At 47.6% G+C, this 113,723-nt stretch carries 119 protein-coding genes, 6 tRNA genes, 3 rRNA genes and 9 pseudogenes (1 of these 137 running past the window's edge); 59 read left to right on the top strand and 78 right to left on the bottom strand.

What is annotated here, in order from left to right:
* Positions 1-156: 156 nt before the first annotated feature.
* The 5 genes from VSQ62_RS06620 to VSQ62_RS06600 all read left to right on the top strand — a co-directional run bounded on the left by VSQ62_RS06620 (position 157) and on the right by VSQ62_RS06600 (position 7,167).
* A complete protein-coding gene (locus VSQ62_RS06620) occupies positions 157-1,056 on the top strand; it encodes a radical SAM protein (RefSeq protein WP_334633868.1) in 900 nt (299 codons plus the stop codon).
* Positions 1,057-2,125: 1,069 nt separating this feature from the next.
* Complete coding sequence (locus VSQ62_RS06615) at positions 2,126-4,513, top strand: ABC transporter permease (protein ID WP_334633866.1); 2,388 nt, start codon at positions 2,126-2,128, stop codon at positions 4,511-4,513.
* A gap of 18 nt (positions 4,514-4,531) precedes the next feature.
* Positions 4,532-5,290 (top strand): ABC transporter ATP-binding protein, encoded by a 759-nt coding sequence (locus VSQ62_RS06610; protein ID WP_334633864.1) that lies wholly within the window; start codon positions 4,532-4,534, stop codon positions 5,288-5,290.
* 1 nt (position 5,291) lies between these two features.
* Entirely contained in the window at positions 5,292-5,957 is a 666-nt protein-coding gene (locus VSQ62_RS06605; protein WP_334633863.1) for a response regulator transcription factor, read from the top strand.
* A complete protein-coding gene (locus tag VSQ62_RS06600) occupies positions 5,944-7,167 on the top strand; it encodes a sensor histidine kinase (RefSeq protein ID WP_334633861.1) in 1,224 nt (407 codons plus the stop codon). Before VSQ62_RS06605 ends, VSQ62_RS06600 begins: the two co-directional genes overlap by 14 nt.
* A gap of 458 nt (positions 7,168-7,625) precedes the next feature.
* On the opposite strand, the gene VSQ62_RS06595 is transcribed toward VSQ62_RS06600, so the two are convergent.
* From VSQ62_RS06595 to istA, 3 genes are all read right to left on the bottom strand, one after another.
* Positions 7,626-7,898 (bottom strand): hypothetical protein, encoded by a 273-nt coding sequence (locus tag VSQ62_RS06595; protein ID WP_125128212.1) that lies wholly within the window; start codon positions 7,896-7,898, stop codon positions 7,626-7,628.
* Positions 7,899-8,008: 110 nt separating this feature from the next.
* On the bottom strand, positions 8,009-8,776 hold the full coding sequence (locus tag VSQ62_RS06590) for an ATP-binding protein (RefSeq protein WP_125128211.1): 768 nt from the start codon (positions 8,774-8,776) through the stop codon (positions 8,009-8,011).
* Positions 8,773-10,335, bottom strand: coding sequence for an IS21 family transposase (istA, locus tag VSQ62_RS06585; RefSeq protein ID WP_334633859.1), 1,563 nt, complete (start codon positions 10,333-10,335; stop codon positions 8,773-8,775). The genes VSQ62_RS06590 and istA overlap by 4 nt, the downstream gene beginning before the upstream one ends.
* 322 nt (positions 10,336-10,657) lie before the next feature.
* Here istA and VSQ62_RS06580 point away from each other — a divergent pair, with 322 nt between their 5' ends.
* The 5 genes and pseudogenes from VSQ62_RS06580 to VSQ62_RS06560 form a co-directional block, all read left to right on the top strand.
* A complete protein-coding gene (locus tag VSQ62_RS06580) occupies positions 10,658-10,804 on the top strand; it encodes a defense against restriction DarA-related protein (RefSeq protein ID WP_334633858.1) in 147 nt (48 codons plus the stop codon).
* Positions 10,801-11,100, top strand: a complete 300-nt coding sequence (locus VSQ62_RS06575; protein WP_334633857.1) for a hypothetical protein — start codon at positions 10,801-10,803, stop codon at positions 11,098-11,100. The genes VSQ62_RS06580 and VSQ62_RS06575 overlap by 4 nt, the downstream gene beginning before the upstream one ends.
* A gap of 75 nt (positions 11,101-11,175) precedes the next feature.
* Positions 11,176-11,718: a hypothetical protein gene (locus tag VSQ62_RS06570; RefSeq protein WP_334633856.1), complete on the top strand. Its 543-nt coding sequence runs from the start codon at positions 11,176-11,178 to the stop codon at positions 11,716-11,718.
* 111 nt (positions 11,719-11,829) lie between these two features.
* The gene (locus VSQ62_RS06565; protein WP_334633855.1) at positions 11,830-12,003 is read left to right on the top strand and encodes a hypothetical protein; all 174 of its coding nucleotides are present in this window, start codon (positions 11,830-11,832) and stop codon (positions 12,001-12,003) included.
* A 70-nt stretch (positions 12,004-12,073) separates the two neighbouring features.
* Positions 12,074-12,490: pseudogene (locus VSQ62_RS06560) on the top strand (recombinase family protein); the annotation flags it as partial.
* A gap of 133 nt (positions 12,491-12,623) precedes the next feature.
* Here VSQ62_RS06560 and VSQ62_RS06555 read toward each other — a convergent pair.
* The 5 genes from VSQ62_RS06555 to VSQ62_RS06535 form a co-directional block, all read right to left on the bottom strand.
* Entirely contained in the window at positions 12,624-14,261 is a 1,638-nt protein-coding gene (locus VSQ62_RS06555) for a recombinase family protein (RefSeq protein WP_334633854.1), read from the bottom strand.
* On the bottom strand, positions 14,245-15,909 hold the full coding sequence (locus tag VSQ62_RS06550) for a recombinase family protein (protein ID WP_334633853.1): 1,665 nt from the start codon (positions 15,907-15,909) through the stop codon (positions 14,245-14,247). Before VSQ62_RS06550 ends, VSQ62_RS06555 begins: the two co-directional genes overlap by 17 nt.
* 135 nt (positions 15,910-16,044) lie before the next feature.
* Positions 16,045-16,218, bottom strand: a complete 174-nt coding sequence (locus tag VSQ62_RS06545; RefSeq protein WP_334633851.1) for a hypothetical protein — start codon at positions 16,216-16,218, stop codon at positions 16,045-16,047.
* Between the two features lie 129 nt (positions 16,219-16,347).
* The gene (locus tag VSQ62_RS06540; RefSeq protein WP_120393679.1) at positions 16,348-16,569 is read right to left on the bottom strand and encodes a hypothetical protein; all 222 of its coding nucleotides are present in this window, start codon (positions 16,567-16,569) and stop codon (positions 16,348-16,350) included.
* Between the two features lie 150 nt (positions 16,570-16,719).
* Positions 16,720-17,190, bottom strand: coding sequence for a sigma factor-like helix-turn-helix DNA-binding protein (locus VSQ62_RS06535; RefSeq protein WP_334633849.1), 471 nt, complete (start codon positions 17,188-17,190; stop codon positions 16,720-16,722).
* Between the two features lie 256 nt (positions 17,191-17,446).
* Here VSQ62_RS06535 and VSQ62_RS06530 point away from each other — a divergent pair, with 256 nt between their 5' ends.
* Positions 17,447-17,653 (top strand): hypothetical protein, encoded by a 207-nt coding sequence (locus tag VSQ62_RS06530; RefSeq protein WP_334633848.1) that lies wholly within the window; start codon positions 17,447-17,449, stop codon positions 17,651-17,653.
* 15 nt (positions 17,654-17,668) lie between these two features.
* Here the strand turns inward: VSQ62_RS06530 and VSQ62_RS06525 are convergent.
* From VSQ62_RS06525 to VSQ62_RS06480, 10 genes and pseudogenes are all read right to left on the bottom strand, one after another.
* Positions 17,669-17,953: pseudogene (locus tag VSQ62_RS06525) on the bottom strand (response regulator); the annotation flags it as partial.
* A 13-nt stretch (positions 17,954-17,966) separates the two neighbouring features.
* The gene (locus VSQ62_RS06520; protein ID WP_160259171.1) at positions 17,967-18,716 is read right to left on the bottom strand and encodes an SDR family NAD(P)-dependent oxidoreductase; all 750 of its coding nucleotides are present in this window, start codon (positions 18,714-18,716) and stop codon (positions 17,967-17,969) included.
* Positions 18,717-18,783: 67 nt separating this feature from the next.
* A complete protein-coding gene (locus VSQ62_RS06515; RefSeq protein WP_334633847.1) occupies positions 18,784-19,368 on the bottom strand; it encodes a Crp/Fnr family transcriptional regulator in 585 nt (194 codons plus the stop codon).
* Between the two features lie 24 nt (positions 19,369-19,392).
* Entirely contained in the window at positions 19,393-19,554 is a 162-nt protein-coding gene (locus VSQ62_RS06510; RefSeq protein WP_300714858.1) for an ECF transporter S component, read from the bottom strand.
* Positions 19,555-19,710: 156 nt separating this feature from the next.
* Entirely contained in the window at positions 19,711-21,036 is a 1,326-nt protein-coding gene (locus tag VSQ62_RS06505) for an MATE family efflux transporter (RefSeq protein WP_288151191.1), read from the bottom strand.
* Positions 21,037-21,040: 4 nt separating this feature from the next.
* Positions 21,041-21,595 (bottom strand): ECF transporter S component, encoded by a 555-nt coding sequence (locus VSQ62_RS06500; protein WP_016289540.1) that lies wholly within the window; start codon positions 21,593-21,595, stop codon positions 21,041-21,043.
* Positions 21,596-21,620: 25 nt separating this feature from the next.
* Positions 21,621-22,958, bottom strand: coding sequence for an MATE family efflux transporter (locus VSQ62_RS06495; protein WP_129175452.1), 1,338 nt, complete (start codon positions 22,956-22,958; stop codon positions 21,621-21,623).
* Positions 22,955-24,052, bottom strand: coding sequence for a histidinol-phosphate transaminase (hisC, locus tag VSQ62_RS06490; RefSeq protein ID WP_334633846.1), 1,098 nt, complete (start codon positions 24,050-24,052; stop codon positions 22,955-22,957). Before hisC ends, VSQ62_RS06495 begins: the two co-directional genes overlap by 4 nt.
* A 13-nt stretch (positions 24,053-24,065) precedes the next feature.
* On the bottom strand, positions 24,066-25,229 hold the full coding sequence (locus VSQ62_RS06485) for a pyridoxal phosphate-dependent aminotransferase (RefSeq protein WP_016220512.1): 1,164 nt from the start codon (positions 25,227-25,229) through the stop codon (positions 24,066-24,068).
* The gene (locus tag VSQ62_RS06480; RefSeq protein ID WP_016220513.1) at positions 25,226-25,720 is read right to left on the bottom strand and encodes an Lrp/AsnC family transcriptional regulator; all 495 of its coding nucleotides are present in this window, start codon (positions 25,718-25,720) and stop codon (positions 25,226-25,228) included. Before VSQ62_RS06480 ends, VSQ62_RS06485 begins: the two co-directional genes overlap by 4 nt.
* Positions 25,721-25,833: 113 nt before the next feature.
* Between VSQ62_RS06480 and VSQ62_RS06475 the strand changes: the two genes are divergently transcribed.
* Positions 25,834-27,243, top strand: a complete 1,410-nt coding sequence (locus VSQ62_RS06475) for an aminotransferase-like domain-containing protein (RefSeq protein WP_069431953.1) — start codon at positions 25,834-25,836, stop codon at positions 27,241-27,243.
* A 99-nt stretch (positions 27,244-27,342) separates the two neighbouring features.
* Positions 27,343-27,687 carry a helix-turn-helix transcriptional regulator gene (locus VSQ62_RS06470; RefSeq protein WP_334633845.1) on the top strand — a complete coding sequence of 115 codons (345 nt, stop codon included), beginning with the start codon at positions 27,343-27,345 and terminating at the stop codon, positions 27,685-27,687.
* 245 nt (positions 27,688-27,932) lie between these two features.
* Here the strand turns inward: VSQ62_RS06470 and VSQ62_RS06465 are convergent.
* The 6 genes and pseudogenes from VSQ62_RS06465 to VSQ62_RS06440 all read right to left on the bottom strand — a co-directional run.
* Positions 27,933-28,121: pseudogene (locus VSQ62_RS06465) on the bottom strand (class I SAM-dependent methyltransferase); the annotation flags it as partial.
* A complete protein-coding gene (locus tag VSQ62_RS06460; protein ID WP_334637782.1) occupies positions 28,093-28,230 on the bottom strand; it encodes a hypothetical protein in 138 nt (45 codons plus the stop codon). The gene VSQ62_RS06460 and the pseudogene VSQ62_RS06465, both read right to left, overlap by 29 nt.
* A 26-nt stretch (positions 28,231-28,256) precedes the next feature.
* Positions 28,257-30,635, bottom strand: a complete 2,379-nt coding sequence (locus VSQ62_RS06455) for an ABC transporter permease (protein WP_334633844.1) — start codon at positions 30,633-30,635, stop codon at positions 28,257-28,259.
* 14 nt (positions 30,636-30,649) lie between these two features.
* Positions 30,650-31,315: pseudogene (locus tag VSQ62_RS06450) on the bottom strand (ABC transporter ATP-binding protein).
* A 183-nt stretch (positions 31,316-31,498) separates the two neighbouring features.
* Positions 31,499-33,874, bottom strand: coding sequence for an ABC transporter permease (locus tag VSQ62_RS06445; protein WP_334633843.1), 2,376 nt, complete (start codon positions 33,872-33,874; stop codon positions 31,499-31,501).
* A gap of 208 nt (positions 33,875-34,082) precedes the next feature.
* Positions 34,083-34,409, bottom strand: a pseudogene (locus VSQ62_RS06440) (sensor histidine kinase); the annotation flags it as partial.
* A 176-nt stretch (positions 34,410-34,585) separates the two neighbouring features.
* Between VSQ62_RS06440 and VSQ62_RS06435 the strand changes: the two are divergent.
* From VSQ62_RS06435 to VSQ62_RS06420, 4 genes are all read left to right on the top strand, one after another.
* Positions 34,586-34,723 carry a hypothetical protein gene (locus tag VSQ62_RS06435; RefSeq protein ID WP_334633841.1) on the top strand — a complete coding sequence of 46 codons (138 nt, stop codon included), beginning with the start codon at positions 34,586-34,588 and terminating at the stop codon, positions 34,721-34,723.
* On the top strand, positions 34,717-35,070 hold the full coding sequence (gene tnpB, locus VSQ62_RS06430) for an IS66 family insertion sequence element accessory protein TnpB (RefSeq protein WP_334633838.1): 354 nt from the start codon (positions 34,717-34,719) through the stop codon (positions 35,068-35,070). Before VSQ62_RS06435 ends, tnpB begins: the two co-directional genes overlap by 7 nt.
* A gap of 173 nt (positions 35,071-35,243) precedes the next feature.
* Positions 35,244-36,386, top strand: a complete 1,143-nt coding sequence (gene tnpC / locus VSQ62_RS06425) for an IS66 family transposase (RefSeq protein WP_334633837.1) — start codon at positions 35,244-35,246, stop codon at positions 36,384-36,386.
* Positions 36,387-36,606: 220 nt separating this feature from the next.
* Entirely contained in the window at positions 36,607-37,278 is a 672-nt protein-coding gene (locus VSQ62_RS06420; RefSeq protein ID WP_502957810.1) for a DUF4368 domain-containing protein, read from the top strand.
* A 195-nt stretch (positions 37,279-37,473) separates the two neighbouring features.
* On the opposite strand, the gene VSQ62_RS06415 is transcribed toward VSQ62_RS06420, so the two are convergent.
* From VSQ62_RS06415 to VSQ62_RS06400, 4 genes are all read right to left on the bottom strand, one after another.
* Positions 37,474-37,668 carry a hypothetical protein gene (locus VSQ62_RS06415; protein ID WP_334633835.1) on the bottom strand — a complete coding sequence of 65 codons (195 nt, stop codon included), beginning with the start codon at positions 37,666-37,668 and terminating at the stop codon, positions 37,474-37,476.
* Positions 37,655-38,071: a BrnT family toxin gene (locus VSQ62_RS06410; RefSeq protein ID WP_334633833.1), complete on the bottom strand. Its 417-nt coding sequence runs from the start codon at positions 38,069-38,071 to the stop codon at positions 37,655-37,657. Before VSQ62_RS06410 ends, VSQ62_RS06415 begins: the two co-directional genes overlap by 14 nt.
* 320 nt (positions 38,072-38,391) lie before the next feature.
* Positions 38,392-38,709 carry a GmrSD restriction endonuclease domain-containing protein gene (locus VSQ62_RS06405; RefSeq protein WP_334633831.1) on the bottom strand — a complete coding sequence of 106 codons (318 nt, stop codon included), beginning with the start codon at positions 38,707-38,709 and terminating at the stop codon, positions 38,392-38,394.
* A gap of 452 nt (positions 38,710-39,161) precedes the next feature.
* Positions 39,162-39,398, bottom strand: a complete 237-nt coding sequence (locus VSQ62_RS06400; RefSeq protein WP_334637587.1) for a hypothetical protein — start codon at positions 39,396-39,398, stop codon at positions 39,162-39,164.
* Between VSQ62_RS06400 and VSQ62_RS06395 the strand changes: the two genes are divergently transcribed.
* Positions 39,379-39,675 (top strand): hypothetical protein, encoded by a 297-nt coding sequence (locus VSQ62_RS06395; protein ID WP_334637780.1) that lies wholly within the window; start codon positions 39,379-39,381, stop codon positions 39,673-39,675. The genes VSQ62_RS06400 and VSQ62_RS06395 overlap by 20 nt on opposite strands.
* Positions 39,651-39,839 (top strand): DUF4368 domain-containing protein, encoded by a 189-nt coding sequence (locus VSQ62_RS06390; protein WP_334637585.1) that lies wholly within the window; start codon positions 39,651-39,653, stop codon positions 39,837-39,839. Before VSQ62_RS06395 ends, VSQ62_RS06390 begins: the two co-directional genes overlap by 25 nt.
* Before the next feature lie 217 nt (positions 39,840-40,056).
* Here VSQ62_RS06390 and VSQ62_RS06385 read toward each other — a convergent pair whose 3' ends face one another.
* The 3 genes from VSQ62_RS06385 to VSQ62_RS06375 all read right to left on the bottom strand — a co-directional run bounded on the left by VSQ62_RS06385 (position 40,057) and on the right by VSQ62_RS06375 (position 41,666).
* Positions 40,057-40,533 carry a hypothetical protein gene (locus VSQ62_RS06385; protein WP_334633830.1) on the bottom strand — a complete coding sequence of 159 codons (477 nt, stop codon included), beginning with the start codon at positions 40,531-40,533 and terminating at the stop codon, positions 40,057-40,059.
* Between the two features lie 113 nt (positions 40,534-40,646).
* Positions 40,647-41,111: a hypothetical protein gene (locus tag VSQ62_RS06380; protein ID WP_334633829.1), complete on the bottom strand. Its 465-nt coding sequence runs from the start codon at positions 41,109-41,111 to the stop codon at positions 40,647-40,649.
* Between the two features lie 324 nt (positions 41,112-41,435).
* A complete protein-coding gene (locus VSQ62_RS06375) occupies positions 41,436-41,666 on the bottom strand; it encodes a transposase domain-containing protein (RefSeq protein ID WP_502957719.1) in 231 nt (76 codons plus the stop codon).
* Here VSQ62_RS06375 and VSQ62_RS06370 point away from each other — a divergent pair.
* The 3 genes from VSQ62_RS06370 (at position 41,644) to VSQ62_RS06360 (ending at position 42,677) form a co-directional block, all read left to right on the top strand.
* Complete coding sequence (locus VSQ62_RS06370) at positions 41,644-41,859, top strand: hypothetical protein (RefSeq protein WP_502957718.1); 216 nt, start codon at positions 41,644-41,646, stop codon at positions 41,857-41,859. The two genes, VSQ62_RS06375 and VSQ62_RS06370, sit on opposite strands and share 23 nt — an antisense overlap.
* A gap of 291 nt (positions 41,860-42,150) precedes the next feature.
* Positions 42,151-42,411 carry an AbrB/MazE/SpoVT family DNA-binding domain-containing protein gene (locus tag VSQ62_RS06365; protein WP_172498027.1) on the top strand — a complete coding sequence of 87 codons (261 nt, stop codon included), beginning with the start codon at positions 42,151-42,153 and terminating at the stop codon, positions 42,409-42,411.
* Positions 42,411-42,677, top strand: coding sequence for a type II toxin-antitoxin system RelE/ParE family toxin (locus VSQ62_RS06360; protein WP_300869963.1), 267 nt, complete (start codon positions 42,411-42,413; stop codon positions 42,675-42,677). The genes VSQ62_RS06365 and VSQ62_RS06360 overlap by 1 nt, the downstream gene beginning before the upstream one ends.
* 358 nt (positions 42,678-43,035) lie before the next feature.
* Here VSQ62_RS06360 and VSQ62_RS06355 read toward each other — a convergent pair whose 3' ends face one another.
* Positions 43,036-43,272 (bottom strand): transposase domain-containing protein, encoded by a 237-nt coding sequence (locus VSQ62_RS06355; RefSeq protein ID WP_502957717.1) that lies wholly within the window; start codon positions 43,270-43,272, stop codon positions 43,036-43,038.
* 39 nt (positions 43,273-43,311) lie between these two features.
* On the opposite strand from VSQ62_RS06355, the pseudogene VSQ62_RS06350 reads away from it, so the two are divergent.
* The 4 genes and pseudogenes from VSQ62_RS06350 to VSQ62_RS06335 all read left to right on the top strand — a co-directional run.
* Positions 43,312-43,617: pseudogene (locus VSQ62_RS06350) on the top strand (Mu transposase C-terminal domain-containing protein); the annotation flags it as partial.
* A complete protein-coding gene (locus VSQ62_RS06345) occupies positions 43,617-44,423 on the top strand; it encodes an ExeA family protein (RefSeq protein WP_120397164.1) in 807 nt (268 codons plus the stop codon). The pseudogene VSQ62_RS06350 and the gene VSQ62_RS06345, both read left to right, overlap by 1 nt.
* 12 nt (positions 44,424-44,435) lie before the next feature.
* Positions 44,436-44,750, top strand: a complete 315-nt coding sequence (locus VSQ62_RS06340; protein WP_016217795.1) for a DUF6618 family protein — start codon at positions 44,436-44,438, stop codon at positions 44,748-44,750.
* Positions 44,751-44,946: 196 nt separating this feature from the next.
* Positions 44,947-45,366: pseudogene (locus VSQ62_RS06335) on the top strand (helix-turn-helix domain-containing protein); the annotation flags it as partial.
* A gap of 105 nt (positions 45,367-45,471) precedes the next feature.
* Here the strand turns inward: VSQ62_RS06335 and VSQ62_RS06330 are convergent.
* The 17 genes from VSQ62_RS06330 to tsaE form a co-directional block, all read right to left on the bottom strand.
* Positions 45,472-46,395 carry a helix-turn-helix domain-containing protein gene (locus VSQ62_RS06330; RefSeq protein WP_334633827.1) on the bottom strand — a complete coding sequence of 308 codons (924 nt, stop codon included), beginning with the start codon at positions 46,393-46,395 and terminating at the stop codon, positions 45,472-45,474.
* Positions 46,396-46,962: 567 nt separating this feature from the next.
* Positions 46,963-47,286 (bottom strand): TnpV protein, encoded by a 324-nt coding sequence (locus VSQ62_RS06325; RefSeq protein WP_334633825.1) that lies wholly within the window; start codon positions 47,284-47,286, stop codon positions 46,963-46,965.
* The gene (locus VSQ62_RS06320; protein ID WP_004060877.1) at positions 47,246-47,518 is read right to left on the bottom strand and encodes a helix-turn-helix domain-containing protein; all 273 of its coding nucleotides are present in this window, start codon (positions 47,516-47,518) and stop codon (positions 47,246-47,248) included. The genes VSQ62_RS06325 and VSQ62_RS06320 overlap by 41 nt, the downstream gene beginning before the upstream one ends.
* Before the next feature lie 486 nt (positions 47,519-48,004).
* Positions 48,005-48,076: transfer RNA gene (locus tag VSQ62_RS06315), tRNA-Asn, on the bottom strand.
* A 73-nt stretch (positions 48,077-48,149) separates the two neighbouring features.
* Positions 48,150-51,037, bottom strand: a 23S ribosomal RNA gene (locus VSQ62_RS06310).
* A gap of 642 nt (positions 51,038-51,679) precedes the next feature.
* Positions 51,680-51,797 (bottom strand): 5S ribosomal RNA (gene rrf / locus VSQ62_RS06305).
* 96 nt (positions 51,798-51,893) lie between these two features.
* Positions 51,894-53,424 (bottom strand): 16S ribosomal RNA (locus VSQ62_RS06300).
* Together the 16S, 23S and 5S rRNA genes with 3 tRNA genes alongside form the textbook arrangement of a ribosomal RNA operon.
* 360 nt (positions 53,425-53,784) lie before the next feature.
* A tRNA-Ser gene (locus VSQ62_RS06295) sits at positions 53,785-53,874 on the bottom strand.
* A 59-nt stretch (positions 53,875-53,933) separates the two neighbouring features.
* Positions 53,934-54,019 (bottom strand) — tRNA-Ser (locus VSQ62_RS06290).
* A 134-nt stretch (positions 54,020-54,153) separates the two neighbouring features.
* A complete protein-coding gene (ispD, locus tag VSQ62_RS06285; protein ID WP_334633823.1) occupies positions 54,154-54,885 on the bottom strand; it encodes a 2-C-methyl-D-erythritol 4-phosphate cytidylyltransferase in 732 nt (243 codons plus the stop codon).
* 3 nt (positions 54,886-54,888) lie between these two features.
* Complete coding sequence (gene tsaD, locus VSQ62_RS06280; protein ID WP_334633822.1) at positions 54,889-55,932, bottom strand: tRNA (adenosine(37)-N6)-threonylcarbamoyltransferase complex transferase subunit TsaD; 1,044 nt, start codon at positions 55,930-55,932, stop codon at positions 54,889-54,891.
* Positions 55,933-55,942: 10 nt separating this feature from the next.
* On the bottom strand, positions 55,943-56,851 hold the full coding sequence (locus VSQ62_RS06275) for a ribonuclease Z (RefSeq protein ID WP_334633820.1): 909 nt from the start codon (positions 56,849-56,851) through the stop codon (positions 55,943-55,945).
* A gap of 28 nt (positions 56,852-56,879) precedes the next feature.
* Entirely contained in the window at positions 56,880-57,107 is a 228-nt protein-coding gene (locus VSQ62_RS06270) for a hypothetical protein (protein WP_334633819.1), read from the bottom strand.
* A gap of 52 nt (positions 57,108-57,159) precedes the next feature.
* Positions 57,160-57,678, bottom strand: coding sequence for a ribosomal protein S18-alanine N-acetyltransferase (gene rimI, locus VSQ62_RS06265; RefSeq protein WP_334633818.1), 519 nt, complete (start codon positions 57,676-57,678; stop codon positions 57,160-57,162).
* A gap of 1 nt (position 57,679) precedes the next feature.
* Positions 57,680-58,714, bottom strand: coding sequence for a threonine aldolase family protein (locus VSQ62_RS06260; RefSeq protein WP_334633817.1), 1,035 nt, complete (start codon positions 58,712-58,714; stop codon positions 57,680-57,682).
* Positions 58,707-59,432, bottom strand: coding sequence for a tRNA (adenosine(37)-N6)-threonylcarbamoyltransferase complex dimerization subunit type 1 TsaB (tsaB, locus tag VSQ62_RS06255; protein ID WP_334633815.1), 726 nt, complete (start codon positions 59,430-59,432; stop codon positions 58,707-58,709). Before tsaB ends, VSQ62_RS06260 begins: the two co-directional genes overlap by 8 nt.
* Entirely contained in the window at positions 59,420-59,845 is a 426-nt protein-coding gene (tsaE, locus tag VSQ62_RS06250; RefSeq protein ID WP_334633814.1) for a tRNA (adenosine(37)-N6)-threonylcarbamoyltransferase complex ATPase subunit type 1 TsaE, read from the bottom strand. Before tsaE ends, tsaB begins: the two co-directional genes overlap by 13 nt.
* 124 nt (positions 59,846-59,969) lie before the next feature.
* Here tsaE and VSQ62_RS06245 point away from each other — a divergent pair, with 124 nt between their 5' ends.
* Positions 59,970-60,338 (top strand): VOC family protein, encoded by a 369-nt coding sequence (locus tag VSQ62_RS06245; protein ID WP_334633813.1) that lies wholly within the window; start codon positions 59,970-59,972, stop codon positions 60,336-60,338.
* A gap of 71 nt (positions 60,339-60,409) precedes the next feature.
* Here the strand turns inward: VSQ62_RS06245 and VSQ62_RS06240 are convergent, their stop codons facing one another.
* Complete coding sequence (locus VSQ62_RS06240) at positions 60,410-60,991, bottom strand: ECF transporter S component (protein WP_334633811.1); 582 nt, start codon at positions 60,989-60,991, stop codon at positions 60,410-60,412.
* 214 nt (positions 60,992-61,205) lie between these two features.
* On the opposite strand from VSQ62_RS06240, the gene VSQ62_RS06235 reads away from it, so the two are divergent.
* Complete coding sequence (locus VSQ62_RS06235) at positions 61,206-62,057, top strand: hypothetical protein (protein ID WP_334633810.1); 852 nt, start codon at positions 61,206-61,208, stop codon at positions 62,055-62,057.
* 52 nt (positions 62,058-62,109) lie between these two features.
* Here the strand turns inward: VSQ62_RS06235 and VSQ62_RS06230 are convergent, their stop codons facing one another.
* From VSQ62_RS06230 to VSQ62_RS06220, 3 genes are all read right to left on the bottom strand, one after another.
* On the bottom strand, positions 62,110-63,036 hold the full coding sequence (locus tag VSQ62_RS06230; RefSeq protein WP_334633809.1) for a SufB/SufD family protein: 927 nt from the start codon (positions 63,034-63,036) through the stop codon (positions 62,110-62,112).
* Positions 63,037-63,052: 16 nt separating this feature from the next.
* Complete coding sequence (locus tag VSQ62_RS06225; RefSeq protein WP_334633808.1) at positions 63,053-63,781, bottom strand: ABC transporter ATP-binding protein; 729 nt, start codon at positions 63,779-63,781, stop codon at positions 63,053-63,055.
* Between the two features lie 199 nt (positions 63,782-63,980).
* Positions 63,981-64,364, bottom strand: a complete 384-nt coding sequence (locus VSQ62_RS06220) for an HsmA family protein (protein ID WP_334633807.1) — start codon at positions 64,362-64,364, stop codon at positions 63,981-63,983.
* 121 nt (positions 64,365-64,485) lie between these two features.
* Here VSQ62_RS06220 and VSQ62_RS06215 point away from each other — a divergent pair.
* Positions 64,486-64,557: transfer RNA gene (locus tag VSQ62_RS06215), tRNA-Cys, on the top strand.
* 87 nt (positions 64,558-64,644) lie between these two features.
* Here VSQ62_RS06215 and VSQ62_RS06210 read toward each other — a convergent pair.
* Positions 64,645-65,763 carry a DUF4317 domain-containing protein gene (locus VSQ62_RS06210; RefSeq protein ID WP_334633806.1) on the bottom strand — a complete coding sequence of 373 codons (1,119 nt, stop codon included), beginning with the start codon at positions 65,761-65,763 and terminating at the stop codon, positions 64,645-64,647.
* A gap of 331 nt (positions 65,764-66,094) precedes the next feature.
* Between VSQ62_RS06210 and VSQ62_RS06205 the strand changes: the two genes are divergently transcribed.
* The gene (locus VSQ62_RS06205; RefSeq protein WP_334633804.1) at positions 66,095-67,237 is read left to right on the top strand and encodes a helix-turn-helix domain-containing protein; all 1,143 of its coding nucleotides are present in this window, start codon (positions 66,095-66,097) and stop codon (positions 67,235-67,237) included.
* 27 nt (positions 67,238-67,264) lie between these two features.
* Positions 67,265-67,903: a lactate utilization protein gene (locus tag VSQ62_RS06200; RefSeq protein WP_334633803.1), complete on the top strand. Its 639-nt coding sequence runs from the start codon at positions 67,265-67,267 to the stop codon at positions 67,901-67,903.
* A 56-nt stretch (positions 67,904-67,959) separates the two neighbouring features.
* On the opposite strand, the gene VSQ62_RS06195 is transcribed toward VSQ62_RS06200, so the two are convergent.
* Together VSQ62_RS06195 and VSQ62_RS06190 are read right to left on the bottom strand one after the other, a co-directional pair.
* Entirely contained in the window at positions 67,960-69,678 is a 1,719-nt protein-coding gene (locus VSQ62_RS06195; RefSeq protein WP_334633801.1) for an IS66 family transposase, read from the bottom strand.
* Positions 69,679-69,698: 20 nt separating this feature from the next.
* Positions 69,699-69,926: a hypothetical protein gene (locus tag VSQ62_RS06190; RefSeq protein WP_120397181.1), complete on the bottom strand. Its 228-nt coding sequence runs from the start codon at positions 69,924-69,926 to the stop codon at positions 69,699-69,701.
* Positions 69,927-70,339: 413 nt separating this feature from the next.
* Here VSQ62_RS06190 and VSQ62_RS06185 point away from each other — a divergent pair.
* A tRNA-Leu gene (locus VSQ62_RS06185) sits at positions 70,340-70,423 on the top strand.
* Between the two features lie 728 nt (positions 70,424-71,151).
* Here VSQ62_RS06185 and VSQ62_RS06180 read toward each other — a convergent pair.
* The 5 genes and pseudogenes from VSQ62_RS06180 to VSQ62_RS06160 all read right to left on the bottom strand — a co-directional run bounded on the left by VSQ62_RS06180 (position 71,152) and on the right by VSQ62_RS06160 (position 74,791).
* Positions 71,152-72,612 (bottom strand): transposase, encoded by a 1,461-nt coding sequence (locus VSQ62_RS06180; protein ID WP_334633611.1) that lies wholly within the window; start codon positions 72,610-72,612, stop codon positions 71,152-71,154.
* A gap of 89 nt (positions 72,613-72,701) precedes the next feature.
* The gene (locus tag VSQ62_RS06175) at positions 72,702-72,899 is read right to left on the bottom strand and encodes a group II intron maturase-specific domain-containing protein (protein WP_334637581.1); all 198 of its coding nucleotides are present in this window, start codon (positions 72,897-72,899) and stop codon (positions 72,702-72,704) included.
* Between the two features lie 117 nt (positions 72,900-73,016).
* Positions 73,017-73,693, bottom strand: a pseudogene (locus tag VSQ62_RS06170) (reverse transcriptase domain-containing protein); the annotation flags it as partial.
* A gap of 466 nt (positions 73,694-74,159) precedes the next feature.
* Entirely contained in the window at positions 74,160-74,489 is a 330-nt protein-coding gene (locus VSQ62_RS06165) for a type II toxin-antitoxin system RelE/ParE family toxin (RefSeq protein ID WP_334633800.1), read from the bottom strand.
* The gene (locus VSQ62_RS06160; protein WP_044906158.1) at positions 74,486-74,791 is read right to left on the bottom strand and encodes a type II toxin-antitoxin system RelB/DinJ family antitoxin; all 306 of its coding nucleotides are present in this window, start codon (positions 74,789-74,791) and stop codon (positions 74,486-74,488) included. The genes VSQ62_RS06165 and VSQ62_RS06160 overlap by 4 nt, the downstream gene beginning before the upstream one ends.
* Positions 74,792-74,983: 192 nt before the next feature.
* Here VSQ62_RS06160 and VSQ62_RS06155 point away from each other — a divergent pair.
* A pseudogene (locus tag VSQ62_RS06155) lies at positions 74,984-75,319 on the top strand (IS110 family transposase); the annotation flags it as partial.
* A 155-nt stretch (positions 75,320-75,474) separates the two neighbouring features.
* Positions 75,475-75,771, top strand: coding sequence for a hypothetical protein (locus VSQ62_RS06150; protein WP_334633799.1), 297 nt, complete (start codon positions 75,475-75,477; stop codon positions 75,769-75,771).
* 469 nt (positions 75,772-76,240) lie between these two features.
* On the opposite strand, the gene rhuM is transcribed toward VSQ62_RS06150, so the two are convergent.
* The 6 genes from rhuM to VSQ62_RS06120 all read right to left on the bottom strand — a co-directional run bounded on the left by rhuM (position 76,241) and on the right by VSQ62_RS06120 (position 83,358).
* Positions 76,241-76,840 (bottom strand): RhuM family protein, encoded by a 600-nt coding sequence (gene rhuM, locus VSQ62_RS06145; protein WP_502957716.1) that lies wholly within the window; start codon positions 76,838-76,840, stop codon positions 76,241-76,243.
* A gap of 63 nt (positions 76,841-76,903) precedes the next feature.
* On the bottom strand, positions 76,904-77,287 hold the full coding sequence (locus VSQ62_RS06140) for a hypothetical protein (RefSeq protein ID WP_334633797.1): 384 nt from the start codon (positions 77,285-77,287) through the stop codon (positions 76,904-76,906).
* Positions 77,288-77,349: 62 nt separating this feature from the next.
* A complete protein-coding gene (locus tag VSQ62_RS06135; protein WP_334633795.1) occupies positions 77,350-79,239 on the bottom strand; it encodes a PDDEXK nuclease domain-containing protein in 1,890 nt (629 codons plus the stop codon).
* A gap of 314 nt (positions 79,240-79,553) precedes the next feature.
* Complete coding sequence (gene rlmD, locus VSQ62_RS06130; RefSeq protein ID WP_334633793.1) at positions 79,554-80,948, bottom strand: 23S rRNA (uracil(1939)-C(5))-methyltransferase RlmD; 1,395 nt, start codon at positions 80,946-80,948, stop codon at positions 79,554-79,556.
* Positions 80,949-81,017: 69 nt separating this feature from the next.
* The gene (locus tag VSQ62_RS06125) at positions 81,018-81,968 is read right to left on the bottom strand and encodes a 3'-5' exoribonuclease YhaM family protein (protein ID WP_334633791.1); all 951 of its coding nucleotides are present in this window, start codon (positions 81,966-81,968) and stop codon (positions 81,018-81,020) included.
* A 106-nt stretch (positions 81,969-82,074) separates the two neighbouring features.
* Complete coding sequence (locus VSQ62_RS06120; RefSeq protein ID WP_334633789.1) at positions 82,075-83,358, bottom strand: S1C family serine protease; 1,284 nt, start codon at positions 83,356-83,358, stop codon at positions 82,075-82,077.
* A 140-nt stretch (positions 83,359-83,498) separates the two neighbouring features.
* Here VSQ62_RS06120 and VSQ62_RS06115 point away from each other — a divergent pair, with 140 nt between their 5' ends.
* The 3 genes from VSQ62_RS06115 to VSQ62_RS06105 are packed head-to-tail and all read left to right on the top strand — an operon-like array spanning position 83,499 to position 88,019.
* Positions 83,499-85,874, top strand: a complete 2,376-nt coding sequence (locus VSQ62_RS06115) for an endonuclease MutS2 (protein ID WP_334633787.1) — start codon at positions 83,499-83,501, stop codon at positions 85,872-85,874.
* Positions 85,875-85,886: 12 nt separating this feature from the next.
* Positions 85,887-86,591: a response regulator gene (locus VSQ62_RS06110; protein WP_334633785.1), complete on the top strand. Its 705-nt coding sequence runs from the start codon at positions 85,887-85,889 to the stop codon at positions 86,589-86,591.
* Between the two features lie 21 nt (positions 86,592-86,612).
* Positions 86,613-88,019 (top strand): sensor histidine kinase, encoded by a 1,407-nt coding sequence (locus VSQ62_RS06105; protein WP_334633784.1) that lies wholly within the window; start codon positions 86,613-86,615, stop codon positions 88,017-88,019.
* A 40-nt stretch (positions 88,020-88,059) separates the two neighbouring features.
* On the opposite strand, the gene VSQ62_RS06100 is transcribed toward VSQ62_RS06105, so the two are convergent.
* From VSQ62_RS06100 to VSQ62_RS06050, 11 genes are all read right to left on the bottom strand, one after another.
* Entirely contained in the window at positions 88,060-88,821 is a 762-nt protein-coding gene (locus VSQ62_RS06100) for an N-acetylmuramoyl-L-alanine amidase (RefSeq protein ID WP_334633783.1), read from the bottom strand.
* 99 nt (positions 88,822-88,920) lie between these two features.
* A complete protein-coding gene (locus VSQ62_RS06095; protein WP_334633782.1) occupies positions 88,921-89,280 on the bottom strand; it encodes a DUF1667 domain-containing protein in 360 nt (119 codons plus the stop codon).
* The gene (locus VSQ62_RS06090) at positions 89,280-90,560 is read right to left on the bottom strand and encodes an NAD(P)/FAD-dependent oxidoreductase (RefSeq protein WP_334633781.1); all 1,281 of its coding nucleotides are present in this window, start codon (positions 90,558-90,560) and stop codon (positions 89,280-89,282) included. The genes VSQ62_RS06095 and VSQ62_RS06090 overlap by 1 nt, the downstream gene beginning before the upstream one ends.
* A gap of 16 nt (positions 90,561-90,576) precedes the next feature.
* Entirely contained in the window at positions 90,577-92,019 is a 1,443-nt protein-coding gene (locus VSQ62_RS06085) for an NAD(P)/FAD-dependent oxidoreductase (protein ID WP_334633780.1), read from the bottom strand.
* Between the two features lie 235 nt (positions 92,020-92,254).
* The gene (gene glpK / locus VSQ62_RS06080; RefSeq protein ID WP_334633779.1) at positions 92,255-93,754 is read right to left on the bottom strand and encodes a glycerol kinase GlpK; all 1,500 of its coding nucleotides are present in this window, start codon (positions 93,752-93,754) and stop codon (positions 92,255-92,257) included.
* A gap of 101 nt (positions 93,755-93,855) precedes the next feature.
* Positions 93,856-94,425 (bottom strand): glycerol-3-phosphate responsive antiterminator, encoded by a 570-nt coding sequence (locus VSQ62_RS06075; protein WP_334633778.1) that lies wholly within the window; start codon positions 94,423-94,425, stop codon positions 93,856-93,858.
* 173 nt (positions 94,426-94,598) lie between these two features.
* The gene (locus tag VSQ62_RS06070) at positions 94,599-96,578 is read right to left on the bottom strand and encodes an ICP22 family protein (protein WP_334633777.1); all 1,980 of its coding nucleotides are present in this window, start codon (positions 96,576-96,578) and stop codon (positions 94,599-94,601) included.
* Positions 96,563-98,113, bottom strand: a complete 1,551-nt coding sequence (locus tag VSQ62_RS06065) for a hypothetical protein (RefSeq protein WP_502957715.1) — start codon at positions 98,111-98,113, stop codon at positions 96,563-96,565. The genes VSQ62_RS06070 and VSQ62_RS06065 overlap by 16 nt, the downstream gene beginning before the upstream one ends.
* Positions 98,114-98,338: 225 nt before the next feature.
* Positions 98,339-99,586 carry a 6-phosphofructokinase gene (locus VSQ62_RS06060; RefSeq protein ID WP_334633774.1) on the bottom strand — a complete coding sequence of 416 codons (1,248 nt, stop codon included), beginning with the start codon at positions 99,584-99,586 and terminating at the stop codon, positions 98,339-98,341.
* A 116-nt stretch (positions 99,587-99,702) separates the two neighbouring features.
* Positions 99,703-99,855, bottom strand: a complete 153-nt coding sequence (locus tag VSQ62_RS06055) for a hypothetical protein (protein ID WP_334633773.1) — start codon at positions 99,853-99,855, stop codon at positions 99,703-99,705.
* A 75-nt stretch (positions 99,856-99,930) separates the two neighbouring features.
* Positions 99,931-100,004, bottom strand: a tRNA-Arg gene (locus VSQ62_RS06050).
* 254 nt (positions 100,005-100,258) lie between these two features.
* Here VSQ62_RS06050 and VSQ62_RS06045 point away from each other — a divergent pair.
* From VSQ62_RS06045 to VSQ62_RS05940, 22 genes are all read left to right on the top strand, one after another.
* Positions 100,259-100,465 carry a hypothetical protein gene (locus VSQ62_RS06045; protein WP_334633772.1) on the top strand — a complete coding sequence of 69 codons (207 nt, stop codon included), beginning with the start codon at positions 100,259-100,261 and terminating at the stop codon, positions 100,463-100,465.
* Positions 100,462-100,737, top strand: coding sequence for a helix-turn-helix domain-containing protein (locus VSQ62_RS06040; RefSeq protein ID WP_334633770.1), 276 nt, complete (start codon positions 100,462-100,464; stop codon positions 100,735-100,737). The genes VSQ62_RS06045 and VSQ62_RS06040 overlap by 4 nt, the downstream gene beginning before the upstream one ends.
* A 24-nt stretch (positions 100,738-100,761) precedes the next feature.
* Positions 100,762-101,037 carry a hypothetical protein gene (locus VSQ62_RS06035; protein ID WP_334633769.1) on the top strand — a complete coding sequence of 92 codons (276 nt, stop codon included), beginning with the start codon at positions 100,762-100,764 and terminating at the stop codon, positions 101,035-101,037.
* Positions 101,025-101,834, top strand: a complete 810-nt coding sequence (locus VSQ62_RS06030; protein ID WP_334633768.1) for a hypothetical protein — start codon at positions 101,025-101,027, stop codon at positions 101,832-101,834. Before VSQ62_RS06035 ends, VSQ62_RS06030 begins: the two co-directional genes overlap by 13 nt.
* A gap of 11 nt (positions 101,835-101,845) precedes the next feature.
* Positions 101,846-102,022, top strand: a complete 177-nt coding sequence (locus tag VSQ62_RS06025) for a hypothetical protein (protein ID WP_159751748.1) — start codon at positions 101,846-101,848, stop codon at positions 102,020-102,022.
* 148 nt (positions 102,023-102,170) lie between these two features.
* Positions 102,171-103,523 carry an SUMF1/EgtB/PvdO family nonheme iron enzyme gene (locus VSQ62_RS06020; protein ID WP_334633767.1) on the top strand — a complete coding sequence of 451 codons (1,353 nt, stop codon included), beginning with the start codon at positions 102,171-102,173 and terminating at the stop codon, positions 103,521-103,523.
* Positions 103,516-104,253 carry a 3'-5' exonuclease gene (locus VSQ62_RS06015; RefSeq protein WP_334633766.1) on the top strand — a complete coding sequence of 246 codons (738 nt, stop codon included), beginning with the start codon at positions 103,516-103,518 and terminating at the stop codon, positions 104,251-104,253. Before VSQ62_RS06020 ends, VSQ62_RS06015 begins: the two co-directional genes overlap by 8 nt.
* Before the next feature lie 7 nt (positions 104,254-104,260).
* Complete coding sequence (locus tag VSQ62_RS06010; protein ID WP_334633765.1) at positions 104,261-105,001, top strand: spore cortex-lytic protein; 741 nt, start codon at positions 104,261-104,263, stop codon at positions 104,999-105,001.
* Positions 105,002-105,030: 29 nt separating this feature from the next.
* The gene (locus VSQ62_RS06005; RefSeq protein WP_334633764.1) at positions 105,031-105,876 is read left to right on the top strand and encodes an ERF family protein; all 846 of its coding nucleotides are present in this window, start codon (positions 105,031-105,033) and stop codon (positions 105,874-105,876) included.
* Positions 105,869-106,222: a single-stranded DNA-binding protein gene (locus VSQ62_RS06000; protein WP_334633763.1), complete on the top strand. Its 354-nt coding sequence runs from the start codon at positions 105,869-105,871 to the stop codon at positions 106,220-106,222. The genes VSQ62_RS06005 and VSQ62_RS06000 overlap by 8 nt, the downstream gene beginning before the upstream one ends.
* Before the next feature lie 18 nt (positions 106,223-106,240).
* Entirely contained in the window at positions 106,241-107,059 is an 819-nt protein-coding gene (locus VSQ62_RS05995; RefSeq protein WP_334633762.1) for a DUF6291 domain-containing protein, read from the top strand.
* Complete coding sequence (locus VSQ62_RS05990) at positions 107,052-107,735, top strand: replicative helicase loader/inhibitor (RefSeq protein WP_334633761.1); 684 nt, start codon at positions 107,052-107,054, stop codon at positions 107,733-107,735. The genes VSQ62_RS05995 and VSQ62_RS05990 overlap by 8 nt, the downstream gene beginning before the upstream one ends.
* A complete protein-coding gene (locus VSQ62_RS05985; RefSeq protein ID WP_334633760.1) occupies positions 107,735-108,709 on the top strand; it encodes a DNA-methyltransferase in 975 nt (324 codons plus the stop codon). The genes VSQ62_RS05990 and VSQ62_RS05985 overlap by 1 nt, the downstream gene beginning before the upstream one ends.
* Positions 108,706-110,055 carry a DNA cytosine methyltransferase gene (locus tag VSQ62_RS05980; RefSeq protein WP_334633757.1) on the top strand — a complete coding sequence of 450 codons (1,350 nt, stop codon included), beginning with the start codon at positions 108,706-108,708 and terminating at the stop codon, positions 110,053-110,055. The genes VSQ62_RS05985 and VSQ62_RS05980 overlap by 4 nt, the downstream gene beginning before the upstream one ends.
* 14 nt (positions 110,056-110,069) lie before the next feature.
* Complete coding sequence (locus VSQ62_RS05975) at positions 110,070-110,591, top strand: DUF7768 domain-containing protein (RefSeq protein ID WP_334633755.1); 522 nt, start codon at positions 110,070-110,072, stop codon at positions 110,589-110,591.
* A gap of 11 nt (positions 110,592-110,602) precedes the next feature.
* Positions 110,603-111,211: a Holliday junction resolvase RecU gene (locus VSQ62_RS05970; RefSeq protein WP_334633753.1), complete on the top strand. Its 609-nt coding sequence runs from the start codon at positions 110,603-110,605 to the stop codon at positions 111,209-111,211.
* Positions 111,204-111,878 carry a DNA N-6-adenine-methyltransferase gene (locus tag VSQ62_RS05965; protein ID WP_334633751.1) on the top strand — a complete coding sequence of 225 codons (675 nt, stop codon included), beginning with the start codon at positions 111,204-111,206 and terminating at the stop codon, positions 111,876-111,878. The genes VSQ62_RS05970 and VSQ62_RS05965 overlap by 8 nt, the downstream gene beginning before the upstream one ends.
* The gene (locus VSQ62_RS05960; protein WP_334633749.1) at positions 111,875-112,078 is read left to right on the top strand and encodes a hypothetical protein; all 204 of its coding nucleotides are present in this window, start codon (positions 111,875-111,877) and stop codon (positions 112,076-112,078) included. Before VSQ62_RS05965 ends, VSQ62_RS05960 begins: the two co-directional genes overlap by 4 nt.
* Before the next feature lie 17 nt (positions 112,079-112,095).
* The gene (locus tag VSQ62_RS05955) at positions 112,096-112,728 is read left to right on the top strand and encodes a replication protein (RefSeq protein ID WP_334633747.1); all 633 of its coding nucleotides are present in this window, start codon (positions 112,096-112,098) and stop codon (positions 112,726-112,728) included.
* Positions 112,729-112,745: 17 nt separating this feature from the next.
* Positions 112,746-113,489 carry a hypothetical protein gene (locus VSQ62_RS05950; protein ID WP_334633746.1) on the top strand — a complete coding sequence of 248 codons (744 nt, stop codon included), beginning with the start codon at positions 112,746-112,748 and terminating at the stop codon, positions 113,487-113,489.
* Between the two features lie 55 nt (positions 113,490-113,544).
* Complete coding sequence (locus VSQ62_RS05945) at positions 113,545-113,679, top strand: hypothetical protein (protein WP_334633745.1); 135 nt, start codon at positions 113,545-113,547, stop codon at positions 113,677-113,679.
* A gap of 28 nt (positions 113,680-113,707) precedes the next feature.
* Positions 113,708-113,723: the beginning of a hypothetical protein gene (locus VSQ62_RS05940; RefSeq protein WP_334633744.1), read on the top strand. The gene runs 353 nt beyond the window's last position; only the first 16 of its 369 coding nucleotides appear in the window; it begins with the start codon at positions 113,708-113,710; its stop codon lies off the right edge, out of view.

The raw sequence follows: 113,723 nt of genomic DNA, 5'->3' as shown, positions 1-113,723 counted from the left end.
ACCAATGTACATTCACAAATTATGTACTACAAAAAAGTACAGTACTTGTAAAATCATTGTTCACAAGTATAATTAGTATAAACTACAGAAAACACCCTGCGGGCATACCTTTTATACACAAAAAGCAGCGCAGGAATAAGGAAAGGAGATGTGTTTATGCACTACACAGGAACGATTTGGCGACCGCCGTATGAAGCGGCATCAATTTTGTTAGAAGTAACGGCAGGCTGTACGCATCATAAATGCAAGTTTTGTACTTTATATAATGACTTGCCGTTCAAATTCAGAATGTCCCCTCTGGAGGATATTGAGAATGATTTACAGGAGGTTAAAAGAGCAACGAAAGGTTGGAACAACGAGCGTATTGACCGAGTGTTTTTGACGGGAGCTAACCCTTTTGTTTTGTCTTATGACAAATTAACTGCGATTGCAGAGCTAATCCACAAGTATATCCCGTCCGTAAAGTCTATCGGTTCGTTTGCAAGGATTACTGATGTTACCACGAAAACCAATGAAGAACTTACCAAACTGCGGTCTATGGGATATGACGGTCTGACAATAGGAATAGAAACGGGCGATGATGAAGCCCTGCGGTTTATGAATAAGGGATATACCTCTGCTGACATCATAGAGCAATGCCAGAGATTAGATGCAGCAGGCATTCATTACAGTTTCTTTTACTTGGTAAGTATTTCTGGAGCAGGTCGTGGAGAAATCGGCGCAAAATTGACGGCTGATATATGCAACCAGATACACCCTACGCTCATCGGAGCAAATATGCTTACGATTTATCCCAATTCAGAGCTTTATACGGAAATACAGCATGGAAACTGGCATGATGAGGGCGAACTTGAAAAATACAAAGAGCTACGGACACTCATTGAAAATTTGCGGATACCTACCATCTTTGCGGCAATGGGAGCTTCCAATGCGTACCAGTTTCATGGGAAATTGCCGAAAGACAAGAAAAAGCTGCTGGCATTTCTTGATGAAATCATAGGAAATGTCAGCGAAGAAGAGTTACAGCGGTATAGAAAAAGCGTTCATCATCTGTAAGTGAAGCGCCCTGCGGGTATACCTATATGCGAAAATTTTGTAGCCTCTATAAAAACGAGTACAGGTGGAATTTTTTTCAATTTCAGCACATTTACCAACACTTTCTAAAAGCCTATTAACTTGAAATCAGTAACAGTTTATGTTATATTGGAATCAGAAAAGAGTGCCGCCGGAAGACGGCTGGCTCAACAAAAATTAAGCTATAGAATAGCCGCCTAAGTTTGCGAGACCGGGGCGGCTATTTCTGTGTCTTATGATTATCGTTACGCCCGATGGCGTATCCGAGGCTAAAGCAACCAACACAAAGGCTGAGTACTGCCCTCTCCGGAGGGACTGTGACCCTCCGTTTACATAATCCGTCTTTGAGCGGAAATACTGGAAGGGAGGGCGACGCTTACGGAAAGCAGCAGAACAGGGTGCTGTTCATCCGGTATATCTGGATCAGATTTCTTCAAAATATGCGAAGAGAATAGAAACTCTTACCTCCGTGACTGATCATTCTCTGGAACCGCCTATAACATGCACAGAAGCACCTTTTTCTTTCATTTCCCGGTTCCTCTCCGGCAGAGATAACAGGGCGGCAGCACTTTTTGCTATCCTATTTAGACGTATTTCCTTTTGAAGAAGGTAGTAGATAGCGCATAAGATAAAGCAAAAAGTAAAATTGTTGAAACAAATGCTATCCCCATGCTGGTTTCGAAATGTTCAACAATAAACCACATGATTGCATTATCCGTTAGCTTTGACCAGATGCCCAAAACAAGTATGAAAAAGCACCCTTGAATATGTCTACATAATTCTATCAGTTAGCCAAAATAATTCATAATTAGGCACTTGCTATTATTCGGCTGTCCGCGTACAATTATATACTGATACAGTTTGAAGAAAGGGCTCATTGCTTGCCAACGCTTTTGCTTTTCGCTTGCCACACCTCTGATTCTCGGTTTCATAAAAGCACACAGATAATTTTCGTTATCACGATATAAATTTGATTTCCGCAAACCGATTTAAGGATTATTTAATAACTTCTATGCTACAATCGAATCACAAAGCGAAAGGAGCAATAGAAATGTATTTACAAATACTGAAAAAAGACCTTAAGCGCAAAAGGGCAATGAATGTGATATTGCTGGTATTTATTATACTCGCGTCGATGTTCATGTCCTCCGGCGTGAGCAACATCATCACTGTGACGACTGCGCTGGACAGCTATTTTGAGATGGCGGACGTACCCGATTACTGGGCGATGAGCGAAAACAAATCCTCAGACAAGGACATTTGCGGGACGCTTGAAGACGCCTCCGCGATAGATGAGTTCCGTATTGAGGAGTTTGTCTCGATGTCCCAGTCAAATATTACGCGGGTCGGCGAACCGCTTAACGCTTCCAATCTCAATCAGAAATTAGTATTACAGAGCGACAGAAATATGGGGATAAATTATTTTCTGGACGACGGAAGTATTCTTAAAAGTGTACCGAAAGGAAAAATCTATGTCTCCCATTTCACGGTGAAAAACATGGGACTTAAGGTCGGCGACAAAATTACTGTCGAAATAGAGGGCGTAAGCCACGAATTTACCTTTGCGGGCAGTTTCAAGGACGCTGTCTGCGGCACGGAATTGATAGGCATTAAAAGGTTTATCATGAACGGCGAGGAATTTGACGAATATATGTCCGACGAAACGATGAAAAATATGTACGGCGGGAAATGCTTATACATACACACCGCCAATCTTGACAAGACCCTGTCCCAGATAGCGGATATATCCGACAGCTTTACCTTTGCGAGTGGCGCGGATACACTGGGTCAAGCCTATATTTTTAACATGATAATCATGGGTCTTATCCTTGCGGTGAGCCTTATTCTTATCATCATATCCTTTGCGGTACTGCGGTTCACCATAGCCTTTACCCTCTCTGAAGAATTCCGCGAGATAGGCGTTATGAAAGCCATAGGCATACGGAACATAAAAATTCGGGGGCTGTACCTTACAAAATACTTCGCTATTTCCGCTGTCGGCGCAGCACTCGGCTTGATACTCAGCTACCCGTTCGGGAAAATGCTTATAAATTATTCCTCGGAGTCTATTATAATAGACAGCAGCAATAACGGATTTGTAAACATTGCCTGCGCGGTTCTGACAGCAGCTGTGATTCTCCTGTTCTGTCTCAGCTGCACGGGCAGGGTGAGCAAAATGTCCCCGATCGACGCTGTAAGGAATGGGCAGACGGGGGAACGCTTCTGCAAAAAGGGCGTTATGAGCCTTGGAAGATCGCGGCTTGGCACGACGGTTTTTCTTGCCGCAAACGATATTGTAAGCAGTCCCAAACGCTACGCTGTCATTACCTTTACGTTTTTTCTGTGTATGTCGCTGCTGATAATGCTTTCCAATGCCACGGCATCTCTTAAAAGCGGAAAGCTGCTGAAATATTTTGGGCAGGCGGACTGCCACGCCGTTACGGACATCGGCGATGAGGCTATGAAGTTTATGGCCGAGGACGGACATGAAAAGGTTGAAAAATATCTTGCGGACATGGAGCAGACCCTTGCGGAAAACGGTATGCCCGCGGAATGTATGACGGAGTATTTTATTTATACGACGATAAGCTACGGCGAATATGAAAGCAAGACAGCTATACTTCAGGGTACGGGAACAACAATGGATATGTATGAATACTTAGAGGGTACTCCTCCCCAAAACAGCGACGAAATTGCAGTGACAACCCTTTTGGCAAAACAGCTTAAGGCGGAGATAGGCGATACCGTTACTGTGTCCTACCCGACGGGCGAAACAGCGGAGTTCATCATAACCGCTCTGTATCAGGCAATGGTCAACCAGGGCATATCCGCAAGGGTTCATACCGACTGCGATATCAACTATATCGCAGCAAGCGGCTCTCCCAGTACGCAGATAAAATTTACCGACGACCCCGACGATGAGGAAGTATTACGCAGAATTGAAAAGATCAAGGAGCTTTACCCTAAGTTTTCAAGCGTTAAAACAGCGGGCGAAGACGTAAAGGACACCACCGGAGTCGGCGACGCCATAGACGCGGTGAAAAAAATGTCCGCCGTCCTTACGGTAATATTAGCCGCGCTTATAACCGTGCTTGTGGAGCGTTCCTTTATCGCAAAGGAGCAGGCGGAAATCGCCCTTATGAAAGCCATAGGCATCAGGAACGCAAAAATATACGGACAGCACACGTTAAGATTTTTCATTGCGGTGACGGCGGCTGTACTTCTTGCGGAGCTTTTGGGTATGCCCATTACAAAGCTTTGCTTCGATCCTATTTTCAGGACGATGGGGCTTGAAATGGGCGTAGAATATATGCAAAACCCTGTGGAGATATACGCAGTATTCCCCGTTATCGTCCTTACCGCCACAGCCGTAAGCGCGTTTTTGACCTCCTTGTACACAAGAAAAATCAAATCCTCCGATACAGCAAGCATTGAATAATGAAAGGAAGAATCTATTATGAATATTCTCGAAGTAAAAGACCTCTGCAAAACGTATATCGTAAACAAGCGGCAGAACAACGTATTGAAAAATGTAAATTTCACGATTGGCGAGGGAGAAATGGTCGCCGTTATGGGTCCGTCAGGTTCTGGAAAATCCACGCTGCTGTACGCAGTTTCGGGCATGGATAATTTTACCGCAGGAGAAGTGAGTTTCTGTGGGAAAAATATCGCAGGGATAGGAGAAAAAGAACTTGCAGCCCTGCGCCTTGACGAAATGGGTTTTATCTTTCAGCAAATGTATATGCTGAAAAACCTCACCATATTGGATAATATCATACTTCCTGCAACGCAATCCAAAAAGCAGCGTGATCCCCGCAGGAAAACGGCGCGGCGCGGCCAAGATTTCATGCGCAGGCTCGGCATTATCGACATTGCCGACAACGACATCAATGAGGTTTCGGGCGGTCAGCTCCAGCGGGCGTGCATTTGCCGCAGTATGATAAACAACCCGAAAATGATCTTTGCCGACGAGCCGACGGGGGCATTGAACCGCACTTCCTCCGACGAGGTAATGGAAGAGCTTGTAAAATTAAATTCTGAGGGAACAACAATCATGCTCGTTACCCACGATGTTAAGGTCGCGGCAAAATGTACAAGGGTCATGTACATTGTTGACGGGAACATAAAGGGAGAGTACGACTTAAGCGAATGTTCCACACAGATAAGAGAAAGGGAGCGCGCATTGAATAACTGGCTTCTGGAATTAGGGTGGTAATATGGATATTCTCATTGTTGAGGACAACAAGGAACTTGCCGATCTGCTGTGTGATTTTCTCCGTGCGGAAAATTACACGGTATCGGCGGTCCAAACAGCCGAAGAAGCCTTGCCGCTGTACGAAAGATACGGCGCAAGGCTTGTCGTGCTTGATATCATGCTGCCCGGCAGGGACGGGTTTTATGTTCTGGAAAAAATCCGTACAGAAAGCAATACGCCCGTACTGATTGTAAGTGCGAAAACGGAAAAAGAAGACAAGCTGAACGGATTGAATCTCGGTGCGGACGACTACATTGAAAAGCCCTATGATATTGATATCATGCTCGCAAAAATAAGCGGGATTTTTAAGCGGCGGTACGCTCTTGATGAAATTACTGACGGCAATATACGCATAAATAGGGCGAGCCGCACCGTTTACAAAAACGGAAAAGAGCTGGAAATGACCACGAAGGAATTTGAACTGCTCCTGCTTTTGATGGAGAATATGGGCAGGGCTTTAAGCAAGGAATACATTTTCGGGCAGGTCTGGGGCAGCGACAGCTTTTCGGAACAGCAGACACTGACAGTACACATAAAATGGCTGCGGCAGAAAATAGAGGACATCCCAAAAAGTCCCAAAAAAATAGTGACTGTATGGGGAGTGGGTTATAAATATGAAAGCGTTTAACAGAATTTTTTCGGCAGTTACAGTTGCTATAATCCTATTTTTTACTGTTGTGAATATGATTCTTGCTGCCGAAAAGACCGATGGGAGCAGGCAGTATCGGGTGGAGATAAGCCGTCTTGTCCATGAAATAGAAACGAATGGGTCTGCCGACATTTCCGAATGTGTGTATGTAACAAATGTTGAGCGATACGGAGAAAAATTTTACAGCACGGACAGCGACTATGTGATCTATGAGATAAACGGAGAACTTTACCGTTTCGATTACAATATAAACGGCTATTCCAACAAGACATATTTTATGGGAATTGTAAATGCCATTCTCGGCGTTATAGCGATTTTATTTATCGCAATTATGCTTTATATAAAATACGCGATTCTTGCGCCCTTTGAACGCCTGAGCAGTCTCCCTTACGAGTTTTCAAAAGGGAATCTCACCGCACCGGTAACAGAAACGAAAAACCGATTTTTCGGGAAGTTCCTTTGGGGAATCAATGTTCTCCGCGAAAACATCGAACAGCAAAAGCAACGGGAACTGGAAATGCAGAAAGAAAAGAAAATGCTGCTGTTATCGCTCTCTCACGATATTAAAACACCGCTCTCTGCGATAAAGCTGTACTCGGCGGCACTGTCGAAAAATTTGTATCCGGACACGGAAAAGCAGCACAAAATCGCTGAAAGCATCACCGAAAAAGCGGACGAGATCGAGGGCTATGTTTCGCAGATCATAACGGCTTCAAGAGAAGATTTCCTTAGCCTTGAAGTGGATATGGGCGAGTTTTATCTTTCGGAGCTTATTGAAAAAATCACGGGATATTACAGGGAAAAATTGGCGCTTATCAAAGCAGATTTTAACGTCGGGAAATATAAAAATTGTCTGCTTTCAGGGGATTTGAGCAGGAGCGTTGAAGTGCTGCAAAACATTATGGAAAATGCCCTCAAATACGGTGACGGCAGACGTGTGGAATTGATTTTTCCCGAAGATGACGAATGCGTCCAAATTGCGCTCAGGAATGGCGGTTGTACGCTCAGCAGGGACGATTTGCCGCATATTTTCGAGAGCTTTTGGCGCGGCGTTAATGCGGAAAACATTCGAGGCAGCGGGCTGGGACTTTACATTTGCAGACAGCTTATGCGCAAGATGAACGGCGAAATTTTTGCAGAGATCGATAATGACATCATCACTGTCACTACGGTTTTTGCAAGAGCGTGATTGATTTAGAGATGCGCAAATGCCTGTCTGAAACGACCAGTGGATGCAGCGGCCGGAAGCTTAAGGAAGTATGATTATTCTAATGCTTGGGAGCCACCAATTTAAAGCTTGAGAGCCACCCAAAATCCGTCCTGATTTTAATGCTTGGGGGCCATCTATAAGATACAAGATATAGTTGTACTGAAAATATCATGAATTGTCCAGAGTAATTTTGGAATGTTCCTGAATAAAATTAAGAAATAACAAAGCAGACCTTTGGCCAGCTATGTTGATACGAAATTCCTCGAAATCTTATTTTTCCAGCATATTCTCTTTTTGAACGAAAGAAGACAGAACCTTTGATGACCGGCTCTGCCCTCTCTTTGTCTGCTAATCGAAATCACCGAGACAATCTTTTGCATAAAACTTGAACAAAGCTTAAAATAACAGCTTCAAATTAATGGCAAATAAATTTCACCTCATTTTTTCTTTCTTACTTCATTAAAAATCTGAAGCTCGGAAAGTGCCTCCATGATGGCAAGTTCTGATATCCCTTCAACAGTGGTTCCTGTTCCAGGATTAAATAATTCTTGCTGTGCATCAGCTCTGAAATCATAAGATTTTAGTTCGGCTGTATACCATGCCAGGATTTCATCCCTTAAATTGTCTGCCAGATCAAGCAATACTCGTAGATTTCGTATTTTTTGTCGAATATCATTAGGAATGGTCGGTTCGTCTAACTTTATTTTCATTAAAAACCTCCTGATAAAAGGAATAAATGTTGTGGCATCTAAAGAGTTATCAGTGTTTCCTGCTTACGGTTGATTTATCGTCTGCCACATACAAAAATAAATCTGCGTTTTTATGAGTTTAAGGACTCCATAAGTTTTCTGGCTTTTTGAGAATCGTACAGCTTTCTGAGGTTATTTTCGGTAGTCGGTATGGAATAAGAGTTATGTATGATCCGGTCCATAATAGAATCGGCCTGGGTTCCGCCGCCTAACCGTTCATGCCAGTCACAGACCTCGTATTGCCCGACAAAGATCGTCGGATTATTTCCACAACGCTGTTCTACCAACTCATATATGAATTTTGACTCTTTCTCATTGATCTTATAGTTCAGCCATTCATCTATGATCAGCACTTTATAGTTTCCCAGTTTCTTCCGGTATCGTACCTGCTCTCTGAGGTTATCTTTGTGGGCCTGAAAATGTCCCAGCATATCCGGCATTCTGATATAACACGTCCGGAGAGTCTGTTTACATGCTTCTACACCCAGGACACATGCAAGATAGGTTTTCCCGGCACCCGTCGGGCCTGTAATGATCAGGTTTGTTGCAGCACCTACGAATCCCATGGTTGCAAGATTTGCGATTTTCTCCCTACTGATCTCTCGTGCATCACAGTCTAAAGTTTCAAGGCTTGCATTGGGATACTTTAAATCTGCATTCTTTGTCAGCCTGGTGATCAGTCTGTTCTGCCGTTCTGTTATTAGAGCTGAGAGCAGATGTTCCAGTCTCTCATTGTAAGTCAGGTCAACAAAAGATACTTCTTTTTCCTGAGCCTCGATCACAGCCACTAAATCACTGAGTTCTAATACTGATAATTGTTTCTTGATCTCTGTATTCATAAATTTTTACCATCCTCTCTATAATAATCCGCACCTCTTACGATTCCCTGCTTATGATCTTTTACGTTCTTTTTTGTAAGATCATTTTTTCTGTTTTTTGCAGCTCTTTTCACATAAGGCATAAGCGTGTTGTAAGTAATCAGATGAAAGTCCTTAAGTGCAAGGCTGCAAGCTGTTTCAAGGATATCTTTACCATATACACCAGCGATATCCAATACGGTTCTTGCATCTACAAGAGCCTGTTCTTTTACTTTTGCATTGTCATACAACCTGCCTATCACGGTTCTTGTACTGTTGCCAATAGCTTCTGCTTTATTCAGCGTTGATTCCATTGTATCCGGAGTGTATATTGGATATGGAAGATGGGACATCTCTGTTCTTTTCGCATTCCGAATGCCTGTGGGAATACGTTTATGCTCAGCTACTAATTGATGTGAGGCGTAGATACAAACAAGAGAACTGTTATACTGCACATCAACGTATTTATTTATGTAACTGCTTGGAACAGAGTATTGTCCCTTGTGAAACCATATATGGGAATTCGGGCCTACTTTGTGATTATATGACCACTCACAGATCTCAAAGGGAAGCATTGGCAGGGTTCTGAGATATGGTTTTTCCTCCAGCTCATAAATTGTTTTTCTACTGCCGTTTCTCTTTTGGAAGGGTTTGTCATTTAGCCTGTCAAGCACTTTTCTGATTGCCGAATTAAGCCCTTCTATAGAATGAAAAGTTTCATTTCTGAGCATGCCGATGATCTTTCTTGCAATTTTTCCCACCGCGCCTTCGACACTTGCTTTCTGTTTGGGTTTCTTTACCTGTGCCGGCATAATTGCAACCTGGTAGTGTTCTGCAAAAGATAAATAGGAATCATTCAGCACGACCTCTCCATGTTTCGGGTGTTTGATCACGCCTGTTTTTAGGTTGTCACAGACAATCCTTACAGGTGTCCCGCCAAAGAATTCCAGCATGTGGACATTGCACGACAGCCAGTCTGATTGGTTCATAGAAGCGGCAGCCTCTACATAGGTATACTGGCTGTACGGAAAAGCCGCAACAAACAGATATGCCGTTTGCTGTTCCTGTTTGTCAGGATCCATGTAGCTCATCGTAGGACCTGACCAGTCAACCTCCAGAGTTACTCCCGGTTTGTGTTCGATATGACTGGTATAATTTTTATCAGCTATAAAGCGTTTATAGCCATTTGCGAATGTAGCATAACAGCAATGGGAAATCCCTTGTGCATTACACTTTTCACAGTATTCCTCCCATAGCAGCATTTCTGTAACCCCGACCTTTTTCAATTCACTGTGGACATACAAATAGTCCACTGGAGCAAATCTGTTTCTTGGCCTGAAGGTATGGGGATAAAAAAGGTGATAGATCTCGTCATCGTTCATCAGACATATTTCATCCCAGTCTTTGTCACATTTGTCATAAGATTCTTTCACAAATGCAACAGAATTACGAGAGACCTTCAAAGTTTTAGAGATCTCTCTGGCACTTAGATCCTTGTGAAGAAGTTCAAGGATCTGTCTTACTTTTGTTTTCTTAAACATAGAAAACCTCCTTTAAAATGTATTTGAAAAGTACGGGTACTTTTCATAAACACATCTTAAAAGAGGGATCTTATCTTAAGCAATATATTTGGATGACCACAATATATAGTGGTGGCTCCCAAGCTTTAAAATACACTGGATCCAGGTGGCTCTCAAGCTTTAAATAGATGGCTCCCAAGCATTAGAATAATCAGTTAGCTTTTGCCGCTTGAAAACCCGCTTGTATCAAGGCTTTCCGGGCGCGGTTCATGGGGGCCCGGTATGTTTCTATGTCCGGCCCCCGTTTCCCGGCCCAAAAGCTAACATCTGAGAGGAGGTAACTTTGGAAAAAGCGCAGGAATACAAGTATTATTCTACCCAGCGGCCCGTTGACATCGGCACGTTCCCCAATGGCAAGGAAAACCCGCCCATCCGGATCGAAAACTACGAGGGCCGGATTTGGGTGGAGCATGATACCCGGCGAAAATGAAATACGATAAGGAGCATAAGGACAGCTTATCGAAGTACCCCGAATTAAAGGAACGTATGCAGAGCCTTTTACAGAACGGCGAGAAGATAACGCCGAAACAGTGGAAAGCCGAGATACAGTCTTTGCAATCCGAATATGACAGTATCAGTAAAGAGCAGACCAAAACAGCCACAGAATTAGCGTATGCGGAAGTTATCAGCTACAACAAAAAGAACCTTGCAAGGGAGCTTCAGAACGAGAACCGACAGCATAACAGGCAACAGAACAAAACGAAACGGAGGGAGGAAGAAATTTAATGAAAATCTAATAGAAATATGAGTGTGATTGTGGTATTCTATTGAAGATACAAATCGGAATTTGGAGGTGGAGATATGACGATAAAAGAGCAAGCAAAGTGTATTTTATATGACCATGGCTTATTAGCGGAATTAGGCAGATATGGAACACCTCATATTGTTGGAAGTTATCGCATGGATATGATGGCATGGAATGATTTGGATATTGACATTGAGAACGAAAATATGTCATTGGATAAACTATATCGCTTATCACAATTTGTTATAGATAAATTTCATCCTATATGGTATGAGGCGAAGGAAGAAATCAATTCCGAACATAAAACAGTTTGGTTTCAAGGATTTGAGGCATTTATAGGAAATGAGCTTTGGAATGTAGATTTGTGGTTTTTTGATAAAGATACAATAAAGTTAGCCGAAGAATATTGCGATAAAATTGTAATGCAAGTAAAAAAGTCGCCTGAATTAAAAGAGCAAATTATTCGTCTGAAAAAAGAACTTATTGCACATAAATTGTATTCCTTTGACCAATATACCAGTATTGATGTATATCATGCAGTTTTAAATCAACATATAACAGATATCAAGAATTTTCTTACAGATTATGTGAGGGCTTAAATTCCAGTTTGTCTAAACAACCATTATTACAATCACAACTGAATAAGTAACACAGCGTCAGAGCGTATAGAACAGTCTATGCGCTCTATTTTATTGTAAAGGAGCAGATTTATGAGCAAAGACAGCAAGGCACAGCATAGAGCCACCCGACAGCACCCACCCACAAAAATTATCGTGGAAAGGCACTATGTAGGCACTGAAAAAATGGAAACGGTATTCAAGCGGATAGCCGAGGAACAGATAACAAAAAGGGTTAAGGAGATAGCGGAAAACAGCGTAAATTAGCACTGGAAACGGAAAAGGGAATATAGTATAATAGGAATTGAGGAAGTCCCTTTTCATTAAGGAGGACGACATGAAAAGGGCAAAACTGAATAACGACAAAATCACTGCTTTATATTGCAGGCTTTCCAAAGATGACGGCACGAACAATGAGAGCATGAGTATCAGCACACAGAAAACCATGCTGAAAGATTATGCAAAGCGCAACGGTTTTCTGAACTGCCAGTTTTACGTTGATGACGGTTACAGCGGTACAAACTACGACCGCCCCGCTTTCCGACAGCTTATCGAGGACATACAGGACGGGGAAGTGTCAACGCTCATCACAAAAGACCTGTCACGTTTGGGGAGGAATTATCTTGAAACGGGTACATATATCGAGGTGTTTTTCCCCAACCACAATGTACGTTACATTGCTATCAATGACGGTGTGGACTCCATAGACAACGCACAAATGGACATTACACCGTTCCGCAACATCATCAAGAACACGAGGTATTTGGGAGGGGTAAACTGCTAATTTCTCTCCAATTCGACAAATCAGTGTGCAACAATCAAATATCGCTGCTGTTACAGAATGTTTCCGTCTGGCTGCTGATGCGGTCAGGCGCTTTTTTGCCCGATCACACCAGACCAACAAAGCGGTAGTAAATTTTAATGTCCTGGTGTCTTTGACCGTCTATGACGGTTCGTTCTCCAACTTCAATGCGGTCAATCAGTTCCTCAATGATTTCCCGGTTCAGTTCCTGCAAGTCCAGATACTGCCGGATGGTTCCGGCCCACTGGTGGATATTGGCGATGTCCTGCTGGGCTTTCCGTTCCCCGGCTAACAGACTGTCCAGGCGTTCCGATTTCTGGATGCGTTCCTGCTCGTTCTTTTGAATCAGAACCGAGAAGGAATCGCCGCTGATTGCCCCGCTTACCTTATCTTCATAAAGTTTTGCAGTGATCTGTTCCAGCTCCTCCAAACGCCGCCGTAAACGGCTGATTTCCTGTCGGCAGTCCTCTTGTTGAGCGGCGCTTGCGGATTGTATGTGCTGTTTCAGCTTATCCAGTACAGCGGCTTCATCGGTTGCCACCGCTTTGCCATGCGCCCGGATTTCACTCAATACCAGGTTTTTCAAGCTGATCTCAAAAATCCGGTGCCAGGAGCAGATGCTGTGTCCGGTAGTGGCAAACCGGGAGCAAAAATAAGAAGTATAGTGCTTGACAGTTCCGTTTTTCCGGTGCTGTGTTTCGCGGGCGGCAACCAGAGGATGCCCACAGTCCGCACAGACCAACTTTCCGGTAAACAGAGATGCTTGGGGCGGCGTATTGTTAGCGGAAATCTGTTTCGCCGCCTGATTGATTTTCTGGACAGCCTCCCACAGCTCCGGCCCGATAATCGCCTCGTGCGCGCCCTCATGGGAAATCCATTCCGATTCCGGTTTCCTTATCATAGTCTTGTCTTTATAGGAACGGGAGCCGGTGCAGTTCTGTGTGAGCGTACCGACATAAATATCATCGTTCAGAAGGCTTCGGACGGTTGCGTAAGCCCACAGCCGCGAATACTTGCAGCTGCCATTTCCGTAATGGACCGCCCAGTACCAGCGGGGAGGGAGAATCCCTTTCTCATTCAGGGCGGCGGCGATTTTCCCATAGGCCATGCCGGACTGACGCATCTGGAATATCTGCCGCACAACAGCGGCGGATTCCCCGTCAATGACCAGCCTGTGTCTGTCCTCCTCGCTCTTGCGGTATCCGTAAGGAGCGTAGGCGGCAAGATACTGACCGCTTTTCTTCTTTGCATGAAGCACCGACTTGACCTTGCTGGACAGGTCCTTGAGATGGTAGTCATTCATCAGACTGCGGAAGTGCAGCATATCGGTGTTGTCCCCCTCGCTGTCCAGGCAGTCCAGAACCGACACGAACCGGCATCCGAGGGAGGGGAAAATGACATCCGTATAACGGCCTACCTCCACAAAATCCCTGCCCAAGCGGGAAAGGTCCTTTACCAGAATCAGGTTAATCAGGCCATGCCTTGCGTCCTCCAGCATTTCCCAAAATCCGGGCCGCTGGAAGTTGCCCCCGCTGTACCCATCGTCCTGATAGGTCTTGACCTCGATCCAGCCGTTGAGCATGACGAATTTGGAGATGATTTCATATTGGTTCTTAATGCTCACCGATTCATCGCTGGGAATATAGCCCTTCGCTTTTGCGGAATTGGAAGCGTCATCCACACTCAGGCGGCAGTAGATACCGACTTTATATTGCTTCGCCATAATCCTGCCCCCTTTCCTGTGCCAGCGCCCCGTCCACATTCCCGACATAGCGGTAGTACACCTTGACCTCACAAATCCGCTGCCCGTTGACCTTCTGGGTATCGCCAACCTCGATCCGGTCTACCAGTTCAAAGAGAATGGTTTCGTCCAGTTCCGAGATTTCAGTATAGCGGCGGATAATTTCCAGCCAGCGGTCGGTATCCACCTGGTTTTCCAGGTGCGCCCGGACTTTCCTTTCCAGTTCCGGGACTGCCTCCGCCTTTTCTGCCCGTTCCGCTTCATATTTCTGCATCAGGGTCTGAAATACCGTTTGCGGGATAGAGCCGGTGCATTTATCCTCGTAGAGATTCTGCATCAGGCGCTCCAAATCTGAAATACGGGCTAAGAAGGATTTTAATTCCTGCTCATAGGAGAAAAGCCGGGTGTGGGATTCGTTCTCCTTCAGCCGGAGAATCTCGCCCATCAGCCGGTCCGGGTCATATTCCGCAAAGCGGGCCTTTTCCCGGATGTCCTCCAATACCAGCTGGGTCAGCACCGTTTCATAGATGGTGTGGATGGTACACGCGCCCCTTCCGCTGCGGGAGTAGTTGCCGCAGATGAAAGAGCTGTACCGTCCCGGCCTGCCATCCTTATAGGTGAATTTTTCGATGTGGTTCCGCATTTTGAAACCGCAGTCGGCACAGTACACAAGTCCGGTGAAGATGCTCTTGCAGCCATCGGACGGAGTGCTTTTCCGCACCTTCTTTTTGCCGATGCTGGCTACGGTATCCCACAATTCCCGCGAGATAATGGCCTCGTGGGTCCCCTCTACCCGAATCCACTCGTCCTCCGATTTATTGACGAGCTTGCGGGATTTATAGGAGAGTGTGCCGCTTTTGCCCTGTACCATATTCCCGATGTAGACCTCGTTGCGGACCATGTTTTTAACCGTCTGGTCGGCCCACTTGTGGTTGACCCTGCGGGGGTCGCTCTGACCCTTGCGCTGGTAGTACAGCACACCGGGCGGCTGAATCCCTTCTTCATTGAGCGCCACCGCGATGGCGTGAAATCCCATGCCTGATGCCCGCATTTCAAAGATACGGCGAACAACCGGCGCGGTTTCCTCGTCAATCACCAGATGATGCTTATCCAGCGGGTCGCGCCGGTAGCCATAGGCGGGGTAGGTTCCCATGAATTTTCCGTTTTCGGCACAGGCTCTCTTGACCGCCTTGACCTTCTTGCTGGTGTCCCGGCTGTAAAATTCATTAAATAAGTTCAAAAAGCACATGACATCGGTGCTTCCGTTGTCGCTCATGGTGTCAATTCCGTTGTTCAGCGCGATGAACCGGCAGCCAAGGGAAGGGAACAGGTAATCCGTATATTGTCCAAATTCGATGTAGTTGCGGCCAAAACGGGAAAGGTCCTTCACCAGAATCACATTGATCCGCTTTGCCTTTGCGTCCTCGATTAACCGCCTGACGCCTGGGCGGTTGAAGTTCGTGCCGGAGTATCCGTCGTCGATATAGACATCGACCTCATTCCAGCCGCGCTGCCTGACATAGTTTTGAAGCAGCAGCTTCTGGTTCTCAATGCTGACCGATTCCCCGTCACGTTCATCGTCGTTGCTTAACCGGCAGTAGATGCCCACGTTGTATGTTGTATCCATCATCTTTCTTTTACCTCCCGACCATCTCAGAATCCATACCTCGTGCGGCAAAATGGCTCCGCAGGTTTTACCCTGCATGAATATCTTACCGGAGAATCCACCGCCGCGCAATGATACGGCAGGCCGCGAGGCTTTCTGTTATTTGGAACCGCTGGCAGCTGGAACGGCTTCTGACATAGCGCGTCTGACTGCCAGCTGTTCCAGCGTCTTTCCCAGGTCCTTTTCTCCCGAAAAAAAGCTGGTGACGCGATAAATTGTTTTCCCGATCCGCACCTCTTTGTAGGAGCTTGTCGGGGTTGTCTGTTTGGTCATAAAGACGCACCTCCGTTCAAAAATTGTTTTTACTCTATGGTTAAAAAGTAGCCGTATCGACAGATAGGGGCGGCGGTTGCCGCTGGATACCGTCCGGTACGGCTGCTGCAATTCTGTTTGGATGGTTCGTCATATTTGCCACGCCCCCTGACGATGGGGACATAACAGGCCGCTCCCGGCAGAGCTGTCATAACTCCGCAGCGCCGTTTTTCTCGTGCGCCGCAGGGTTCCCCCCAAGTCTTTGGCGGGCCGTGAGGAAGTATCTTTAAGCCCCCGCACCATCATCGCGCCCGGAACGCCATCTCCGGGTTTAAGGCTGGACGTAGATCGCTCGGATTGCCTGTCTGTCATCACCTCCTGCAAGCAACCGTCCTGGCGGCGCGCCTTTTCCGCTTCGATACGGGTTATGTACCTGTTATGCCGTATATTCAGTTGTCAAGCTGCAATGAGGGGCAAGAGGACTTGTCCCTTCAATGTGTAGGCATTGGGAAAGGCGATTTGTTAAGCCTTTTTCAAAAAAATCTTGATTTTATTTATTCGCTGTGTGATTGCGCTCCGGGAACAGTTCCACAGCCTTGCGACATCGGCCTGCCGGTATCCGTCCACAATGAGCAGGGTCAGCAGTTCCAGATCGTCCTCCGGCAATTTGCAGAGCCGCCGGTACAGCAGTTCATCCTCCAGGGAGGACAGCCAGCCAAACCGCCGGGAATCCACATCGCCGGTGTCCCAGGTGCAGGACAGGGATTCAAATTTTCGGAACAGGCAGGACTGCTCGCTCTCGTCCTCACACTGTTCGCTGGGAAGGGCCTGTACGCGGTTCTGATAGGTTCGCTGGCTGCAAAACCAGGTCCAGTCATATTCCTTCATCGCCGCGATCTGCCTATCGTTCATACCGGCTGCGCGGTATTCCTGTTCCAGCCGGGTCCATTCTGCATCAAACTTCCTTTTCTCATATCCATAGTGAAAGCTCATAGTTTTCCTCCATTTCGATTCAGGCGTGGTTGACGGGTGAATCGAATGGAGGCGGGGACCGGCAGCGGTACACATCGGGAGGTTTCCCTAAAAATCGACAATAAGAAACGCCAGCTTCTCACAATAAGAAACTGGCGCAACAAAAAAGACTATGATTATGCCGATTTATATGGATTGATAATACTGATAGGTAACTATAATATCCCGGAGGAGGGCCTATGCTTTTTTTAATTGATATATATCATAGCTATTACAAATGAATATTGCAGACATGGCGGTATCCTCCTATACACCGCCCATGCTGATTGCTGAGGGTCATCTGGAGGTCTGCTTTTTAGCAAAAAGAAATGGCGGCCTTGATTACTCAAAACCGCCGAAGAAATCAGCTGTGCAGGAAAGCGCACAAAATCCTCTGCCTGTCAGCGGTTTTTTTCTTTTCCCCGCTGTGGAGGCAGATGTTTGAATATGTAAGCTCACTTCATTCCACAAAGAACAGAACCCGCCGGATCAGCTCCGGGATATTTACCGGGGAGGTGATATAGTCGTTCACGCCCTCATGCCGGTATTCATATTCCGTGGCAAGGTCGCTGTTCTCGGTGAGGATAAAGAACGGCAGAAGCCGGACAGGGGGATTCTTCATTTGGAACATCCCCTCCACCCGCCGCAGCGCATGAAACAACTCCATTGCTGTACCGTCCGGCAGTTCCACATCACACAAAATCAGTTCTATTTCCTTATCCTCAAAAATCCGGCGCTTGCCGTCGTGCGGCAGTCGTTTATTTATTTTGTTTCATTTTTGCAACACTAATCATTTTTACTTTCACCGGAAAAAGTTGAAGTAATCGGTTTTTTAGTCCCGGAATGATAATTTCTTTATTCTTTTGTAGGCCGCGAAAAGCAATTTGAGCAACTTTTTCCGCTGACATAGCAGTGTGCGGAGTAATAGTCCCCTCTCTATTAAAGAAATTCGTTTTGGTAGCTCCGGGGCATAAAGTGGAAATTACAACACCCTTGGATTTTGCTTCATATCGGATAGCCCTTGTATAGTTCAAAACAAATGCTTTGCTTGCAAAGTATGTTGAAGTATATGGGCCGGGCTGAAAGGCACCTGTTGAAGCAACATTAAGGATTTTACCTGTCCTTTGTTTATACATATCCGGTAGAAATAACTTGCACAACAAAACAAGGTTCGTTACATTTACAGTTATCATCTGTTCATCTTGTCGAAGATCAATTTCGTCTGTTGCTCCCACTAAACCAAATCCTGCATTGTTAATCAATACAGCAATAGAAATTTTTTCCTTTCTTATCTGGTGATATAATTGTTCCGCTGCATCGATTTTGGTCAAGTCTTGTTCAAAGATATAAATTGGAATGGAATAGCTGGTTTCTAAAGAATTTTTTACATTATCTAAATGGTTTTGGTTAGAAGATACTAAAACAAGCCCATAACCATTCTGTGCAAACAATTTTGCCAGTTCAAATCCGATACCACTTGTTGCGCCGGTGATTAATGCAAATTTCAAGCTGAACACCTCCTTTTGAGAATGATTATACTTCTCCAAAAAGCGGCTGTAATTCACCTATGTTAATTCATATCTGGTTTTTCAACTTTTTTCTAATTCTGCTCATAGAAGCAGCCTTAATACCAATATAGGACGCTATATATTTTAGCTGTAACCGCCTCTGCAAGTTTGGATATTCCCTGCAAAAAAATATATAGCGCTCTTCGGCAGTAAGCAGTAAAAGTTTTCTTGTTCTATCCTCCAACTTTCCGATTTCGTTTAAGTACATACTATGAATGAGTTGATTTACGCGTTGATCTATTGACATGATTTTCTGTATTAGAAAATAGGGAAGTTTAATACATTTACATTCTTCCAAACAATCCACAAAAAAAGTCGAAGTGTCTTTGGTACGATAACATTCCGAACCAAAAAAACCATTTTCATAAACAAAACATTTTGTAACCTCATTTCCATCATCATCAATATAATAGCCTCTGACAAGTCCGTAGATAATAAAATAGAAACAATTTATCATTTCGCCCATTTCAATCGGCATAGTACCTTTTTCAAATATTATAATTGAGGCACCTGTATCAATAATATTTTCAACGCTGTTATCAAAATCAATTTTTAGGCATTTTTTATTATATTCACTTGGACTAATAACCATTATATACCTCCTAGTTTATGGATACTACTCTCCTACAAGCACGCCCTGTACCGGCCCTAAGAGCAGGCCGGAAAGCAAGCATATCACATTTCCCATATGTAGGCGCATGTTATCTATGACCGTAGGGATTGGTATTTGCAGAAACGCGGAAGCCACATAGACTGCCGCAGCCATAACGCCAACCATAGCAAAAAATTGCGGTAAAGTTCGTCATGGCCTGCCCCAAATTCAGAGCGGGCATTTCCGCAAAGGAATCCACCTTGGAGGCAGCAGCATACGCAGCCATACAGTCGGTTCCAAAACCATTGATTAGAATTTTTATCTGTCATCATGCGGCAGCTATTACACAGAATGATTTATCTTATCTTTCCACTTGCCGGACAATAGCCGACAGGATAGGCTAATGGTACTCACAACAAAGCTCAACGGCCTGCACAGCAGAACACCGACAAAACCAAAGTAATGCGCCAGCACAAAAGCCGAGAACGTGCGGAAACAGAGTTCCAGCAGCGTATTGAACAGTGGATAGGCAATCTCACCGGCTCCACGCAGGAAGTTTGTCAACAGATAGAGGCTTACGCACAGGGGGAACGTCACGGAAATAATACGCAGATATTGAACCCCTATCGGTATGACTGCCATTTCCTTTCCCACCACCAGAACCATGAGCAGCGGCGAAGCAAACCACAGGATTGCCATAGCAAGTGTGGTAAACACCGCCGCGATCTTGAAGCTGTCTTTTAGGCCCTGTCGGGTGCGGTCATATTCCCCGGCCCCTACATTCTGTCCGATATAGACACTTAACGCCACGCCTAAATTGACGGCGGGGATTGTTAAGATACTTTCAATTTTATAGGCCGATGTATAGGCCGATATTTCATTTACACCAAAGGTATTGATAATGCCCTGTATGAAAAACATGCTGATGGCGGAAGCCCCGTTCTGGACAATCCCCGTGATACTAAGCTGCAAGATCGGGACAATCAGCCCGGCACTTGGGGCTGTCCTTATTACCGGGTGTTCCTGCCGGTATAAGTGCAGGCCAACCAATACAGCCGCCAGAGCTTGTGAAAGAACCGTGGCGGACGCAGCCCCGGCAATCCCCCAGCCAAAACAGGCCACAAATAAGTAGTCCAACAGAATATTGAGGACACAGGACAGGCAGATACACCTAATCGGTGTTCGGGAATCCCCTTTTGCCTTAATCAGCGCAGAATAAAAGTTGTAGATTGCCAAAAACGGAATCCCAGCCGCTACAATCCGAAGATAAAGGGCCGCAGGGCTTGTGATTTCCTCCGGTATCTGCATAGCCTTAAAAATCCACCCGGCAAGAGCAAAGAACAGCACAGCCAGCCCGAAGCCCACGGCTACTATCAACGTCTGCACGGAACCATAACATTTACAAATCTGTCCTTTATCCTTGGAGCCGTATAGCTGCGCCACAAGGATAGATATGCCGGAAGCAATCCCTAAAACAATGCTGTTGATGATAAGCGTCGGCACATAGGAGTTACCCACAGCCGCCAGCGCATATTTACCCAGCACATGCCCCACAATGGCCGTGTCGAAGATGTTATAAAGGTTTTGTATCACGCTCCCCGCCAGCAGCGGCAGGGAGAATTTTAACAACGTGTTCAGGGGCTTCCCCGAAGTCATATCCAGTTCCATAGGCTTACTGCAAATATCTTCTTACGGCAGGCCGCAGGGCGATCCCCAGCGGAACAGCCACGATAATAGATACAACGGCGTTGACGCTGGACACAACGGCTTTCTGTGACAGGGTAATCATAACGACCTCCAACGGCAGGCCCAAAACGAAGCGGTGTTCGATGTAGCTCTTTGAAAGATAAAGAAGCACATAGGCAAATGCGCCCAATGCCGAACCGATAATATACCGCTTGTGTGAGCTTATCCCGGAATTTTTGTGAAATGCGAACATGCCGCAAATCCACGCCATAAGAAACTTAAAAACAAAGGTGAACGGCGCGGACGTGATGTAGGCCGGATTCGTCAGGTCAAAGAACATGGAGCCGATCCCCGCCGCAAGCCCACCCTGTACCGGCCCTAAGAGCAGGCCGGAAAGCAGGCACATAACATTTCCCATGTGCAGGCGGGTGTTGTCTATGGCCGTGGGGATTGGTATTTGCAGAAACGCGGAAGCCACATAGACCGCCGCAGCCATAACGCCAACCATAGCAATTTGTTTCAGTGTGATTTTCTTTTCCATCTTGGAACCTCCTTGTGTGTAAAATTTATGCCTCCTTTAGAGCTGCCTGTTTCCTTGCAATATGCCGGAAATACAGGAAGCGGATCAGCAGACCACCCAGCCAGCCCACGGGTGCGGCAATCCAGATACCGCGATAAGCCAATTCGGTTCCAGACAGCAGGATTGCCGTGGGAACCTGTAAAAGACAGAGGGAACCGATTGACGCAATCATGGGAACCAGTGCTTTCCCATATCCCAGCAGCAGACCGTTCAAAATCTGCATAGCTGCAAAAATCAGATAGAATACCGATACCGTCCGCAGGTAGCCGTTCCCGATCTGGACAACGCCGGGATCACGGTTGAACAGGGAAATAAAGAGGGACGGGAACAGGCATATGACAATGGATATGAGGATTGAGATACCCACCCCCATAGCCAGCGCCGATTTGCCGCCCCTGATTACCCGGTCAATTTTCCCGGCCCCGTAGTTCTGCGCGGTAAAGTTCGTCATGGCCTGCCCCAAATTCAGGGCGGGCATTTCCGCAAAGGAATCCACCTTGGAGGCCGCAGCATACGCAGCCATACAATCGGTTCCAAAGCCATTGATTAGAAACTGTATGGACATAAAACCAACGCTTACAAATACCTGTTGCAGCATGGCGGGCGTTCCGATCACCAGACTTTTCTTCAACTCGTGGCGGTCAAGCTGTAAATCCCAAAGTCGGATAAACAGGTCGGGGTAACGCCGCCGCATGTAAAGCATACAGGTAATGAATGAAAAAGCCTGCGCGGTCACGGTCGCAACCGCAGCCCCGGCCACACCCCATTTCAGGGCGGTAATGAAGAAAATATCCAGCACGATATTGATAAGCGTTGCCGCAATCAGAATATAAGTCGGTGTCTTGGAATCCCCGACGCCTCTAAGGATATTCGTCAGGGAATTGTATGCGAATGTGGGGATCACACCGATAAATATAATCTTCAAGTAAGTATCTGCTATCGTCAGCAGATTTTCAGGCACCCGGAACAGCACTAAAATCTGATAGGAAAAGCAGGCACCGGCTGCCGCTATGACAAGGGAAAGAACCGCTGAAAACAGAAAGCCGGTATCAACCACCTTTTTCACCTGCCGCATATCTCTGGCTCCAAAGTAACGGGAGGTCAGGACGCTTGCGCCCAGAGAAATCCCCGTGGACAGCGCAATCAGCAGGAAATTGATCTGATAGCTGAATCCCACCGCCGCAAGGCTTTCTTTCCCCAAAAAGTTTCCGACAATCACGCTGTCGGCCACGTTATAAAGCTGCTGAAATAAGTTTCCTACCAGAATCGGCAGGGAAAAGTAAAAGATCGTTTTCAGCTCGCTTCCCTGTGTTAAATCTTTCATTGACATTCTCCTGTGTTTCCGTGCAAGTCACCATGTTGTTGTAATATCTCTTTTAGCTTTATCAGCAGACAGTCCATTTCCTGATCCGTTCCCACCGCAATACGGAGGTAATCGGAAATGCGCTCCGGCTTGGAAAAATGGCGCACATAAATCCCAGCGGCCCGCAGGCTTTCGTAAATCACACCGGCCTTTACAGACGAGTGCGTAACGAACAGAAAATTGCTTTTGGAATCCTGAAAGGAAAAGCCTAACTGCTTCAATTCCCGCTTTATACGCTCTCTGGTTGCGATAATCAGGGCGTTTGTTCGCTCAAAGTATTCCCTGTCCCGGACTGCCGCCGCGCCCAGTGTTTGCGTCAGGCGGTTCATGGTATAAGAGTTAAAGGAGTTCCTGACATCGTTTAAGTAGCTGATAAGCTGCGGGCTTCCAAACGCATAGCCGACACGCAGGCCGGCAAGGGCGCGGGATTTTGAAACGGTCTGGATAATCAGCAGGTTATCGTATTTATCCAGCAGCGGGAACGCGGATATGCCGCCGAAATCAATATAAGCCTCGTCCACGATCACCACCACGTCCTGATTGTGGCTGATAATATCCTCTATCTCCGGTAAGCCCATCAATATCCCTGTGGGGGCGTTGGGGTTAGGAAAGACTACGCCTCCGTTCTCCCGGAAATAATCACTTTTCCTGATCTGAAATTCACCGTCTAAGGGAATCTGCTCAAACGGTATCTGAAACAGCCGCGCCCACACGTCATAAAAGGAATAGGTAATATCCGGGAACAGCACAGGTTTCCCGGAATTAAAAAAGGTCAGAAATGATACGGCCAGCACATCGTCAGAGCCGACACCTACAAATATCCGGCTACGGTCAATCTGGTAGAAATCCGCAAGGGCCTCCACCAGAATATTAGAATCCGGGTCGGGATATAGCCGGAGTTCCCCTGTCTGGAATTGTTCCAGTGTTTCGGCCACACGGGGAGAGGGCGGGTAGGGATTCTCATTCGTATTCAGTTTGATGATGTCCGCCTGTTTGGGCTGTTCGCCCGGTATGTAGGGAAGCACTTGGCGGATATTCTTTTCCCACGTTTTCATAAGCAGCCCCTTTCTAAGTCCGGTACCGGGACAGGAACCGGAAAATCCGGTTGACGGCTTCTTTCAGGTTTTGCAGGGAAGCCGCATAGGAAATCCGTACAAAGCCCTCCCCACACTCACCAAAGGAATCGCCGGGGACAACCGCCACCTTTTCCTCTTTCAGCAGCTTCAACGCAAATTCGCCGCTGGATAAACCAAACTCCCGGATATTGGGGAACATATAAAATGCTCCCTGCGGTTCAAAACAGGGCAGGCCCAGCCTTTGCAGCTCATGGTAGAGGAATTTTCTTCTCTGGTCGTAGGATTCACGCATGGCTTCTATATCCCCGTCCCCCTGTTCCATCGCTTCGATGGCCGCATACTGGCTGATGGTAGGTGCACACATTACCGCAAACTGATGGATTTTTACCATCTGTTCGATAATCTCATGGTTTCCCAGCGCGTACCCCAGCCGCCAGCCGGTCATGGCAAAGCTCTTGGAAAAACCGTTGATAATTATGGTTCGTTGTTCCATGCCGGGCAATCCGGCGATACTACAATGCTTCACGCCATAGGTAAGCTCCCCGTATATTTCATCGGATATAACAATCAAATCGTGTTTCTGAATGACAGGTAACAGGGCTTCCAAATCCTCCTTTTCCATCACGGCCCCGGTCGGATTGTTGGGGTATGACAGGATCAGCACCTTGCTTTTGGGTGTAACCGCCGCCTCCAACTGCTCCGGCTTCAGACGGAACCGGTTTTCCTCTGTCAAGCGGATTGGGACGGGAACGCCGTCAGCCAGCTTAATACAGGGGTAATAGGAAACAAAGCCCGGTTCCAGATAGATTACTTCGTCCCCTGCATTAAGCAGCGCCCGCAGCGCAAGGTCAATGGCCTCGCTGCCGCCAACCGTGACAATGATCTGGTTTTCAGGATTGTAAGTAAGCCCGGTTTTCCGTTTGGTGTAGCTGCTGATTGCAGCCCGAAGTTCTTGCAGCCCCGCATTGGACGTATAAAAGGTTTTGCCGGACTGCAACGCCTGTATGCCTGCCTCCCGGATATGCCACGGGGTATCAAAATCCGGTTCCCCGACGCCGAGGGAAATCACGTCGGGAATTTCGTTCGCCATATCAAAAAAGGCCCGTATGCCGGAAGATTTTAGGTTCAATACTTTTTGTGACAGCTTTTCCCTCATGGCGTCACCACCATTCTTTCGTCCGCCTGCTTTGCCTCAAAGCTCACGCCCAGCTCCTTATATTTTGTCAGCGTGAAATGGGTAGTGGTACTCTGGACTTCCTCAATGGAGGCCAGCTTTCCCGACACGAAAAGGGATATTTCTTTCAGTGTTTTCCCCTTTACCATGACAAGAAAATCGTAAGCCCCGGACATTAAGTACAGCGTCACTACCTGCGGATAGGCATTGATTTTCTCTGCCAGCTTTTGATAGCCCTCGCCGCCCTGCGGCGTAACACGCAGCTCTACCAAAGCGGTCACATCATCATCATTGACTTTGTTCCAGTCAATCAATGTATGGTAGCCACAGATCACATGCGCTTTTTCCAGACCGGCTATTTCCCTTTGGACTTCTTCTTCCGAAATCCCCAGCATAATTGCAATTTCATGTTCTGTCAGTTTGCTATTGTTCTCCAACATGTGAAGAAGCTGCTCCCTGATTACTTGTTCCATGTTCTTACCTCCTTGCGCTGCATATAATCATAACAATTATAACAATAGCATTGACTTTGTACGGTTTCAACAGTAGAATTGTATGCAAGACAATGTTTTTAAGGAGGTGCGCTATGCCTGTAAACTCGTTTGAAGATTATCCGCTTACATGGAAGCCGAGCAAGGCCCTGTTAAAATTCCCGATGTATATATCCCTTTCAGAGCTTTTGGAACAGGACATTTTAAGCGGGAGGCTTCCGCCCAAAACAAAGCTGCCGCCGCAGCGGGAATTAGCGGACTTTCTGGACGTGAATTTAAGTACCATCACCCGCGCCTTTAAGCTGTGCGAAACAAAAGGCTTAATCTATGCGGCGGTGGGAAGCGGGACGTATGTTTCCCCCAATGCGGCCCTGCCGAATCCAGACACGCAGGAGGAAGCGGAGTACATAGACCTTGGCCCCATCAAGCCCTACTATCAGTTCAATTCCATTGTGGCCGATACCGCACGGGCAATCCTGCAAGGCCCGAAGTCGGAAAAGCTATTTGAGTTCAGCTTTACCTTGGGGACAGCCCACCATAAACAGGTCGCGCAGAAATGGCTTGCCGAGTTCCAGATCAACGCCGCTATGGAGGATATTATTTTAACGTCCGGTACACAAAACGCGCTGGCGATTGCGCTTCTTTCCCTGTTTCGGGCCGGAGATAAGATTGCCACTGATACCTATACTTATTCCAATTTCATCACTCTTGCAAAGCAGCTTAATATCCAGTTGATACCGATAGAGGCCGACGGACAGGGTATGCTGCCGGACGCGCTGGAAAAGCAGAGGAAGCTGCATGAAATAAAGGGGATTTATTTAATGCCCTCCTGCACAAATCCCACGGGGATCACCATGCCGTCAGAGCGCCGGAAAGCAATCAGCCAGATTATCAGCAGTCAGGACATGGTTCTGATTGAAGATGATACCTACGGCTTTATCGCGGACGATAAAATCCCGCCGATGGCAACCATGATCCCCGCGCACACCATTTACCTGCACGGAATTTCAAAATCCCTGTCTGCCGGGCTGCGGATCGCTTATCTGGTGTTTCCGCACCGCTTCCAGAAAACCTTTTTGAATACGGCCAATAACATTAACCTGAAAATCCCGCTGCTCAACGCGGAGATTGCAAGTGAGCTGATTGCAGGCGGGGCCGCGCGGGAGATCATCGACAAGAAGTGTATGCTGTCAGAGGAACGGGGCCGCCTGTATACCAGATACTTTCCAGAACAGCCGCCAACGAATCCGTACAGCTTCTTTAGGTGGCTTCCGCTCCCCGCAGGCTGCAACGGCTACAACTTTGAAGTGCAGGCAAAAAATCACGGCGTAAAGGTATTGTGTTCAGACCGTTTTGCGGTGGGGAATACCGCCCAATTCGCCGCGATCCGGCTGGCTACCTGCTCCCCCCGGACAATGGCCGATCTGGAAAACGGTTTGCAGATTATTCAAACGCTTATAAAGGAAAATCAGACGGTGATCCAGCGGGAGGAATTTATCATTTGAGTTGACACGACAACAGGAATTATAAACTGTAATAAAAGTGCATATTACGTCATTCCCCGCGCATAGTATGAACTATACAATGTAAAGGGGTGAAATGATATGGCGAAAGGAACAGAATATCCCGGTTTTGAAACGCTTGGAGCGGACATCAAAGAAGCGCGGAAAGCATTGGGATTGTCCCGCAGGGCATTGGCTGAACAAGTCAGTATTGATCCCCGGTATCTTGCAAATATAGAAAACAGCGGCGATCTTCCCAGCGTCCCGGTACTTTATGAGCTGGCGAGGATATGCAAGCTCCCCATAGAACGCTACTTCCACCCGGAAGCAGAGCCAGAGGGCAGCGAACAGCGCCAGAGGGTCGGCCACAAATTAAAGCTGTGTCCCGAACCGTATTTGCCGATTATCGAGGGAGCCATTGACGGAGTTATCAAAATCAAAGAGTAGAGGACGTGAAAAGCGTTCTCTATTTTTTGTGCTTTTATCGCTTCCAGCCCGCATTTGGCGGGCATTTTTTTGTGGCGGAAACGCCTTATAGACGTAGAAACGGTAACGTAGTTATCCCGACTTTTTGATTATCCCGACCATTTCCGGAAAAGCAGATAACTATGGGCTTTTGCTCAAAAAAGGTCAGGATAACTTTTTCATAAAAGGCAGATATTTGACCGCCCGAATGCAGATGTTTTGACGCAAAAACTTATATCTTCTGTTGGCACAACGTAATAATCTATATCCATATCTTTTGAAAGGATTTTGGCTTGTTCAATTTGATTTCCCGAAATATCGGTAGCCCTCCACTTCGCCCCATACTGGTACATATTTCTGGGAAGAACCCCTGTCCCTGTTCCAACATCAAGGATAGATTGTCCGTCTATTGATAATTATATTTTTCGTTTTATATCCTTTTTGCTGCATTTCAGAATTGAATTTTTCAAAGTCACTTTTACGTTTTAATTCTTTTTCTGTTAATTTTCTTTTATCGTTATCCATAGATAATTCCTCCAAATTTTATACGCTTATTCCATAGCCCGCATTTGTTCAATCAGGGATTGCTTTTTCTGTCTGCGAATGGTCCATACAGACAAGATTATCTCCATTCCGAACAACACCAGAATGAACAGGCCCATTTCCAAAACCGGGAATTGATATGGCACTACTTTTCCGGCAAAAATGGCAATGCTCATTTTTCTGCAAGCAAAGATGGAAGCCGGAAGCCCAACGATCAGCGTCGCCAATGTTGCAAAGAGCGCATAGCACAAGCCCTCGCAGATGTTCATTTTACATAGCTGTTTTTGTGTTAGACCGATGGAACGCAAAACACTGTTTTCCTGCTTTCTGGACATCTGGTTAGAGAGTGTCGTATTGATAAGGTTGATAACACCAAAAAGGAATACCAGCCATGAAAGCACCTCCATACTCCCGAATGCTGCCCTATCTTCCGCCTTTTTAACTTCAATCAGCGTACTCACTTCGTCTAAAGCAAGGTTGCTATGGCTGGCTACAATATTTTTTAATTCACTTTCCACATAGTCCGCTTTCTTCGGATCACTTACAATACTCCATGAATAGTCAAAAGAGGTAATTTCAGGGTGTAGTTCACGGAACAAATCATGTGGTGCAAATGCAACAGCCCCATCAATAAGTAATTTACCATGCCCGGTATATGTGCCTGCTCCAAATAGTCCTGATATAGTAACAGGAACGGATGACTGCCCCTCTCTGAAAGATATTTCGACCGTTGAACCAACTCCCATATCTTCATAAGAATCTACAATCGAGCGTGAAATTACGATACTATGAGAATCTGTCGGCATCGTTCCCTCCGTCAATGCAGCCTCAACCTTAGCATAATTCTGGTCGGTCAGCATATCACAGTTTCCAGAGGTCTGATTGATGTCCGTCTTAAAAGTTGTATTAACTGCTTGTCTTTTTACAATTACATCTGTGATGCCATCAATAGCCAGTATTTCCTGCTTTAATTCCTCATTCAGTGGATTTCCTGCTGCCATAATTTTTTCTTTTGACACCTCGCCGGAATCCAAATAAATTTTATAGTCTCCATCTGGAAAATAAGACCTTGCCTGCGCTTCCGGGGAGCGCGTTAATACAATGGAAGATACCACAAGCAGAATAATTCCGCCCAAACTCAATGAGGTTACAATAGCAACGGTCTTTTTTCGGTCACGCTTAAAATTCGCAATTCCCATTGAAACAGGATTGAGCTTGATATTCTTTTTCCGGCTGCGGATGTCCTTTTGCACCGGGGTAAAACGGACGGCTTCAATAGGGGAAATTCCTGCCGCAATCTTTACTGGCTTACGGATGGAAATAGACACCATAAACCAGCAGCTTATGAGTGTCAGGGAAATCATAATCACATAGGAAACAGCGTTAAATCCCTTGGAAAACAGGAGAAAACCAGCGCATACGCCCAGCACTGTACCAATCAAAATTCCGATACTGCCGAGTTTGCGTCCCTCCCGCTTTACAATCCGCTTGATTTGCTTTGGCGTTGCACCAATCGTCCGAAGCTGCCCGTAGCTCCTGATTTTGTCATTGATGGAGATACGGAAGATACTCTGGATCACAATATAGCCGCCGATCAGAACAATGGCAATCACGCCAGCCATTAGTGCAAAATCAAAGGATTTAGAAGCATAGACAAAATACTTGCTGTTCATTTTGGGCATAGGAAGCTGATATTCCTCCGCAATCTCCCTGCAATAAGAGGTCATCAGTTCTTCGCCCAACTGCTCGCTGTTTTTGAAATGGACATAGGCACGATATCCAGCCGGGTCAAACCCTTTCCATTCTGTCAGGGCAGCTTTGGAAAGAATGATAGCGCAGGTATTCGCTTCTTTCTCATTTACGCTGTCCATAATGCCGGTAACGACATAATCACCATGAAAGCTCTCGGTATCTAAGGTCACAGTGTCCCCGATCTTGGCATTGTTTCCATAGGTGGAAAGAAAGTATTCGCTTACGACAACTTCATTTGCTTTTTCAGGAACCCGGCCCTCTAACAACTTCATCTGTGCCTTGGTAATCTCCATCATTTGCGCGTCGCAATACACATAGGACGCATGATAGCCCTGTTCCGAAAGTTCCTCACCGAGCATATAGTAGCCGCCTACGCGCTCAAACTCCGGCACTCCTTTTAGGGTTTCAATGTCGTTTTCCTCTACGCCCAGCCAAACCGCCTCATAAGTATCGACAACCTGATTGCGCTGCATTTGTGTCAGGGAGGTAGATACAATTCCCGTAAAGCAGATCAGAAATGCCGCCAGCGCAACGGCGATCACTACCATCAGATTCCGGCGCTTCTCGCTTTGCAAACTTTTCTTTGCCAGCTTCTTTGTAATGGCGCTGGTATCATTTTCAAAAGGCCATGTCATAGCCTGCCACCTCCTTATTCCACAATCCTGCCATCCTCAATGCGGACAATCCGATCTGCAAGGCGGGCAATGTCATTGTTGTGGGTAATCATCACGACAGTTTGCCGGAACTCCGCGCTGGTGCGTTTGATAAGCCCCAGCACCTCGGCGCTGGTCTTGCTGTCAAGGTTGCCGGTCGGCTCGTCGGCCAGCACGATAGCCGGTTTGGTAATCAGGGCGCGGGCAATCGCCACACGTTGCTGCTGGCCGCCGGAGAGATTGTTTGGCATATTTTTCAGTTTATCTTCCAGCCCCAGCAGGTGAACGATCTCGTCCAAAAACTTCTGATCCACCGTGTCCCCGTCCAGCTCCACCGGCAGGACAATGTTCTCATACACATTCAGGATGGGAACAAGGTTATAGTTCTAGAAGATAAAACCGATGTTACGGCGGCGGAAGATGGTGAGCTGTTCGTCGTTCATTTTCGACAGCTCTTTGTCCCGGACAATCACATTGCCGGAAGTAGGGGTGTCCAGCCCGCCCATCATGTGAAGCAGGGTGGATTTGCCGCTGCCGGAGGTTCCCACAACGGCCACAAATTCACCGTCATTTACGGAGAAGTTCACACCGTCAAGGGCGCGGGTAATGTTCGGCTCTGCGCAATAATGCTTTTTCAGGTCAATCGTCTGTAAAACGCTCATATTCAAAGCTCCTTTCAAGGCTTTCTGCCTGTTGATAAGGGTATTGTAAAACCAAAATGTCCGCGAAATGTTACAGCGGCCAAAAAATTTCATTGAAAACCGGGGTGAAATGTTACAACGCTCGGACATTTCAGCCGAAAACCTGCCACTGGCAGCTTTATCGGCACACTACTGCGAAAATTTTTATGACAATTCCCGTATTTGATCTACCAGAGATTGTTTTTTTATCTGCCGGATTGCCAAATACGAGAAAAGCATTTGGACAGCAAGCATCAGTATAAAATAACTGAACATTTCAACTGTCGGAAAATGATAGCTTACTTTTCCAAAAATACTCATTGCACTAAAGACGGTGCAGAGAAGATATCCGATAAGAGTTCCGCATGATATGGAAAGAAGCAGCACCCCTAATGTATAGAACAAGCCCTCTGTCAATAACATTTTTGAAAACTGCTTACTGCTCAAACCAACCGCTTGCAAAACACCCAGTTCTCGCTTCCGTGTCAAGATGTTTGTTATCAGTGTGTTTAGCAGATTGATAATGCCAAAAACCCCGATAAACATAACAAAAATGTAAACTGGCATACGATAATTCAATAGTTTTTCGTTGTATGCCTCTGCCCAATCATTCAAGGTACTGACATAGAGGCTGGAAGTCGGTGGAATTATCTTTTGGATTTCATCTTTTGCAGCTGCCCATTTACTGTCATCTGTATCTACAATAAATTGATAATTGAGGTTTTCAACAGGAACGATCTTTGACAGCATTTCTAAAGGAATAAATAGCGTATCATATCCGCCATACGGGATATCAGCGTCCACAATTCCCATTACTTTTACTTCCAATGTTTGTCCGCCAACTTCAATCAGAAGTTCGTCCCCAATCGCTGCATCCCACCCAAAAGTTTCTTTCCACTGTGGGCCATTTTCAATAATAATGCCATTATTATTGAGTAGTTCCTGCAAATCTGCTGTACCATCAATCAAATATTCTTCAAGCAATTTTTGAGAGCTTGGCATATATGCGTCTGAAACAACCGGTTCAATATCTCCCGTTGGCATACGAACATTCAAAACGGTGCCCTGGTATTCTTTTATTTCTTCCACACCATCTATGTCCAAAATGGATTCTCTAAAATCTTCTGTGAGCAGATTTGATTTTTGGAGTTCTGAATATTGTTCGCTGTTATGTGCCTGCGGCCCGTAATCGCCTAATTCAAGGCGAATTTCTCCGTAAGGAAAACTCCTGCGCGCCATCGCTAAAGGATCAATGGAATTAAAATATGCAGAGCTTGCCATCAGCAAAATTCCACATACCCCTAACGACAGGATCGTTAAAGCGGTTTTCTTTCTGTTCCTTGCAAAATTAAGGAAAGCTAAATTTTTCGCGGATAGAGAACGATGCAACACTTTTGTACTGTTGGACATTACATCATTATTGCCCGCCATATAACGGACTGCTTCAATAGGCGTAACATGAGCAGCAGTTTTGGCTGGCTTAATTACAGCAATCATAACGCATAGATACACAAACAGAGCTGTGACAGCGGCAATTACAAATACCATTAAAGTGTTCCAGCCTTGTGGGACAAGGACATACCCCGCTATTGCACCGGCTAATATTCCAATCGGAATACCAATTCTGGAAAGATGGAATCCCTCTCTAAAAACGATTTTTTTCATCTGTTTTCCAGTTGCCCCTATTGTCCGCAGTTTCCCATATTCTTTTGTTTTTCTGGCTATGGACACATAGAACAGACTGTAAATAACAAGGGTACAAGCCAAAGCGATAATAAGACTGATAAATGCTATTACAGCGATATATTGGCTGCTTCTCTGTTCAATGAGAGAAAAATAATATGTTGAAAACTGCATTTGCTCCGGCTGTATTTCCAATTTTCTGCACAATGTTGATAATTCAGCTTGTATAGCGGCCTTAGACCAACCATCAGATTCATTCAAACGGATATAAGCGGAGTATGCCGGTTCGCTGATCTTGTTTTCAATATAGGACTGCGACACGAATACGGAATAATTTGAATTTTCGACAGGCAAAATACCACATAAGGTATAATCTTTTTCTCCATCTCCCAGATTTAACAATATAGTATCGCCTATGGATTTGGACAATCCAGCTCTATCAAGAAACGCCTTTGTGATAGCAATTTCATTTGTAGATTTGGGCAATTCTCCCTCTAAATCAGGATATTTTGCTAATTTCATCAGCGTTTCGTCCATTGAACGAACGGTTAATTTGTAGTCCCCATAAGATACTAAACCCAACAAATGACTTACACCCACTTGAATCCTATCGTCATTTACTAATTTCGTAATGGTATCATTATCGACTTCATTGATAATTGCCTGATAACGCCCAGCCGCATCATTTAATGATTTTCGCTGCGAAGCAAAAAAATACAAGGCCGTTGTCATTATCAAACAGGTAGCTAAGGCAATCGTAATGATAATGAGGATGTTTCTACTTTTATCTGCTTTTAAGTTTCGTTTTGCCAACTTTTTTGTAATGGCGCTTGTATCATTTTCAAAAGGCCATGTCATAGGCGTATCACCTCCATATTTGATAAGGCTATTGTAAAACCCAAATGTCCGCGAAATGTTACAGCGGCCAAAAAATTTCATTGAAAACCGGGGTGAAATGTTACAACGCTCGGACATTTCAGCCGAAAACCTGCCACTGGCAGCTTTATCGGCACACTACTGCGAAAAAATTTACGGCGGGCAGCCGGGAATGGCCGTCCGCCGCGTTCTATTTTGTCGGCAGCATAATGGAAAATTCCGAACCCCTGCCCGGCTCCGAAACTACTCTGATATAGCCGCCCTGCCGCGTTATGATCTTGCGGGCCAGATACAGGCCAATGCCCACGCCCTGTTGTTCGTGTACTTCTTCCTCACGATAGAAGCGCCGGAAAATGGCGGCCTGATTGCTTTCGGAAATGCCCTTGCCGGTGTCGGCCACTTTGATCTCCACATACATTTCCCACAGTACCACCGACACAGCGATTTTCCCGCCTGCCGGGGTGTACTTCACCGCATTGTCCAACAGGTTAAAAAGGGCTTCGGATGTCCATTTGCTGTAAGCGATGAATAATCTAGCGTTTTTACAAGTCCCGAAATCTGTGCGATAATCTCTTTAACTGGAGAAGCATCTCCCCATTTCCCGGTTTTTGTATTCAGGGCATGTTGACTATCAAATCATTCGATTGCTCTATGCACGCTTACTCCAAATAGATTAGGAAGAGGTGAGCTTTCATGGCTCAGAAACGTATCAAACGTACAGATCAAGAATGGTTTGATCTGATCAAGGATTGTAAGACTAGCAGCTTGAAAGTCAAAATCTGGTGTGAACAGCATGAAAATACCCTTCTTGCGCTGCGCAGCCTGTGTTAGGCGATATTTCCGGAGTATCAAAGCTCTGCCTTATAACAGGGCGTACAGATATGAGGCTTTCCATCAATGGCCTCCTGGCGATAATCCGGGATATTTACCAGATGGACCCTTACGCAAACACACTGTATCTTTTCTGCGGCAGGAAGACAGACCGGCTCAAAGCACTGTATCATGATAAAAACGGTTTTGTTCTGCTTTATATGAGGCTGGATTCCGGGCGTTTTCAATGGCCGCGCTGCGCATCCGAAGCAAAGATGCTTACCAGACAGGAATACCGTTGGCTCATGGAAGGGCTCTCGATCGACCAGCCCAGGGCCTTGCGTCCATCAGGAAAACGGGATTTCTAAGCCGCATTTGTGAAAAAGAGAGAATTTAAAAATCTTTTCCAGGCCCTTCAGAGCCGGAAAAAGAAGCGCTGTCCACAGGACCGCAGATTTTCCGGAAACTTATCAACAAACAGTCGCCTGCTGGAGGTTTTCTGTGGATAACGATCCTGGCAGATGGTGGATAAGTCTGCATTTTGGGAAGTTATCCACACATCAGGAGTTCGTCAAAATGCCGACAGACGTATGCGGTTCCCTTCTACCGCCAGGAAATGGACTGGCTCCAAATGGGAGCCCCGCTTGCCAGGGAAACGACTTCTAACTGGTGTATCAAATGCGCGCTGACATATTTTGAGCCTGTTTATGACCGGCTCCATGAATATCTTGTCAAGCGTGACCTCCTCCATGCGGATGAAACTGTCTGTCAGGTTCTCCATGAGGAGGGGCGGACGGCGACTTCCACCTCATATATGTGGATCTATCTCACAGGAAATGATGGCCTCCCGCCCATCATCCTTTATGATTATCAGCCCGGGAGAGCAGGGAATTATGCGAAAAACTTTCTGGAAGGGTTCTGCGGACTGCTGGAATGCGATGGCTATACCGGATACAACAGTGTCGAGAATGTGATCCTGGTATGCTGTCTTGCGCATTGCCGGAGGTATTTTTTCGAAGCAGTTCCGGCAGCCCGCCGAAAAAAAATAAAACTGCTGGACATCAACTCACCGGAAGAAATCCCGGAAGATGCGGCTGACCCGGAAAAGGCAAAGGAGGACAAGAGGATTCCGGCAGAGATCGGACTTTGCTATTGCAACAAACTTTTTCGTATAGAACGGACACTAAAAGCCATGTTTCCGGAAGAACGTAAGAACAAACGCCTGGAATTGGAAGTCCCTGTCTGGGACAGTTTCTGGTCCTGGCTTGCAACGGTAGAGCCGCTGGGCGGAAGCCTGTTGGAAAAAGCGGTAAACTATGCGGCTAACCATAAGGAGCTTCTGGGCAACTACCTGCTGGATGGGAGATGTGAGATCTCTAATAACCGGGCGGAACGATGCGCAAAATCCTATGCGACCGGGAGAAAGAACTTCCTTTTCCACGATACCGTGAATGGAACGAGATCGAGCGCCATCATCTACAGCCTGGTAGAAACGGCAAAAGCGAACAACCTAAACGTGTTCCAATACCTTTACACACTGTTGCTTTACATGCCGGACTATAGACAGGAGCCCGCAGGTGTGGAAGCAATGATGCCGTGGAACGACTTTATAAAGGAACGATGTTCCAAGGTGATGGACACGGAAACAGAAACACCGGAGAACCGGGGGCAGATACCGTTCTGATAGCTGCCCCTTATTTGTGATGAAAAAATAATCACTGATAAAAAGCTATATTCGTTTATAGTTCCAGGATTCTATGGAGCCTTTCCAGTTTTGAACTTATAATTCTTATATACTTCGGTTCATTAAAAACTTGATTATAAACAAATCTTGAATCACATCATTCACTTGTCAGTCAAAAAGATTATCCCACAGATTTTAGAATATGTAAAACCGGTAGGTTATTCATCGCTTACGGAGTAAATTACATTTCGCCACTTGCAGAAGTTTTAACGGTTCACAAGACCATTACCGCTGTGCAAAGTACAAGAGCAATACGGGAAGCTGTACGGCTCATTTTATCCGCGAGGAAGTGTTGAAGCAAATCGTATGGAGCAGGATATTTGACGTGACTGCCCTTTTCTTTGATGACATCATGGCTTTCCATGAAATGATGTACGCACAACGCTCTGCCGAAATGGAAAAGGAAATGAAGCGCAGGAAACGTGAAGTCGGACAGGCAAGGAAGCGTATAGCGGAACTTGACCGTATCTTCAAGCGGATTTATGAGGACGACATAAGCGGCGCAATCAGCCATGGCAGATTTTTGAAGCTGTCCGCAGAGTATGAAGCGGAACAGCGGGAACTGGAAGAAAAGGTCAAGGCAGACCAACAGGAAATCGATACCTACGAACAGAACAAAAGTGATTTTGACAGCTTCGCTGCGATTATCCGCAAGTATGTGGGGATAAAGGAACTCACCCCCGCAATCGTCAATGAATTTATCAAGAAAATCATAGTCCATGCGCCGGAAAAAGTGGACGGGAAACGGGTACAGAAAGTGGATATTGTTTTCAACTTTGTAGGGGAAATCAATTTCCTTTCTGCCACGCAACCGAAACGGCAAGGCGCATAGGAAATCAAAAAGACGGTGCAGCCCTTGTAATTGGGGCTATACCGCCTAATCTAAAATTACTTCCCTATCACCACAAACCTTGATATTTACAGGACTTTTCAAACTCCCCGAGTTGGGCTCGGACCAACAACCCCACGGTTAACAGCCGTGTGCTCTACCAACGGGGGCGTTCGCACACCGAAGAAATATGAATTTTTACGCCCCTTTTTCTATGCGACTTCTCGGCGGATTAACACGCCTGAATTTCAGAGCCCTCTCTGGAGTTGTCTCTGGACAATCTTCATCAAAAACAACTGGTCTCTTTCTTGCCTCCGCAAGAGAAGCCTTTTCATCCTCCGAAAAAGCAAGAGATTCAATCATTTCCTTCGTCATTCCATTAGTATTTACCATAATACAGCCCCCTTTCAAAATTTGTTGCAAATCTGGCAGATATTAATCTCGTAACATCTGTTTTTTCTTCATCCCCATCAATTTGCACTCTCTCTGTATAAACAACAAATATAATATCATTTATTTCTCCCATAAATGAACCTATATTTCCGATTACAGTTCCTCCTGAAGAAATATTCGCGTATCCCACCGATAAATCCCCTATTGTATCATAACGATCTTCAACTTCACTATTCTCTTCATCATACAGTTCAATCCTATCATAATCAAAAAACACTCGGGCAGCCTGTTTAAAAGATATACCATGATGCTCAATATTATACTCATTCTTTCGTTCATCATATTCAAATATCATATCTCCCAGTGTAAATGTAACAGTTCTTGATTCCTCTTGATTAATCACTCTCACCTCACTTATAAACTCAATCAAAGCAATATTTTATTTTCTTTACAAATATATTATCATATCCTCTAAATTCTCTCAATCTATTTTTCTCTATCTCTATTCTGATTCACAGTATTATGCCTGTTTTAAGTTCTGTTTCTCACTCTCTATAACGTAAAAATCTGCAAACATTGATATCTACTGGCTCTCCCTAACTCCTTGAGTTAGACTTGAACCAACATTACCACGATTAATAGCAGCCTGCCTACCAACGAGAGCGTTCGCATACTCAATTTTAAACGCACCTTTTAACCTCTTTCTAATTCCTTTCAAGAATTTTATGATAATATATATGTCATATTTTTTGCTCTTACAAGAACATCCTCTTCTGTCCAAGATGTATGTTCATCAATAAAATTCTTAACCCAATCATAATTAGATTCCAAATAATACTTTTGTCTCTTATCTGCGTAAGTGGCTTGACCTGCATTATTATTCAATTTAATTTCTAACAAAATTAAATTTCCGATGTTTAATGCCCTTTCTCCAGAACTTTCAAGAAGTATATGTTCAATGCTACCATTATCTGGAAAGATTTCTTCTTTTCCATTCGTAAAATAACAATACATCTTATTAATAATGTATTTGACTTTCATATTATCTGGTGTACCTTATTTCGAATACTTAAGTTGAATAAATTTATTTTTAAAATCAATATATGAGGGATATTGTTTATCTAATTTATCCTTTAATTCTTCTATACATCTATCCACCTGCTCTTTTTCGTCTGACATTTTCTTAATTTTCGAGCAGAACTTGCGTAAGGAGAATCTACCACATTAGCTCTTCTTGAAAGTACGGCATTATAAATAAAATGAAATCCTTCTAAATTGTTGAACGGCGAATTGTAATCGGAACTAACAGCGAATTATTTTAACATGTTCTGAATATTTGACTGCGCAGTACCGTATTTAACCGCACGCTGCCAGTAAACAAACAACACACTTCTATCGGCAGTTTTAAAATCGAGTAGGAGGTAGGTGGTTAATTCACCTACCGACCTCTCACACCACCGTGCGTACCGTCCGGTACACGGCGGTTCCTCAGTTTACGCTGTAACAGATTTGTAGTAAGAAAAGAAATATTGAAATCCGTCCTTCTCCAATCGCTCGTTAGAAAGTGCGGTATTTAGAATTGGGCTTCCGGCTATTCGCCAGTAGCCTTTTCTTGAATTTGCCAGTATCCCTGCGTTTGAATGGCTGATTCCCAGCTTTTCCAGATTATGATATCTTGTCTTCACCCTTTTCCAGCGTTTCCAAAATACCATGCGGATTCGTCTCCGCATCCACTCGTCAATCTGTTTGAGCCATTTTCCCATATTTGCCAGACAGGCTAAAAAACGGATTGTAGAACTTGACCGTATTTTCAAGCGGATTTATGAGGACGACATAAGCGGCGCAATCAGCCATGACAGGTTTTTGAAGCTGTCCGCAGAGTATGAAGCAGAACAGCGGGAACTGGAAGAAAAGGTCAAGGCAAACAGCAGGAAGTCTATACCTACGAACAGAGCAAGAGCGATTTTGACAGCTTCGCCGCGATTATCCGCAAGTATGTGGGGATAAAGGAACTCACCCCCGCAATCGTCAATGAATTTATCAAAAAAATCATAGTCCATGCGCCAGACAAGGTAGACGGGAAACGGGTACAGAAAGTAGATATTGTTTTCAATTTTGTAGGTGAAATCAATTTCCTTTCTGCCACGCAACCGAAACGGCAAGGTGCATAGGAAATCGCAAGGACGGTACAGCCCTTATAATCGGGGCTATACCGCCTAATCTAAAATTACTTCCTTATCACCGTAAACCTTGATGTTTACGGGCTTTTTCAAACTCCCCGAGTTGGGCTCGAACCAACAACCCCACGGTTAACAGCCGTGTGCTATACCTTCGACACGGTCGCACACCGAAGGATTATTTTTCCATGAGTTACTGCTTTTTGCAGATTTACTGCATATCAGGCGATAAACCTATCCACCCTTTCACAACATCCACAGCATAACCTACACCTTTCGCTATAGTCTCTATATCAACTCCTAAGTTGTAAAAGTTTCTGGCATCTTCCTGTGCTTTTTTTAATTCTCCATTGAGTTCCCCTTGTCTCTCTGATTCTTCTCTCATTTTCTGTATCGCTTCACACACGTCAATCTTCATCTCACTTTCTTCATATTTTAATCCAGTATTTGTGATTACCTCAATCACATCTACTGCTCTGCGTTCCATTTCCCTAAACCGCTGTTCGTTATCTTTAAGTATCCAGTTTAAATTCTCCGGATTTTTGGAGTGTTTAATAAACAAAAGAACCTCCCGAAGACTAGACCTAAATTTCATGATCTCTTCATCTGACATCTGAGCCGGTGCAATCAGCCTTAGATGATAGTTGTCCATGCATGCCAGTATTCTCGGGTCTTTCACTTCCATCATATCAAATAAACTTCTCGGTCCCGTCCATTCATCCGACCCGAAATAAATTGTTACGGTCACTGAAGGTATCAGCCTGTCATCATCTCAAAAACCGCTCAGGAATTCATCAGAAGTCAGGCTTTTCTTCTCTTCATTAGAAATTTCTTCTCCAATCTTTCCTCTTTTTCTTTCTTCAACTCCTTACGATGGGATTTTGCAGCTTCCGTAACCTGTCCGGCATATTCCAGTGCGTCGTATAGATTGTTTCTGACCGTCATCGCATTGTGAATTTTTGCCTGAGCCTCTGTGCCAAAAATGACATATTCCAGTTTCCCATCTGTCATAACTGTACACAACTTCTGCGCATCACGGAATTTCTGAACCGGAACCACTGCCCCATCCGCACCATATGGAAGTGCAATCTCTGTAGGGTCCCGTTCCTCCAACTGTTCCGGTGAAATTACCTGCTCTCCACCATAAATGTAATAGTTAAATACATCTGCGAACACATTTGTGTCCGATATATAATCTTTTGTAATCGTATCTGCCTTCAATGGGCGCTCACCACCTTTCTTGCCCGTACAGAATATCTCCTGCAAAATATCTGCTCTCTAAAAACATTTCTCAGCCGGTTCTTTCTGACTGTTTTTATTATACTAAACTCCTAACCGAACTTCAACAAAACATAAGGTAAGCGATGAATAACCTACCGGTTTTACATATTCTAAAATCTGTGGGATAATCTTTTTGACTGACAAGTGAATGATGTGATTCAAGATTTGTTTATAATCAAGTTCTTAATGAACCGAAGTATATAAGAATTATAAGTTCAAAACTGGAAAGGCTCCATAGAATCCTGGAACTATAAACGAATATAGCTTTTTATCAGTGATTATTTTTTCATCACAAATAAGGGGCAGCTATCAGAACGGTATCTGCCCCCGGTTCTCCGGTGTTTCTGTTTCCGTGTCCATCACCTTGGAACATCGTTCCTTTATAAAGTCGTTCCACGGCATCATTGCTTCCACACCTGCGGGCTCCTGTCTATAGTCCGGCATGTAAAGCAACAGTGTGTAAAGGTATTGGAACACGTTTAGGTTGTTCGCTTTTGCCGTTTCTACCAGGCTGTAGATGATGGCGCTCGATCTCGCCAAAAAATCACTTCCCTCCATGCCGTCCTTTTTCTATATCTGCGAATACCTGGGCGTGACGCCGCAGGAATTTTTTGACGAAGGGAATGCCAACCCGGAAGCCTTAAAGGAATTTATCGCACAGGCAAGGCAGTTGGATTCCCGGTCATTTGAATACATCCTCGGCATTATGAAGGAATTGAATACCAAAAGGTAAAGCGGTCACACGGCCGCTCTTTTTTATTCTATCCGTCAATCTCCCGGATATACCCAATCCATATACCGGCGAAAAACCAAGAATTGTCCTTGCCTGGCAGTGTTCTCATTCCCCAGCACTTTTTAATCCGAAATTCCTAACCGCATTTTATTTGTAAACGTTTCTGCCCTCTTGCATATTCCCGGCAAAGTGGATATACTAAAAGTAAGAAAGTTGGAATTTCTCACTTTAAAACCATACACCAATACCCATATGCCCCAAGACTACGGGCACAGGAAAGGAGCTGATATTATGCTTGCGGAACTCCGCCAAAAGGCACAGATCACAATCCCAAAGGAAATCATTGTAAAACTCGGCCTGTCAGAAGGCGACAAACTGGATGTCTTTGAAAAGGACGGCTCCATCTGCCTCATGCCAGTTGCCGTCTATCCGAAAAAATACCTGAATGAGCTGAAAGAGGAAATCAGCGGTGTAAAAGCGAAACTGGCCTCCGGGGAACAGCCCGTCTTTGACAGCGTGGACGCCCTGTTTGATAAATTGGAGGCAGACTGATGGCATACGAATTTACCTTCACGCCACGGTTCCAGAAGCATTTCAAGGGGCTCACCGCCCAGGAAAAGAAACAGCTAAAAAACAAACTGGAACTCCTGGCGCAGAACCCCTCCCACCCGTCGCTGCGCACCAAACGGATCCAGGGCACCACGGACCTTTTCGAGTGCAGCGTCAACATGGACATCCGCATTATCTGGTACTATGAGGGCGACAAAATGATTATCCTGGTGGACGTGGGCCATCACGACATTTTAAAACAGTTCTGATTGCAGAAGCGGCGCCTCCCGAAAGGGTTGTGCCGCTTTCCATCCTTTTTCTGTACTTTCCCTTATCACTCCCCGGTGCTCCCAAACCCTCCCGTGCCTCTTTCCTCCCCAAGCCCGGAAACAAAGTAAGCGATGAATAACCTACCGGTTTTACATATTCTAAAATCTGTGGGATAATCTTTTTGACTGACAAGTGAATGATGTGATTCAAGATTTGTTTATAATCAAGTTCTTAATGAACCGAAGTATATAAGAATTATAAGTTCAAAACTGGAAAGGCTCCATAGAATCCTGGAACTATAAACGAATATAGCTTTTTATCAGTGATTATTTTTTCATCACAAATAAGGGGCAGCTATCAGAACGGTATCTGCCCCCGGTTCTCCGGTGTTTCTGTTTCCGTGTCCATCACCTTGGAACATCGTTCCTTTATAAAGTCGTTCCACGGCATCATTGCTTCCACACCTGCGGACTCCTGTCTATAGTCCGGCATGTAAAGCAACAGTGTGTAAAGGTATTGGAACACGTTTAGGTTGTTCGCTTTTGCCGTTTCTACCAGGCTGTAGATGATGGCGCTCGATCTCGCTCCATTCACGATATCGTGGAAAAGGAAGTTCTTTCTCCCGGTCGCATGACCCGCGCTTCCATACGGACACCTGCGTCCAGGGAATGGCTGGAGGAATGTTTCCTGAACCGCATTACAAGGAAAGTGAATAAGGATTCTACCGTCTCCATCGACAAGGTATCCTATGACGTCCCTATGCAGTTTATCTCATCAAAAGTGGAGATCCGCTTCCTCCCGGATGACATGTCCTCCGCCTTCATCCTTTACGAAGGGGTGCATTATCCCATCCGCCCTACGGATAAGAATGAGAACTGCAGGACGAAGCGCAACAATACACCTGGCATCGACTACTCAAAGTTAGGGGGTGGCTGTTGATGTTCCGTTCTTACTATGGATTGTCTTTCAATCCTTTTGACAAACAGATGGCCCGGGAAAAAGACCGTTTCCTTTCCAGGGACATCTCTGAGATGCTCTCCCGGCTGGATTACCTCAAGGATACCAGGGGCATTGGTCTGTTCACGGCACGCCCGGGCATGGGGAAGTCTTTTGGACTCCGCTGTTTTGCAAAGGGGCTCAACCCGAACCTTTACCATATGGAGTACATCTGTCTTTCCACCGTAAGCGTCATGGAGTTCTACCGCCAGCTCTGCTCTGTACTGGGAGTAGAGCCTAGAGGCGGCAAACCCGGGATGTTCCGGGCCATACAGGAGCAGATCCTCTACCTTTACCGGGAAAAGAAGCAGCCCCTTCTTCTGGCCGTTGACGAGGCCCAGTACCTCTCCACAGGCATCCTGGAGGACATTAAGATGCTCATGAACTACGGCTATGACTCCCTGAACTGCTTTACGCTCATCCTGTGCGGGGAACCGCACCTGAACAATACCCTGCGCAAGCCTGTCCACGAAGCCCTGCGCCAGAGGATCACCGTGCATTACAACTTTACCGGGCTCACAGATTCAGAAGTGGCGCAGTATGTACTCCACAAGATCTCCTGTGCGGGAGGCTCTGCCTCCATCATAGAGCAGGCCGCCCTTTCCGCTGTCCACAGCCATTCCCAGGGGAATCCGCGTCTGGTGGATAACCTGATGACAAATGCCCTTACCCTTGGCGCACAGATGGAGAAGAAAGCAATTGACACGGAAGTCATACTTGCCTCCGTCAGCAGCCAGAATCTTGGATAGGGGGTGTTGTTTTTGGAATACAGATGTTTTTTCAGGGATGGTTCCCGCATAGAAACCTGGACAGGGGAGATTATCCTGCTGCGATGGCGGCCTGGATGGTATGAAGCTGAGATGAATGGACGGGGGACATACTTCCACATCCTGGCCGGAGTGCATAAATACGGAAACTACCTGTGCATCCCGAACCATGATGTGGGATGTGAACTATCCGATTTTTCTGATATTTTCTGGAATGAGGGGCGGATCAGCAATCTAATGCGGAAGGTAGATGCCGTAACTGTTGCTGCCGGTTTGGCTTATCTGCCGACTCTGGCTGACAAACAATAAAAAATCCAACTACATCATGTGGCTATGGATCTCATAATGGGATTCATGGCCTTTCGATTTCGAAAGAAAAGCTATACCAACAGCGTGCTGCATTTTTGGCGGTATTATACATTTGTAGACAGCACTGCGCAGTCAATGCGAAAAAGGTTGGAAAAATAATTTGCCGTTTATGTCTCCCTCAATTCGCCGTCCAACAATTCAGAACCTCAACTCCCTTGTCGATACTGTCCGGCATGAAATTATAGAACGCTACCGCCCCGGAGAAGATGACCCGTATCTCCGGATTTTACAGGCTGCACACATTGAGGATGACGAATATTTCAGCCACATGATACAGGATGATATAAGCGCAATCGTCCGGGATATTCGTGCCGCACACAAATCTGACAGTGAGAGTGCGCCGCCGACTACCATTGCCGAAGAACTAAAGCAGGATTTAGAGGATGTTGCAACTTTCAAGGGAAGCCCTCTTGAAAAACAGGCTGCGCTTTACTGTAAGCGGCTGGGTATCAATTATAACAAGCTGTCTGATGTGGAGTTCCGGCAACTTGTACATATCCTTGAAAAGTCCAAATACTTCAAAAGCTATGTTGGCCAGAGAAAGAAACGGAAATAAAAAAACCGCTGTTGCATGGTTGTGTATGTTTCCATGTAGCAGCGGTTTCGTGCTGGCGGTATTTAGTTGGGAATGTGGCTTGATATACTGGTAGTTGCCAATATTTTAGTCTTTCTTCATATCCAGCCTTTTTGCACTTTCTTCAGCCATGTCTGCTTCAACATCAAAGCCATTTTTACGAAGTTTCTCAGCAATTTCCTGATACAGCTTATATGCATCCTTGTCCTTCCCTATTTTTTCATATAACATCGCCTTACAATATAACTCATCATAAAAAGGTGTTCCTATTGCACCGGCTCTATCAAAATATTGGATTGCCTCATCATATTTTTCAAGTTTCCCACAAACTTCTCCGCCATGGATATATAACTCCCAAGCATCCGGAAATTTTTCTACGGCCTTTAAAAAGCATTTGTAAGCTTCCTCTATTTTATCCGCATAAATATATGACACAATCAATAAATCCATTTCTTTGGGATTCTCCGGCTCTGATTCTGCCCTTACTTTTTGCTGGCGGACAGCTTCCTCCCCTTTCCCCACTGCAAAAAGGAAAGAAATACGGCAGGCACAGGCTCTGTAGAATAAATTTTCATCAAAGTCGGAACCTTCTTTCAAAATAGTATTATACCACTCCATCGCCGTATCTTTACAATATTCGAACATCCACTGATGAATGATGGCATAATTCCATTTATCTTCCATGGAAAGTACACCGTCATGCATAAGCTTTTTATACTCCAAAAGACAATGCATAAAATCTTCCGGTTTTCGTGTTTTTTCATAGACAGCGGCCAAACGTTGTGCATAGTTATTGTACGCAATGGAATTCTTTTTGTAAAAATCATCTACCGTTACTCCATAGAGCCTTGCTAACTCAGGAAGAGTCAAAACGTCCGGTAAAGTTGTTCCGCATTCCCATCGCGAAACAGTCTGTACATTTACATTCAGATTGTTGGCTACTTGTTCCTGCGTAAAATTTTTTGACAAACGGAACTTTTTTAAATTCTCACAAAATATAGTTTGATTCATACTTCATCACCTCGAAATTTTTGTATTTTAGAAGCTTCTGGATTAGATTATAGTTAAAAACAAAAAAGAAGGTAATGTCTTATTTTGTGAACAGTATCGCAAAATTTGTATAGTCATAAACAAACTGACGTGGGTTGTGATACGATTCACAATTCTTTTACCAGACATAGTGTCAGATCATCATCATTCCTGCAGACGGCATCTGTTTCACATAAATATAAATCAACTCGCTGTTTATGATTTCCTCTGCCCGGTTTCGGATATTGTTCATCCGGCCTAAAATCCAAACTTATATAAAATCCAAACTTTTCTGAAAACAGCTTGATAATTGGGGATTCTTGCCGGAAAAAGTTTGGATTTCGTTTCACAAAGTACAATACTCCAATTATGACAAAATGCGTAAAACATTGCTATTTAGCTCTGTTTCAATCAATTTATTCTCATTTCTGACAAGAGAAGTACAAAACAAAATCCAAACTTTTATATCAAAAAATGCCTTAAATAAAGGATTTACAGAGGAACGTTTGGATTTCTTCTAAGTTTGGATTTTGCAGCAAATCCAAAAGTTTAGATTTGGCCTACCCATTCAAGCTGGTTTTGGACTTTCAGTTCCTCGGTCACTCCCTCGGCAGTTTTCATCTGCTCGATGATTACGTCCAGCCGTTCCTCCGCCTGTTCGTTCAGACCAGCAAGGTATGTCCATAATTTCCCTGTCAGGATAAGGGAACTGTACTGTGCCGGATGTTCCTGTTTGAGATATTCCCGGTGCAGCCGCCCATAGCGTCCGATGGGGCGGTTTTCTTCCGCCAGCTTCAAGTCCGGGATATAATAATCGCCTACCAGAATATAATCAATGCCGTTCTCTGTGATTCTTTCTTTCAGTTTTTCCATTATCGTTCCCTCCTGTGGCGGAAGGCTCGTCACTGGCCAGTTCAATCACGTCCATAATGCCACAATCCAGCGTTTCGCAGATTCGTGCCAGCGTGTCCATGCTGATGTGTTTTCCCTCTTTGCCCATATTGGCAATCATATTTGTGGTCAGTCCAGCGGCAAGCCTTAAATCCTCTTTCCTCATGTTGCGCTCTATCAGCGTGTGCCAGAGCGGTTTGTAGCTGATGTGCATTTTTCTCCCTGCCTTTCTGCCCCGGATGGGCGCTTGTGATTATTCTAATGCTTGAGAGCCACTGTTTTAAAGTTTCGGAGCCACCGATTTTGTATATTTTAATGCTTGAGAGCCACCACAATATGTAGTAACACCACGGGCATAGTAAGGTTATCCTTAACCGCTTGATTACCCTACACCAGAATTGCTTTAGAACTGCAAGGGCTGCAATGCAGTGCATTTACCCTTGCAGTTCTAAAGCAATTCTGGAACAATATAATAAGCGGTATAAAATAGCACATACTATATCTAGTATTCTTAGATGACCCTCAAACATTAAATTACAAGTGGCTCCGAAGCTTTAAATTGGTGGCTCTCAAGCATTAGAATATTCAGTTAACACTCACATGCCTGTTTTTGCAGCCATGCGATCTATTGTGCCTCTTTCAAGGCTTGACATTTAAACAAAGAAAACCCGTAAACGCTGATGTTTACGGGCTTTTCAAACTCCCCGAGTTGGGCTCGAACCAACAACCCCACGGTTAACAGCCGTGTGCTCTACCATTGAGCTATCGAGGATTATAATATATACATGTACCTTCAAAACTGCATACAAGAAATCCTGTTCATCCTTCTTCTACCTATCTCCGCTTTGGTCATGCCCTCGACCGATTAGTTGCGGTCAGCTCCATACATTACTGCACTTCCACCTCCGCCCTATCTACCTTGTCGTCTTCAAGGGGTCTTACAACTTGCGTTGGGATATCTCATCTTGAGGGGGGCTTCACGCTTAGATGCCTTCAGCGTTTATCCCCTCCCGGCTTGGCTACTCTGCCATGACCTTGATAAGTCAACAGATACACCAGCGGCCAGTCCATCCCGGTCCTCTCGTACTAAGGACAGCTCCTCTCAAATATCCTACGCCCACGCCGGATAGGGACCGAACTGTCTCACGACGTTCTGAACCCAGCTCGCGTACCGCTTTAATGGGCGAACAGCCCAACCCTTGGGACCTACTTCAGCCCCAGGATGCGATGAGCCGACATCGAGGTGCCAAACCACTCCGTCGATGTGAACTCTTGGGAGTGATAAGCCTGTTATCCCCAGGGTAGCTTTTATCCGTTGAGCGATGGCAATCCCACTTTATACCACCGGATCACTAAGTCCTACTTTCGTACCTGCCCCACCCGTCGGTGTCGCAGTCAAGCTCCCTTCTGCCTTTGCGCTCTCCGAATGGTTTCCGTCCATTCTGAGGGAACCTTTGAGCGCCTCCGATACCCTTTCGGAGGCGACCGCCCCAGTCAAACTCCCCACCTGACATTGTCCCCAGGCCGGCTTACGGCCTCTGGTTAGAAATCCAATACTGCAAGGGTGGTATCCCAACAGCGGCTCCATGGCAACTGGCGTCACCACTTCTCTGCCTCCCACCTATCCTGTACATGCAATACCGAATCCCAGTATCAAGCTGGAGTAAAGCTCCATGGGGTCTTTCCGTCCTGGCGCGGGTAACCAGCATCTTCACTGGTACTTCAATTTCACCGGGTGCATTGTCGAGACAGTGCCCAAATCATTACGCCTTTCGTGCGGGTCGGAACTTACCCGACAAGGAATTTCGCTACCTTAGGACCGTTATAGTTACGGCCGCCGTTTACTGGGGCTTCAATTCTAAGCTTCGCTTTCGCTAACCTCTCCTCTTAACCTTCCAGCACCGGGCAGGCGTCAGCCCGTATACTTCACCTTTCGGTTTCGCACAGACCTGTGTTTTTGCTAAACAGTTGCTTGGGCCTATTCTCTGCGGCCAGTCTTACCTGGCACTCCTTCTCCCGAAGTTACGGAGTCTTTTTGCCGAGTTCCTTGACAATGCTTCTCCCGTCGGCCTTAGGATTCTCTCCTCATCCACCTGTGTCGGTTTACGGTACGGGCACAATAAGAACGATAGCGGCTTTTCTCGACGCATGGCTCACATACTTCCCTACTCTTCTTCGGTCCGCATCACGTATTCGGATCATTGTACGGATTTGCCTCTACAACTCCTACCTCGCTTGCACCGGTCTCTTCATTCCCGGCTTATGCTCTCCACACGTGTCCCCACAGTTCTGTCTTATTGTGGTACAGGAATCTCAACCTGTTGTCCATCGACTACGCCTCTCGGCCTCGCCTTAGGTCCCGACTTCCCCAGGGCAGATCAGCTTTACCCTGGAAACCTTGGATATTCGGCCGGAAGGATTCCCACCTTCCTCTCGCTACTCATTCCGGCATTCTCTCTTCCATACCGTCCACAGCTCCTTATCGGTACTGCTTCCTCCAGTATGCAATGCTCCTCTACCGATCATTTCTGATCCCTAAGCTTCGGCAGTGTGTTTCAGCCCCGGACATTTTCGGCGCAGGACCTCTCGACTAGTGAGCTATTACGCACTCTTTGAATGTATGGCTGCTTCTAAGCCAACATCCTAGTTGTCTTTGAAATCCCACATCCTTTTCCACTTAACACACATTTTGGGGCCTTAGCTGTAGGTCTGGGCTCTTTCCCTTTCGACTGCCCAACTTATCTCGTGCAGTCTGACTCCCATACACCATCTCGGCGGCATTCGGAGTTTGATATTCTTCGGTAAGCTTTGACGCCCCCTAGGAAATTCAGTGCTCTACCTCCGCTAGACTTGTATGAGGCTAGCCCTAAAGCTATTTCGAGGAGAACCAGCTATCTCCGGGTTCGATTGGAATTTCTCCCCTATCCACACCTCATCCCCACCCTTTTCAACGGATGTGGGTTCGGACCTCCATTGCCTTTTACGGCAGCTTCATCCTGGACATGGATAGATCACCCGGTTTCGGGTCTGCTCCGACCGACTTACTCGCCCTTTTAAGACTTGGTTTCCCTTCGGCTCCCTTCCTTATAGAAGTTAACCTCGCCGGCCAGCGCAACTCGCCGGACCGTTCTACAAAAAGTACGCGGTTCACCATATATAGGTGTTCCACAGCTTGTAAACATATGGTTTCAGGTTCTCTTTCACTCCCCTCCCGGGGTCCTTTTCACCGTTCCTTCACAGTACTATGCGCTATCGGTCACTAAGGAGTATTTAGCCTTACGGGGTGGTCCCCGCTCATTCCCACAAGGTTCCACGTGTCTCGTGGTACTCTGGATCCCGCCTTGTCATTCGTCTTTTCGCTTACGGGGCTTTCACCCTCTCTGGCCGGCTTTCCCAAAACCGTTCTGCTAAAACTCATGAATCAATTATGCGGTCCGAACCCCAGGATGCATGCACCCTGGTTTGGGCTCTTTCCATTTCGCTCGCCGCTACTTTGGAAATCGATGTTTCTTTCTCTTCCTCCGGCTACTTAGATGTTTCAGTTCACCGGGTTCCCTTCCTTACGTTATGGATTGGCGTAAGGATGACGGAGGTCTTCTCCGCCGGGTTTCCCCATTCAGATATCTCCGGATCGTTGGATATGTGCTCCTCCCCGAAGCTTTTCGCAGCTTATCACGTCTTTCATCGGCTCTTAGTGCCAAGGCATCCACCATATGCTCTTTTCTGCATGACCAACTGACTCGCGGAAACGGGATCGTCCCGCTCATCCTCACCGGCATAGCGTTGCCGGCGTTGGCTATAGGTCAATTATTTTTCTTCGTTTTCTTCGAAGTATTACCTCGGATGTCTTGAATTAGATATTAATATCTTCATCATTTCATTTATTTCTTGTATGCGGTTTTCAAGGTACATGTTGACTGAATGCTTTATCAGTCATTAGAAACCTGAACACTTGATGAGGTCCCTCACGAATCTAGTGTGAAGGTTGTTCTAAAGCTCCGCTTTAGAACTTCATTCTATTTCAAATCTCTAATCACTGGTAAAACCATCGCGGTGAGCACTTAGAGTCTGTTTTTTAGACTCTTACGTGCGACGCATGCAGAATACTTAGTGAGGTTTTTTACGAACTTAGTATTCTGTAGTATCGAAACAGCACTGCCCTGCTGATTGGGTTGGCGCCGATGAGTTGTAGCTCATCCATGCCCGTATCTATGTGAAAATCCCTCGGATCTTTTCGACGGCTTCTGCCATCTGTCAAATATTCCGAACACTTTCATTATACGATATTAGGTGTGTTCACTTCACATTCGTTCAGTGAGCGACTTAAAAATCTAACCTCAGCCATTCTTCGAATGTCTTCACTAAGATTTTTATAGTCTGGCAGCCACCTGCTCTCCCACACCGTCTCCAATGCAGTACCATCGGCCGCTTAGGGCTTAACCATCGTGTTCGGGATGGGTACGGGTGTTTCCCCTAAGCGCATCGCCACCAGACATTGCCAACGACCCTTTTGACAGAACCATTAACTTACTCTCTCCATCCTTGATAACTAAACAATAGACAACATTCCCTTACTTCTTTTCCTTTAGAAAGGAGGTGATCCAGCCGCACCTTCCGATACGGCTACCTTGTTACGACTTCACCCCAGTTATCGGTCCCACCTTCGACGGCTCCCTCCGATTGGTTGGGTCACCGGCTTCGGGCGTTACTGACTCCCATGGTGTGACGGGCGGTGTGTACAAGACCCGGGAACGTATTCACCGCGACATTCTGATTCGCGATTACTAGCGATTCCAGCTTCATGTAGTCGAGTTGCAGACTACAATCCGAACTGAGACGTTATTTTTGGGATTTGCTCACATTCACATGCTTGCTTCCCTTTGTTTACGCCATTGTAGCACGTGTGTAGCCCTGGTCATAAGGGGCATGATGATTTGACGTCATCCCCACCTTCCTCCAGGTTGTCCCTGGCAGTCTCTCTAGAGTGCCCACCTCAAATGCTGGCTACTAAAGATAAGGGTTGCGCTCGTTGCGGGACTTAACCCAACATCTCACGACACGAGCTGACGACAACCATGCACCACCTGTCTCCAGTGCTCCGAAGAGAAGGGACGGTTAAGTCCCGGTCACCGGGATGTCAAGATCAGGTAAGGTTCTTCGCGTTGCTTCGAATTAAACCACATGCTCCACCGCTTGTGCGGGTCCCCGTCAATTCCTTTGAGTTTCATTCTTGCGAACGTACTCCCCAGGTGGACTACTTATTGCGTTGGCTGCGGCACCGAATGGCTTTGCCACCCGACACCTAGTAGTCATCGTTTACGGCGTGGACTACCAGGGTATCTAATCCTGTTTGCTCCCCACGCTTTCGAGCCTCAACGTCAGTCATCGTCCAGCAGGCCGCCTTCGCCACTGGTGTTCCTCCTAATATCTACGCATTTCACCGCTACACTAGGAATTCCGCCTGCCTCTCCGACACTCCAGCCACACAGTTCCAAATGCAGTCCCGGGGTTGAGCCCCGGGCTTTCACATCTGGCTTGCACAGCCGTCTACGCTCCCTTTACACCCAGTAAATCCGGATAACGCTTGCCCCCTACGTATTACCGCGGCTGCTGGCACGTAGTTAGCCGGGGCTTCTTAGTCAGGTACCGTCATTTTCTTCCCTGCTGATAGAGCTTTACATACCGAAATACTTCATCGCTCACGCGGCGTCGCTGCATCAGGGTTTCCCCCATTGTGCAATATTCCCCACTGCTGCCTCCCGTAGGAGTCTGGGCCGTGTCTCAGTCCCAATGTGGCCGGTCACCCTCTCAGGTCGGCTACTGATCGTCGGCTTGGTGGGCCGTTACCCCGCCAACTACCTAATCAGACGCGGGCCCATCTTACACCACCGGAGTTTTTACCGCTGTACCATGCGGTACTGCGGTCTTATGCGGTATTAGCAGTCATTTCTAACTGTTATCCCCCTGTGTAAGGCAGGTTGCCCACGCGTTACTCACCCGTCCGCCGCTCAGTCACAAGAATCCTCATCCGAAGAATCAGATTCAAGCGCTTCGCTCGACTTGCATGTGTTAGGCACGCCGCCAGCGTTCATCCTGAGCCAGGATCAAACTCTCGTCTAAAAAGTTAAGGTTTGGTTTTACACAAGCCTTAGCATTTAGACGCTTCGCAATACTTAGCGAGGTTTTTCACAAGCTTAGTATTGCCGAAGCATCCTTTAAGTCCAATCCGGGTCAAGAAAAATGCTCGCTTTTCTTTTCCCGTTTACTTTACTGTTTTTAGGTTGACATCTTTCGATGTCTCGTTCTGAATTTTTCTCTTATAAGAAATTTTCAGGGATGTTGTCTATTGTTTAATTATCAAGGTTCTTCGCTACTTTCGCATCTCTCGCGAGTCAGCTTTGATATAATATCATGCATCTTTATGTTTGTCAAGCCTTTTTTTAACTTTTTTCAACATCTTTTTTCATGCACCATATTAAACGGAGAAGGAGGGATTTGAACCCTCGCGCCGCTATTAACGACCTACTCCCTTTCCAGGGGAGCCCCTTCGGCCAGCTTGGGTACTTCTCCAGAGCTTGCTGATTTCTCACAGAAAAAACTACCGTCCGATTGACTGATAGTTTTTTCAACGGAGAGGGTGGGATTCGAACCCACGCGCCCTCTCGGACAAACGGTTTTCAAGACCGCCTCGTTATGACCACTTCGATACCTCTCCATATATTCAATTAACCCGCCGCGTTTCAGCGACATAGATGATTCTACCACACAACAATTCTGACGTCAATATCTAATTTCCATTTTTTCCACATTTTTTTATTCTATTCTAATAAATGCTATAAAATCCGATATTTAACGACTTTTTAGAAAGGCTATCGCTATTTTCAAGTCTTCCGGAGTCGTAATCTTGATATTCTCATAGGACCCTTCATATAGCTTGACTGCAGTCCCCATCATCTCTTCCACGACCATAGCGTCATCTGTCACATGAATGCATTCCTGTTCTGCCAATCTGGAATATGCCTCCACGATCAATGCTTCTTCAAATATCTGGGGTGTCTGTACGATCCATACATATTTCCGTTCCGGAGTCTTAACTGCAAAATCATTTTCATCTATCAGCTTAACAGTATCCTTACTCGGCATTCCTGCCACACAGGCTTTGTGCTTCTTTACGCTTTCATAGCCTCTTTTTATGATTGCTTCATCTACAAATGGGCGCGCTCCGTCATGGATAAATACATATCCCTGCTCTTCCTCCAGACCGGCTCCCTCCCGCCGCATTGCCTTAAGCCCTCTCCACACAGAATCATAACGCTCTTTTCCGCCCTCTGTGACTACGCTTACTTTACTGAAGTGATATTTTCTTACAATCTCATCCTGGACATAGGACACTTGGCCGCTTCCCGCGACAAGTATAATCTCATCGATCAGATCCGAATCCTGAAATACCTTTAACGGATAATAGATCAGAGGCTTCCCGTCCAACTCAATATACTGCTTCTGAACCGCGGTCCCCATGCGCTTCCCCTGGCCTGCTGCCAGAATAATTGCCGTACATCTCTTTCGTTCACGCATCTTCATGTGTTATCTCTCTCCCAGTTTCAGATTCGGAACCGCATTAAGATCCCATCCATGCCTTGTTCCATTGATATACTCGTAATAAGCCGCCGCTCCGATCATAGCTGCATTATCCGTGCAATATACCGGGGACGGATAATAGAGCCTGATCCCCCGTTCTTCGCACGCTGTCTTCATCGCCGCACGAAGCGCGCTGTTAGACGCAACGCCTCCCGCGATCGCGAACCTGTCCGCCTTAAATTCCTCCACTGCATGCATCGCGTTCTCTACCAGCACATCCGTCACCGCCTTCTGAAAAGACGCTGCCACGTCAGCCTGATCATATTCGATCCCTTTCATCCGGCACCCGTTGATATAATTCAGCACGGCGGACTTTAATCCGCTGAAGCTGAAATCATATGGAGCGTCCTCCATATGGGCGCGCGGAAATATCACCGCATCCGGATCCCCCTCTTTTGACACCTTATCTATCTTGGGTCCTCCCGGATACCCAAGTCCGATCGCCCGCGCCACTTTGTCAAATGCTTCGCCCGCAGCGTCGTCTCTTGTCCTTCCGATAATATCAAAACTGCCGTAATCCTTCACCCGCACTAGGTGCGTATGTCCCCCAGACACCACAAGCGACAAGAACGGCGGTTCCAGCTCAGGATGTTCAATATAGTTCGCAGCAATATGTCCTTCTATATGATGTACCCCGATCAGAGGCTTCTTCGCCGCGTATGCGATTGCTTTCGCCTCCGCAACTCCGACCAGAAGAGCGCCCACAAGCCCCGGACCATATGTAACGCCGACCGCATGGATCTCTTCCAGTGTAACTTCCGCTTCCGCCAATGCAGCCTCTATTACCTGATTGATCTTCTCAATATGTTTCCTGGAAGCGATCTCCGGAACGACCCCGCCGTACAGGGTGTGCAGCGCTATCTGTGAAGATATGATATTAGATCTCACTTCACGCCCATTCTTAACAACCGCGGCCGCCGTCTCATCACAGGAACTCTCAATCGCAAGAATCAGCGTATCTTTTTTATCGGTATCTTTCTTATCTCCCATACTTACACTCCTATTCCGAAAATACAAGTTCCACTGTTCTTCTGTCCTTCGCCGCTATCGCCTGGGGGAATATTGCCCGTACTTCCTCCATATACTCTTCGGGCTTCGTAAGAGACGGACTGTAATGAGTCAGCCACATTTCCCTGACATTGGCATCTTTTGCCAGATGCGCCGCTTCATAGAATGTCATATGCTTATATTCTTTGGCCTTCTTAAGCTTGTCCTTCTCTCCGTACATCCCCTCACATACAAAGAGATCGGCTCCCGCAGCATTATTTCTGATAGAATCCGTCGGTCTCGTATCCGTACAATAAGCGATCTTAAGCCCTTTCCGCGCCGGTCCAAGAACCATATCTGGCGTATAGATACTGCCATCCACGTCCACCGTCTCACCCTTCTGCAGCATTCCCCAATATCTCTGCGGAATCCCTGCAGCATTTGCCCGGTCCACATCAAACCTTCCGACTCGGTCGATCTCCAGCGTATATCCGTAGCACAGGACATTATGATTGACCCGAAATGCTTTCAGCCGGTAGCCATTCATCTCGAATGACTGCTCCGGCTCGGTAATCTCTCTATATCTAATCGGAAACGGCAGCTCCGGCGCTATCACGCGCAAAGCGCCCACCACGCGCTCCAGCCCTTTCGGCCCCACGATCGTCAGCGGTTCTGTCCGGTCCGCATTACCCATAGTGAGCAGTAGCCCCGGGAGGCCGCTTACGTGGTCGCCGTGATAATGTGTAAAGCAGATCACATCGATCGCTTTAAAGCCCCATCCTTTCTCCTTTATTGCTATCTGGGTCCCTTCTCCGCAGTCAATCAGAAGACTGCTGCCGTTGTACCTGACCATAAGCGACGTCAGCCACCGGTACGGCAGGGGCATCATACCTCCTGTTCCCAACAAACATACATCCAGCATATTCTACCTCGATCTTCCACAATCCTGATTATATTTTTATCCGAAAACTTCTAACGAATTCATCGTAGCAATCCTCGCAGAGATCGAACTGGTCTACCTGGTTATCTTTCCTTGAGAAATATCCCCATCGCTTCTCCACTTCAAGCACATCCTCCTGTGGAACCCCCTGGCGTACCAGAATCTCTTTCCCGCATTTATTGCAAATGATTTTCTCGATCTTCTCTGTTTTCTCTAATTCTGTTCTGTACTGGCGCATACAATTCCTCCTGTGAGTATCCTGTCACTTTCTCTTATTTGTTACGCCTACATTATATCTGCTTCGTTTCCCGCATTCCAGTGGGAACTGCTGTCAACGCTGCCACCTGATTTCCAAAACTTTTGACTGCGCGCCGACAATCTCTGCTCATGAGAACCGCATCCTCCTTAGGCTTCTCATAATATCCTCTCCGAAGTCCGTCTCTTGTGAAACCGCATTTCCTATAGAATGCGATCGCTGCCTCATTGCTCTCCCTGACTTCCAGCATCAGCCGTTCGATCCCTCTGTCGCCGCACACTTCCAGCGCCCGTTCAAACAACAGACCGGCAGCCCCTTGGCGGCGGTTCTGTGCGTCTACTGCGATTCTTGCGATTTCGCCCTCATTCAACACATAGTATAAGATGACATAGCCTGCCAGCTTCCCGTCTTTCCATGCGCCGATCACCGCCGTATTATTCTGGCATAAGGTCTCCCTGATCCCATTTTCCGTCCATGGGTCCGGGAATATCTCGCTCTCCAGAGCCGCAATCCTGGCCGCATCCTGCCCACCGGCCTCACGCAGAACCCACATCTTATAACTCCTCAATATCCCGGATCAATTCATCCACACTCTCTTCCCGGGTCGCCCAGCTCGTGCAGAACCGCACCGCACTGTGAGTATCATCTACAGCCTCCCAGAATGCAAAGGAATACTTCTTCCTAAGGCGCTCTATATGGCTGTTGGGGAGAATCGGAAACTGCTGGTTCGTATAAGAATCAAACCGCAATCCATACCCCTTCTTCACAAATGCTTCGCGAAGCCGGATGGCAAGCCTGTCCGCATGCTTCGAAATCTCAAAATACAGCCCACCGGCAAACAGAGTATCAAACTGGATTCCAAGCAGTCTCCCTTTCGCCAGCATCCCTCCATGCTGCTTGATGAGATAACGGAAATCCTTCTTAAGCACCGGATTCGATATTACAACCGCTTCCCCGAATAAAGCGCCCACTTTCGTTCCTCCGATGTAAAATACATCCGTCAGCTCCGCTATATCTGCAAGCGTCAGTGTATTCGGCTCTGCCATCAATCCGTAACCCAGCCGCGCTCCGTCAAGGAATAACGGAATCCCCAGTCTCTCGCAAGTATCATGAAGCGCCAGCAATTCTTTCCTGCTATAGAGCGTCCCATTCTCTGTCGGCTGAGAGATATAGACCATGCCTGGCTGCACGATGTGCTCATGGTCTGCGTCGTTCCAGTGCACGTCGTATGCATGCTGCACCTGCTCTGCCGTGATCTTGCCGTCTTCACTTGGAAGCGGCAGGACTTTATGTCCGGTTGCTTCTACCGCACCGGTCTCATGTACATTGATATGCCCGGTCACCGCCGCTAAAACTCCCTGATAGGAGCGGAGTATCGCACTGATCACGGTAAAATTCGCCTGCGTTCCTCCAACTAGAAAATGTACGTCAACGTCCGCGCCCCCGCATAAGCCTCTGATCTTCTCCCTTGCGCTGTCGCAGAACGGATCATTGCCGTACCCTGCCGTCTGATCAAAATTCGTCTCCTCCAGCCTATTTAAAATCTGGGGATGCGCCCCCTCCAGATAATCACTTTCGAATCTAATCATGTCCCAGCCTCTCCCTTCTCTCTCGTTCAGCCTGCGACATCCTGAGATAGTCTGGCTGATGCTCTGCCGCAGTCTCTATCCTGCCTGCCCTATAGTACCGGATACCAAGCGACGCCACCGAAGCCGCCCGCTGCCGATTCATATGCGCCGGTGCGAACGAAAGCTTCCTGCCCGCCATGATACTGTCAACAAGTATATTTGCAAAAACCGGAACCCCGTCCCCTAAGAATATGACCTCTCTGTCATATGCACAGAGCCTCTCGCCCAATTCCTCAATACTGACCGCCATCTGATCCTCCAGTATGATCAGTTCTTCCCCCTGGAATTCATAGATTCCCGTATATACCTGTCCTCTTCTGGCATCCATGATGGGACACACGATCTTATCGGTGCCGCACAGATTGTACGCAAGCCCCGCAAGCGTAGGCACATGGATCAGAGGCTTCCTAAGCGCAAGTCCAAGTCCTTTCGCGGTGGCCGAGCCTATTCGAAGGCCGGTAAATGATCCCGGCCCCGCCGCCACTGCAATAGCATCTATCGTATCCAGGTCAAGCTCTATGATCCTGACCACCTCATCCAACATGGGGAGCAGCGTCTGTGAATGCGTCTTCTTTAGATTCATCGTATACTCTGCTATGGTTACCTCTTCTGTCTCTCTGGCCTCTACGACCGCTACACTTGCAACAAGGCCCGAGCTGTCCAGCCCTAATATCCGCATATGCTAATCCTCCGATAATCAAATCCTCTCTCCGGTTCCTTCTCAATCCGAACCTCCGTATAATGTTCCGGAAGAATCTCTTCGATCAAGTCTGCCCACTCGATCAGGCTGACTCCTTCTCCATAGATATAGTCCTCATACCCGATCTCGTCCATCTCTTCTACATCCCCGATCCGATAGACATCAAAATGATAGAAGGGCAGACGCCCTCCCTCATATATCTGCACAATGGTAAATGTAGGGCTGCTGACCGGTTCCCCGATCTCAAGTCCTTCTGCCAGGCCCTTGGTAAATACCGTCTTCCCGACACCAAGATCTCCGATCAGTGTATAGACCTGTCCCGCCTTCGCCTCCCGCCCCATCCTTACACCTAATTCATATGTCTCACGTTCGCTGTTCGTCTCTATAATCATGAAGCCGTCTCCATCCTATATTCTTGTTCTCAAGGCGCTTCCTATTATATCACATCTTTCTTTCTTGTGCTACTCATGATATACTTATTTTACAGCCATGAAAATTTACTAAGGAGGCAAAATCATGAAATTTACATTCTACCACAATAATATCAATGTCCTGGATCTTAAGAAATCCATTGATTTCTATCAGAAGGCGCTGGGACTGACTGTCACACGGGAGACAGCTGCCGAAGACGGAAGCTTCAAGCTGGCATTCCTTGGGGATGAGACGACCCCGCATCTCCTGGAACTTACCTGGCTCCGTGATATGGACAGGCCTTACGAACTGGGCGATAACGAATCACATCTGGCAATGCGTACAGATGATATGGACGCCGCACTGGCGCTTCACAAAGAGATGAACTGCGTATGCTTTGAGAATCCGGAGATGGGCATCTATTTCATCAATGACCCGGACGGATACTGGATCGAGATCTGCCCCGCATCCTAAAACACCGCATTTCACCTGCGGGAATCTCAGATCAGGGCGGACTTCCGCTGCCGGACTCCGCCCTGTGTGCACTACATTTTCAAGATCGGACTGATCTTCTTATAGATCAACAGCACGATCAAGGATACCAGAAATCCCTTTAACAGATTAAACGGCCCCACTGCAAATATGGCAAATGTAGCCAGATCCTTGATATAACCGTTGACGGCCGAGCCCATACCGATCAACGCATCCATCGGCATCCCAAACGCCTTGGCATAGGCCGGCAGCAATACGAACGCGTTGAGGAAGCATCCTACAACCGTCATGAACACCGTTCCCACAGCCATACCGATCACCGCGCCTGATTTGGTCCGCTTTCTCTTATAGATCACCGCCGCCGGCACCACAAGCGAACAGCCGATCAGGAAATTAGCGAATTCGCCGACTCCCGCCGTGTCCGTTCCGTTAACAGCGAAATTCAGCAGGATCTTAAGGAATTCTATACCTGCGCCCGCAAGCGGCCCCATCGTAAAACAGCCCACCATCACCGGCACCTCACTAAAATCAATCTCATAGAATGCCGGAGCAAACGGCAATGGTATCTCAAACAGCATCAATACAACCGAAATCGCCGCAAGCATTCCCATCTGCGCCATATATCTTACCTTCATCCCGGGTCCCTCCTTTTCCAAATTGTTATTATAAGCCGTTATCTCCATTAATACAAGATATACCCATTCGTTAATTTCTAAAAAAATTATTATATATTCATGAACATTTTGTTATATCTCTTGAGACTTCTGATAAAACATACTATAATATAAAACATTTTAGTAACAGGGCTGCTTGTCTGAACTGTTGCGCATTTCAAGGAGGATTTGGCACGTGAGTATAAATAATAGGAAATCCAGGGAAAATACGGCAGATTTCTTCAATGACGACTTCGAAGTCATCTATCAGGAAGAGGAATACTCTAATTTCCTGCGCAAGGAATTAAATGACGAATCTACCGATGAACCATATGATTCTGAATATGCGGATGACCGTTATGTCACCGAATATAATGACGGACGGCGCGATACGGATTACGGCGGCAGATACAAACGCCGCAGTTACGGCCGACGCAGTTATGACCGCTATGAAGACATCGATTATGACGATGAAGATTATAACTATGACTATGACAACCACCGCAGCAGCCGCTATAAGAAGAGACTCCTGTCTCCTGACCTGATCTCTCCTGCCTCTAAGACGGCCGCAACCAGCATTAGATTCATTTACCGGCTTATCAGCCTGCTGCTGCGCAGTGCAACCCTGATCCTGATCGGCGTTATCACTTATACGCTGGCAGTTAATTTCTGGGAAAACCACAGGGCTTACGGCGATATCATCCATGCCGTGCTCGAAAAGAATTATATTCTCGCAGCCTACGCTATAGTTGCCGCCTTCCTGCTCCTGTTCGAACTCTTCTCTTTCCTGTTCGTCCTTGCCACGAGCAGAAGAACCGACTATAGAGGCCGCAAAGTGGATACCGGAAGCGGACTGTTCTCCTTCGTATTTATCTATGCCGGTTCATACCTTGCTTTCTTCTTCCACAGTCTGGTTCCTGTCTCCCCATCGCCGCTTCTGGGCATACAGGGCGCCCTGAAGGTATACGGCTCCATGCGTTCCGTGCTGCTGCCTCTGTGCATTGCCGGCATCATTAGCTGCCTGGTACGGAAATTCGCAGTACGGTAGCCCATTCGTAAAAGGGGATGCAGTATCATTCTATCCTACTGCATCCCCTTGTCTAATTCAGGAAATTATCTATTATGATCCCTTCCGCCTCTTCTTCTGTCATTCCCAGAGTGCGCAGCTTCACCAACTGTTCATCGTTGATCCTGCCGATCGCCGCCTCATGGATGATCGCCGCGTCTATATGCCTTGCGTTGATCTCCGGAATCGAGCTTACCTCGGCATGATCCATAATGATCGAATCGCACTGCACATGGGCGTGGCAGCTGGCATTGCCCACTGCCTTTGGATGGAACACCTGCCTGGAGCTTCCCTTCGCCACAGACCTGGAAATGATCTGGGCAGAGCTTCCGTCTCCATTCATCCGCACTTCCATGTTGGATTCCGCCAGTTGATCGTCATGGGTCATTAACTTCTCTATCACATATAACTTAGAGCCCGCGCCCATCTCCACCTCGGTCTCGCGCACGGTGGAGTCGACCCCCTTGATCTGCGCCGTGTCCAGGGTAAATACAGCCTCTTCCTCCAGATAAATCGCCGTAACAGGATTCAGCACCTTCGAACCGGTTCCTTCACCCTCGCCGTAATGCTTCTCTTCATAGCGTACATTAGCCCCCTTTCCCACATGGAAAGAGTGGATTCCTTCGTGACGGCTCTCATTGCATCCGCTGTTATGGATCCCGCAGCCCGCGACGATGGTCACTTCCGCGCCCTCGGCGATATAGAAGTCATTATAGACCTTGTCCTGCATTCCGGATGCATCCACCACCACCGGGATATGCACCTGTTCCCCTTTCGTCTCTCCGTCTATGAAAATATCGATCCCCTGCCGGTCTTCCTTCTTCTTGATCTTAATGTGTTCGCTGTCTCCGTGACAGAGTGCGATCCCATTGTGGCGCAGATTAAAGGCTCCCTTCTGCTTAAATCCGGATTCGTCGATCTGACGCAGTATCTTCTCTGTAATCTCATCTAATTTTGTCATCCTTCACGCCCTCCTGCTATATATCTGCCCGATTCATGCAACTGCAGCTATCGCCCTTGTCCATAAGCTTCGGCAGTATCTCTTCCCTGGCTCCGATCGCCCCGATCGTTCCGTCCTCGATCACCATGATACGGTCTGCCATTCTGATAATACGCTCCTGATGAGAGATCAATATAAGACTCTCCTTCTTCTTATCATGGATCTTCTCGAATTCCCGGATCAACATCGAGAAACTCCACAGATCGATCCCCGCCTCAGGCTCATCAAAGATACAGAGCTTATGCGGCTTCGCCAGCACGGTCGCGATCTCCAGGCGCTTCATCTCACCGCCGGAGAGCGTCGCATCTACTTCACGCCGGATATACTCCTGGGCACATAAGCCCACTCTGCTCAACAATTCACAGCATTCGCATTCCTTAAGCTCGTGTCCTGCGGCTAAGGACAGCAATCTGTCAACCGTCATTCCCTTGAACCTTGGAGGCTGCTGAAATGCGAACCCAATCCCGGCATTCGCCCGGTGGTTGATATCATAGGAGGTGATATCTTCCCCATTAAGCAGGATCTGCCCGCCGTCCGCAGATTCGATCCCCATGAGCACCTTGGCAAGCGTCGACTTCCCGCCGCCGTTGGGTCCGGTGATCACAAGCATCTCACCGTCATCCACATGGAAACTGATATTCTTCACAATGCTTCTTTCTATTCCATTCTCATTTACCTTAAATGTGAGGTCCTTTACTTCAAGCATATATTCTACGCTCCCTTTCTCGACTTGTTATCCTGAGGGTCAGATAAATCTGACGTAAGACCCACGGCAGACTTCATCGGCCATAAGTATAACTTAATATATTATAAAGTCAGCGAGCGTGTTTTTCAAGCCAATTTATAATGATTTAACTCTCGCACGCTTATCTTTCGACATGGGCTTTACTCTTAAATCAAAGATTTTATCTCATCCCTATAATCATCCCAAGAATATACGGGACAAGCCAGATTGCCCAAACAGCAATACTAAATCTGTGAAAATTCTTTGCCGAGTCTTCATTATTCTTTACCAAAACAATCGTAGCCCATATTGCATGCACAATCATTAAAATAATCGCAAGCATACCCGTTACACCATGTAGTGATAGTTTCCCTGTAAACATAGACTGTTCTGCAATCTGCCCCATCAAGATTGTACCTGTTGTATCCATGCAAAGTCCAAACCAGAAAAATATCAGATGGTTTTTTTTCAGTTGTTTGCTTCGATGCTCTGACCACACACCGATTGTATAAAAAACTAAAGCCAATGTTATTGTAACAATTGCGGTTATTAATTTTCCTGTCATTTTAAACACTCCATTATTTCTTATATGCTGAATTTTTAAAAATTTACACCTTGACGTAGCTATGAAGATTTGTTATAATATTCGTTGTTGGAACAGTCAAGATTCTGAATGTTCACAGTAAGGCGCAGTAGCCAAGTGGTAAGGCATGGGTCTGCAACACCCTGATTCACCGGTTCAAATCCGGTCTGCGCCTCTTAGAAAAGCCCAGAAATTCAAAGTTTCTCGGGCTTTTTTTATTTTCCAGACTACGTTAAAACAATCAAAAAAACCGGTCTCTATTTTAATGAACCTCAATCCCATTCACTTCCAAATGGTCATCAATAGCAATGACCAGACAGCGGCGGCCATCGATCATGCGGGTTTCTACCAGATCAGAACGTTCTGGATTCACTTTCACCACTACATCGGGCGTCTCTATCTGGAAGGTCTTGACATTGGCGATATTGGACGCGAGAAGGGTTTTCTTCTCCCCGACTGCCATTTCAAATTCCTCATCAAAAGACTCTAATTTCTCCTGAGATACTCCGCTCCTTGTGAGCAGCTTCTTGACATCCGGTTTGGAAAGCTCCAGCGGTTCCGGTTCTTCTTTGGCTTCTTCCAGCATCTCATTCAAATTGTCATGAATGCTGCGGATGACCTCGTAGCCACATTCCTCACCGAGCGTGTCGCTTATGATGGTCTGGAAAGTTGTCTTCTGATCGCCTGCCGTCAGCGGAATCGTGCTTCCAAGAACATTAGTGATCAATTCCGGCTGAAGATCTTCTGGTTTCTTAGTGTAATACAGGATGCTGTGTACATTGCTTGCACGATCCTGAAAAGCCGGAAATAGAAAACCTTTCGCGGGCACTTCCACGATCCAATCACGGATCCTGTCTTCTATGTTATTAGTCTCAGCGTTATATGTAAGTCCGGCCTTTGTCAGGTTCACCGGGCAGATACTGCATAGAATATGCTCATACACGGTATCCGACGCATCGAACATCTCCAGTCCGTCCGAAGATCTTCCCGGGATATCGTAGACTGCATGGATCAGGATGATATAATAGTTCTCAGCATAAATATAATTCTCAATAACCTTATCATAGAACTCTTCGATCAGCACATCATCCTCCAGCTTGCTGTCCCGCAGCTTCAGAAGGAATTCTTGTGTTCCGCCGTTTAATTCCTGATCCAGCGGAAATTCCATATTGATCAGATTCTTTCCAAGCGTTCCGGAAAGAGTATGTTTGAAAATGTCAAAATATTTGAACGCTTCTTCCTCCGGAAGGGACAGAAATGCCTTTTTAAGTTCTGCCTTTTTCTCTTTTTCATGATCCACGTAGCAGCCGCAGATACGGGTGACCGCACAATTTTCAGGAGTAAATTGCCTGCGGATCTCCAATACTTCTTTCTTGTTCATAATTACTTACACTTCCTCTTCTCAGAATGTATTCAATCTTAGCATATTTGCGGAGAGTTTACAACTTAATAAAAGAAAAAGGACCCGAAAAGCAGAACTTCAGGGGTCTTTTTTGAAAAATAATTCTGAAAGGTAAAAATTATGAAACACAATTTCGGGGGATGCTTGAAAGCATGATTTGTGTTCCAAATACAATATATCATGGGAGAACGTGTTTTGATATAGGTTACAGAGACATAAATTTTAAAAATAATTGTACTTAGAGCACAAAAATGATATACTATAAAAAGGAATATATAGAATTGAGGGTAAAAAGAAGGGAGTATTCAGGATGGCAGTTGAACTGGAATATTTGTATTCGAAGATTCCGCCGCAATTCAATGTAAAGCTGCATACCAATAGCTGCTTTGATAAGACGATCGCCTGGATGCATACCGTAGAGGAGATAGAATTTATTCCGATGCTCCATGGCGACGAACTAGTCTTTAATTCAGGTTTGAGCGGCACTTCAGAAGAGTGGGTGCGAGACTATATTGACGAGCTTAACAAGGTCCATGCGGGCGGTATGGTCATGTCTTTCCGTGGCAAGAAGAAATTTCCGCAGAAGATCGTTGATTATTGTAACGAGATAAGATTCCCTATCTTTTCGGCAGCCTGGACAACACCGTATATAGATATTATGCGCCTGTTTGCCGAGATACTTTTGAAGAATGAACAGAGAGAAACGAACCTGATCGCTGCGCTGAAGAATGCGATCTACTATCCGGAGAATGAAGGATTGTATCTCAGCCATTTTGAGAGAAATGGATTTTTCCGCGATATGGCATATACGATCATTATACTTAGCTGCCATGCATATGACAATGATGAGGGAAATGAACGTCTGCATAAGATTGAGAAGTCTATCCGTTACGTTATGGGAAATACGATCACATACGAAGAGAAAGGGCGGCTTACGATTCTTGCGGCCGGATCTGTAATGTCAAAGATACAGGAAGAAACCCAGAAGATCTGCGGGAATGATCCTAACGTATATATCGGAATCGGTACGATGGTGGACGGAATCCGAGATATCCACCGCTCCTATGAAAATGCTTATACGGCATATCAACTGACCAAGACGGCGATTCCTAAGAACCTGCTTAGTTATGACGAATTGGGTGTTTATAAGATTCTTGCGGATGTGAAGGAAGAGGCAGTCTATCCGGCATTTGTACAGGAGACGGTTGGCAGTCTGATCACGTATGATGAGAAGAATCATACCGATTATATGAAGCTTTTGGAAATTTATTTTGAGAATGAATGCAGTGCAGTGAAAACATCAAAAGCAATATATTGTCATAAGAATACCCTGGCCTACAAACTAGATAAGATCAAGAAGATTCTTGGGTACGACATTTTGAAAAATGAGAATCGTGTGAAAATCATGCTTGCAATCTACATATTAAGACTGGGAAAAGAATATTTTTATTAAAGGGCAAGACAGAGGAGGAATGAAAGGATGAATGAAAATCGCGCAAAGAGGAATCGTTTGTTAGGGGAAAGGATCATAAAAGGGCTTGTGTCCCGCAACATGGAAGGTTATTATGCCGAGACGAAGGAAGCTGCCCTGGCAAAGGCTTTGGAGTGGATCCCGGAGGGAAGCAGCATCTCATGGGGAGGCTCTGTGTCTGTCAATGAGATCGGATTAAAGCAGGCGGTCTGCGAGGGAAATTATAAGACATATAACCGAGAAGCAGCCAAGACTCCTGAAGAAAAGAGGGAAATCGAACTGATCGCATATGACTGCGATTATTTCCTCACAAGCGCTAATGCGATCACGGAAGACGGTATCTTAGTCAATATAGACGGAATTGGGAACCGTGTGTCTGCAATAGCCAACGGTCCAAGGAATGTTCTGATGATCATCGGAATGAATAAGGTAGTAAAGGATGTGGAAAATGCGGTGTCCCGGGCCAGAAATGAGGCTGCGCCTGTGAATGCTCAGCGGTTTGGTCTGGATACGCCGTGTTCTGAATATGGAACTTGTTTTGACTGTAAGTCAAAAGACACTATATGCTGTCAGTTCCTGGTAACCAGATTTTCAAAAGCTGCGGGGAGGATCAAGGTCATACTTGTGAATGATGATTTAGGGTTTTAAGTTACTTTTCACACCCACGCCATCTGCAAAATAAAGAAAAGGTTGCTGCTTTGGCGTTAAGCTTTAGCAACAACCTTTTCCTGTTTTATTTTGGGCGGGCGTTTCCGTTCATATATTTCTGATATCTTCTGATATACATCTACATTTTGTGAGCGTAACAAATAGACTATGCTTAAGCCATTACAAATATCGTTTAAACTTTCTTGGCTCCGCAGAGTAATTGCCTGCTTCTGTTTTCGTTTGTAGACTCTTGCCAATCTTTCACATAGGGAATTATTGGCTGGAACCCGTTTGTCATGCAGGAACAATAATTCACTTTCTTTATATTCCCTTAACCGGAGAAATAGATTATACCCTTCCCTATAATACTCAGTTGGCGGCTCATCCTGATATTCTTTCTCCGCCTTGTTCAGGATTTCATCATACCTTTTCTCGAATCCCTCAACAATTATCGGATCAAGTTCTTTCTCCCCCAACCCATTTCGGTAATGCAGCATCTCCTGGAACAATCCGTGCATCTCCTTGTTCCATTCCAGCTGCGGCTCATTCTGCTCGCTGCCGATCAGATAGCGGCAGTCATGCTGGGTACACTCCTGATGTTTTGTTCCATAACGGTAAAATGTCTTGTCATGGTCATGCAAGACAATCCCAACATAATTCTCAAGCGGCGTTCCTTCTATTCCTTTATGCCCTTTTTTCTCCCTGCCTATATAAAGTGCCACATCTGCGATCGGGGATGCAAGTATAAGGACCTGCGCACTGTGCCCATTTACAGATGCGTTTGTAAAATCTGCATTCATGACCGGAGACTGCATTAGTTTCTTTATAATCTCTTTTTTCTCTTCCGCTGTTTTCTCTGAAAATTCCCTGGTAAGACCATTGATCATGCCGTCGGACAGTTCGATCTCGCCTTTTGTCAATTCTGAGATTAGCTTTCTTATTTTTCCATGGGATACGTTGCATTCATTGCTCAGGAGAAAGGCAAGTGCCTTCACCGTCCCGTCATAGTTCACTTCATTGATATATCCTTCTGGAAATGGAGCATGTACACGGGCTCCGGTTCTTTTGTCACGGTATTCCTTTGTCGTATATTCCATGACCGCTACAGACATCTGGATGACCACTTTCTGTTTCCGAATGATTTTTCCTGTCTCATAATAATTCTCTTTATCCAGGTATTTTGCAGGCGCAGGGATTTCATGTGTCTCTGTTACGGCATGGAGCTTCCTGCGGTGTCCGGCATGGCCTGGCTGTCCGCCTGGTTTCCGGTCAGTTTTTACCCGGCTGTTCGGGATTTTTTTCCTGCCGGGTTTCTGCTGGGAAGAGGGGATGGATGAATTCTCAAAATCCATATTGACCTGCGCAGTCAGTTTTTGGTTCAGGCCTTTTTCTTCCTCCAGTTCAGCCCCTACCCTGTAGAATTCCTGTCTTATATCACGGCATTTATCTAATGCTTCATCTCTCTGGCGAACAACTTCCAGATTCTCTTTTTTGAGCTTTGCAATGAGACGGTCCTTCCTGTCAAGTTCTTTCTGGCATTCGTGGTAAAGATCATCATTTGCTTCCATCCATTGCTTCCGGACAGACCGGATCTCCTTACGTGCCTGTGCTAATTCTTGTTTTAATTCCCGGATATTTTTTTCAAGTTTCCGAATAATACTCTTATATTCTTCTTCTAATTTCCGGTATCTCTCGCCGGATTTAAATTCGGCGATCTGCTGTGCCAGTGATTTCACTTTGTACTGTAATGCACTTGTATATTCAAATGGATTCATCTGTACTCTCCTTTGATGAATTAGGGGCGGGAATCTAATACCTGTGCCATCGTTCTGCTTAATTCTATTGTCTCTTCCAGTTGTAATGTCAGCATGGAAATATATTCTTCTTTCTGTTCAAGAAGCTCTTCCGAAGTCCGAATGCATTTTTCCTGGATTCGGATTACATTTTCTGCTTCTTTAAGAGCATTCTCCAATTTAGAGATCTGTAATTCATATTTTTTTATAAGTGATGTTTCTTTACTCATTGCTGCCTCCGCACTTGTAATAAAAAAAGTATAGCAGAAATCTGGAAAAAAAGCGAATGAAGGAAATCTGGTATTCGTCATTTTGCCAGGGATAAATCGTTGATTTTTCAAGACAAATGGATATCAAACCACGCAGAAAAAGATGTGAGAAGGGGATTTTAAGACGAAAAACAGAAAGGAGAAAATGTTATCCACAAGAAATACCTGAGGACAAAATATTATTAACATTTTGTCCTCAAACGTATCATTTACTGTGGATAAAAATTTTTTCAATTTCAGCACATTTACCAACACTTTCTAAAAAGCCTATTACTGGCGTGGGTGTGAAAAGTAACGGTTTTAAAAATTATTTTTAAAATATCATAAAAAGTATTTGCAAAAATTGGAGTTCTGTGTTAGAATACTTTTTGTGAGCGGAGATGGCGGAATGGCAGACGCGCTAGATTCAGGTTCTAGTGGGAGTTCATCCTGTGAGGGTTCAAGTCCCTTTCTCCGCATTGACTGAGAATCCTGGAAACCTTGAAAGCAAGGTCTTCCGGGATTTTTCTTTTCTCCAAATTTTAAAATAGGGCACACTAGTACACCGAAAAATAAGTTCCTAGTACATCATTGCATTAATCTTGAAGTAATAGTGCTTGATATTCGTGTCAGCTGTGCGTCTACGAACCGACGGTGTAGCGGGCTACATCTAGGTTCGTAGGCGTGCAGATGGCATGGATAGCAAGTGCTTATTACTCAAGAATTAATGCAATGATGTACTAGCCATATAACGCAAAATGATTTTTCATATGCAAGGCGGAGGAATGAGGCGTAGTGGGCGTTACGCCGATTGACAACAACGACGCAGATGGAAAATCAGGCAAGTTATATGGCTGGTTACTTATTATTCGGTGTACTAGATAATCCTCCCCTGACGCATGACCTCAAAAAATATCGGGTAGGAGGCTACCCATTAGTTGAGCAGCCGACCTCCCACACCACTGTACGTACCGTTCGGTATACAGCGGTTCAATAGTTTTCACGCAACTTTCAGATAATAGTCAAGCATGGATATATATCCCCAGCTCTGACGCTTAAATTTATACTTACACTCTCAGAGTACATTGGATTTTATTTTCTCATTTTGCTTTATCAACGCAATCTTATTTAAGCCATAAAATCCCTGTATTCTGCTTTTTTAACTTTTGTTGTTATCTGCTCCTTCACCACCTTTCCACATGGTCCTCTATATCAACCGTATTTGTATCTTTTTAGCGATCTCTTCCTTGTATTCTCTCAATGGAGTCTCTTTCATGGATTCCAGTATCCTCCTGTGCTTTTGCTCCCTACTCTGCTTTACCTTTTTCCATATTTTTTCCCAAGCCTCCATGATCTGGCTGATCATGTGCCCAATCTGGATCAGATAATAATGGTTTTTCAGTGCCTGATAATTCCTGCTGTACTGGTGTTCCAGATGGTATCCCTGCCTTTTCTGCGCGTTGAACCCATCATTCTCGATTCTCCATCTCATCCTTCCGCGCTCCACCAGTCCTGCCACATTTTTTCTGGTGATTGGCAGATCTGTGAGAAACCAGAATTCTTTCCGGATCGTTTCTGCTTTTCCCTTTTTCCTGCCCTTTTTGCAGATATGCTCCCCGCTTTCTCCATACTCTGCCAGATTTACCTGATGTCCTTTATAATCTATATCTGTCACGTAATCATACCATTCCTTCCCAGTCTGTGTTTCGCGCTCCTGGTAATTCTTCTCCATTTCTTTCAGTTCTCTGTATTCTTCCCCAATGCTCGGGATGCTCCCCTCCTTATACCGCAGGATATACCGCCAGTTTTTTCCTTTGCATCTCTCAAAGAAACCTTCACAGGCATACAGACTGTCCCCGCACAGGCAGATCGGCAACCTTGGAAACGCTTTTTTCAGCTTTTCCATTAAACGCCAGCAGGCCTTCCTTTCACAGTCCTGTTTCTCCATTTCTTTTCCCTCTTCATTATCCACAAATTCCGTCTGAATACTGATCAGGATTTTCGGATGCAGTACCAGCTTTGCTTCCAGCACATAATAATAGTTCTCCTGATACTCTTTTTCCGTCCCCTTGTTATGGGTCCGGTGCAGGCTTTTCCCATCCAGTTCCCTCCGGCTGCTGCAAAGCTGCGTTCCATCTATGATCACCTGCCAGTACTTGCCCCTGATTCGCATATTTTCAAAAGCCCGGCTGCAAAGAAGCCTGCTGCAAAGGCGGTTTAAGATGTCCTGCAATTTTTCCGGATCTACTTTTTCCAGATACCGGTTGATGGTTTCCCAGTAGGGAAGCTCCTCCACGGTCTGTTCCTCCCCGGATAGATGCCAGATGTTTTTGATCATTTCACTGGAATTGAATTCTTCACTTGTTTTCCTCATACTGCTGATGTAAAATAGAGAAGAAAGGATACGGGTCATAAGAAGTAACACAGCAGGATAGGTAATATAGCTCTGGTTTCTGGGATCTGGAATCTGTTTTAACAGGGGTAAAAGATCTGGGAAAAAATGCCGGATTAGCTTGGCTAATTCACATGCAAGGTTCAACTGTTCCAGGTGTTCCCTAACCTCTTTTCTTCTGATTTTTATTCTTGCTTCATAGTAAAACCTCCTCTCTTTTATGGTGGTGCGAAAAAATAGTTGTTTGGTTACTTCTATTATCGCGCATCTTCCCATAAAATGGGAGGTTTTTTTATTAATTTTTTTTTAAGCGTCAGAGCTGATATATCCCAACTTGGCTATTATTTTATTGGTGAGGGCAACACTTAATATCTGCGCTGTCCTCCAGTAAATGACAGAGAAGAGCAGATAGAAGAAGTGTCTGTCTCCTCCATCAGTCCTTTCATGTCTGCAAGTTTGTAGTAATTTATCCCCCCTCTGACATACTCCGCAAGTTTCTGTCTCCGGTAGTCGTTACTCCACCCTTTGTTTTTCTGAGTGATCTCCCTTATCCTGCCTTTCATCTTTTTGGCGCTCTTTGGGTGTTCCCGGAATCTGCACTTCCCTCTGTTCCTGTAAAATGCGTATCCCAGATATTTTATTTTGCTTACATGTGTTACCGTTGTTTTGGCTCGGTTTACTTTCAGGAATAGCTCTCCCTCTATGAATGGGATGATGTTTGCAAGCGTCCTCTCCGCACTCTTCTTGCTCTTGCAGAATATCAGCGCGTCGTCCGCATACCTCACAAACCGGTGCCCCCTGCGTTCCAGTTCCTTATCCAGTTCATTCAGCATCACGTTCCCACACAGTGGGCTTAACGGCCACCCTGTGGCACGCCTTCCTCCGTTTTCTCGAAGAATCCGTTGTGCAATACTCCTGCATTCAAGTATTTGTGTATCAGCGATATCACACGTCCGTCCTTGATTCTCCTTGATAACACCTCTATTAATTTACTGTGGTTTACCGTATCAAAGAACTTCTCTAAGTCCATGCTCACCACATACACATACCCTTCGTCTACATTCCTCTTGCAGGCTCTTAATGCGTCGTGCTGGCTCCTTCCTGGTCTGAAACCGCAGCTGTTCTCTGAGAACTGTGGTTCAAACAGTGCTGTTAGTTCCTGTGTGACCGCCTGCTGTATCAAGCGGTCTACGACTGTTGGTATTCCTAATTTCCTTACCTTGCCTTTCTCTTCCTTGGGTATCTCTACCCTGCGGACTGGGTTCGGTTTATATTTCCCTTCCCGTATCTTCCGGATGATTTCGCTCTGGTTTTCTTTCAGGTAGTTCCATATGAAGTTGTCTGTCCTTAAACCCATCTTTGGTTACATTCATTTACTCACATCTCCTAAAGTTCAGTCCTTCCCATGACGTTTGCAACCGCCATAGTACTATGACCTCTGCTGACTTCTCGTGGTAAATCTTATTTCAACCGCTTCCGCGAATGTTCTATCGCTTTGGATGCGTCCACGAGACCTCCCCGGGTACTCACACGCTCTTTCCCTCTTATACTCGCTCCATAAATACTAAATACAATTTCGTGCAGTTATTGGACTTTGATTTGTTACGCAATCTCATCCTTGCATTTAGCCTCAAATGTAGTAAGCCAGAGTTTTGCCTAATCCTTTCTTCAGATTCCACCTCACGATGGACACCCTTGGCTTCGGCTGTATCCTTCCCACTGCCGGGCGGATTGGGGACTTTCACCCGTTAGAACGTGTGCCCACCGGGCACACATAAAAATGGAGCTCTTGTTTTTACACAAAAAGCTCCACTACTGTTTATTTATTTATTTGAATTTATGATTCCTTCGATATCACGACCACCGTAGAATATTCGAGCTACTGTAACCGCCCTCTCCTTGTCATCAACAAGATAATACACAATAAAGTTGTCTACCGGAAGCTGATGCATTTTCATCGAATGCCAAGGTTCCCATTCAACTAACACATAACGAGCTGGCATAAAATCCAATGAACGAACTTCCATTCGTATACGCTCCAGCTGAGCTGCAGCAGTTTCCGGAACAAGGAGTTCATTTGCAATATACAAATAGATTTCACGTAAATCACCAAGTGCATCTGCAGAATAGCCGACATTATAGCTATCCGTCATATGCCAAACTCCTTTGCAAGTGCCGCATCGACTTCATCTGCAGAATATACCTTTCCTGCTTTGATGGAATCGACACCCTTCTGGAGCTCTGCATCAAGCTCTTCTCTAGTCATTGCACCAACAGCTAACGGTTTAGAAGAAGGAAGTTTCAATTCAAATGGCATACCCTTTTTCAGTACAATCTGGCTATAAAGCATTTGAATTGCACTGGATGGAGAAATGCCAAGCTGAGAAAGAATGCTCTCAGCATTATCCTTGAGATTGGTATCTATTCTTGCATAAACAGCGGATGTATTTGCCATAGTAATCTCCATTCCGCCGCCTTTCAATTGGCGGCACAAATAGTAATGAAAGTCTTCCAATTTTCCACATTATTGATAAAATAATTCTTAAAGAAGCTACACTACAAAGCACGTGGAGGTGAGTTGTAAAGACTTTCTTCAGTTTTAGACAGCATAGTAATCAGTGTAAGTTTCATATGTGTGATAGAACATAAAGGCAATAAGGACGATACAAAAGATTCCAAGTGGATTGGCGATTTATTTCGATTAGGTCTGGTTCCGGGAAGTTATATTCCCTGTAAACCAATCCGTATCCTGCGTGAATTTACAAAATACCGTTACAAGTTAATCTCCTGTCGCTCCAGCGAAAAGAACAGATTTCAGAATGCGCTTACTGTCTGTAATGTCGCATTAGATTCGGTTGTTTCCGATATCTTCGGGAAATCAGCCACTTCTGTTATTGATTACCTAATCGAGCAATCGGACAATTCCATCAACCACGAAGAAATAGCTTCCAGACTGCTTCGTTCCCTAAAGAAGAAGTCTGACAGGCCATTTATTGGCTGTCCTCTACTTTCTTTCACAGTATCGCCTCCTTTTTCTTTATTATATTCGCTTTTGCTTGCGATTGCAAGCATTTGCATAGATTATTTTATGACAGAACTTTGAATTTTATATGCCTCTTAAGGCAGAAAAGAATATTTATGGGATTTTTATCAAGACTATTTCATTCTAGAGACAAGCCCACCAACAGCACCAATGGTCGCGTCCAGGCAGACCATTTCCTGCTTTTCACAGGGGAATGTCTGTGGGATTCTTTGCGGGATCGTATAGCCCTTCCGGCGGAGACGACGTGTATGGTAGTCAATAGCCTTCGCCGTTATCCCATGCTGTTCACACCAGATTTTGACTTTCAAGCTGCTGGTCTTACAATAAATGCAGAGGACGGCTTGGAATATCTGATATTCTATGCACCGAGCAATAACCATATATCAAACTGACAAATATAAAAAACGCCCTATCAAAACATATCGTCCTAATAGGGTGTCTGTTTGTTTGTACACAATATCCTATATCATCCCAAAGTGCCTGAATGCATCCATAATAGCTGCTTCTTTTTCAGGGGTACATTTCGGCACTTTCGCATCCTCACTCTTTGGCAGATTATAATTGTCCCTCTTATCAAGCCCGCACTTATCTTTTATCTGTGCAATATAAAGGCTGGATACGTTTTAATCATGCTTTCTTTCACATACTCCTTAATCTTCCCATAGGTAGTCTTCTCCGCTGGCGTGTAATTACTCTCTGCATCAGGCTCCATTGTTACCTCAATTCTAGGTGTATCTTTTTTGAGGGATAATTTGACAACCGTCTCAACATATTTACCGTTGTCCAAACCAAATTACATACCTTTTTATTTCTTATCTGTCTTTTGTTCCAATAGTTTTATAGAATTCAAATAATCTTCTTCTACATCACTGATGGTGCTTGCCTTATATTTTTATATTCATCTGTTGCCTTATCAACAGCTTGCTTATGAGAAATATTACCATTTCCCTGTAACAACTGTTCCCCACTCATTGTAAGTATGCAATCCAGATGTTTTGCCCAGTCTTTCATAGTCATTGTCTGTTCACGTTCCGCCTGACGCTCTGCAAAATCCAAATATCCAGACACAAGCTGACCCATTGCCCGAAGTTCCTTTTCACTTAAATAATTTTTAGCAATAACAGCTTCTTTTAAGGTTGGTTGATTTCCCACAAATGTTGTAAGCCCCATAAACTCTTTTTCAGCATCTGCCCTTGTGTAAATAACCTCAGCTGCCGTCTGACCATGAATGGCATAATGAATTTTGTTCTGCACCTTAATTCTAAATTGTGTACCGCGCTTGGATTTCACACGATAACCTACAGAAATAATAACATCCAGATTATAATAGTCAACCTGATAAGTTTTTCCATCTGCCGCAGTTGTTGCAAAATTTGCAACAACTGATTCTCTCACCAGTTCTGTAAGTTTCGTGGTATCTCCACCGATTTCCACGGTAATACCCTGTATTCTGCTTGCCATTTATCCTCTCACCTCCCATTTTCAAGCACAAAAAAAGAAGCATTTCTGCTCCGTCAAATCTATCTATTCTCTAATATTCACAAGACCTTTTGTCTTCTGATCTACATCTGTTGCATATGGTGGTTTATCACAATCCACCCACTTTCCTGTTTCCGCATCTTTAACTCTCCAAGACAAATCATTATCCTTTGGTCTGGGAAGTTCTAAATCAATCAGACATTCATCCATCAATTTCTGTTTTTCTTTCCTGTCACACAGAAACAGTAGGTATCTGTACTGTTTCCCTTTAAAATGGAGAATGCCATACTTCTTCATCTGCTCCATTGTCGGTCTTACCGTAATCCGGCTATCCTTCTGTCCACCCGGCACCAGAAAAGATTTCATCTGACGGACATGTATCTTCACACCGTCTTTCATGTACATTTCCCCATCAGAACTTCCTTGCATAATAAAAGCACCTACCATTTCTGATAGATGCTTCATCTCATTTTTATATAATTTGTAACAGCTTATTCAAGCACTTTCCAATAACCAGTCTTTTTAGAACCAACTCTTTCTACATATCCATTTTCTTTCAAAAATGTCAGATTATTTTCTACTGCCGTTTCGCTAATCTCCAGTATCTGATGCAATTCGCTGGTAGTAATATTAGGATTATCTCTCATTTCTGTTATAATTCTTTGTCTTCTTGAGTTTAATCCTTTTTTATTCCCAACTTTATCCTCAACTTTTTTCCCAACTTTTTTAATCTTCTGAAGTGGGATTGTTACAACGATTGAATTTTCTCTAAAAGTAAATGCTTCCTTTCCGTAAGTTTCAATAATCTTAGGCACTCCTCGACCAGATTTCTCACTGATATGCAACTGCAAAAAGATTTCTGATAGCTTTTCATTTACTGGAATTGATTCTCCCAAGAAAAATCCTTCCATAGTCTGTGCCGGTGCCAATGTTCCTCTCGATAAGATTTCAATTCTGTTTGAGAATACAGAAATCATCGGTTCATTTCCACTAATCCACAGATTGTGCAAAATAGCATTTATGATTGCTTCTCTAAAAGCCTTATTATCAAACAACGGTGTTTCCGGACGTTCCACTACGCGCTCACTTTCCTCTGTCTGAATCAAATTTAATACATCTGCGTATCTTAATACCTCATCCAAAGTATAGAGCAAACAATTGTTACCAAATTCTCTTACCGAAAACAAATTGGAACCTTTCGTTTCTCCTTCAAAAATTGATACTCTTAATGGAAAATGTGAATTATCTGAAAGCAACTGTGCCAACAGATTATATTCTCCATCCTTATTTCTTAACCCAAGATTCTTCTCAAAGGTTCTTTCATTTAATACGATTCCTTTTGAACCATAATATCCAAACAATTTAGAGAATGTCAGTTCCTGATATTTTGCCGGTAATGCCTCAATCGTCTCCACTCTTCCATCCAAAATCTTAAATAACTGAATCTCCCTCTTCGGGTAATCTTTTAAGTTTGCTTTAGAAGAGCGTCCTAAATCCTGATGCGTAAGTTCATCAATTTTAAAATCTATAAGGACATAGCATCTTAATAGTCGGTTATATAAAACCAAATCCACATAAAAATTTTTATCATGAAATGTAAATCTCTTTTGGCGCTGTTCAAACAGAAAACCCTTACCTAATTCTAAAAGAAACTTTTGCATCTTTTCTATTACTGCTGATTCCAAATCACTTTCATGATAAGAAGCCCTGTCTTCTAATCCCGCAAACTCCAATACATATGGAGTATGTAAAATATCTTGCGGTTTTTGCGGAACAGCTCCTTCATTTGCCAGCCTCATCACATCATTTTTATCTCTGCTTAATGCAAGCCTTTCATACAAGCTAGAATGAAATTGTCTTTTTAAAGTATTTACATTCCAATTCGAGCGTATCGCCTCGTTCTCATAAAAATCTCTTTCATCCCTGTTTTCTATACGCATAAGCACTTGATAATGCGTCCAACTGAGTTTAAAAGGTAGATTGTTATATGCCATTTCCAATTGTCCAATACCCGATTGGATAATTTCAAAAGTCTGCTCGAATCGTCCAATTCCCGACTGGATAATTTCATCTTCCCTGTCTTTATATGTCACATAAAACTGCCGCATCCCTGCCACATTGCTTCTTGAAAAACCTCTACCATATTCTTCTGTCAGATATGCTGACAAAGAATCTACTATTTTAGCTCCATATTTTGCTCTTTCAGAGCCTTGTTGTTCCTGTTCAACAATATATCTCCCCAGCAAAAAACTTGTGAGTACCGTAATTGCATTTGCCATTTGTCCCATATTGTTTCTGGCACTATCAATTAACTTCTTTGATTTATCATATAAAGTCTGAAATTCTTTATTATCTATCATTTCCTTTTTTTCATTCTTCACTCTTGCACCTCCAAATAGTATCTTAACTATACATAGTTAGTATTATATGATAGCTTTAGATAAGCAACACAAGCATTGAAATTATATATCTCTTTTTCGGCTAAGCATTCCAAATATCTTTCAGTTGTTCGGAAATTCCGAACTACTGATTTGTCCTCTAATGTTTTCTTATTAAACAAATTCCTTTGTATCCCCACACCCCACATCAACCACCGCCGAAGCCTCAAAATACTTCTCTATCCTCTTATTCCGATTCCCCACTTCATCTTCTACAAACACAAAATGCCTGTAGAACTGCCTAAAATAAAGGATTTCTACATATGTTTCCTTTGTATTCCCAGCACACATTCTGTGTGGCAAGTATGCGGAAACATATCTACCGCCCTTCCTCTTACCACTTCATATCCTCTCTCCCCCAGATACTTCACATCCCTCGCCAGCGTAGCCGAATCACAACTGACATACACAATCCTCTGCGGCTGCATCTGCACCATCGTCTCAAGCACAGATTCCTCGCACCCCTTCCTCGGCGGATCCACCACGATCACATCTGCCCGTGCCTGCTTACCGGGATGCTCTATAGCATAATTCGCATAGAATTCTGGCAGAACCTCCTCCGCCTTCCCCGCATAGAACTCCACATTGCCGATCTCATTGATCCTGGCATTCATCTTCGCATCCGCAACCGCCTGGGGAACAATCTCCACACCGTAGACCTTCCCCGCCTTTTGCGCCAGGAACAGAGAGATAGTCCCGATTCCGCAGTACACATCCCACACCGTCTCCACCCCATGAAGCCCCGCATATTCAAGCGCAGTTTCATACAGCTTCCTGGTCTGAACCGGATTCACCTGATAGAACGACAGGGGCGAGATTCGATATTTCACATCTCCGATATAATCCGTGATATAACTCTGCCCCCACAGCGTGATGATCTCGGTACCCATGATTACGTTCGTCTTATCCGTATTGACACAGACCGTGATGCTGGCCATCCCCTGAATCCGCGAAAGCCTGTCCGCCAATTCCTCTGTATGCGGGAGCTGTCTTCCATTCAGCACCAGGCAGACCATGATCTCATCCGTGGCAAAACCATAGCGGAGCAGTATGTGACGCACTAAGCCTCTGTGCTGTTCTTCATCGTAAGGCTCAATCCCATATTGCTCCATATAATCGAGGATAATCCTTAGAATATCGCCGTTTATCTCTACACCGAGACTGCAGTCAAGGCACGGGATAATCTGATGAGTCCGGCCTGCATAGAACCCTGCCGTTGGTCTGCCGTTTTTATCCCTTCCTACAGGATATTGCGCTTTATTCCGGTATCTGTAAGGCATATCCATCCCACAGACCGGCTCAAACACCGCATCCAACACCTCCCCGGGAATCCCGCCGATACGCATCAGATTGTTCCTAACCTTCTTTTCTTTGAATTCGAGCTGCTTCTCATAGCTCATAGCCTGAATCTGACATCCGCCGCACTGCCGGGCTACCGGACACTTTGGTTCTGCACGGTATTCTGACGGGAGTATAATATTCATAAGCCTAGCATATCCGTAATTTTTCTTGGCCTTCATAATCTTGGCTTCTACGACATCTCCGATTATCGCATCTTTGATAAACAGCGTATATCCATCGACCTTTCCAATGCCTTCCCCTCCAATTCCCATATCCTCTATCTCAACTGTAACCACATCATTCTTCTGCATAAATATACCTCTTTTTCCATTTGGATACAGGGCAAAATTCAATTTGGGACGTAGTAAACTGTCATTTTACTACGTCCCCATCCCTATCGTCTTTCTTAGATTGGTCTCAAACAGCCGGTTATACCCCAGCCAGTCATACGTATTCTTATCCTTGAATATCTCCGTCAGCGTCTGCATCTTCGCATCCGCGCAATCTGCAAAATTCAGTGCAAATGCCTCTGCGAGCGCAGGCTTCTTCGGCGATCCATATTCCAGTTCCCCGTGATGTGCCACAATACAATGCTTCAGCTCGCTTGCCAGTCTGTCCGGAAAATCCGGTATCGACCTCGCCGCTTCGCTGATCATCTCCACCCCTATCACAATATGGCCGAGAAGCTGACCGTCGTCCGTATAGTCATTCTCCGGAAACGGAGACAACTCCTTGATCTTCCCGATATCATGGCAGATCGCCGCCGTGTACAGGACGTCACTGTTCAGGATCGGATACGCCCCCACCATATATTCACAGAACTTCACAACACTAAGCGTATGTTCCAGAAGCCCTCCCGAGAAGCCATGATGTACGCTCTTAGCCGCCGAATGTGCCTTGAACTTCCGGATAAACGCCTCGTCCTTCACGAAATAATACTCTACCACCTGTCTCAGATATGGATTCTCAATCTTCTTCACATACCCCAGCAGTTCTTGATACATCTTCTCTGTATCCTTCCCGCTGGTCGGCAGATAATCCGCCATAGAATATTCTGTCTCTTCCGCTTTGCGGATCTGCTTGATATTCAATTGAAGGTTATTGTTATAATTGATGATCTCTCCATATACCTCTATAAAATCCATCTCATCATAATCCGCGATTCCTCCCGAATTCGGATCCCAGACCTTCCCGTCCAGCACCCCGGTCTTATCCTGAAGGATCAGATTATCATATGGTTTCCCGTTTCTTGTCTCTGCAGAGCGTTTCCCCTTACACAGATAAATGTTCCTGATTGTCTCTCCCTCTCGAAGAGTGTTGATAAATCTCATATTTCCGCCTCTTTCTGTCTCAGGAAATGTGAAGAAATAATGCCATCTCTCACAGTTCCCTATTCTCATGCTGTCTTTTCTTCAGAACGATCACATACGTCCTTTTCTACTCCTTACTCCCTACCGTCACAGTGAAATCAATATCCACATAACCATCGGCTCCCTGACGCTGTCCCTTCACCTTGACTTCACTTCCGACCTTCTTTTCCATCAATGACTGATGGTAAGCGCTGTAGGATGCGACCTCATCATCACCGATACTGGTGATGACGTCACCGCTCTGGATTCCCGCCGTCATGGCCGGAGAATCTGCCTCTACATTCTTCACATACAGACCCTTGGGAATTCCCTGCTCTTCTATCTCCTCAGTGACATCCACGCCGTAGATACCGATATACGGAACGCCCTGCCCGTTGGACAGGCATTCGATTATGTCCTTCACGTCCGTAATCCCATATCCTATGATCAGCTCCGTACTTCCTTCCTCCGCCGCACTCTGATCGATCAGGGCAATCGTCTCTCCCTTCAGATTCACGATAAATCCGCTCCCGTTTTTCGAACCGGCAATGTCCGTATTGATCAGACGATATTGCCTGTCAGCCAGATCCAGAGTATTCTTCCCAGATGCGATCGATCCAAATCCCATGGCGCCGGCATACCCAAAGGGCTTGCCGAGAACGATCGCCACATCCCCCTTGGACACTGCGTTGGAGCTTCCCAGCACCGCCGTCTCAATCTGTGCCCAGGTCGAGTCCTCCAGATCAGAACGGCTCACGGCATAGATTCCGATTCCTAGAGTTCCGTCACTCTTCTTCAATACCGCCGGGTACGCATTCCCATCGTTGAAGATTACCCGCAATTCCTGAGCCTCCTTGGCAACAGACGACTTGCCAAGAATCAGAAGCTCCCTTCCGTTATCCGCAACGATCAGGCCGGACACACTGTTCTTATAGTCCTTCGCCTCCTCCGTCCAGTCCTGATCCTTCGCAACCGCAACGATCTCTGCCACTGAACGGTTCGCTTCAATACCGATCGCCGTCAACGACTGCTGCATCTGCCGGTAGCTGTCTGCGTCAAGCGTCTGCTGTACCGCTGGTTCTGCCGGCTCCGCCTCCGGTTGTACTTTATCTTCTTCCGGCTCCTCCTTAGGAATCGTGACTTGCGCGGGATCATCCTGGAAAATGCCTTCCATCACCGGTCTCAGCGCAGTGAAACTGAAACAGGCGCACATCCCAAATACCAGACCAAAACCTGCCATTTTAAAAAATCCTTTTCTGATTCCTCTGCGATCCCGCTTGATCGTCTCCTGCATAAATAAATACTCCGACGGCTCCTCCTGCGGTTCCTCTTTTGGACGTAATTCTTCTTTTGGGTCTCTATGCTCTTCCATAGACGCATCCTTCTCCTTTTATAAATCCATTCCGGGTATACGCCCCATCGAATATAGTATAACCTATGAACGGCAATTGTTCAATATTTCTCTCTTTCTTTTATGGCGCAAATAGGTTAGAATATATCCAGGTGATGAATATGAATAAGAAAACATTAAACAAACTAGAATACAATAAGATTATTGAGCAGCTCGCAGACCATGCCTCATCTTCCAGCGGCAAGGAGCGCTGCATGAAGCTTAAGCCTATGACTTCTCTGCCCGAGATCACGATTTCCCAGCAGCAGACGGCGGCCGCATTTACACGGATCGTTAAGAAAGGCCGGCTTTCCTTTGGCGGGTGCAGCCCGGTCAATGATTCCCTGCGGCGCTTAGAGGTCGGCGCGGCTCTTGGAAGCGGAGAACTCTTACGCATCTGCAAGCTTCTGGAAACTGCCGGACGCGCCAAAGCATACGGCAGGCACGACAACAATGACGACCAGGAAGACTGCCTGGACCCGTTTTTCCGGCAGTTAGAGCCACTGACCACATTATCGGCAGAGATCCGCCGATGCATTTTAGAGGAAGATGAGATCAGCGACGATGCGAGCGGTACATTGAAGCATATCCGCCGCTCCATCAGCCAGATGAACGACAAGGTTCATTCCACGCTTACCGGCATGGTCAACGGATCTCTGCGCACTTACCTGCAGGATCCTATCATAACCATGCGCGGAGACCGCTACTGCATCCCGGTCAAGGCAGAGCACAGAGGCCAGGTTTCCGGTCTGATCCACGACCAGTCCTCCACCGGTTCCACACTATTTATTGAACCGATGGCAGTAGTCAAACTAAATAATGATCTAAAGGAGCTCTACAGGAAAGAGCAAGAAGAGATACAGGTAATCCTTGCCCGCTTAAGCGAGGACACGGCAGCATATACAGAAGAGATCCGCAGTAATTACACTGTTCTTGGCGAACTGGATTTCATCTTCGCGAGAGGCGGCCTTGCGCTGGATATGAATGCATCCATGCCGTTATTTAATACAGAAGGCCGCATCCACATCCGTGAGGGGCGTCATCCGCTTCTTAATAAGAGACAGGTTGTCCCCATCACCGTAACCCTTGGGGATACCTTTGACCTGCTGATCATTACCGGCCCCAATACAGGCGGTAAGACGGTATCCTTAAAGACCGTGGGGTTATTTACACTGATGGGACAGGCGGGACTTCATATCCCGGCATTAGACCGTTCCGAGCTTGCCGTATTCGAACATGTATATGCCGATATCGGAGATGAGCAGAGCATTGAACAGAGCCTCAGTACCTTCTCGTCTCATATGACGAATATCGTATCCTTCTTAAAGCACGTGGACGAGCATTCACTCGTTCTGTTTGACGAGCTTGGAGCCGGAACAGACCCTACCGAAGGCGCCGCCCTTGCTACTGCGATCTTGAACCATCTGCATCAGCGGGGGATCCGCACCATGGCGACCACCCATTACAGCGAATTAAAGGTATACGCCCTGTCCACTCCTCAGGTGGAGAATGCCTGCTGCGAGTTCGATCTGGAGACCCTCCGCCCTACCTATCGGCTCCTCATTGGAATCCCGGGGAAGAGCAATGCATTTGCTATCGCAGGCAAGCTTGGGCTGCCTGATTATATTATAGAAGAAGCCAGGACACATCTGACCGAACAGGACGAATCCTTTGAAGATCTGCTCACAGATCTGGAGACCAGCAAACGCACCATCCAGAAGGAACAGGATGAGATCAACGCATACAAACGTGAGCTGGAACGACTCAAAACCGAGGTGCGCCAAAAACAGGAACGGTTAGAAGAACAGAAGGAACGGATCCTCAGGGAAGCCAACGAGAAGGCCCACGCCATCCTGGCGGACGCTAAAGAGACTGCCGACGAGACTATCCGCAATTTCCATAAGTTCGGCAAGGAGAACATTTCCGCAGCAGAGATGGAGAAGGAACGCGAACGTCTCCGCAAGAAGATGGCTTCTGTCAGCTCCCATACAACGCTGGAAGCGAAGAAGCCCCGCAAGCAGCATAAGCCGTCCGATTTTAAACTGGGTGAATCCGTCAAGGTCTTAAGCATGAACCTGAACGGAACGGTCACCTCCCTTCCTGATGCCAGGGGCAATGTAACCGTACAGATGGGAATCCTCCGCTCCCAGATCCATATCTCTGATCTGGAGATCATAGAAGAGACCCCGTCTTACTCCGCCAAGCAGATGCATAAGACCTCCAAGGGTAAGATGAAGATGGGCAAGTCCTTCTCTGTAAGCCCAGAGATCAACCTGCTTGGGAAGACCGTGGACGAGGCTGTCGCGGAACTGGACAAATATTTAGACGACGCCGCACTTGCGCACCTGTCCTCCGTCCGTGTCGTACACGGTAAGGGAACCGGTGCATTGCGGACAGGCATCCACAATTATCTTCGACGCCAGAAGCATGTCAAATCCTTCCGGCTCGGTGCATTCGGCGAGGGGGATGCCGGCGTCACGATCGTCGAACTGAAATAAAAGGAGACAGATATGGTAAATAAACAGAAAATCTTAATCGTCGACGACGACGAGAATATTGCAGAACTGATATCCCTGTATCTTACCAAGGAATGCTTCGATACCATGATGGTGTATGACGGTGAGAAGGCGCTCATCGCCCAGGAAACCTATCAGCCCAACCTGATCCTTCTGGACCTTATGCTCCCTGGGATCGACGGCTACCAGGTGTGCCGGGAGATCCGGGCAAAATCTGCCGTTCCAATCATCATGCTGTCGGCAAAGGGAGAAGTCTTCGACAAGGTCCTTGGACTGGAGCTGGGTGCAGACGACTACATCATGAAGCCATTTGACTCTAAGGAACTGGTAGCCCGGGTTAAGGCCGTCCTCCGCCGCTATCAGGCCATTCCCAAAGCCGAGACTGCCAGGGAAGACAAGGGCAAATGCGTGGAATACCCCGGCATTTCTATCAACCTCACCAATTATTCCGTGCTGGTTGACGGACTCAGAGTCGATATGCCGCCAAAGGAGCTGGAGCTGTTATACTTCCTTGCTTCCTCTCCGAACCAGGTATTTACCCGGGAACAGCTTCTTGACCAGATCTGGGGATACGAATATATCGGAGATACCCGTACCGTTGACGTTCACATCAAACGGCTCCGCGAGAAGATCAAGGATCACGGCTCCTGGGGCATCAGCACCGTCTGGGGCATCGGGTACAAGTTCGAAGTGAAATAAACCTAACTATAAGGAGACTACATGCGCAGCACGTTACACTTGAAATTCATAATCGTATATATCATCTTCGGATTCCTGAGCATTTTCACAGTGGCGACACTGACCTTCAATCTGACCGAGAGTCCGCTGGAGGAGAAGACCGCCACCTCCCTTTACCGGGAGGCCAGCCTGATCGCAAGCAATTATCTGCCCGCCTACTTCGATGAGACCCTGGAGCTGGGAGATGTACGTCTCCAATTATCAGGTATGGAGATACAGTTGGAGGCTGCGGTGTGGTTCGTCGGCAAGGACGGAACGATGATAACCTCCGCAGAGCCGGAGACTTATCCTCCCGCCCCCAGGCATATTGAAGCCTTTAATCCTGCCGAGAGCGGCGGACAACAATATCTGACGGGCAATTATCACGATTATTTTGAAGAAGACGTCATGACCGTACTGGCGCCGGTCGTATACGGATATACCCCGAACGGATATCTGCTGATCCATAAGTATACCTCCGATATCCGCGACACCCAGAATGTCCTGATGCACGCCGCGATCATCACGGTATTGGTGATATATCTCCTCTCATTCATGATTCTTCTGGCTTTCCAGTATTTCATATACCGGCCGCTGCGCAAGATCACGGAGGCGGCCACACAATATGCATCCGGCAACCTGGAATACGAGATCCCTGTCAATACCGAGGATGAAATGGGCTATCTGTCCGCGTCTCTGAACTATATGTCCTCCCATCTGCGGGATATGGACGATTATCAGAAGAAATTCGTGGCAAATGTCTCTCATGACTTCCGTTCCCCTCTTACATCCATCAAGGGCTATGTAGAGGCTATGACGGACGGTACCATACCGCCGGAACTGTATGACAAATACTTGAAGATCATTCTGTTTGAGACGGAACGTCTGACCGACCTTACCCAGGATCTTCTGACCCTGAATGAATTCGACACTAAGAATCTTCTGCTGAACAAAGAACTCTTTGACATCCACGATATGATCAAGCAGGTCGCGGCCTCTTTCGAGGGCACCTGTACGCAGAAGAAGATTTCCATAGACGTGGTGCTTGCCGCCAAACACCTGAATGTCAACGCCGATAAACGCAAGATCCAACAGGTACTCTATAACCTTCTGGATAATGCAATCAAGTTCAGCGATCCTGACTCTGTAGTTACGGTCGAGACAACCGAACGCGGGGATAAAGTCTACATCTCTGTGAAGGACGACGGCATCGGCATTCCCAGAAGCTCTTTGAATAAGGTCTGGGAACGCTTCTACAAGTCTGATCTCTCCCGCGGAAAGGACAAGAAAGGGACCGGCTTAGGCCTTGCCATCGTCAAGGAAGCGATCCAGGCTCACGGAGAGAATATCAATGTGGTCAGCACAGAAGGCGTTGGGACAGAGTTTATCTTCTCGCTGCCCAAGGGATAAGAAAAACGCAGGCTTGACAGGCTGCGTTTTTTATATTTCCTTACTGTACGATCACCGTCGGATAACCGGCCTGTTTCAGCTGCTGCTCCATCTCGACCGCATCTTCCATATCTGTAAAATAGCCGACCTGGACACGGATATACGGACCGGAATCGTCCAGGAAGGCCGGAAATCCCTGTTCCAACAACTCATTCAACAGTCTCTCTGCATATCTCCGGTTGCGGAAAGCACCTACCTGGACACGGAAGCTGTCATTCTCGATAATTCCCTCTGAACTCAGCGTATCTAAGACACCTCCTGCGATCGCCCGCGCAATATCCTGGAAGTTATTGTCAAATAATTCATTGTCTACATCCGAATTAATAAACCCAGCTTCCACCAATAATGCCGGCATCCTCGTTCTTCTAAGTACCACCAGGTTGGGGCGGGCTTTTACCCCAAGATTCACGAAACCGACCGCTTCCAACTGATCGTTGATATCCTGCGCCATCTGATATTTCAGACCGGACAGATCGTATACCAGCGTCTCCACTCCCGACACCTCATTGTCCGTCGGATACGAATTCCTGTGGATCGATATGAAGAAATCCACCCCCGCATTGTTGGCTTCCATCGCTTTCTCATAGGGCGTCTGGTACACATCTGTTGTTCTCGTATATTGTACGTCGATCCCATTATTCTGAAGAATCTCTCCTACTGCCAAGGTCAGCCTCAAGGCATCATCCTTCTCCTGTCGGCCGTTGTAGACTGCGCCCGGGTCACGGCCCCCGTGTCCGGCATCCAGCATGATTGAATACGGCATAAACTGCTCCTGATACTTTTTGCATTATTATATGCCGAAAATCCTTATGATGTGATACATCCCGAACAATCGCTGAGAGATCTGTCTTATTTCAGACTCTCACCGCACATTCTTCGTCGCGACAATACTGACCCCTGTTCCGGCAGCATCGTCCAGTATAACATCCCCGATCTTAACCGGCGCCGATACAACCACATCTTTCAGCTCTCTTACGCACTCCAGCACCTTCTCCTTAGGTATATCCTCCTTCGTCTTAACCGAGACCATACTCTCACTGCCTCCCGATACCTTCACCGTGGAGGTCACGATCCTGGTCGGATCGGTCAATTCTTTTCTGGCATAAGTATCTCCCCGTCTGCAGGTATTGCCCGCAACGCTCACGATCTCCTTCCCATCCATGACAACCGTAAGCATACAGCCCAATGGGCAATTGATACATATCAGATTCTTCTCTTCCATCACTCTTGTGCCTCCTCAATCCTCACATTTATCTCCCTCAAATCAGGATACTCCATAAGCTGCTTTTTCGTAAGCATGATCTCCTCCATCTCACCGGGCGCGACCACTGCTTTCTTCCTCCGGGAGATCATCTCGCCGTCAAAATAGACGCTGACATAACAGTTCTTATATACGCCGCCCACCCGGAAACGCACCGTCAGATGTTCTCCCATCCGTTCGGCGCATATAGTCTCAGGCACCGTATAGCGCACCCCGGTTCCCACAGTAAGACGAACGAAAGGAGTGGTTGCCGTCTCCTTTGCCGACCGCACATACGCCGCCGCGTTCTTTCCTGCCGCCGCCGCTTCCTCCGATACGAAATCCACCAGATCATGTACATGAAGCACATTACCGCATGCGAAGACTCCCTCTATATTCGTCTCTAGGCTCTCGTTCACCCGCGGGCCAGATGTGACCGGATTCAACTCCACCCCCATACCTGCGGAAAGCTCGTTCTCCGGGATCAGGCCGACCGAAAGAAGAAGTGTGTCACAGGAATAGAACTCTTCTGTTCCCGATATCGGCTTACCCTTACAATCAACCTCCGCCAGCGTAATTCCCTCAAGCCTTTCCTTGCCCTTGATATCAACCACCGTGTGGCTCAGCTTAAGCGGTATTCCATAATCGTCAAGGCACTGCACGATATTCCGCTTAAGACCGCCGGAGTATGGCATCAGTTCCGCCACGACCTTTACCTTCGCGCCCTCAAGGGTCATCCTTCTTGCCATGATCAGGCCGATATCGCCGGAACCCAGGATAACTACCTCGCGCCCCGGAAGATACCCTTCCATATTCACAAGCCTCTGAGCCGTACCCGCCGAGAATATACCCGCCGGTCGGAATCCCGGAATGTTCAGAGCACCCCTTGGTCTCTCCCTGCATCCCATCGCCAGGATGACCGCCCCGGCGCAGACCTCGAACATCCCCTCTTCCCGGTTCATCGCCGTCACGACTTTATCCCGACTGATGTCCATGACCATGGTATTTAACTTGTACTCAATATCCAGATCCAATACCTGCTCGATAAATCTCGCCGCGTACTCCGGTCCCGTCAACTCTTCCTTAAATGTATGAAGCCCAAACCCGTTGTGGATGCACTGGTTCAGGATGCCTCCTAATTCTCTGTCACGTTCCAGGATCAAGATCTTGTCGATCCCGTTTTTCTTCGCGGCAACCGCAGCCGCAAGACCTGCCGGACCGCCGCCTATGATCACAATGTCTGCTGACAAATAGTTATTCATATCTCTGTTCCCTCCCCTATAGTATATCCTTATTCGTGCCTGCAAGAATTCTGGATGCTCCACCGGATTTCGTGACGTCCCTAATGTCCATATCCCATTCTCTCGCCAGAATCTCCATTACCCTTGGAGAACAGAAACCTGCCTGACAGCGTCCCATTCCGGCTCTTGTTCTGCGTTTTACACCGTCCAGAGATCTCGCCCCAAGAGGACGCCGGATCGCATCAATGATCTCGCCTTCCGTGATCATCTCGCACCGGCAGATGATATTACCATATGCAGGATTCTCCTTAATAAGCCTTGCCTGTTCTTCCTTTGACAGCTCCGCCGGCCTCAAGATGCCTTTCCTGACAGAGATGAAATCCTTCTTCTCAGTGAGTTCCATACGCTCTCTTAGGATACCGGCGATCCGTTTCCCTACCGCCGGACAGCTCGTAAGTCCCGGGGATTCGATACCGGCGCAGTCGATAAATCCCGGTGCGTCCTCCAGCTCCTCTATAATGAATTCGTCATCCTTCTCATGCGCCCGTAGCCCTGCAAAAGATGTGATCACCTGCCTCATCGGGAGATTCCTCGCGTTCATTCCGACCTTCTCAAGCACCTGATCAAGACCTTCTCTGGTCGTGTTCGTGCCCTCCTTATCCTCGATGTCTATAGCGGTGGGTCCAAGGATCAGATTGCCGTGGGCAGTCGGAGCGACAAGAACTCCTTTCCCAAACTTCCCCGGAAGCGTGAAGACTGTACTCTTCACATGGTTCCCCGCACTCTTATCCAGCAGGCAGTAATCCCCTCTTCTCGCCGTGATCTCTATCTTACGGCCGCTGACCATATTGTGGAACCGGTCTGCGTAGACACCCGCCGCATTTACCACGAATCCGGCTCGGAAGATTCCCTGATCCGTAATAAGCTCATAGCCTTCCTCAAGCCGTCTGATCTCCTGTACTTCTGTACAGAACCGGAATTCTGCGCCGTTGGCATACGCATTCTCTGCCAGGGCGATATTCAGCTCAAAGGGGCAGACGATTCCCCCTGACGGTGCATACAGCGCGGCGTACACATCTTCTGTCACGTTCGGCTCTTTTGCCAGGACCTCTTCTCTTTCAAGGATCTGAAGCCCCTTCACCCCATTAGCGATCCCTCTGTCGTACAGCTTACGAAGCTTCGGCAGATCTTCCTCGCTTCGGCAGATCACCAGCGAACCGTTGCGCACAAACGGAATATCCAGTTCTTCCGACAGCTTCTCCATCATCTCATTCCCCCGCAGATTCATCTGCGCTTTCAGGGAACCGACCGGCGCATCATAGCCGGCATGGACGATTCCGCTGTTGGCCTTAGAGGTCCCGCAGCATACGTCTTCCTCCTTCTCAAGTACACATACCTTAACATGGTAGCGCGACAGTTCTCTCGCCGCTGCACAGCCGGATACCCCGGCTCCGATAATGATTACTTCATATTCTTGCATCTTCCTGACTCCTCTCACTCTGATTCATCCGCGGCATCTGCCGAATGCACATGCAAGCATGCTCTCGCGGCAGTCGCCAAATGCGCATGCAAGCATGCCCGCTTGGCTCGTTGCCCGCGGAAAGAAAAAGAGTCGGCAAACAGACGCATCTCTCTCAATGCGGTGATTGCCTGACTCTTTTCTCGTGCAATTCTCTCTTCAATTATTCTCATCTGGCCGTCTGCAGTCAGATCTCTTATTCCTCGTCCTTCGCCCATCCATAGGCATACTTGACAGCCTTATTCCACCCCTTGATCTTCTTCTCCCGTTCTTCCATTGCGATCGCAGGCTCGAAGGTCCGGTCGATCGCCCAGTTCTTAAGCACATCTTCCTTGCTCTTCCAGTAGCCTACTGCCAGGCCCGCCAGATACGCAGCTCCCATAGCTGTCGTCTCGACGCACTGCGGACGCTGTACCGGGGCGTTGATGATATCGGCCTGTGTCTGCATCAGGAAATCATTGGCGCTGGCGCCCCCGTCTACCTTCAGTGACGCCAGGGAAATGCCTGAATCCGCCTTCATCGCCGCCAGTACATCATTAACCTGATAGGCCAGGGATTCTAAGGTCGCACGGATAATATGATACTTATTCACTCCGCGGGTGATCCCCACGATGGTTCCTCTCGCATACTGATCCCAGTGCGGCGCCCCAAGCCCTGTAAATGCAGGCACCACATAGCACCCGTTGGTATCCTTCACCTTCTTCGCCATATATTCCGAATCCGCAGCCGAATCAATCAGGCGCATCTCATCTCTCAGCCATTGGATTGCCGCTCCTGCTACGAAGATCGATCCCTCAAGAGCATAATCCACCTTGCCGTCAAGTCCCCAGGCTATGGTGGTGACCAGTCCATTCTTCGAGAACACCGGCTTCTCTCCGGTATTCATCAGCAGGAAGCATCCGGTTCCATATGTATTCTTGGCCTCCCCCGCCGTAAAACAGGTCTGCCCAAATAACGCCGACTGCTGGTCGCCTGCCGCCCCTGCAATCGGAATCGGTCCGCCAAAGAAGGATGGATCCGCTTCACCGTAGACACAGCTTGAAGGCTTCGCCTCAGGAAGCATACATCTGGGAATATTCAGCTCTTCTAAAATCTCATCATCCCATTCCAGTGTATTGATATTAAAAAGCATGGTGCGGGAAGCGTTGGAATAATCTGTCACATGGACCGCGCCCTTCGTAAGCTTCCAGATCAGCCAGGTCTCTACCGTTCCGAACAGAAGCTCTCCTCTCTCGGCTCTCTCCCTTGCTCCCGGCACATGGTCCAAGATCCATCTCACCTTCGTCCCCGCAAAATAGGCATCGATCACAAGCCCGGTCTTCTCCCTGAACTTGTCTGTCAATCCCTTCTCCTTCAGAGAATCACAGTATTCCGACGTTCTCCGGCATTGCCAGACGATCGCATGATAGATAGGTTCTCCCGTATTCTTATCCCATACGATCGCTGTCTCTCTCTGATTGGTGATCCCGATCGCGGCAATATCCTCTGCCGCTGCTCCGATCATATTCATCGCCTCCACAGCTACGCCCATCTGGCTCGCCCAGATCTCATCGGCATCATGCTCCACCCAGCCCGGCTTGGGGAAATACTGCTTAAACTCCCGCTGGGCAACGCTGCACATCCCGCCTGCCTCGTCAAAAAGAATACACCTGTTGCTGGTCGTTCCGGCATCCAATGCCATTACATATTTGGCCATACTTCTCCTCCTGTTCTCTTATCTGCGTCTTCTAAAACCCACATCCGCTTCTCATTCTACACCTGCATGTATCCTGTATCTGCCGCAGATCACATCCTATCCTACATCCGCCACACGTCCTGGTGCGTCGTAGATACCGCGATCGCCCCTGCGTTAAGCGCTCCCATCACAGCTTCTTTGTCCGTGATCAGGCCGCCCGCAATAATGGGCGTCCTGGATGTTCTGCAGATCTTCTGTATCACCTTGGGCATCAGTCCCGGAAGCACCTCTATAAAGTCCGGCTTCACAATCGACTGCTGCTGCCTGATACTCTCCAATGCCATGGAATCAATCAGGAAGTACCGAAGGACCGTACACAGGGACAACTCCCTCCCTCTTCGTATCAGGGACGGCTTCGTTGATATAATCCCGTCTGCCTGCGTATTCTTCTTGATAAAATCAACCGCCACTTCCTTCGAATTTAAACCCGCGATCAGATCCACATGAACCATGGCCATCCGTCCCGTCTCCTTCACCTGGCTTACAATCTCTCCGATCGAACAGATATCGCCGAACAAGATAAAAACCACCTTGATATCCTCAAGCCTGCAGCATATCCTGAGGCCTTCCATATCTTTCACTGCCGCAACGACCGGATTCCCCTCGATCGCATCATAATACTTCCTGTCCATTCTACTCTCCTCTAGCACAGCGCTGCAGAACTCACTATTAATTACGCAATGCTGTACTGGCTGCTTGCGAAAAAAAGAGCAAACTTCACAACAACACTTCTGCTGCCCTCATTCGCTCTCCTATCTCAACACTGCTATTCAACTGTTATAACTATATCATAACAAAGCGAACTTCACAACTGTTTTTTACAAATATTCATTAGCCTGCCCGCCAACAGCAAAAGTGTATTTCTCCGCCAGACTATGGCCGTTATACATCCGGTACCCGCAAGTCCAAGGAGAACAATACCGCCTCTGCGGATCGGTTCTGCGACTGTCTCTTGCTGCTCCCGGATTACCTGATCCTTCGTACTTTCTTGAACAGGAACTCCCAGCATCTTCCTGATCGGTCCTGCAAACCTGTTAAGAAGGCTTTGCTTATGCGCCACTGTAAAATCCATACATGATACCGCACAGTTGCCTGCTTTGTCATATGCCTTCACCAGGACTTCGTAGTCTCTGCACTCTTTTATCTCATAGGAATAGGTCTTTTTCTCAGCGCTGGTCTTCTGTAATTTCCCATTGATCCGAATTTCCTCGATATAATCTTCCTGATTCTCAAGCGATACTTCGAGATTCATTGCTTCCTCGTAGACCTGTCCGTCCCTGGCATTTCCGAATATGATCCGCGGCGCCGTTCGGTCAATGGCAAATTCTGCTTCCGCCCTGCCTTTATTCCCGGCAGAATCCTCCGCCTGTACTTCTAATACATGCTTCCCTTCTCTCAAGATATTCTCTCCGATATGGTACGGCCTGCCGTCCAGACATACTGAGTAAGTATAGCTGGTAAAGTCCTTTACCGTTTCTTCCGCCGGATATTCCCAGCAGAAGCTCTTCATATACTGCCCGTCCAGCTCATCTACATGGCGGATGACCGGATCCTCACTGTCTATGATCACCTGTCCCTTGCTGCTGCCCTCATATCCCGCCTGATCCCATGCGCTGACGCTCAGTTGATAGATTCCATCTTCATTCAAGGTCTGCCGTGCACTTTTGCCTCCTTTTTCTTCCTTCCACTCTTCTGCCGCCAGATATATGACCTGTCCTCTGGGATCCTCCCATCTGGCGCCTGCCTCTATTTTCCCGACAGCATTCTCCTCCTCTATCAGATATTTAACCTCCACCGGTTCACTGGTGATCATGTAGTCTGATACCCCTTCCACCGCTGTTCTTGGCGGGCGCTGATCGATATAGAGACCGCACGTCTCTCTTGCAATATTTCCGGCGCGGTCTGTCACTCTCACCATTACCGGAACCGCCTTCCCGCCTGCCGACGCACAAGAGATCAGGAAACCGGCAGAAGCTTCCTTACTGCTTCCGATCTTCTGGCTGCCTACAAAGCAGGCAATCTCTTCAATCCGGCTCCCCTTGACGCCATCCTCACCGGACGCATTGATGAAAACCTCCTTCTGATACCAGGCTTCTGCTCCCAAAGGTGTCTGGATCCTGACTGACGGCGGCTGTGTATCAACCAGAAAAGTCTTCTCTAACGCATATTCTTCCACACGTTTTCCTGCTTCATCCTCCATCCATACCGACAGATGATTGCTGCCTTCAAGGAAACGCTCCCTTCTGATCTTGAAGCTGCCGTCTTTTTCTGTCAGCCCGCCTTCTTCCCTGCGCCCGCTGCTGTCAGTAAAACAATACCTGGTAACCCCTCTCTCGCTGTTATGCCACACTTCCGCTTCCGGTCTGGTCTTGTAATATCCGTTCTGTCCGTCCTCCGGCGGGATGACCGTCTTGAAGCATTCTATAGGCGGTTCTTCCGTATCGTCTTTATCTTCCCCGGAAGTTCCTGGTTCTTCTTCCGTGCCATCTTTGCCATCTCCTTCCGGCTCTTCTTCCGTGCCGTCTTTGCCGCCTCCTTCCGGCTCTCCCTCAGGTTCTTTCTTTCCCGATCCGTCGGATGGTCCTTCCTGTGTTCCTCCTGATATCTCATTTCCCTCTTCCCATGACCCATCCGAATCTGCAGCCGTCTCCCGGTCCGGGCTTATATTCTGCTCCCCGCAGCTTTCATCCCAGGCATATGCCGGTCTAACGGCAGGCGACTGCTGCCAGTAGATCAATCCCAGTATTACCAACAACGCAACAATATTCTTCATCTTCCTACCCATACGTGATCACCCTCCACATGTATTTCATATTCTCTTTGCAGCTTCTGAAACTCTTCCATCTCAAGAATCTCCCTGCTCTGACCGATATATCCCTGTATTGTCTGGACGCACAGCCCGCGGTCTACGGTGCCGTCCTGACACAGCAGCCGGATATGCATGATCTTAAGCCCTTCCGAATCTGTCTGCTCCTCAACTCCCCGAATGCAGGCATCCAATGCCCGGTCATTTCGCCCGCAGCTCTCATATAATACAATAATTTTCCTGTAGATCTCTTCTCTCTTCCCATTATCTTCCGTCTGCTCCAACAGCTCTTCATAGATACGCGCAGCTTCTTCTGATTCCCCCACCCTCTCACAGGCGGAAGCCATATACTCCTTCACTTCCTTTGACTCTTCGCTCTCTTCCTCCAGTTCGTCCAAACAGGCTTTGCCCAGCCGGAGAATGGACTCTGACGACCGTCTCGTATTCAGCGACCCGTAGCCCCTGATCAGACACCGGTACCAGCGTTCGCAGCCTTCCTCCGGCGCCGCTTCCTCCAGCGCCTTCAAGTGTTTACCCAGTTCCCCGGGTTCCTTTCTTCTCCCCAGAAGCGCCTCTACCACCTCCCGCAGATCATCTGCCGGTGTATAATCATTCTTAATCTTCTCAAGATAACGGATGCTCTTCTCATAATCTTCCACATCCAGGATATACGCCATCGCAAGCTCCATATAAGATCTGTATTCTTCTGTCAGCTCTTCTCGCGGTCCCCCGGTTTCCTGTACCTCTCTCAAATCCTCAGATCCCCTCATATTCTGATCGTCTCCTATTTTCTGAGTTTTCCAGTCTTCCCGTGATGTCTGGGTTACTGCTTGATGCCGCCCCATTTGAATCCAATCCGGAAACTTCCACGCCGCCGCAAGGAACAACGCTGTCCCTCCGATCATGAAGGCCTTCTTTCTTCTGCTGATATGGCTGTGTCTTATCTTTTTTCGATATTGCGGAATATTTCTGCGAATTTCTGCTGCATTTTGATATGCCAATTTAGACTGATATTTCAGACATTTTGATATGATATTTCGAAATCTTCTTTCCTCCCGCCTGTTAAGCGGCGGCTGCGGTACCGTAACCGACAGAATGTATTGGATGGTCTTCCCCGCCCCATAGATGTCAAGCCCGGTACTTGCCTTCTGGTAGTACGCCTCCTCCGCCGGGAGAAAACATTCCCGGACAGCACGCTTCTGCATGAATTTTAACTGTTTTTCGTTAGAACCTGCCTCCAGGTCAAGGAAATACAATCTCCCCTCTTCCGTGACCACAATACTGTACGGATTGACATACTGATAACAAGGCTTCTTCCTGCACTTATGGAGCATCCCCAACTGCCCTGTAAGATCCCGGATCAGAGCAAACAGACGGCCCTTGGAGATTCCTGGCTGACTTTTAAGCCAACCTGCCAATATCCATCCCTCCACACACTCCGAACTGATATAACAGGTTTGTCCGTGCTCAATCAGACGCAATACGTCATACTCTTCTTTTGATGCCACTTGCATCACCTCTTTTTCTTTGCCAGATTATTAAAATTACTAACGGGAAAATCGAATATCGAATTACCAGATCTAAAAGATTCTTTTGAATATTAGAGTGATTTATATATTACTCGATTTCATCTGAAAATACAAGTATTTTTTGAAAAATAAAATAAATATTCCCGGACAGCAGAACAGATCTGATTCTGTCCCGCTGCCGGGAATTAAAAAACCGTCTTTTACAGAGGTCTATCTATAGCTTAACTCTGTCGGAGTAAGCAGATGTCTCGGAATTCCGTCAACCATAACCGGTGACACATCTCCCTGGATCAAAGGCTTCACGTAGGAAATGAACTCATTCGTCACATAGGTACCTTCTTCGTTCACCCACTCCCTCGGAACAAGCTTCTCATCATTGGCGATCTTGTGGACATCCTTCACCTCAGTTCCGCACTGATACGGATCATCGGACAATCTCTGCAGGACTACCATCTTGCCGGAATCTCCCTCGTCCGCTGCCTTCACTGCCGCACCGCCTACCTGATATGCTTCCAGGATGTCTACACGGGATGCCGCATGTGATGCGGAACGCTGCAGGGTACTGAGCTCAATCGCACGAGTCTTACATCCGATCTCGCCCGCAATAAAGCTTGCAAGATAAGACGCTGTTCCTGATAACTGCTTATGTCCGAATGCATCAACAAAGTCGATACTATTGCCAAGTTCACACACATAGGTGCCGTCTGCCGTGCGGATCCCCTCAGAAACCGCAACTACGATAGATGTCTTCTTCTCTACCAGCGCTTTAACCTTCGCGCTGAAAGAATGGAGATCGAACTCGATCTCCGGCAGATAGATCAGATCCGGACCCTCGCAGTCCTCGCCCATGGACAAGGCTGCTGAACCTGTAAGCCAGCCTGCATTACGTCCCATGATCTCTACGATCGTAACGATTCCCTTCTCATGCTCTAAGCAGAATCCGTCACGGATGATCTCTTTCATAGATGTTCCGATATATTTTGCAGCGCTTCCATAGCCCGGCGTATGGTCCGTCAGTGCCAGATCGTTATCAATCGTCTTCGGGCATCCGATAAATCTCGTTGAAAATCCTGTAATGATCGCGTAATCAGACAGCTTCTTGATGGTATCCATGGAATCATTGCCGCCGATATAGATAAAGGCTTCAATATCCAGCTTCTCAAGAATCGCAAAAATCTTGTCATATACTTCGCGGTTCTCATGGATCTCAGGCAGCTTGTACCGGCATGAACCTAAAAATGCCGCCGGCGTCCTCTTCAATAATTCCGCATCCAACTCTGTCTTGATGTGATCTGACAGATCGATATATCTCTCCTCTAACAGCCCCTGTACACCATGAAGCATACCATATACCTTCTGCGCTCCACGATCCTTCGCTGTGCGGTAAACTCCGGCAAGGCTTGAATTGATCGCTGCCGTTGGTCCTCCTGACTGTCCAACAATAACATTTCTCTTCATAGTTAATGATTCCCTTCCTTCCTTAAAATTGCTGACGATAGTAATATCTTAGTATATTTTGGCGTAAATGTCTACAAAAAATAGCGTCATATCCGCCAAAAACTTCAAGAAATGCCCTACTCTGACATCTCCGAAACTGCAGTCTGCGCAAAAATATATCCCTTCATACATCCGTTGCCCGTGACGTCGATTACTTCTTTGTCATCCACTTCCACTTCCATCTCACAGTTATTCCTGCACACCTCACAGTTGATCTTCTTCTTCTCCATCAAAGAATTCCTCTCCCGGCAAACAATCTGCCGATATGATAAAAGTCCCCACAGACAATCTGCAAGGACTTAAAGCGTGGGCGAGAGGATTCGAACCCCCGACCTTTTGGTCCGTAGCCAAACGCTCTATCCAGCTGAGCTACGCCCACATAAAACACAAGGTTATTTACAACGATATTCATTATAGCCTAGTTATCATAGAATGTCAAGATAATATTTTAACTTATTTCGGATCTGAAAAGTTTAATATTAAATGCGAAGGGAAGCGAAAGCCTCCCGACGCATTATTTTTTTACCTAAAAACAGCAAAAAGGCCAAGAAACGGCCATTTTATAAAGTCTGTATTTATCGGTGTAGGCTGACAAGTTTTAAGTTCGGTTTTTAAGGTGAAAACCGGGCAGCGGTGGAGAACATCAACGCTTTAAAAGGTTCCATGTCGTTCAACAAGTTTGCGGCTTTTAATGTGAAAGCCGATACGGTCAAGGCGGCCCAGAAAAAAAGACGCCAGCCGGAGCGCGTGAAAACCGGTGGAAAAGTACACGCCCGAAAAATGCAGATTTTACAAAATGGCCGTGGCATGAAACCAAATCACAAGGAGGTGAGAACGTGAGAAACTACCGATATTTGACGCTGGCCGATCGCGAGAAACTGGAGTCCCACTATCTGAAAGGAGAACGCCCGCAGGACATAGCCGACACCCTCGGTGTGCATGTGGCGACTATCTACAAAGAGCTGAAACGCGGCGACACTGGGAAACTCGACAACAACATGCGGCAAGGGTACAGTGCAACGCTGGCCCAGTATCGCCTCCAGCAGAGCTTCAAGTGCAGAGGGCGAAAAGTCAAAGACGAACAGAAAAGCCCTGAAACTGTCACAAGCTAACCAGAAAGAAAGGAATACACCACCATGGCAAAAATAAACGGTTTTCAATACGGCGCGGAGCTATTATGCAAGTCGTCGTTTCCGGCCACACTGGAGGCTGATAACCTCCCCTGCATTATCGAAGTAATGGTCTACCGGCTCAACGCCGTGGCCGCTACCAGCTATTCACTTGACGGGGAGGATCCTCTGCTCCATTTCCTCGGACTGGATAAAACAGATACATACATCACCCGGCATGAGATTGACGATCTTTTCACCGTCGTTCATGCCAGAAAGGAGGCAGAACCATGGCAGCAATAAACACGATCGCAAAAGAATGGGCCAACGAGATCCGCGACGGGATCGCGTGGGTAATCGTCTGGAAAACCGGCCGGAGCTGGAACGCTCAGGCGATGTGGCTGAACTCAGACACGGACACATTCGAGCCGGAGGATCTGGAGCAGGCCCGCAAGATACTGGAGCAGGATCCAAACGCCGTTATGATAAATGGCTACTACTGCGGACACTTCGGCGAGGACATGACCGTGGCAGAGCTGGCGGCAGGGATCCGCTGGCACTACGAGAACGGCTACAACCTGCTGGACGGCTCGACGGCATTTCCACCGGGGCCTATGGAACACCTGGCAGATCAGCAGCAGGAAACAGATAAATGCCCAGCGCCCAGCGCTCTGTATATTGACGGGAAACGCTTCACCGGACAGATCACAGAGCTGACGCTTCCGCGCTTCTCCCCTCCTGAGCTGAACCTCCCAGAGCTTCGGAGCCCGCCCAGCATGGAGCTGAACCTCACGATCACACCGAACACGGCCGCGGCTATTCTGGAAGCCCTACAACCGGCAGTGCTACGCTTTTTCGAGGCGCTTGTCAACGCTGCAAGGGAGGCGTGGGCTGGGATCAAACGATCGGCCAAGGCGGCGGGCAGGATCGTGGCCCGGATCGCTGGCAGGTGCATAGACGCCATGCTCTACAAAGCAAACGATCACCCGAAATGGTGGCACTACTACAAGCACGCTAAAAAGTACCGTGTGCGCAAAAAATACCGGCGACGACTGGAGCAGCAACTCTGTGATAAGCTGCTGGCCGCCGCTGCTGGATAGGAGGTGGACACATGAGCAAATCTAAACCGTACCGCGTATGTCCGAATTGCGGCTGCAATTTGGATCCCGGCGAGCGTTGCGACTGTAAAGAACGCGCGGAGCTGGACGCCGCCAAAGAAGCCGCGCAGCTGGCAGCAGACCTGACGCACATAGACCGGCGCGAGCCCGTACTCATGCCCGGCGCATAAGCGGCGCACGCTATGAGACATGCCGCGAGTGCGGGCTGGAATGGAATATAAGCAAACAAGCGACGATCCCGTGGTATGGCTATCTCTGCCCGCGGTGCCGGGCAAAGTATAAGCAGCCACGCAGGATCCAACCAAAAGGAGCGAACACATGAGAAACGAGGTTATTTTTGACAGAAAAGGGATCCCGGACATTATGGTGGTATTCACCCCGGACGAGCTGGGCCTCCCGGCAGAAATCAGAGGCAAGGCCGTGAAGGAATACGCAATCAGCAAGTACCCCAATACCCTGATCGGGGGCGTGCCCTACTCCATGCCCTACCAGCAGCCAGCCGTCAACGTCAACCATGACGAAGCGATCCGGCTCTGCGAAAGCAAGGGCCCCGGCTGGCACCTTCTAACAAATGACGAGTGGGCCGCCCTGGCACACCAGAGCCGCAAGAATGGCACCCTCCCCCGCGGAAACACGGACTGCGGAAAGAGCCACAGCCACCCGGAGGAAACCGGCACTACATACAAAGACAGCAGCGGCAGCAGTAAAACCCTGACCGGCTCCGGCCCGGTGACATGGAACCACGACCACACAGCCGAAGGAGTCGCCGACATGTGCGGCAATGTCTGGGAACACGTCGGCGGGATCCGCTTCATAGACGGCAAGGTGCAGGTGATACCGAGAAACGAGGCAGCAGCAGGCGCGGATCAGTCCAGAGACTCAAAGGAGTGGAAAGCGATCTACACAGCCGACGGCGATCCCGTCTACTACAACGTAGAGGACGGCGAGATCAAGCTCCAACCGATAGCACCGGAGGGCAAAGACTACGACGGCGTACAATTCACCGATCTGAACACCTCGGCGCTGGAAGTCCCGGAGAAGCTGATCGAGCTCGGCCTCTACCCTGCGCCCGGATATGAGGGCACGGACTACTTCTGGCTGGACACTGACGGCGAAAGGATCGTGTTCCGCGGGGGCGACTGGGGCGACGGTGCGGGCGCTGGTGTGTTCTACTTCCACGGCTACTACTCCCGCGCGCTTGTCGACTGGGGCGTGGGCTTCCGCTCCGCTTTAATTCGATACTCTGGCGACTCTGGATCTCTGGATAATCTGGACGACGAAGCCACCGATCTGAGCGACGCGCCGCAGGAAGTCAAAGACGCAATCAAGGCCAACGCTGAAAAGCTGGAGCATAAAGAAACCATGACGGATTTTACAAAGGACTGGCCCTTCCCCCTGCCTGACACACTGCCGGGCATGATCCGGCTGACACTTGCCAAGGTACTGACAGACATATACACAGCCGCAGGCGGGCAGGACGCGCTCGGCTTCCAAAGTCTGGCCTACAATGCCAGCGAGGCAGAAATCAAAGTGGCGATCCCGATTGCCTCACAGCTGGCACAAATCAACATAGCAGCCGAGGCCATGAGGCGCGGCATGGAGCAGCTAAAGCTCGCCACCACCACCTCGCTGACACTGACACTCGGAAAGGAGGCAGCCGATCGTGAATAATCTCCGGGAAGTATTCAGGAAATATAAGGCCGTCGTGTTCTTCGATACCGAGACAACCGGCCTCGACGCCAAAACCTGCCGGATCATAGAGCTGGCAGCAATCAGGATCGAGCGGGCAGGTGACGGCACCCTCTACACAGCGGGCCGCGCCGACATGCTCATAAAACTGCCAGACGGACAGCGGATCCCAGAAAAGATCACAGAGCTGACCGGGATCAAGAACGAACAGCTGGAAGCCAGCGGTGTGACTGAATACAACGCTGCAGCAGCCTTCGCCTTCGAGTTTTTGACCTGCAGGCCCGTCCTTCTGGTGGCCCACAATGCACAATTTGATCTTTCATTCACTCAGGAAATGCTCGGCCGGTACGGAGACGACGCGCTGCAACTTTTGAAAGACTGCGACTATCTGGACAGCCTGACGGTGTACAAAGACCGGAGGGACTACCCGCACAAGCTGGAGAACGCGATCGCGGCCTACAATCTGGGGGACAAGGTAAAGAACACCCACCGGGCGATCGACGACGTGAAGGCGCTTTTTGAGGTATGCAGAGCTATGGACGACGAGCGGCCCGATCTTCTGAAATATGTGAACACCTTCGGCTACAACCCGAAGTACGGAGTCAGTGGACAGCGGATCGAAAAAGTGAACTACTGGCCGCAGCGCTTCAACAAATACATGCAGCCACCAAGCTGCACGCTACCGGCCCTGATGAAGAAAAGGAGGAAATAAAAAAGACATGATTAACACGAAAACAGAGCGGCACCCACCACGAATGAGAAGCCGCTCCGCAGGCTATCGCGCAAGCCGTCGAAAGCCTAAAACCATTTTACACCGCTTTTCTCTGTTTTTCAAGCGGGGAAAATGGAAACATGCGCTTGTTTTGGTGCTGGCCGTCCTGGCTGGGCTGGGCGTTCTTTTCCTGCTGCACTGGCTGATCTATTCGTCAAATGGAAGCGACACCACCGCAGCATACACGCCGGAGTCCTCCGCGCTGCCGGAAATCATCATAGAACCGGAGGACAAGCCGCAGGCGTACATATTCAAGGACGGCGACGGCCACCCGGTAGACTGGGAACACCTGACAGACGCATGGGCGAAAGAGGCCGGTTACGAAAAGCGCTACCTTCTCACCGACGACGAGCGGCTGGAGATCGCGCAGGTAATCACTGCGGAGGCTGCGGGCGAGCCCTTCGCTGGCAAGGTGGCCGTGGCCCAGTGCATACTCCAGACATGCGAGGACGAGAGGATCCGCCCGTCCGAAGCTCTGGAAAAGTACAGATACAGCAAAAGGCGGCCGGATCCTACCGCCGAAGCTCTCGAAGCCGTGGAGGCCGTGTTTGACTTCGGACACGTCGCAACCAGCGAGCCGATCCGGTACTTCTACGCGCCGGAGCTTATAGAAAGCAGCTGGCACGAGTCGCAGGCGTATGTAATGACAATTAACAACCATAGATTTTTCAAAGACATTAACCGCTGAAAGTAATCATCAACCAAAGGAGGTAGACCATGGCAGGAAGTCCAAAGGCTGCCGCGCAGCCGAAAACCGCAGAAACACCGCCGCGGGAGGCCATGAGCCTGCAAGAGAAGTTTGTCAAGCTCCGGGAGGCCGTGCCTGCAATCACGCAGCGCCAGCACTCGGAGGGCGTAAAGTATAAATTTGCAAAGATTTTCGACGTTTACGAGCTTCTCACCCCGGCTATGAACCAGTACGGCGTCAACTTCGACATTGTGGCCGAGACAGCCACCAGACACGCCGAAAACGGCGATCCCGTGTACTATTCACATTTTCAGCAGAACACCCAGAGGGGCGGGCTGATCGTGTGGGTATATGAGGCAGACCTGACGATCCGCTGGACGAACGCAGACGATCCGGAGGACATTCTGGAGGTAACGCTTCACGCGATCGGAACCAATGACGGCGGGCCGGACAAAGCAAAGGGATCCGCGTGGACGTACTGCCTCAAATACTATCTCTTTGAAAAGTTCGGCATAGATCAGGGAGACGACGATCCAGACCTGAACGACCGCGGGCAGACAGCGCCACCACCGGCCGCAAATCGCCCCACAGCGCCTCAAAACGGTGCCGCAGGAAGAAATACCGGGCCGCAGCAGCAGAACGCCCAGAACGGGCACACAGGCGCTTCACGTCCCCTAACTGACGCGCAGCTCTCCCGCATGTACCGAAAAGGTGAGGACGCCGGGATCACGCAGGCGCAGATCAATGAGGATATAGCCACGCGGTACAGACAGCAGGATCCGCACAACCTGACACGCGCCCAGTATGATGAAATCTGCAACCGGCTGGACGCCGTAAAGAAACAGCAAGGACAAGGAGGAAACTCGAATGTTTAACCATGCAGGGCTTCTGGGCCGTCTGGCTCAGGAACCGGAAATCAGATACACCCAAAGCGGCGTACCCGTGGCGAGCTTCGACCTCGCCGTGCAGGTGCCGAGCAAAGACAAGAACACCCCGCCCGACTATATCCCGATCACATGCTGGGACAAGCAGGCCGAGTTTGCCGGGCGCTATCTCACCAAGGGCCGCCAGATCGTAGTCGAGGGCCGGATCTCCACCCGGAAATATACCGGCAGCGACGGAAAAACCCACAAAGTCGTAGAAGTCAACGCCTCCCGCCTTTATTTTGCTGACAGCGGGCAAGGAGGCACCGGGGACTATGACGGGAGCGGCCAAGTATAACGGAAAGGAGGCAGGGCTATGGCGCAGGACGCAAAAAAGGGCTTTTTACTCTATTACGACTACCGGAAACACCTCTCACTTTTAAGCGACGCAGAACGCGGGAAGCTGCTCATGGCTCTGCTGAACTATGGGGAGCACGGAGACATGCCGGAGGATCTGGACGGTATGGCCTTTATGGCTTTTTCCTTCATCACCGGGCAAATGGACAGAGACGCCCAGAAGTATGCCGACACCTGCCGGAAACGCAGCGAAGCAGGCAAGCAGGGCGGGCGGCCTAAGAAAGAAACCGGAAAGCAGGACAAAGCAAAAAAAGCAAATGCTTATTCTGAAAAGCAAACCGAAGCAAAAAAAGGTGATACAGAGAAAGAGACTGATACAGAGACAGTAACAGATACAGACACAGAGAAAGGGAAAGAAAGCTCTACCCCCTACCCCCTGAAAGGGGGCCAGCAGGATCCCGTCCCGTATTCAAAAATCGTGGAGCTTTACCACTCAATCTGTACCAGCTACCCGAAGCTGAGGGCCGTCGAAGGAAACCGGGAGAAGCAGATCGCGGCACGCTGGAAAAAATACAAGTCCCTCGACACCTTCCGGGAGCTATTCGAGAAGGCCGAGGCGTCGGACTTCCTGAAAGGGGAAAACGACCGGGCGTGGACGGCCGACTTCGACTGGCTGATCCGCCCCACAAACATGAGCAAAGTGCTGGAAGGGAAATACGACAGCGGCAGCAAGCCCAGATCGGGAACCACGCAAAGCCAGACCGGGGGCAAGCCCTCCACCATGGACGTGCTCGCCGGTATTATCGCAGACGAGGAAGGAGGCGGCGTTTTTGACTAAGGCAGACGCGGCAAAGCTGGTGGCGATCGTCGTCACGGCCTACCCAAATTATGACAAATTCAGAGACGAGGCAGCAGTCACCGCCACAGTGAACCTCTGGGCCTCAATGTTTCAATCAGACGACGGCCGGATCGTAGCGCTGGCACTGAATAAACACATAGCAACAAACAAATGGCCGCCCAGCGTGGCAGAGATCCGGGAGCTCATGCTGGAGCTTATGCACCCAGACCTCATAGAGCCGGATCGGGCGTGGCTCGCAGTCAGTGACCTTCTGTACACGGCCGGGGAAAACAATCACGGCGACCTGCACCAGCAGCTCCCGCCACTGGCGGCCCGTGCCGTCGAGGCGATCGGGTACTGCAACCTCTACGAAATGCACCGGAGTTGTTACCGGGGCGGCAAGCCCGGCATGGATCGCGTGGCCTTCATGGACATTTACAAGCCAATGTACGAGCGGGAGAAACAGCGGGCCATGACACCGGAGGGGCTCACCTCGCAGATCGACGCCGTGGCCTCTGCTATTCCTGACAAGGGCCAGCGCCTACTCGCTGACCGTGAGCAGGCCCGCAGGGAGCATGACGACACCATGAACCGGATCGCATACGGCTGGAGCCGCAGGGCTCTGGAAGCGGCAGACACGCCGCTGGAACTCACAGACGGGGAGGTGAAAAGCTAATGCAAATTATAACCGGAGAAGCCACCGAAGCGCTGCGCCTGCTGCCGTCCGGCTGCTGCAGCACATGCGTGACCTCACCGCCCTACTACGGGCTGAGAAACTACGGAGAAGCCGGGCAGATCGGGCTCGAAGAAACGCCGGAGGAATACACATGGCGGCTGGTGGAAGTTTTCAGGGAAGTGCGCAGAGTATTAAAAGACGACGGCACCCTCTGGCTGAATATCGGCGACAGCTACGCAGCCAGCGGAAAAGGACGGAACCGCGACGGACGTTTCAATGAGAAGGCCGAAAACATTCAAAGCTCTGGACAACGGAAAAGCAGGATCCGGCGCACATGTGAAGGCAACGGGCTGAAACGCAAAGACCTGATCGGGATCCCGTGGCTCCTGGCCTTCGCCCTCCGGGCAGACGGCTGGTACCTGCGTTCAGATATTATCTGGCAGAAACCCAACGCTATGCCCGAAAGCGTAAAAGACCGACCTACACGGGCGCATGAATATATTTTTCTACTCAGTAAAAGCGAGCACTATTTCTACGACGCCGAAGCAATCAAAGAGCCGGCCGTAGGTTTTCCGGGAAGCGAAAACCCGGACGCCAGAAGGAAAGGCAATTCAAAAACATTCAGGGGCGGCGGTGCATATACGCATAACCAAGCAAAAGAAAACAGCGCCAGCGTGGAAAGGCAGAGCCACGGCCTCGTCCCAAATGAAACCGGGACAAGAAACCGGCGCACCGTCTGGACAATCGCCACAAGGCCCTACAAAGGCGCACACTTCGCCACATTTCCAGAGGAACTGGTACGGCCGTGTGTCCTGGCTGGCAGCAGGCTCGGCGACACCATTCTGGATCCGTTCTGCGGGAGCGGGACTACCGGAGCGGTGGCAATTCAGGAGGGCCGGGACTTTATCGGGATAGACATAAACCCGAAATACTGCACCATGAGCGAGCAAAGGATCAAGGAGGTGAGAACGTGAAAAAACTATTGATCGGAGGGAGCCCCTGCACACACTGGAGCATAGCCCAGCACAACGGGCGCGAAAAAGAAGCAAGCGGCATAGGCTGGGAGCTTTTCAGGTGCTATCTGACAGCAAAAGAAAAATTCAAACCGGACTTTTTTCTCTATGAAAATAATAAAAGCGCCTCGGAGGCTATAAAAGAACAGATCAGCCATGAGCTCGGCGCTCCACTCCATTACATCAACAGCGCATTAGTAAGCGCACAGAACCGCCAGCGCTTTTATGTTCACAACTTCGGAGATATAGGACAGCCGGAGGATCGCGGGATCCTGCTCGACGACATTCTGGATACCAGCGACGGCGAACAGTTTTACCAGCTGGCGCATGTCTCAAAAAACGCCGCCTACTGCGTAGCCTGCCGTGGCAGGTATAAAGAAAACGGGAAAATCGGACAGCACCTCGAACCGAGGACGGACGGTAAGACAAATACCCTCACCACCGTGGCAAAGGACAATCTCGTGGCGCAGACGATCAGGATCGGAGATATTCAGAGTCCGGCTCAGGCGCATAGAGTTTACAGCCCCTACGGAAAAAGTGTGAACCTGACAGCAAACGGAGGCGGGCAGGGGGCAAAAACCGGGCTTTATATGTGCCCGATCGACCTCGCGGACTACACTCTGGAAAAAGACGCCTACCACATTGTAAAAAACGGGAAGATCGAAACCAGATACGGGATCCAAGACATAAACCTGCCGGACGGCGCTTATGTGATCCGAAAGCTAAAACCCGTGGAGTGTGAACGGCTCCAGACAATGCCGGACGGGTACACGAAAGGGATCACCGAGACGCAGCGGTATAAATGCCTCGGCAACGGCTGGACAGCTGAGGTAATAAAGTTCATTTTAAGCCACATGAATATACCGAAAAACGAGCCTCTCGTCGTTTTGTCAATGTTCGACGGGATCGCCACCGGGCGTTATGTTCTGGAAAGCCTCGGCTTTACGAATGTAACATACTACGCATACGAGATCGACGAGCCGGCCATTCAGGTAGCAATAAAAAACTACCCGGATATTATTCAAATGGGGGACGCCTTCGACCTGCACAGCGACGACTGGAAACTGAAAGAGGCAGCAATTCGTCCAGACATTTCTGCAGAAACGAAAGAACCTCAAAAAGAAACACCAGCAAAGAAAGACAGAAGCGCAACCAAAACGCCGGCTTTTATCGCGGCAGCGCAGCTCAGACAGCTGGCAAAGGAACGCAGAGCGCTGGCAGACATTCACCCAGAAAGTGAGATTTTCACCAATGATGTGACCGCGATTGAGTACGCTGTCAAAGTGCTGGAGGCTATGGCAATTTAGAAAGGAGCAACACCATGAGAAAACGGTTTATTTATATCTGCTCCCCATGCCTGGGAGATATGGAAAAGAACATCACCAAAGCGCAGGGCTACTGCCGGGAAGTCGCCGAGCTTTTCCCGGACGTGGTGCCGATCGCGCCGCACGTTTATTGTACGCAATTCACGGACGACACAAACCCGAAGGAACGGGCCCTCGGCATGGAACTGGGGATCTCTCTGCTGGGGATATGCTCAGAGCTCTGGGTGTACGGCATGGACAATCCCAGCGAAGGCATGAAGGCCGAGATCGAATACGCGAAGGAACACGGGATCCTCGTCCGGGACGCAACGGAGGCATACCAGAGCGCAGGAAGCGAAACGCCGGACACCGAGCTGGGCGACGCGCTGATCGTCCTTCCCTGTCACGTCGGCACAATGAGCGGGATCTCCGTCGTGAAGTCTACCACCGTTCAAATACCCGGCGAGGCTGTCATAGAACTGGCAAATGAGCTCAGGAAACACCCCGGCCATGACATAACCATGGAGGCAGATCAATGAGCTGGGACACGGTGCCCGGAAAAAACAGCGAGGGCTACCGGGATCCGACTGCTGCCACCGCCCTCTCAAATGTGCAGCGCAGCCAGCGCGGGCTCCAGAGCAAACGGGCCGGGGAACACTTCGAGAACCTGATCTCTGCAAGCCTGAACTGGTACAAAGACAAGGGCGTGGCCTTCATTGAAAAGACGCCGGAGCCTATGTGCCCTCTCCGGCCGCCTAACCGCATGGGCCAGTTTCTTGCCTGCTATACCAAAGCGGGGCAGCCTGATTTTAAGGGGACGCTGACCGGAGGCCGGGCCGTCGTATTTGAGGCAAAGCATACGGACAGCGACCGGATCGAATATGGACGGCTGACCAAGGAGCAGATCGACAGCCTGACAGAGCACCACCGCCTCGGAGCTGCCGCCTTCATCATGGTGAGCTTCGAGCTGCAAGACTTCTACCGGGTGCCGTGGGAAATATGGCGGGACATGAAAAGTCGGTACGGCCATAAGCACATGACGCAGGCAGAGCTTGAACCCTTCCGCGTCGAATATATCGCCGGAGTGCTCAAACTGCTGGAAGGCGTGGAACTTGACGCTCCAGACATTGAACAGAAAGGAGATCAAACAAATGAATGAGGCATTATTAAGCAGCAAGAACTTAAACTGGTGTACGCCGCCGGAGTTCTTCGACGAGCTGGATCAAGAGTTTCATTTCAATCTGGATCCGGCCGCCACCGATAAGTGCGCCAAATGCGCGAAATATTTCACACCGGAAACCGACGGCCTGAAAGCAGACTGGGGAGGCAGCCGCGTATTTTGTAACCCGCCCTACGGCCGCAATATCGGCGAGTGGGTGAAAAAGGGCTACGAGGAAAGCCAGAAGCCCGGCACCGTCGTGGTTATGCTCATACCGGCCAGAACGGACACCTCATACTACCACGATTATATTTTTGGCGGGAAGGCTGACGAAGTGCGCTTCCTGCGGGGGCGGCTCTATTTTACCGACGAAGAAGGCGATCCAAAAGGAAGGGCACCCTTCCCCTCTGCCGTCATTATCTGGCGCAGCAAAGACATGGCACAGAGCCTCCGGGACATGGTGCTGGATCTCATTAAGGGCAAGCCAATGACCGCAAACGAAATCGCAGCCACCCTCTCCGATCGAGGACATCAGGTGAACCGCAGCGACGTGGGCCCGATCCTCACAAAAGCGCAGGCAGCAGGTAAGATAAAGAACGCCGGAAAGCGGGCGTGCAGCGTGACGGGACGCTCTGCAATCGCCTGGACAGCAGTGGAGGGCGTATGAACGGACTGGCAACCATACACGACGACTGCCTCGAATATGAGCTTGAAATCATTTCCATAGCGGAGGAATTAACCGAAAGACGCCTAAAAGCCTACAAAAGCGGGAAAGCAGAAAGTTTCAAGGCTATCATTTCTCTACTGGAAAGTATCAAGCAGGAGGCTGAAACCTACAAAGAATATTTAGACGAAGTAAAAAGTTAAAAGGAGGGATCCCAGACATGAAGAAACAGAAAACCGAGGCAAAGATCAACCTCGAAGCGCTGGCCGGTGGTGCCTTCGCCGAGAAGCTCAACGAGGCGCTCATTCAGGTGGCCGACAATATCCAGAACCCGAACACCGAGGCCACCACCAAGCGGCAGATCAATGTCACAATCAAATTTGCACCGAACAAAACCCGCCAGCTCGTCAACACCCAGATCGCCGTCACAACCAAACTGGCCGCCACCGAGGCGATCGACACTCAAATGATTATGGGTGTAAACATGAGAACCGGCCAGCTGGAGATCGCAGAGTATGACGGCCAGATCCGGGGACAAATGAGCCTCTCCGACCTCACCCAGCCGCAGGAAAAGCCGGAACCGGCAGCAGGCGACGCCCAGCAGACCAAAGCGGCCGAGGCGGCAGCAAGCACCAAGGAGCAGGAAGTCGCCGAACCACAACCCACCGGAAAGCCGCTGGATCTCAAAAACAGAAAGAAAAAGCCGGAGTCTGAAAAGGCCGAGGCGGCAGCAGGCGATCTCGTGCCTGGCAGAGACTTTGATCCTGACACCGGGGAAGTATTAAAAGACGGGCACCCGGTAGACGATCAGAAAAAAATAGTTGCAATCGGCCAAAGAGCCGCACAAGCATAAAAAAGGAGGACAAACACATGGAAGGTATCAAGGAAGCAATCGCTTTTATCACGGGACTGGCAGTAAAGGCAGAAAAGCCCGAAGTCGTGCAGATCAATGGAAGAACCTACTGCACAAAGGATTTAAGGCGCTACGACGCAGCGGACAAGGCGAAACCGATCAAGGCGACCACCCTCACCTCTCTGGTGGACTACATAAAAGAAAGCCGGGAAGAACTGCGGGATCGCATGATTATTCAGGTAATAAGCGCCACCGAGGTGCTGCTCTATTCTGGACTGCTGCCGGAGCGGGATCGAGAAACACTGTTCGAAGTCAACGCCCTACTGCCTCAGTTTGAATATGGCCGGGAGTACGATCAGGAGAGTTTTCTCGTGTCCATGCAATCATGCTTTATGGCAAGCGACGACCGCGAAGCCGTCACCATTCTGGCGAGCAATATCACCAACACGCAGGAGCAGGCATATTCAGACAATGGCGTCACACAGCAGGCAACCATGAAAACCGGGATCACTACAAAGGAGAACGTGCTGGTGCCGAACCCGGTCAACCTGATCCCCTACCGCACATTTCTGGAGGTAGAGCAACCCGCGAGCGACTTCATATTCAGGATCAGCGAAGGCAGGGGCGGCGCTCCGGTATTCAAGCTCGTGGCAGCAGACGGCGGGCTCTGGAAGTCTCAGGCTGTCGAGAATGTAAAAAAATATCTCACCGAAGCGCTGAAAGATATACCGGATCGCGAGCATATCACAATTATTGCATAATATCCGCAAAGCAGAGGGCCCGTGCGGCCTCTCTGCTATCAGGAGGAAAAAGACAATGAAAAAAGGAACGTGCCTTTTGTGCGATCGTTTCTGGACATGCAACAAAAGAAAAGCCAACGGCGGGTGCGACGAATATATAAGAAAAAATAAAAAAGCAACACAAAGCAAAGAAAAGCAACTAAAAGCATAAAAAGCAAATGCTTTTTAAAGGAGAAAAAATGGAAATTTTCAACT

It is taken from the genome of Sporofaciens sp. JLR.KK001, from assembly GCF_036941055.1.
Lineage (GTDB): Bacteria > Bacillota > Clostridia > Lachnospirales > Lachnospiraceae > Sporofaciens.
Note: the sequence above shows the minus strand (reverse complement) of the source record. Positions and strands in the feature narration are given on the sequence as shown.

Bases quoted from the DNA above. Each gene is read 5' to 3' on its own strand.
- VSQ62_RS06620 (WP_334633868.1), top strand. From the start codon at position 157: ATGCACTACACAGGAACGATTTGGCGACCGCCGTATGAAGCGGCATCA.
- VSQ62_RS06615 (WP_334633866.1), top strand. From the start codon at position 2,126: ATGTATTTACAAATACTGAAAAAAGACCTTAAGCGCAAAAGGGCAATG.
- VSQ62_RS06610 (WP_334633864.1), top strand. From the start codon at position 4,532: ATGAATATTCTCGAAGTAAAAGACCTCTGCAAAACGTATATCGTAAAC.
- VSQ62_RS06605 (WP_334633863.1), top strand. From the start codon at position 5,292: ATGGATATTCTCATTGTTGAGGACAACAAGGAACTTGCCGATCTGCTG.
- VSQ62_RS06600 (WP_334633861.1), top strand. From the start codon at position 5,944: ATGAAAGCGTTTAACAGAATTTTTTCGGCAGTTACAGTTGCTATAATC.
- VSQ62_RS06595 (WP_125128212.1), bottom strand. From the start codon at position 7,898: ATGAAAATAAAGTTAGACGAACCGACCATTCCTAATGATATTCGACAA.
- VSQ62_RS06590 (WP_125128211.1), bottom strand. From the start codon at position 8,776: ATGAATACAGAGATCAAGAAACAATTATCAGTATTAGAACTCAGTGAT.
- istA (WP_334633859.1), bottom strand. From the start codon at position 10,335: ATGTTTAAGAAAACAAAAGTAAGACAGATCCTTGAACTTCTTCACAAG.
- VSQ62_RS06575 (WP_334633857.1), top strand. From the start codon at position 10,801: ATGAAATACGATAAGGAGCATAAGGACAGCTTATCGAAGTACCCCGAA.
- VSQ62_RS06570 (WP_334633856.1), top strand. From the start codon at position 11,176: ATGACGATAAAAGAGCAAGCAAAGTGTATTTTATATGACCATGGCTTA.
- VSQ62_RS06565 (WP_334633855.1), top strand. From the start codon at position 11,830: ATGAGCAAAGACAGCAAGGCACAGCATAGAGCCACCCGACAGCACCCA.
- VSQ62_RS06555 (WP_334633854.1), bottom strand. From the start codon at position 14,261: ATGGCGAAGCAATATAAAGTCGGTATCTACTGCCGCCTGAGTGTGGAT.
- VSQ62_RS06550 (WP_334633853.1), bottom strand. From the start codon at position 15,909: ATGATGGATACAACATACAACGTGGGCATCTACTGCCGGTTAAGCAAC.
- VSQ62_RS06545 (WP_334633851.1), bottom strand. From the start codon at position 16,218: ATGACCAAACAGACAACCCCGACAAGCTCCTACAAAGAGGTGCGGATC.
- VSQ62_RS06540 (WP_120393679.1), bottom strand. From the start codon at position 16,569: ATGACAGACAGGCAATCCGAGCGATCTACGTCCAGCCTTAAACCCGGA.
- VSQ62_RS06535 (WP_334633849.1), bottom strand. From the start codon at position 17,190: ATGAGCTTTCACTATGGATATGAGAAAAGGAAGTTTGATGCAGAATGG.
- VSQ62_RS06530 (WP_334633848.1), top strand. From the start codon at position 17,447: ATGAATATTGCAGACATGGCGGTATCCTCCTATACACCGCCCATGCTG.
- VSQ62_RS06515 (WP_334633847.1), bottom strand. From the start codon at position 19,368: ATGGTTATTAGTCCAAGTGAATATAATAAAAAATGCCTAAAAATTGAT.
- VSQ62_RS06510 (WP_300714858.1), bottom strand. From the start codon at position 19,554: ATGGTTGGCGTTATGGCTGCGGCAGTCTATGTGGCTTCCGCGTTTCTG.
- VSQ62_RS06505 (WP_288151191.1), bottom strand. From the start codon at position 21,036: ATGGAACTGGATATGACTTCGGGGAAGCCCCTGAACACGTTGTTAAAA.
- VSQ62_RS06500 (WP_016289540.1), bottom strand. From the start codon at position 21,595: ATGGAAAAGAAAATCACACTGAAACAAATTGCTATGGTTGGCGTTATG.
- VSQ62_RS06495 (WP_129175452.1), bottom strand. From the start codon at position 22,958: ATGAAAGATTTAACACAGGGAAGCGAGCTGAAAACGATCTTTTACTTT.
- hisC (WP_334633846.1), bottom strand. From the start codon at position 24,052: ATGAAAACGTGGGAAAAGAATATCCGCCAAGTGCTTCCCTACATACCG.
- VSQ62_RS06485 (WP_016220512.1), bottom strand. From the start codon at position 25,229: ATGAGGGAAAAGCTGTCACAAAAAGTATTGAACCTAAAATCTTCCGGC.
- VSQ62_RS06480 (WP_016220513.1), bottom strand. From the start codon at position 25,720: ATGGAACAAGTAATCAGGGAGCAGCTTCTTCACATGTTGGAGAACAAT.
- VSQ62_RS06475 (WP_069431953.1), top strand. From the start codon at position 25,834: ATGCCTGTAAACTCGTTTGAAGATTATCCGCTTACATGGAAGCCGAGC.
- VSQ62_RS06470 (WP_334633845.1), top strand. From the start codon at position 27,343: ATGGCGAAAGGAACAGAATATCCCGGTTTTGAAACGCTTGGAGCGGAC.
- VSQ62_RS06460 (WP_334637782.1), bottom strand. From the start codon at position 28,230: ATGGATAACGATAAAAGAAAATTAACAGAAAAAGAATTAAAACGTAAA.
- VSQ62_RS06455 (WP_334633844.1), bottom strand. From the start codon at position 30,635: ATGACATGGCCTTTTGAAAATGATACCAGCGCCATTACAAAGAAGCTG.
- VSQ62_RS06445 (WP_334633843.1), bottom strand. From the start codon at position 33,874: ATGACATGGCCTTTTGAAAATGATACAAGCGCCATTACAAAAAAGTTG.
- VSQ62_RS06435 (WP_334633841.1), top strand. From the start codon at position 34,586: ATGGCTCAGAAACGTATCAAACGTACAGATCAAGAATGGTTTGATCTG.
- VSQ62_RS06415 (WP_334633835.1), bottom strand. From the start codon at position 37,668: ATGGTAAATACTAATGGAATGACGAAGGAAATGATTGAATCTCTTGCT.
- VSQ62_RS06405 (WP_334633831.1), bottom strand. From the start codon at position 38,709: ATGAAAGTCAAATACATTATTAATAAGATGTATTGTTATTTTACGAAT.
- VSQ62_RS06395 (WP_334637780.1), top strand. From the start codon at position 39,379: ATGCGGATTCGTCTCCGCATCCACTCGTCAATCTGTTTGAGCCATTTT.
- VSQ62_RS06400 (WP_334637587.1), bottom strand. From the start codon at position 39,398: ATGCGGAGACGAATCCGCATGGTATTTTGGAAACGCTGGAAAAGGGTG.
- VSQ62_RS06385 (WP_334633830.1), bottom strand. From the start codon at position 40,533: ATGATGGAAGTGAAAGACCCGAGAATACTGGCATGCATGGACAACTAT.
- VSQ62_RS06370 (WP_502957718.1), top strand. From the start codon at position 41,644: ATGATGGCGCTCGATCTCGCCAAAAAATCACTTCCCTCCATGCCGTCC.
- VSQ62_RS06365 (WP_172498027.1), top strand. From the start codon at position 42,151: ATGCTTGCGGAACTCCGCCAAAAGGCACAGATCACAATCCCAAAGGAA.
- VSQ62_RS06360 (WP_300869963.1), top strand. From the start codon at position 42,411: ATGGCATACGAATTTACCTTCACGCCACGGTTCCAGAAGCATTTCAAG.
- VSQ62_RS06345 (WP_120397164.1), top strand. From the start codon at position 43,617: ATGTTCCGTTCTTACTATGGATTGTCTTTCAATCCTTTTGACAAACAG.
- VSQ62_RS06330 (WP_334633827.1), bottom strand. From the start codon at position 46,395: ATGAATCAAACTATATTTTGTGAGAATTTAAAAAAGTTCCGTTTGTCA.
- VSQ62_RS06325 (WP_334633825.1), bottom strand. From the start codon at position 47,286: ATGGAAAAACTGAAAGAAAGAATCACAGAGAACGGCATTGATTATATT.
- VSQ62_RS06320 (WP_004060877.1), bottom strand. From the start codon at position 47,518: ATGCACATCAGCTACAAACCGCTCTGGCACACGCTGATAGAGCGCAAC.
- ispD (WP_334633823.1), bottom strand. From the start codon at position 54,885: ATGAAGATGCGTGAACGAAAGAGATGTACGGCAATTATTCTGGCAGCA.
- tsaD (WP_334633822.1), bottom strand. From the start codon at position 55,932: ATGGGAGATAAGAAAGATACCGATAAAAAAGATACGCTGATTCTTGCG.
- VSQ62_RS06275 (WP_334633820.1), bottom strand. From the start codon at position 56,851: ATGCTGGATGTATGTTTGTTGGGAACAGGAGGTATGATGCCCCTGCCG.
- VSQ62_RS06270 (WP_334633819.1), bottom strand. From the start codon at position 57,107: ATGCGCCAGTACAGAACAGAATTAGAGAAAACAGAGAAGATCGAGAAA.
- rimI (WP_334633818.1), bottom strand. From the start codon at position 57,678: ATGTGGGTTCTGCGTGAGGCCGGTGGGCAGGATGCGGCCAGGATTGCG.
- VSQ62_RS06260 (WP_334633817.1), bottom strand. From the start codon at position 58,714: ATGATTAGATTCGAAAGTGATTATCTGGAGGGGGCGCATCCCCAGATT.
- tsaB (WP_334633815.1), bottom strand. From the start codon at position 59,432: ATGCGGATATTAGGGCTGGACAGCTCGGGCCTTGTTGCAAGTGTAGCG.
- tsaE (WP_334633814.1), bottom strand. From the start codon at position 59,845: ATGATTATAGAGACGAACAGCGAACGTGAGACATATGAATTAGGTGTA.
- VSQ62_RS06245 (WP_334633813.1), top strand. From the start codon at position 59,970: ATGAAATTTACATTCTACCACAATAATATCAATGTCCTGGATCTTAAG.
- VSQ62_RS06240 (WP_334633811.1), bottom strand. From the start codon at position 60,991: ATGAAGGTAAGATATATGGCGCAGATGGGAATGCTTGCGGCGATTTCG.
- VSQ62_RS06230 (WP_334633809.1), bottom strand. From the start codon at position 63,036: ATGACAAAATTAGATGAGATTACAGAGAAGATACTGCGTCAGATCGAC.
- VSQ62_RS06225 (WP_334633808.1), bottom strand. From the start codon at position 63,781: ATGCTTGAAGTAAAGGACCTCACATTTAAGGTAAATGAGAATGGAATA.
- VSQ62_RS06220 (WP_334633807.1), bottom strand. From the start codon at position 64,364: ATGACAGGAAAATTAATAACCGCAATTGTTACAATAACATTGGCTTTA.
- VSQ62_RS06210 (WP_334633806.1), bottom strand. From the start codon at position 65,763: ATGAACAAGAAAGAAGTATTGGAGATCCGCAGGCAATTTACTCCTGAA.
- VSQ62_RS06205 (WP_334633804.1), top strand. From the start codon at position 66,095: ATGGCAGTTGAACTGGAATATTTGTATTCGAAGATTCCGCCGCAATTC.
- VSQ62_RS06200 (WP_334633803.1), top strand. From the start codon at position 67,265: ATGAATGAAAATCGCGCAAAGAGGAATCGTTTGTTAGGGGAAAGGATC.
- VSQ62_RS06195 (WP_334633801.1), bottom strand. From the start codon at position 69,678: ATGAATCCATTTGAATATACAAGTGCATTACAGTACAAAGTGAAATCA.
- VSQ62_RS06190 (WP_120397181.1), bottom strand. From the start codon at position 69,926: ATGAGTAAAGAAACATCACTTATAAAAAAATATGAATTACAGATCTCT.
- VSQ62_RS06180 (WP_334633611.1), bottom strand. From the start codon at position 72,612: ATGGGAAGATGCGCGATAATAGAAGTAACCAAACAACTATTTTTTCGC.
- VSQ62_RS06175 (WP_334637581.1), bottom strand. From the start codon at position 72,899: ATGAAAGGCAGGATAAGGGAGATCACTCAGAAAAACAAAGGGTGGAGT.
- VSQ62_RS06165 (WP_334633800.1), bottom strand. From the start codon at position 74,489: ATGACGGATAGCTATAATGTCGGCTATTCTGCAGATGCACTTGGTGAT.
- VSQ62_RS06160 (WP_044906158.1), bottom strand. From the start codon at position 74,791: ATGGCAAATACATCCGCTGTTTATGCAAGAATAGATACCAATCTCAAG.
- VSQ62_RS06150 (WP_334633799.1), top strand. From the start codon at position 75,475: ATGGGATTTTTATCAAGACTATTTCATTCTAGAGACAAGCCCACCAAC.
- rhuM (WP_502957716.1), bottom strand. From the start codon at position 76,840: ATGGCAAGCAGAATACAGGGTATTACCGTGGAAATCGGTGGAGATACC.
- VSQ62_RS06140 (WP_334633797.1), bottom strand. From the start codon at position 77,287: ATGCAAGGAAGTTCTGATGGGGAAATGTACATGAAAGACGGTGTGAAG.
- rlmD (WP_334633793.1), bottom strand. From the start codon at position 80,948: ATGCAGAAGAATGATGTGGTTACAGTTGAGATAGAGGATATGGGAATT.
- VSQ62_RS06125 (WP_334633791.1), bottom strand. From the start codon at position 81,968: ATGAGATTTATCAACACTCTTCGAGAGGGAGAGACAATCAGGAACATT.
- VSQ62_RS06120 (WP_334633789.1), bottom strand. From the start codon at position 83,358: ATGGAAGAGCATAGAGACCCAAAAGAAGAATTACGTCCAAAAGAGGAA.
- VSQ62_RS06115 (WP_334633787.1), top strand. From the start codon at position 83,499: ATGAATAAGAAAACATTAAACAAACTAGAATACAATAAGATTATTGAG.
- VSQ62_RS06110 (WP_334633785.1), top strand. From the start codon at position 85,887: ATGGTAAATAAACAGAAAATCTTAATCGTCGACGACGACGAGAATATT.
- VSQ62_RS06105 (WP_334633784.1), top strand. From the start codon at position 86,613: ATGCGCAGCACGTTACACTTGAAATTCATAATCGTATATATCATCTTC.
- VSQ62_RS06100 (WP_334633783.1), bottom strand. From the start codon at position 88,821: ATGCCGTATTCAATCATGCTGGATGCCGGACACGGGGGCCGTGACCCG.
- VSQ62_RS06095 (WP_334633782.1), bottom strand. From the start codon at position 89,280: ATGGAAGAGAAGAATCTGATATGTATCAATTGCCCATTGGGCTGTATG.
- VSQ62_RS06090 (WP_334633781.1), bottom strand. From the start codon at position 90,560: ATGAATAACTATTTGTCAGCAGACATTGTGATCATAGGCGGCGGTCCG.
- VSQ62_RS06085 (WP_334633780.1), bottom strand. From the start codon at position 92,019: ATGCAAGAATATGAAGTAATCATTATCGGAGCCGGGGTATCCGGCTGT.
- glpK (WP_334633779.1), bottom strand. From the start codon at position 93,754: ATGGCCAAATATGTAATGGCATTGGATGCCGGAACGACCAGCAACAGG.
- VSQ62_RS06075 (WP_334633778.1), bottom strand. From the start codon at position 94,425: ATGGACAGGAAGTATTATGATGCGATCGAGGGGAATCCGGTCGTTGCG.
- VSQ62_RS06070 (WP_334633777.1), bottom strand. From the start codon at position 96,578: ATGGGTAGGAAGATGAAGAATATTGTTGCGTTGTTGGTAATACTGGGA.
- VSQ62_RS06065 (WP_502957715.1), bottom strand. From the start codon at position 98,113: ATGCAAGTGGCATCAAAAGAAGAGTATGACGTATTGCGTCTGATTGAG.
- VSQ62_RS06060 (WP_334633774.1), bottom strand. From the start codon at position 99,586: ATGAAGAGAAATGTTATTGTTGGACAGTCAGGAGGACCAACGGCAGCG.
- VSQ62_RS06055 (WP_334633773.1), bottom strand. From the start codon at position 99,855: ATGGAGAAGAAGAAGATCAACTGTGAGGTGTGCAGGAATAACTGTGAG.
- VSQ62_RS06035 (WP_334633769.1), top strand. From the start codon at position 100,762: ATGGCAAAAATAAACGGTTTTCAATACGGCGCGGAGCTATTATGCAAG.
- VSQ62_RS06030 (WP_334633768.1), top strand. From the start codon at position 101,025: ATGGCAGCAATAAACACGATCGCAAAAGAATGGGCCAACGAGATCCGC.
- VSQ62_RS06025 (WP_159751748.1), top strand. From the start codon at position 101,846: ATGAGCAAATCTAAACCGTACCGCGTATGTCCGAATTGCGGCTGCAAT.
- VSQ62_RS06020 (WP_334633767.1), top strand. From the start codon at position 102,171: ATGAGAAACGAGGTTATTTTTGACAGAAAAGGGATCCCGGACATTATG.
- VSQ62_RS06010 (WP_334633765.1), top strand. From the start codon at position 104,261: ATGATTAACACGAAAACAGAGCGGCACCCACCACGAATGAGAAGCCGC.
- VSQ62_RS06005 (WP_334633764.1), top strand. From the start codon at position 105,031: ATGGCAGGAAGTCCAAAGGCTGCCGCGCAGCCGAAAACCGCAGAAACA.
- VSQ62_RS06000 (WP_334633763.1), top strand. From the start codon at position 105,869: ATGTTTAACCATGCAGGGCTTCTGGGCCGTCTGGCTCAGGAACCGGAA.
- VSQ62_RS05995 (WP_334633762.1), top strand. From the start codon at position 106,241: ATGGCGCAGGACGCAAAAAAGGGCTTTTTACTCTATTACGACTACCGG.
- VSQ62_RS05985 (WP_334633760.1), top strand. From the start codon at position 107,735: ATGCAAATTATAACCGGAGAAGCCACCGAAGCGCTGCGCCTGCTGCCG.
- VSQ62_RS05975 (WP_334633755.1), top strand. From the start codon at position 110,070: ATGAGAAAACGGTTTATTTATATCTGCTCCCCATGCCTGGGAGATATG.
- VSQ62_RS05965 (WP_334633751.1), top strand. From the start codon at position 111,204: ATGAATGAGGCATTATTAAGCAGCAAGAACTTAAACTGGTGTACGCCG.
- VSQ62_RS05960 (WP_334633749.1), top strand. From the start codon at position 111,875: ATGAACGGACTGGCAACCATACACGACGACTGCCTCGAATATGAGCTT.
- VSQ62_RS05955 (WP_334633747.1), top strand. From the start codon at position 112,096: ATGAAGAAACAGAAAACCGAGGCAAAGATCAACCTCGAAGCGCTGGCC.
- VSQ62_RS05950 (WP_334633746.1), top strand. From the start codon at position 112,746: ATGGAAGGTATCAAGGAAGCAATCGCTTTTATCACGGGACTGGCAGTA.
- VSQ62_RS05945 (WP_334633745.1), top strand. From the start codon at position 113,545: ATGAAAAAAGGAACGTGCCTTTTGTGCGATCGTTTCTGGACATGCAAC.